We start from the raw sequence: 115,343 nt of genomic DNA on the forward strand, positions 1-115,343 counted from the left end.
ATCACCAAAACCGTTACTCGACGCAGGCTGAAAAAACACGCCAACGACTTTCTCGACGAATACGAAGTACGCGATGCGAAAACCGACAAGGTCCTGTGCTATGCGCACTTCCACTATCAAAGTGTCGACGCCCCGCTGACACCCATCGGCGCCGCACACATGAAAACCGTGGCACAGCGTCGCCTCGGTGGTGCATATGACTTGCGCGGCCTGAACAATCAGCAAGTGATCGAAATTCATCGCAGCGAGATTCTTTCAAGCCAGCTCGCCGAAAGCGTTTTCTTCACGCCCGCCAAGCCAGATGTAAGCGGGTCAGCGCCGCTTTGATCGCCGGCTCAGGGACAGCGGCAAAGCCCAGAACCAGGCCGGCACGCAGGTCCAGAGGCGTCGTGGAATCAGGCAGCCAGTAGCTGCTCAAGCCGTTTATCTCTACATCGACGCGAGCAGCCTGCGCAATCAACTGCTGCTCGCGTTCGATGTTGTCAACGGCCACGGTCAGATGCAACCCCGCCGATACCGCGGGTAAATCGCCCACACCGGCAATGGCTGCCGGCCAACCGTCGAGCAAGGTGTTGCGACGGCTCAGGGCGGCGCGGCGCATGCGTCGGATATGCCGTTGGAAATGCCCGGCCGCCATGAACTCGGCCATCACCGCTTGGGTACTGACCTCGGAATGGCGGACATCGACCGCCCGGCGTTGCGAGAAGGCATCGACCAGCGCCGGTGGCAGCACCAGATAACCGAGGCGCAATGCCGGAAACGCGACTTTGCCGAAAGTGCCGACATACAGCACGCGACCCTCTCGATCGAGGGCCGCCAAAGGCGCCAGCGGCGCACCGGTGTAGCGGTATTCGCCATCGTAGTCGTCCTCGACGATCCAGCCTTGGCAGCGCTCGGCCCAGGCGAGCAGTTCGAGACGTCGCGCCAAGCTCATCACCACGCCGGTCGGATATTGATGCGAGGGCGTGACATACGCCACCCGACAATCCCCGGTGGCCGACAGCGCCGAGCAATCCATGCCCTCTTCGTCCACGGCAATGCCGTGCAAACGAGCGCCCGCCACAGCAAACGCATGACCGGCCGCGCGGTAGCCCGGATTCTCGATCGCCACACCGTCGCCCGGCTCCACCAGCAACTGTGCACAAAGGCTAATGCCCTGTTGTGCGCCGCTGGTGATCACAATTTGCTCAGGTGAGCACTGCATGCCGCGCGAACTGCGCAAATAGGCGGCGATCATTGCACGCAGGCGCGCATCGCCGGACGGATCGCCGTAACACAGCTGCTCCAGATCCGGTTTACGCCAAAAAGCCGCGTTCAGCTTGGCCCACACCTCGAACGGGAACAGATCAAACGCCGGAACACCCACCCTGAATGCTCGTGGCGGACCACTCGGTGGCCGGGCCAAATGGTTCTTTTCGATTCGCGAAAAACTATCGCTGTGGATAACTTTACTGGATGAAATTACAGGTAAATCTAGCCAATTTGTGGATAAGGCTGTGGGTAAGCCTGTTGTAAACCCTGTGGATACTTTTGTGGATAATTTTTTCGCAGGACTCGCTACCGGCATCAATTGTGCGACGTAGGTGCCATCCCCTACCCGCCCTTCGATAAAGCCTTCGGCATACAGTTGATCGTAGGCACGCACAACACTGTTACGCGAGATCCCCAGCGCCGCCGCCAGATCGCGACTGGCCGGCAACCGCGTGCCACTCGCCAGCCGCCCGTCCAGCACCCGCAGGCGCAACGCCTGATAGAGCTGACGACTCAAACCCTGGCGGCGATCAAGCTCGATACCGGCAGGGTTGAATGGCATGGACATCGTTGGCGAATCGGACATGGCAATGGACCTATGAAATTGGTCATCAATGGCTCTTACAACAGACCAATAGCCTGCCTACGATGCTGGCATTCGCCAAGGAAAATCTGTCCATGTACACGCCACGCGCCTTTGCCATCGAAGACCTGTCCCAACTGCACGAACTGATTCTCGCCACCCGCCTCGCCATTCTGGTGACCCATGGCGAAAGTGGCTTGCAGGCCAGCCATGTGCCGGTGCTGCTGCATTGCGAACAAGGCGAGTACGGCACGCTGTACGGGCACCTGGCCCGCGCCAACCCGCAGTGGAAAGACTTGCGCGACGGTGCCGAAGCCATGCTGATCTTCGCCGGCGCCGATGCCTACGTCAGCCCGGGTTTTTATCCGAGCAAGGCCGAGCACGGCAAAGTCGTGCCGACCTGGAACTACATCGCCGTGCATGCCTATGGCCACGCCGAAACTTTCAGCGACGGCGGACGCCTGCTCGACATCGTCAGCACCCTCACCGACCGTCATGAAGCCGGCCGCGCGCAACCGTGGTCCGTCGCCGATGCGCCCGCCGATTACATCGACGGCATGCTCAAGGCGATTGTCGGTTTTGCCATTCCCATCGACCGCCTCGAAGGCAAGCGCAAGCTCAGCCAGAACCGCAGCGCCGAAGACATTGCCGGCGTGCGCGAAGGCCTCGCAGCCAGCCCGGAAATCAATGATCAAACCCTCGCCCGCTTGATGCGCTAAGGAAATTCCCATGAGTCAGATCGATATTCGCCCGGTCAGCGCCGACGACCACGCCGCCTGGCTGCCGCTGTGGCAGGCCTACCTGCAGTTCTACAACACCGAACTGCCTGACGCTGTAACCGACAGCACCTGGCAGCGCTTTCTCGACCCAAGTGAACCGACCCACGCGGCATTGGCCTGGGCCGACGGCAAAGCAGTGGGCATGGTGCATTACATCTACCATCGCTCGAACTGGAGCATCGAAAATTCCTGCTACCTTCAAGATCTGCTGGTGATGCCGCAAACCCGTGGCACCGGCATCGGCCGTCTGCTGATCGAACATGTCTATGCCACCGCCAAGGCTGACGGCTGCTGCAAAGTCCATTGGTTGACCCACGAAACCAACGCCACCGCGATTCAGCTCTACGAGCGTATCGCCGAACGCCCGGGCTTCATCCAGTTTCGCAAAGCCATTTAAGGAGACGCACGCATGACCGCTTCACTCGCTGACTGGAAAGGCGTCCCCGCCCCTACCGCCACACTGCTCGAAGGCCGCTTCATCCGCTTGGAAAGACTCGATCCGGCACGTCACGGTGACGAATTGTTCGCCGCACTCGAAGGCCCCGGTGCCGACCCTAAACTCTGGGACTATTTGCCTTACGGCCCGTTTCCGGAGCGCACTGCGTTCGACGCTTGGCTGAACAACCACGCGGCCGCCAGCGACCCGTATTTCTTCAGCATCGTTGATCGCTCAACCAATCAAGTGCAAGGCATCCTCAGCCTGATGTCGATCGTCCCGGCCCAGGGCCGTATCGAAATCGGCCACGTCACCTTCGGCGCGCCGATGCAGCGCTCGCCGAGAAGCACCGAAGCGGTGTACCTGCTGGCCAAACACTCCTTCGACCTCGGCTACCGCCGCCTCGAATGGAAATGCAACAACGGCAACGCCCGCTCCAAATACGCCGCCGAGCGTCTGGGTTTCAGTTTTGAGGGTGTGTTTCGCCAGCACATGGTGGTCAAGGGGCAGAACCGCGACACCGCGTGGTACTCGATACTGGATGGCGAGTGGCCGGCGATTGCGGCAGGTTTCGAGCGGTGGCTGTCCGATGAAAATCAGACGCCCGACGGGCAGGTGAAAGGGTTGGTCGAGTGCCGTTCCTGATTATGTAAAAAGCAAAAGATCGCAGCCTTCGGCAGCTACAAGGTGAACATCAATCCCATGGAGCTGCCGCAGGCTGCGATCTTCTGATCTGTTGTTCACCCCAGCTTTTGCGCAAGCACCGCAATGTGCTCTGGCCCGATCCCGCAGCAACCGCCCAAATGGCTGGCACCGCGCTGCTGCCAATCAATCGCCCAGTGCAAGTAACCCGGCGGATCCAGATCCTCGCGTAGCGGATCGAGTCCATCATTGGCCGTGGCTTCTTTTGGCTGCGGCGGAAACGCATTGGCGTAAGCACCAATGTTTATCGTCACCCCCAGACGCTCGAAGGTTTCACGCGCGGCATCAATCGCGGCACCGATCACTTCTGGCTGACTGCAATTGAACAACAACGTCTCGACGCCCAACTCAGCCGCCACCGCCGCGGCCTCGGCGACAGGCTCTCCAGAGCGCAGGCGCGGCACTTCGTCGGTGTCTTCGTCCTTCAAGGTGAACGACAACCAGAACGGTTTGCCATCCTTCGGCAATCCGGCGTGAATGGCTCGCGCCTCGACGATCGAACTCTGGGTTTCCGCCAGCCACAGATCAACGTGCGGTGCCAGGCCATTGACCAAGGGCGCCAGCAACTCGGTCACTCGGTCGGCCTCGAACAGATCCGGACGATAGGAGCCAAACAGCGGCGGCAATGAGCCGGCCACCCGCACGGATTTCCCCGAGGCCTGCACCGCACGCCGCGCCAGCTCACCGGCCAACGCGGCCAGCGCCTGCCCTTCGGCGGCGAAACGCTCCTCACCAATATGGAACGGCACCACGGCATAACTGTTGGTGGTAATCACATTGGCGCCACTGGCGATATAAGCGGCATGCACCCCCTCAACCGCTTGCGGCGCCTCGCTCAACGCCAGCGCCGACCACTCCGGCTGACGAAATGGCGCCCCGGCGCGCTGCAACTCACGGCCCATGCCGCCATCGAGAATAATCGTGCTGCCTGCGCCCATATGCTTTTCACTCATATGCTTATGAAAATAACTCACTATCAGAGTCGTTCTTATAACTATTTAATACGCACCATTCCGTTAAAAACAACCTCTTTTTTACCCAGGGATCGACTGTGAAATTTCAACCGCTACTGGCCCTGGGCCTGACCATTCTGGCCGCCTCCACGCAAGCCTTTGCTGGCACGACGCTGGAGCGTATCGAGCAAAAGAAAGAACTGGTCGGTGTGCTGATGGAAAGCTATCCACCGTTCTCGTTTCTCAATGACCAGAACCAGCTCGATGGCTTCGACGTGGACGTCGCCAAGGCCGTGGCTGACAAGTTGGGCGTCAAGCTACGACTGGAAACGCCGTCCTGGGACGTCATTGCCGCCGGCCGCTGGAGCGGGCGCTACGACATCTGCATCTGCTCGATGACACCGAGCAAGGCCCGCGCCGAAGTGTTCGATTTCCCGGTCGAGTACTACGCGTCGCCGGCAGTGATCGTGGTCAACGCCAAGGATGAGCGGATCCACGACGCCAAGGATCTGAGTGGCAAAAAAGTCGGCCTCACCAGCGCTTCCAGTTACGAAAGCTATCTGAACAAGAACCTGGTCATTGAAGGCGCCGAAGACACGCAGCTGCAGTACCCGTTCGACGATGTGCAGATCGCGCCGTACGACACCGACAACGTCGCCTTCCAGGACTTGGGCCTGGGCGCCGGCGTGCGCCTGGATGCGATCCTCACCAACCTCGTCACCGCGCAGCCACGCCTGAACCAAGACAAACGCTTCAAACTGGCCGGTGCGCCGCTGTATTCGGAACCGAACTCGGTGGCCATCGAAAAGGGTGACGCGCAATGGGATGCCAAAGTGCGCGAGGTGTTCGCGCAACTGAAACAGGACGGCACCCTGAGCAAGCTGTCGCAAAAATGGATCGGCGCCGATATCAGCCAATGACTTCTTTCCCGACACCGCCACAGCCACCACAACCGGTGGCTGAATCACGCCTGCAACGGCTGTTCGGTTTTCGTACGCGGCTGTATCTGACCTGGGCAGCGCTGTTCTGCCTGTTTGCCGGGTTCTTCCTGAGCTTCGACCTGAAGTTCTCGATCATCCTCGACAAGCTGCCCAATCTGGTCGGCCTGCACCTGGCGCCCAACGGTTTCTTGCAGGGTGCGGCGCTGACGCTTTTCCTCTGTGTGTGCTCGATTGTCGCCTCGTCCCTGCTGGGCTTCATCACGGCATTGGCACGCCTGTCGAAAAGCGCCGTGGCGTTCGGCATCGCCAGTTTTTACACCTCGTTCTTTCGCGGCACGCCACTGCTCATCCAGATCCTGCTGATCTACCTCGGCTTGCCGCAACTGGGCATCGTGCCTGGCGCCATCGTCGCGGGCATCATTGCCCTGTCGTTGAACTATGGCGCCTATCTCAGCGAAATCTTCCGCGCCGGCATCCTCGGGGTCGACCATGGCCAGCGCGAAGCTTCGCTGGCCTTGGGGATGCGCGAGACCGTGATTTTCTGGCGCATCACCCTGCCGCAAGCCATGCGCACAATCATCCCGCCCACCACCAACCAGTTCATCTCGATGCTCAAGGACTCGTCACTGATCTCGGTGATGGGCGTCTGGGAAGTGATGTTTCTCGCGCAGTCATACGGGCGCTCAAGCTACCGCTACATCGAAATGCTGACGACGGCGGCGATCATCTACTGGCTGATGTCGATCGGGCTGGAGTTGATTCAGGCGCGGATGGAGCGGCATTACGGCAAGGCTTACGTGCGTCGAGATCAGTGATCTCATCACCTAAAAGACATCATTCTGTAAAAACCCTTCGCTATACAGGACGGCCCGCTTATAACAAAAAGGCCGTCCGACCATGCCGTTTCCGCCCCAGCGTCTGTCCCTCGCCATTGCCCTGTTGATCGCTGCTACATCTGCAAACGCTAAAACCGTGCAGATCGACACCGCCACCACGGCAGCACAAACGCTCGGTGGCAGCGACACGTTGACGATTTCGGCGCCGGGCAGCATCACCAACAGCGGCAAGGCCGTGAGCCTGAAAGACAAGACCAGCGGTGCCGGTGTGGTGATCGACAACGCCGGCAAAATCGTTTCCAGCGGTGGCCGGGCCATCGACAGCAGTGGCGACCTGACCCAGCCGCGCAACTACACAATCTATAACCGCAGCGGCGGGCAGATTCTCGGCGCCAACGATGCTTTGCGCATCGACAGCAACTTCGTCAGCGGCAGCCTGTTGATCGACAACAGCGGCGTGATTCGCTCCACCACCGGCCAGGGACTGGACCTCGATGCGCTGCGCAGCGACGGGGTGAAAACCACCATCATCAACCGTGCCGGCGGGCTGATTCGCGGCGACGCCAGCGATGGCATGAAGACCGGTGCCAACGCGATCATCACCAACTACGGCGAGATCTCCACCGGCGATTCGCACAATGCCGACGAGAAGTTCGACGGCATCGACATCGATTCCGCAAGCGGTGTCAGCGTGACCAACTATGGAGTGATTTCCGGCGGCCGGCATGGCATCACTACCGACCTTGGCGCGACGCTGCTCAACTACGGGCAGGTCACCGGCCGCAATGGTTCCGGGTTCGGTTCCGACGGCGACGGCACGGTGATCAACCACGGCACCATCACTGGCGCTTACTCAGGCTTGCAAGCGAACGGTGATGGCGATGGCGTGGACATCGACAAGATCGCCCACATCGAAAACTACGGGACCACTCAGGGCATCGGTGCGGGCGGTGTGGACAAGGGCGGTTTCGCTAACGGCAGCGAAGGTATTGCCCTTGGTGGTGGCTACATTCTCAACGCCAGCAACGCATTGATCAGCGGTGCCGACAGCGCCATTCTGGTTGACGATGGCAGTGGCGGCTCGGGACTGGCGGCGACCACTCTGGAGAACTTCGGCACCATTCAAGGCCTCAACGGTTTCGGCGTGAAGCTCGTCGGCGAGTTCGCCGACAGCGTCATCAACGGCGGCACGATCAGTGGCAGCAATGGCTTGGCGCTGGATCTGGGTGGCGGCAACGACAGCCTGACCTTGCGCAACGGCAGTCGCTTTGTCGGCGTGGTCGACGGCGGCAGCGGTTATGACCGGGTGGTGATGGATGACGCTGCGGGTGGCAGCTTCGGCGCCAGTCGAAACTTCGAATGGCTGGAGGTCAAGCAAGGTGCCTGGACGCTGACCGGCCATGACGATTTCAGTGATGGCGGCGCTGTGCGCAACGGCGCGACACTGCTCAACCAAGGCAACATCGCCGGTAACTTGAGCGTCGACGCTGGTGGTGTGTATGCCGGCGGCGGTTCGGTGGGCAATCTCAACGTCAACGGCACGTTGCGCACGGACACCGCACTCGGGCGCGCCACAATCGTTCACGACTTGAACATGGGCAGCGCCGCCACCCTCGCCTATGGCGTCAATGCCGATGGCAGCAGCGCGCCGGTACAGGTCGGCGGCATCGCCAATCTCAACGGCGCAACCCTCGCGGTGAATCCCGGCAGCGGCACGTATCCGTGGCAGAGCCACTACACCGTGCTGCAAGCGGCACAGGTCAACGGCATCTTCGGCAAGGTCAGCAGCGACTATGCGTTCCTGACGCCGACCCTTGCCTACACGCCGACTCAGGTCGACCTGACCTACACCCGCAATGACGTGGCGTTCAATGAGTTCGCCATGACCGGCAACGGCAGCAACGCCGCTAACAGCCTGGTCTCGATCGGTAAAAACAACGCGCTGTACAACGCCCTGCTCAATACCAGCCAAAGCAGCGCCGGCGCGGCGATCGAACAACTGGCCGGCGCCAGCAACGCCAACCTGACCAGCGCCACACTCGGCGCCAGCAGTCAGGTCGGCAGCAGCATGCTTTCGGCGATGCAGAAAATGGGCGGCAGCCTGGGTTTGATGGTCGGTCTCGATCAACGCGACACCCCCGTGCTGGCAGCCAATGGCGTGCCGTCCGAAGCGCGCAATCTGAATGATCCGAACGCGCGCGGCCGCCTCTGGCTGCAAGGCATTGGCGGCTACGGCAAACTCGATGGTGAACACGGCAGCAGCGGTCTGGAGCAACGCACCAAGGGCAGCGTGCTGGGCGCCGACTGGACACTGAGTCCGGCGTGGCGCCTGGGCGTACTGGGCGGCTATTCGAAAACCGATCTGGACGCGACCGGCGTCGACGGCAACGTCGAGAGCTGGCACGCCGGCGTCTACGCGTTACATCAAAACGGCCCGATCTCGCTGCGTCTCGGCGCGGCGTACAGCGGCCATCAGGGCGAAAGCAAACGCACCATCGCCTTCAATGGTTTCAGCGACCGCCCGAAAGGCGACTACGACGCCAACAGTCAGCAAGCCTTCGCCGAACTCGGCTACGCCATGGGCAGCGGCCGCCTCAGCGCCGAACCGTTCGCCAGCCTCGGTTATCAGCGTTACCACCGCGATAGCTATCAGGAAAAAGGTGGCGCCGCCGCGCTGCAAGTCGACAGCCAGACCCAGGACAACTTCAGCAGTACCTTCGGCCTGCGCCTGGCGCACCTGAGCAGCCTCGACAATGGCATGAGCGTGACTCCGCGCATGGCCGCTGGCTGGAAACACACTTACGGCGATGTCGGCAGCTCGACCCGTCAGGCGTTTGTGACCGGCGGCACGGCGTTCAGTGTCGATGGCAGCTCGCTGGATCGCGACAGTCTGGTGTTGGAGGCCGGGCTGGATGTAGGGATCTCGGCGCGGCACACATTGGGTGTGGGATACAGCGGTGAGATCGGCAGCAACAGTCGCAATCACGGCTTGATCGGGCAGTGGCAGATGAGTTTTTGAGGGTTGAACAGCCGGCGGGGTCTTGATTGGCTGTAGGAAAAGGGAACGCTGCAGCCGAGTAAAAGGCTTGGTTGCGGGTCTGAGGGTCATTTTCTACAAAACGATGCGATGTCGCCTGCAAGCCTGCGGGAAGCAGCCGACATCGGATTTTTCGGGGCATCAATAGAGTTGGGTCTCTTATTAAAAGAGATCCTACTGAATGTCTGTACAACACAAATTCGCACCAAAATACTTGGCTCTAGCCGTTGCGCTGGCACTTGGCGGCTTACAGCTTGCCAACGCTCAGCAGCAGCCTGACGTAGCCGAGTCACTCCCCGACATAAACGTGCCGGAGCTGCCAGAAATCGGGTCATATCAGGAGGCTCTCGAAAGGATTCAGCGTTTCATTGGCGATAAAAACACTGTGCCCATCGTGCTCAATACACCCGAAAGTATTTTCCAAGGTGCAGCACTCAACGATTTGATCGTTCTCAATGACGGCGCCACCGTCAGCGGACGGTTAGATGGCGGCGAGGGGAAAAACGTATTGGTAGTGAATGCCTCTAACGGCGGCACGCTAAAAGACACCCGTAATCTCAATGGATTGTATCTCGTCCAGGGAGACTGGACGCTCAGCAGCAAGGGAGACTTCAAGGAAGGTGTGCTGGTAGAGCCCAGCGGTACGCTGACAAACCTGGGCGCCATCGAGGGAGGTGCGATTAGCGCCGGCAAGCTTTTCAACAAGGGAAGTATCAAGGGCAACGTACAAGTAGAGAAAGGCGGCAGTTTTGCGGGCAAGGGTACGGTAGGAAATCTGCACGTGAATGGCCTGCTCACGGTCAATGAGTTGCACGGCAGTCCGAGGGTGAAAGGCAACCTGAGCTTTTCCCCAAACGCCGAACTGGCTTATGAAGTCAGTCCCGTCGGCAGTCAGACGATCAAGGTCGATGGTGCAGCCAAGCTTGACGATGCCACCCTGAGAATTGTCGCTACTCCGGGGGAGTACCCATCAAGTCGCCAGTACAAAATCATCGAAGCTGGCAGCGTAGAAGGTAAATTCGGCGCAATTGTGAACGACCTCGCCTTCATGACAGCCACACCGCAATACAACAAAAAGTCCGTCGGGCTGACTTACGCCCGTAACGGTGAGTCGCTTTCGAGCGCTGCCACGACAAACAACGCTCGTGGAGTTGCCGAAAGCATTGTCGATCCAACAGCACCTGCGCCATCAGCGACGCCAACGCCATTGACGGCGTCTGCACCAGCTCCAATTTCTGTTCCTGTTCCTGTTCCTGTTCCTGTTCCTGTTCCGACTTCAGCGCCGACTCCCATTGCAGAGTCCGTCCCATCGCCAATGCCGGACGAACCTCTTACTGCGCAAGTCAACGAGTCCGCCGAACAGCCCGCACCTGCGCCAATAAAACCTGCAAACGCAGCAGTCGCCGCACTTCTGACCAGCGACAAAACCACCGCACCGGTCGCCCTCGAACAACTCGCCGCCGGCAGCAACGCCAACCTCGCCAAAGCCACGTTGAGCAGCATCACTCCCGTAAGCGCGAGCATGCTCTCGGCGATGCAGCAACTGAATAGCCGTTACGGCTCTGCCTACAGCTCAGGCAACTCACCGCGTCAGGCCGCCGGCGCTGCCGATTCAGGGCGCGTGTGGATTCAGGCGCTTGGCCATGGCGGCAAGGTCGATCGCGACTTCGACAGCACCCTGAAACACGCCACCCAGGGTCTGGTCATGGGCGCCGACTGGCGGCTCGGTGAGCAATGGCATATCGGCCTGATCGGCGGTAAATCGCAGACCAGACTGGACGCTCGGCAATACGATGGCGACCTCGACAGCTGGCACCTCGGTGCCTACGCCGTGCGTCAGGACGGACCATTCTCATTGCGTCTCGGGGCGACCTACGCCAGTCATGACGGCGCCAGCAAACGTCGCGTGGCCTTCAACGGCTTCAGCGATCGCCTCAAGGGCAACTATGACGCCAACACCCAACAAGCCTTTGCCGAACTGGCGGTCAACATTGGCCGGCACAACGCGACGCTCGAACCGTTTGCCAGCGTCGGCTATCAGCGCTATCAACGCGACAGCTACCGTGAAAACGGTGGGGATGCGGCGCTGAAAGTCTTCGGACAAACCCGCGACAACCTCAGCAGCACCTTCGGCCTGCGCACGGCAAAAATCAATCGGCTGGATAACGGCATGACGTTGACGCCGCGCTTCAGTGCCGGCTGGAAACACACCTTTGGCGAGATCGAAAGCGACACCCGCCAGCAACTGGTCAAGGGTGGCAAGCGGTTTGAGGTTGCCGGTGCCGCGCTGGATCGCAACAGCCTGGCCTTGGATGCAGGCATTGATCTCGGGCTGTCTGCCAATCACACGGTCGGTGTTGGTCTCACCGGTGAGATGGCCACTGACAGCCGCACTCACGGCGTGATGGGCCAATGGCGCATGGCGTTCTGATGGATTGAACATCGTCACTGCGGGAACGAGCCTGCTCGCGAATGCGATCTGTCAGTTGAATAAATATCGACTGACACTCCTCTTCGCGAGCAGGCTCGCTCCCACATAGGCCTCATGTGATGCACACAAACTCCACATGAAAAAAAAGGGGAGCACATGCCCCCCCGAGGTTTAAAGCGTTGAATCGCGGCGGTTATCTCAGCCTTCGATCTCGATCAGAATTTCGCCCGGGTTGACCCGATCCCCCTTGGCCACATGAATCGCGTTGACCTTGCCGGCAATCGCTGCCTGGACTTCGGTTTCCATCTTCATTGCTTCGGTGATCAGCACAGCCTGGCCGGCCTTGACGGTGTCGCCCTCCTTGACCAGCACATCGACGATGTTGCCCGGCATGGTGGTGCTGACGTGGCCCGGTGCCGAGGCTTGCTTGCGTTTGCTGCTGCCACCGCTGACGAATTCATTGAGCGGTTCGAACACCACTTCTTCCGGCATGCCGTCGATGGACAGGTAGAAGTGACGCTTGCCTTCAGCCTTGACGCCGACACCGGTGATGTCGACGCGGTAGGTTTCACCGTGCACATCGATGACGAACTCGGTCGGTACGCCTTCGCCGCCCGCTTTTGTCACTCCGCCAGCTTCAGGAATCGGCAGCAGCACTTCAGGGGTCAGGGCACCGGCGGCACGCTCTTCGAGGAACTTGCGACCGATGTCCGGGAACATGGCGAAGGTCAGTACGTCTTCTTCGGACTTGGCCAGTGCGCCAATGTCGGCACGCAGCTTGGTCATTTCCGGCTTGAGCAGGTCGGCCGGACGTACATCGATAACTTCTTCACTGCCGATCGCCTGACGACGCAGTTTCTCGTTGACCACGCCCGGCGCCTTGCCGTAGCCGCCTTGCAGGTAGAGCTTCACTTCGTTGGTGATGGTCTTGTAGCGCTCGCCGGCCAGCACGTTGAAGAACGCCTGAGTGCCGACGATCTGCGAAGTCGGGGTCACCAGCGGCGGGAAGCCGAGGTCTTCACGTACACGCGGGATTTCCGCCAGCACTTCGGCCATGCGGTTCAGCGCGCCCTGCTCTTTCAACTGGTTGGCGAGGTTGGAGATCATCCCGCCCGGCACCTGGTTGACTTGCACACGGGTGTCGACGGCAGTGAATTCGCTTTCGAACTGGTGGTACTTCTTGCGCACGGCGTAGAAGTACAAGCCGATCTCTTGCAGCAGCTCAAGGTTCAGACCGGTGTCGTACTCGGTGCCCTTGAGCGCCGCGACCATCGACTCGGTGCCCGGGTGGCTGGTGCCCGACGCGAAGCTGGAGATCGCGGTGTCGATGTGATCGGCACCGTTTTCGATTGCCTTGAGCTGGCACATGGTCGCCAGACCGGCAGTATCGTGCGAGTGGATAAACACTGGCAGCGACTGCTCGGCTTTCAGTGCGCGAACCAGTTCACCGGTGGCGTACGGGGTCAGCAGACCGGCCATGTCCTTGATCGCCACCGAGTCGCAACCCATGGCTTCCATTTGCTTGGCTTGTGCCACAAACGCATCGATGGTGTGCACCGGGCTGGTGGTGTAAGCGATAGTGCCCTGGGCATGTTTGCCGGCGGCTTTCACTGCTTCGATGGCCACGCGCAGGTTACGCACGTCGTTCATCGCGTCGAAGATGCGGAACACGTCGATGCCGTTGACCGCAGCTTTGGCGACGAAGGCTTTGACCACGTCGTCGCTGTAATGGCGGTAGCCCAGCAGGTTCTGGCCGCGCAGGAGCATTTGCAGACGCGTGTTAGGCAGTGCCGCGCGCAGTTGGCGCAGACGCTCCCACGGGTCTTCTTTCAGGAAGCGTACGCAGGCGTCGAACGTCGCGCCGCCCCAGCACTCCAGCGACCAATAGCCGACTTTGTCGAGCTTGTCGCAGATCGGCAGCATGTCTTCGGTGCGCATGCGGGTGGCGAGCAGCGATTGGTGAGCGTCGCGCAGGATGGTGTCAGTGACAAAGATCTTCTTGGACATTGTTGTATTCCTCACAGGCCTGCGTGGGCGGCGATGGCGGCGGCGATGGCCAGGGCCAGCTCTTCGGGTTTGCGCTTGATCGAGTAGTTGGTCAGTTCAGGGTGGCTTTCAACGAAGCTGGTATTGAACTGGCCGCTACGGAATTCCGGGTTGCGCAGGATTTCCTGGTAGTACGCGGCGGTGGTCTTCACGCCTTGCAGACGCATGTCGTCCAGCGCCCGCAGACCACGGTCCATCGCCTCTTCCCAAGTCAGTGCCCACACAACAAGTTTCAGGCACATCGAGTCGTAGAACGGCGGGATGGTGTAGCCGGTGTAGATCGCTGTGTCGGTGCGCACGCCCGGACCGCCTGGGGCGTAGTAACGGGTGATCTTGCCGAAGCTCGGCAGGAAGTTGTTCTTCGGGTCTTCGGCGTTGATGCGGAACTGCAACGCGAAACCACGGTGCTGAATGTCTTCCTGTTTCACCGACAGCGGCAGACCGGAGGCGATGCGAATCTGCTCGCGGACGATGTCGATCCCGGTGATTTCTTCGGTGATGGTGTGTTCCACCTGCACCCGGGTGTTCATCTCCATGAAGTACACCTCGCCCTCGGCGAGCAGGAACTCCACGGTGCCGGCGTTCTCGTAACCAACAGCCTTCGCCGCACGTACCGACAGGTCGCCGATGTAGGCGCGCTGTTCCGGGGTCAATTGCGGGCTCGGGGCGATTTCGATGAGTTTCTGGTTGCGGCGCTGGATCGAGCAATCACGCTCGAACAGGTGCACGACGTTGCCGAAGCTGTCGCCGAGAATCTGCGCTTCGATGTGCTTGGGATTGACGATGCATTTTTCGAGGAACACTTCGGCAGAACCGAAGGCCTTGGTCGCTTCGGAAATCACCCGAGGGAAATTCTGTTCGAGTTCTTCGCGGCTGTTGCAGCGACGGATACCGCGACCGCCACCACCGGAGGTGGCTTTGAGCATCACCGGGTAACCGATGCGGTCGCCCTCGGCCAAGGCTTCTTCGATGTCGGCCACGTTGCCTTCGGTGCCCGGCGTGACTGGTACGCCAGCCTTGATCATGCTGCGGCGCGCTTCGGTCTTGTCGCCCATGCGGCGGATGACTTCTGCCGACGGGCCAATGAATTTGATCCCGCGTTCAGCGCAGATATCAGCCAGCTCGGCGTTTTCCGAGAGGAAACCGTAACCGGGATGCAGTGCATCGCAACCGGTTTCGACGGCGAGGTTCACCAGCTTGCGCGGGTTCAGGTAACCGGCCAGTGGCTCGGCACCGATGCTGTGGGCCTCATCCGCACGCTTCACATGCAACGCATGACGGTCGGCGTCGGAAAAAATCGCAACCGAGCGAATGCCCATTTCGGCGCAGGCTCGCACGATTCGTACGGCAATCTCACCACGGTTGGCGATCAGGATCTTTGTTATCACTTGGAGGTTCCCTTGAGCCGGTGGCACCACGACCTGCTAGACCCAGGTCGACGCGTGACCAAATGTTTCAATTTAGTCGCAGGTCCACACTAGCGCTCATGAGGGATTAACAAAAATGAATAAAAATTGGGTTAGGCATAAGTAAAGACTTATAGTTGAAACATCCGCCAGCCGTCAGAGCCTGTAAAAATGCGTAAGTCCTTGATGCGTATGACATTGCGCCAATTGCAGATTTTCAACGAAGTGTGTGATTTACGCTCCTACAGCCGCGCAGCCGAGGAAATGTCACTCACACAGCCAGCCGTCAGCCTACAGATTCGTCAGCTCGAAGAGCTGATCGGGCAGCCATTATTCGATTATGTCGGCAAAAAACTCTACATGACCGAGGCTGCCGAAGCACTTCAGCGCGCCAGCCGGGACATTTTCGGCCGCTTGGAAAACCTCGATATGCAGCTGTCAGACATGCAAGGCTCGCTGCAAGGTCAGCTGAAACTCGCAGTGGAGTCCAGCGCCAAATACTTCGTCCCGCACCTGTTCGCCGCGTTCAAACGTCAGCACCCGGAAGTGAATCTGCAACTGACCGTGGTCAACCGTGGCCAGGTGATTCGCAGGCTTTCGGACAACCGCGACGATCTGGTGATCATGTCGATGGTGCCGCAGGACATGGGCCTGGAATTCCTGCCGTTCCTGAACAACCCGATTGTTGCCGTGGCGCGCCCGGATCACCCGTTGGCGCACATGGGGCCACTGCGTCTGCAAGATCTTGAGCCTTACACGCTGCTGATTCGCGAACCCGGTTCAGGGACGCGGTTGGCGTGCGAGGAATATTTCAAAGAGAAACGCGTGCACTTCACCCAGACCCAGGAAGTGGCCTCGGCCGAAGCACAACGTGAATGTGTGCAGGCGGGTCTGGGCCTGGCGCTGTTGACGCGCCACGCCCTGAACCTGGAGCTGGCGACCGGCGGACTCGTCGAGCTGCCGGTTGAGGAATTGCCGCTATTGCGTAGCTGGTGCCTGGTGCAGGCCAAGGCCAAACGCTTGTCACCGGTGGCGCACGCCTTCCTGGCGTTTATCCGCAGCGAACGCGTGCAGATCAGCGCGCTGGTTGAGCGCTTCGACGGGAAGCTGCGGGTGCTGCCTGCCAGTGAGTGATCTCGGGAAAGTCGCCGATTTCGGCCTGAAGCTGGCGGAGTTCGAAGCGATCTTCGATAGCGCGACGGAATTCCATGCGGCGCTGGTCTTCCTGCTGACGACGGGTTTTCGCGGCGCTGTTGCGTTCTTCGTAAGGCTGAGCCATTTCGAGTCTCCCAAGGCGATTACGGGAGTTTCACGATAGGCGTGGGGGATGACGGTTTGATGAAAGTTGCCGGCAAGAAAGCAAAAGATCGCAGCCTTCGGCAGCTCCTACATTGACCGTGTAGGAGCTGCCGCAGGCTGCGATCTTTTGCTCTTAATCGTCGAGGGCTTTTGCCGCTTTCGGCGACAAGCGCAGGCTGCGCAGACTGCGCTTCACGCTCTTGAGGTGGTTGACCAGGCTCGGCCCGCGCGCCATGGCAACGCCCATCGCCAGCACATCGATCACCACCAGGTGCGCGATACGCGAAGTCAGCGGCGTATAGATTTCGGTGTCTTCATGCACATCGATCGCCAGATTGACGGTCGACAACTCGGCCAGCGGAGTCTGGCTCGGGCACAAGGTAATCAGCGACGCTCCGCTCTCGCGCACCAGATTGGCAGTGATCAGCAAATCCTTGGAACGCCCGGACTGCGAAATGCAGATCGCCACATCGGTCGGCTTCAAGGTTACCGCTGACATCGCCTGCATGTGCGGATCGGAATACGCCGCCGCCGTCAGCAGCAAACGGAAGAACTTGTGCTGCGCATCTGCTGCCACTGCACCCGACGCACCAAAGCCGTAGAACTCGACCCGCTGCGCCTGCGACATCAGCGTCACCGCACGCTGCAACTCGATCGGGTCGAGCTTCTCGCGAACCTCCATCAAGGTGTGCAACGTGGTGTCGAAAATCTTCAGGCTGTAGTCGGCGACCGAGTCGTCTTCATGGATCGCGAATTGGCCAAAGCTGGCACCGGCAGCCAGACTTTGCGCCAGTTTGAGTTTGAGATCCTGAAAACCGGAACAACCGATGGCGCGACAGAAGCGCACGATGGTCGGCTCACTGATGCCGACGCTGTGGGCCAGGTCGGCCATGGAGCTGTGCATCACCGCCGCAGGGTCAAGCAGCACGTGGTCGGCGACCTTGAGCTCCGACTTGCGTAACAGGTGACGTGACTGGGCGATGTGTTGCAGCAGATTCAAGGGGCTGGACTCTTCTTATGGGCAAGGATGTAGCACGCTTGTAGTTATACTACATGAATTGGCTTTTTGCCTGCTCAATGCGTAACTCGATGTCCCCATATCAGGCGCGATGAGCTGCATGTAGCCCTTAAAGCGGTTTTTCCTGATCGCGCAAAAGCCCGGCCAGACTGGCAGCTTCCACCGGACGGCTGATCAGATACCCCTGCACTTCATCGCAACGTTCGGCGCGCAGAAATTCCAGCTGATCCTGGCGCTCGACGCCTTCGGCCACCACCTTCAGCGACAGCCCATGCGCCATGGCAATGATCGCGCGGGTAATCGCCGCATCTTCACTGCCCTCACCCAACCCGCGAATGAATGCCTGATCGATCTTCACGTAATCCACCGGAATGCGCTTGAGGTAACTCAGCGATGAATAGCCGGTGCCGAAGTCGTCGATGGCCAGTTTCACCCCTAGATCACGCAGTTGCTGGAACGTCGCGATGATGTGTTCGACGCTGTCGAGCAACTGGCTTTCGGTCAGCTCCAGTTCGAGGTAGTGCGGCGCCAGCCCGGTTTCCTCCAGCACTTGCCGCACCAGACTGACCAGCTTGCCCTGCCGCAATTGATGCACCGAAAGGTTCACCGAAACGCGGATCGGCTCCAACCCCTGGCGCTGCCACTCGCAGGCCTGCCAGCACGCCTGACGCAGGACGAATTCGCCGATCGGCCCGATCAAACCGGTTTCCTCCGCCAGCCCGATGAAATCCCCCGGCGGCACCCGGCCCATGGTCGGATGATCCCAGCGCACCAGCGCTTCCGCCGCATTCAAGCGTCCGGTTTCCAGGCACAACTTGGGCTGATAGAACACTTTCAGCTGCTTGTCTTCGATGGCTTTGCGTAACTGGTTTTCCAGCTGCAAGCGCTCAAGGGTGCTGGCCTGCAGGCTTTCGGTGTAGAACTGGAAGTTATTGCCGCCGAGGTGCTTGGCATGCTGCATGGCCATGTTCGACTGGCTGACCAGCGCAGAAATCTCCCGCGCATTGTCCGGCAACATGCTGATGCCCATCGACGCGCTGACCACCAGTTCATGGCCTTCCACGGTCAGCGGCAAGCGCAGTTTGGTCGACAAGCGCGTGGCCACCCGGGCCAGACTCGACAGATTGCCGTAGGCATCGAACAGCACGGCGAACTCGTCGCCGGACAACCGCGCGATGGTGTCCGCTTCCGGCAAGGCGTTGACCAGACGGCGCGCCATTTTCTGCAGCAACTGGTCGGCAATCTCATGGCCGAGGCTGTCGTTGAGCAGCTTGAAGCGATCCAGATTGATGTGCAGCAACGCCAGACTGCGTCGACCCTGACGCGAACGCTGATGCGCTTCGTGCAAGCGTTCGCGGAACAGTGAGCGGTTGGCCAGACCGGTCAGTTCGTCGTAATGGGTCAGGTAACGCATGCGCTCTTCGGATTCACGCCGCGCCGAAAGATCGGCGAAGAAACCGACGATATGACTGACATTTCCCCGACCATCACGCACCGTATTGAGTTGCAGCCACTGCGGATACAGTTCGCCGTTCTTGCGCGTTTCCACCAGTTCGCCCTGCCAACTGCCGTGCTGCTCCAGTGCATGACGGATCGCCACGTAATGACGGCGGGCGTCGCGGCTGCACGGCAACTCGACAACGTTGCGCCCGAGCATGTCCTCGATGTCGTAACCGGTGACCCGGCTGAACGCCTGATTGATCGCGATCAGCGCGTAGTTTGGGTCGAGAATCACGATGCCTTCACTGGCCGCTTCGAACACCGTCGCCGCCAGGCGCTGCTGTTCTTCGAGGCTTTTGCTGGCGCTGATGTCGCGACGGGTGCCGACCATGCGGATTACCCGCCCGCTGTCGCTGCGCTCTACCGCGCGGCCCCGGTCCTCGATCCAAACCCAATGACCATCGCTGTGACGCACGCGGTATTCGATCTGGTAGTCCTCGGTGCGGCCCTTCAAATGCTCGATCAACGCGTATTTCAGCGTCGGCACATCGTCGGGATGTAGGCGAGGCTTGAGGTCGCGCAGGAGCGCCGTGACGTATTCCGGAGCGAGGCCGAACAGTTCCTGAATCTGCGTGTGGTGGACTTCGTCGGTTTGCAAATTCCAGTCCCACAGCCCCAACTCACTGGCTTTCAACGCCAGCGCCAGCCGCGCTTCGCTTTTGCTCAAGGCCTGATTGGCCGCGTCCAGCTCACGGCTGCGCTGGGCAACGCGGTCTTCGAGTTCGACCTGAGCTTCACGCAGCTTGCTCTCGGCACAGCGCCGGTGGTCGATTTCCTTGGCCAACTCCTGATTGAGCTGCTTGCTGCGCGACTGCGTCTGCTGCAGGTGTTCGATCAAGTGCTGATTCTGGAAGCGCCGCAGCAAGCCGCGATCGATCAGGCGATTGACCTGCCACGCCACCACGCTCAGCGAGCCGAGCAGGATCAACCCGAGCCAGCCCCAGCCGCGCGCCTGCTCATCACCGCCCCAGAACAGATAACCGATCGCTGGCAACAGACAGGGCAAGGTAAAGGAAAGAAACGCCGGCAGGCTCACCGCGTAAGCGACACTGGCCGACAAGGTTGCGGCGCCGATCAGGCCGAACACCCAGGCCTGCTGCATGAAGTTGTCGGCGGGCACCAGGGCGATGCCGGCGCCAGCCAAAGTCAGACCGGTCATGGTCGAGCCAAGCAGAAACATCCGCCGCCAGACCGGTTGCGCCTGCCGATCCGGGATGGCCGAGTCGAACGCGGCGACCTGAATCACCCGCAACGCCACCAGTGACAACAACCACACCAGCCAGACGCTTACCACAAAGTAACGCTGCGGGCTCCAGAGCAAAGCGGCGCAGACCAGACCATTGATCAACATGAATAGCGTGGGCAACAACGAGCCCTGATACAGCAGACGCGTGCGCTCGACCGCCATTTCGACGGCATAGTGCTTGCGGATAACCCGGGGTTCCACGGAGGGGCCCGACAGTTCAGAGCTGAGGGTCATGGGCAACGTTCTTGTTCTTATAAGGAGGGCGTGCGCCCGAAACGTGGACGGAGCATACACAAGCAGCTCCGGTTGCCAAACTGCTCCAGATCACAATTTCAGCGAAACTTTTCCGCCCTTTGCCACCCGCGAAACCCTTGGAGCGCGGCGGGCCGATGCCTGTAGCCAGTGACCGACCGGTCGTCATCGGCAGGAGTTTCATCGGCTAATGCAAAGCTCGGTTTGCCCGGGCCTGCGGCGCACCCTAGAATGCCCCGATGCGCGATGATCTCTCCCTTCTGCTGAATTCCCTCAACGATGCCCAACGCCAGGCCGTAGCAGCCCCTGTTGGCCGTCAGTTGGTCCTGGCCGGCGCCGGTTCCGGTAAAACCCGAGTGCTGGTGCACCGTATCGCCTGGTTGATCCAGGTCGAAAACGCCTCGCCCCACTCCATTCTGTCGGTGACCTTCACCAACAAGGCCGCTGCCGAGATGCGTCACCGCATCGAGCAGTTGCTGGGCATCAACCCGGCGGGCATGTGGGTCGGCACCTTCCACGGCCTGGCGCACCGCTTGTTGCGGGCGCACTGGCAGGAAGCCGGACTGAGCCAGACTTTCCAGATTCTCGACAGCGACGACCAGCAACGGCTGGTCAAGCGGGTGATCCGCGAACTGGGCCTGGACGAGCAACGCTGGCCAGCCCGTCAGGCACAATGGTTCATCAACGGCCAAAAAGACGAAGGCCTGCGCCCGCAACACATTCAGGCCAGCGGCGATTTGTACCTGGCGACCATGCGCGGCATTTACGAAGCCTACGAGGCAGCGTGCCAGCGTGCCGGGGTTATCGATTTCTCCGAACTGCTGCTGCGCGCCCTCGACCTGTGGCGCGATCATCCGGGACTGTTGGCGCACTACCAGAAGCGCTTCCGCCATATTCTGGTAGATGAATTCCAGGACACCAACGCCGTGCAGTACGCCTGGCTGCGCCTGCTCGGCAAGGGCGGCGACAGCCTGATGGTGGTCGGCGACGACGACCAGTCGATTTACGGCTGGCGCGGCGCGAAGATCGAAAACATTCATCAGTACTCCTCCGACTTCGCGGATTCGGTGACCATTCGTCTGGAGCAGAACTACCGCTCCACCGCCGGCATCCTCAAGGCCGCCAACGCGCTGATTGCCAACAACACCGGCCGCCTCGGTAAAGAGCTGTGGACCGACGGCGGCGACGGCGAAGCAATCAATCTGTACGCCGCGTTCAACGAACACGATGAAGCACGCTACGTTGTCGAAACCATCGAAAGCGCGCTGAAAACCGGCTTGGCCCGCAGCGATATCGCGATTTTGTACCGCTCCAACGCCCAATCGCGCGTTCTCGAAGAAGCTTTGCTGCGCGAGCGCATTCCGTACCGTATCTACGGTGGTCAGCGCTTCTTCGAGCGCGCGGAAATCAAGAACGCCATGGCGTATCTGCGCTTGCTCGAAGGTCGCGGCAACGATGCGGCGCTGGAACGGGTGATCAACGTGCCCGCCCGTGGCATCGGCGAAAAAACCGTCGAAGCCATCCGTGATCACGCGCGCCACAGCGATGTGTCGATGTGGGAAGCGATGCGCCAACTGGTCGCCAACAAAGGCCTGACCGGTCGCGCCGCCGGTGCGTTGGGTGCGTTTATCGAACTGATCGAGAATCTCGCCGCCAAGTGCATGGAAATGCCGCTGCACCTGATGACGCAAACCGTCATCGAGCAATCCGGCCTGATCGCTTATCACGAAGCGGAAAAAGGCGAAAAAGGCCAGGCACGGGTAGAAAACCTTGAAGAACTGGTCAGCGCCGCGCGCAACTTCGAGAACACCGAAGAAGACGAAGAACTGACGCCACTGGCGGCATTCCTCGGCCATGCTTCGCTGGAGGCCGGTGACACCCAGGCCGACGAACACGAAGACAGCATTCAGCTGATGACGCTGCACAGCGCCAAAGGCCTGGAATTCCCGTACGTGTTCCTCGTGGGCATGGAAGAAGGCCTGTTCCCGCACAAGATGAGCCTGGAAGAACCCGGGCGCCTTGAAGAAGAGCGGCGTCTGGCCTACGTCGGCATCACCCGGGCGATGCAGAATCTGGTCATGACCTATGCTGAAACCCGACGCCTATACGGCAGCGAGACCTACAACAAGGTCTCGCGTTTCGTACGTGAAGTGCCGAAAGGTCTGATTCAGGAAGTGCGTTTGTCGAACAGTGTCAGCCGTCCATTCGGCGGTAATCAGTCGATGAGCGGCAGCAACCTTTTCAGCGGCAGCGAGATTCCGGAAACGGGTTTCAGCCTCGGTCAGGCGGTACGGCATTCGATTTTTGGTGACGGTGTAATCCTCAACTTCGAAGGTGCCGGCGCGCAGGCACGGGTGCAGGTGAACTTCAGCGAAGGCAGCAAGTGGCTGATGCTCGGTTACGCCAAGCTGGAAGCGATCTGAGGCCGATTTCGCTTTTGTGTGGGAGCGAGCCTGCTCGCGAATGAAATCACCGCAGTTGATCTGATAGACCGCGGTGCGGCGTTCGCGAGCAGGCTCGCTCCCACAGGGTTTGGCGGTGGATAATCGAACAAGGACATTTCCATGGGCTCAGGCTTCTTTTCTTCCTGGACATTCTGGGCCCTGCTCTCGGCCACTTTCGCCGCATTGACGGCGATCTTCGGCAAAGTCGGCATCGAAAACGTCAATTCCGACTTCGCCACTCTGCTGCGTACGATCGTGGTACTGGTCAGCCTGGCCTTGATTTTGTACGCAACGGGCCAATATCAGTCATTGGGATCGATCTCCGCCAAGAGCTACCTGTTCCTGCTGTTGTCCGGTCTGGGCACGGGCGCATCGTGGCTGTGCTACTTCCGCGCGTTGAAAGTCGGCCCGGCCTCACTGGTCGCTCCGGTGGACAAACTCAGCGTGGTACTGGTGGCGGTGCTCGGCGTGATCCTGCTGGGTGAGAAACTCGACCTGCGCCAATGGGGCGGCATCGGCCTGATCACTGCCGGTGTAGTGATGCTGGCGTTTCGTCGCTAAGCGCGCTTTCTCACTGAACCTGTCCCGATTTCCTACAGCCAAAAGTACATGGCCTTATTGCCCCGACCGAGCTGAACGTAACCTGTCAGGCAAAAGCCCGAAACACTCTCTCGCTAGCCAGTAACACTTCAGCTGTGCAACATGGCGCGCGTGTCTCCACAAACGGGAATTCCCTTTATGAAACGTTTTCTTAGCATCGCCATGGCGTTGTGCATCGGCCTGACGATGAGCCTCGACGCCAACGCCAAGCGCTTTGGTGGTGGCAAAAGCGCCGGCGCTGCGCCGACGCACCAGACCAGCCAGATGGCTCCTTCTTCTCCAGGTGTCGGCGGCGCTGCTGCGACCGCAGGTGCTGCCGGTGCCGCAGGCGCTGCTGCCAAGGCCGGCGGTGCTTCGAAATGGCTCGGCCCTCTGGCCGGTATCGCCGCCGGTGGCCTGCTCGCGTCCATGTTCATGGGCGGCGGCTTCCAGGGCATGCAGATCTTCGACATCCTGATAATGGCCGTGATCGCGTTCGTGATCTTCCGCTTCATCGCCGCACGTCGACGCAAGCAACAGGAGCAGTTCGCTCCCGCCGGCGCGCCGATGCAGCGTGAAGTGTTCGAGCAGAAGCCTGCTGCCATGGGTTCGATCTTCGGTGGTTCGGCTGCACCTGCTGCCGCCCGTCCGGTGATCAACGCGCCGGCGTGGTTCAACGAGCAGAGCTTCCTTGAAGCTGCACGCAGCCACTTCCAGTCGCTGCAGCAGCACTGGGATGCCAACGAAATGGACAAGATCGCCGAGTTCGTGACCCCGCAAATGCTCGAGTTCCTCAAGCGTGAGCGTGCGGATCTGGGCGACGCGTTCCAGTCGACCTACATCGACAACCTCCAGGTGCAACTGGATGGCGTCGATGACCGTGCCGACAAGACCATCGCCACCCTGACTTTCAACGGTGTGTCGAAGTCCTCGCGCTTCGACCAGGGCGAAGTGTTCAGCGAAAGCTGGAACATGGAACGTCCGCAGGGCGAGAACCAGCCTTGGCTGGTTGCCGGTATCCGCCAGAACGGCTGATCACTTCCAGGCGTCACCTGCCGTAATAAAAAACCCCAGCCTCGGCTGGGGTTTTCTATTTCGCGGTTGCATCTATAGCGAGCTACTGTATAAACCGGCCCATATAAACCGCGCCATTCAAGCAAGAGGATCCCGGACGTGGAAGAAATCATCGAACAACTGCGTGAAGCCAACGAACCCGTGCCGGTTCCTTTGGAATTGCCTGACGAAGACCAACTGGTGGAAGTCGAAGAAGAGCTCTTCATCAACATCCCGTTTGTCTTCAAAGAGTTTTTGCTGACCGTCAGCGATGTGGTTTACGGCAGCCTCGAGCCGGTGACTGTCACCGACCCGCAATCGCACACCTATTTGCCGGATGTCGCGGCCAATGCGTGGGACATCGGCGTACCGCGTGACCTGATCCCGATCTGCCAGGACGGTGAGAACTACTACTGCGTCGAAGAAGACGGCACCGTGGTGCTGTGGTCCGGCGAAGAAGAGCTGATCACCGAAGAGTCCTGGGAATCGGTGTGGCACTGGGCGCGGGACGTCTGGCTGGAAAGCTGATCAGCCAGATACCCCCGGCGGTCAATGCCCCGACGACTCTTTATGGTTGTCGAGGGTTTCCAGCAGCGCCACCTGCATCCGCGTATGCACGCGGATGAACCAGCGCCAGAGCAACGCCGCCACGGCGGCCGCGACCACGGCGATCAGCACCAGCAACTTGTTGGTCGGCAGAATACTGGCCGACAAGGCTGCCAACAGCAGGAAAATCACCAGCAGCGAGAGAATCGGGATCACCTCGGAGATCACCCGCCGCACTCGCTGCGTGTGACGCCCGGCCATCTCTGGCTTGACACCCATCTCCGCCAGCAGCATCGACAACGCCTTGAGCTTGCGATAAGCGGCGATCAGGAACGGCAACGACAGCAGCAGCGCCCCGCCCCAGATCAACGCTTTCTGCCAGCTCGGATCGCTGATCCAGTCCTGTAGCCAAGCCGAGAGGCGCGCAGCGAAAAATGCCCCGCTAAAGAAGATCGCAATCACCAACGCCAGATTGACCCCGACCTGTAGCAGGATCTTGCGGATGATCGACGCCAGCATCGCGCCCTCGCCTTGCGGCTGGATGCTGCGCAGCCATTCACCGTACATGCCCAGTACACGGCCTACAGGCTTGGGCACCGCCGCCGACAGCTTGATCGACAGCGGATCAGCCGCGCGAATCAGATAAGGCGTCAGCAACGTCGTAATCACCGACACCGCCACAGCGACCGGATAAAGGAAGTTGCTGGTCACCTGCAGTGTCATGCCCAGTGCGGCGATGATGAAGGAAAATTCGCCAATCTGTGACAGACCCATTCCCACACGCAGCGAGGTGCGTCCGTCATTGCCGGCGATAAACGCCCCGAGGCCGCAGGACAACATCTTGCCGAGCACCACGGCTACGGTGATCACCGCAATCGGCCACGCGTATTGCAGCAGAATCAGCGGATCAAGCATCAGTCCGATGGCGACGAAGAAAATCGCACTGAACAGGTCGCGGACCGGTTCAATCAGGCGCTCGATCTTCAGCAATTGCCGCGACTCAGCCATGATCGCGCCGATCAGGAACGCGCCGAGCACCATGCTGTATTCGAGTTTGACCACCAGCAGACAGAAGCCGAAACACAGGCCGAGCACGGTGATCAACAGCATCTCGTTGCTTTCGAATTTTGCTACGTAAGCCAGCAGGCGCGGCACCAACAGAATGCCGATGACCAACGCGACAATCATGAACAACGACAGCTTGCCAACAGTGGAAAACACTTCGCCGGAGCTGACCGTACCGCTGACCGCGATGCTGGATAGCAGCGCAATGATGCCGATGCCAAGGATGTCTTCAACAATCAGCACACCGAAGATCAACTGAGCAAAGCGCTCGTTCTTCATCTTCAGGTCATTGAGCGCCTTGACGATGATGGTGGTCGAGGAAATCGCCAGAATCGCGCCTAGGAACAGCGAGTCCATGGTGTTCCAGTCAAACCATTGGCCGATCTCGTAGCCGATCCAGATCATCAGCACGATTTCGAGAAACGCCGCGATAAACGCCGTGGCGCCGACCTTGAACAGCTTGCGCAGGCTGAACTCCAGCCCGAGGCAGAACATCAGGAATATCACCCCGAGTTCAGCGAGGGTCTTGATGGTTTCTTCGTCGTGGATCAGGCCGAACGGCGGTGTGTGCGGACCGATGATGAAGCCAGCGACGATATAGCCAAGCACTACCGGCTGCTTGAAGCGGTGGAACAACACGGTCACCACACCTGCGACCAACATGATCACTGCCAGGTCCTGAATAAAACTGATGGCATGCATGGCGTGGGCTCCTTGGATGACGAGGCTCGCGAGCAGACGTCAGAAATGTCTGAGCGAGCTAGGTAAAAATCCGCTTTTCGTGTGGGAATTGCCCTTGAGGCGGGCTTTTGCAGGGTAACACCGCGACTTCCGCCTGAAAGGCGGTGCAATATATGGAAACAGATCGATTCCGGCGTGACGGCGGCCAGTCGCCCGGCGTCCCGATAACGGTGCTTTTGAAAAGTGACCAGGCACCCGCAGAGGTGCTTCCAGAAATCAGCCTTGATCCGTGAGAACGTTATGGAACCCGGAAACGCCCAGCTGTCGATGACGGTACTGATGACCCCCGACATGGCCAACTTCTCAGGCAATGTCCACGGCGGCACCCTGCTCAAATACCTCGACGAAGTGGCCTACGCCTGCGCGAGCCGTTATGCCGGCCGCTACGTGGTAACGCTGTCGGTGGATCAGGTGATTTTCCGCGAGCCGATTCATGTCGGCGAACTGGTGACCTTCCTCGCCTCGGTCAACTACACTGGCAACACGTCGATGGAGGTCGGCATCAAAGTCGTCACCGAAAACATTCGCGAGCGTTCGGTGCGCCACACCAACAGCTGCTTCTTCACCATGGTTGCGGTGGATGACCAGCGCAAGCCGGCCGCAGTGCCGCCGCTGCAACCGCAGAACAGTGAAGACAAGCGTCGCTACATGCAGGCGCAGCAGCGTCGGCAGATTCGCCAGGAGCTGGAGAAGCGCTATCAGGAAATCAAGGGCGACGCCTGAGATTTATAGCGATCGGATGACCGCTTTCGCGAGCAAGCTCGCTCCCAAATTTGGTTTTGTGTACGCCACAGATCCAGTGTGGGAGCGAGCTTGCTCGCGAATGGGGGCAACGCGGTCTTACAGACTGATCGCCGTCGCCTCGAACTTCACCCGCGGATGCGCAATGCGATCCTGCGCCCGCACCAGTTGCAGCTCATAGCTGGCGCAGGCTTGAGTTTCCAACAGCACCTCATGCACCGCCGCCGCCGTGAATTCAAACGCCGCCACCAGGCTATCGCCCAACAACACCCGCGCCAGAAACAGGCCAGACGTCAGATCGCCCACGCCCACTGGCTGACGCGGAAACGCCAGCAGCGGACGGCGCAGATGCCAGCTGCCTTCAGCCGTCACCAACAACATCTCGAAGCCATCGGCCGGTTTGCCCGGATAGTCCAGATGCTTGACCAGTACTGCTTTCGGCCCACGCGCCAGCAAGGCCCGCGCCATTGCCAGGCAATCGAACAGCGACTGTGGCTTACGCCCGGAGAAGCTGTCCAGCTCCAACTGGTTCGGACACATGATGTCCGCCACGGCTGCTGCTTCCTCCAAGAGGAAATCGCTGACTTCGGTCGGCACGCTGCAACCCTTCTCCGGATGGCCCATCACCGGATCACACAGATACAGCGCTTTCGGGTTGACCGATTTGATGCGCTCGACGCCGCTGAGGATCGCTCGACCCTGCGCCGCGCTGCCAAGGTATCCGGACAGCACCGCATCGCAGTTGCCCAGCTCGCCAATCGCTGCGATACCTTCAACCAGCTCGGGAATCTGCTGCGGCGCCAGCACTTCGCCAGCCCATTGGCCGTACTGGGTGTGGTTGGAAAACTGCACGGTGTTGAGCGGCCAGACATTGACCCCAACCCGCTGCATCGGAAAAACCGCGGCGCTGTTGCCGGCGTGGCCGAACACCACGTGGGACTGAATGGCGAGCAGATGAGGCGTACGTTTCATTCGGGTCATTCCGTAAAACGATTGAAATTCAAGCCGCGCAGTATGCGACGAAACGCAGCCTGTACGACAGACCGGCGACGCAGTTAAGCTGACGCTATCTTTTGGAGTTCGATGTTGATGCTGACCCTGGAAAACATCTTCGTGCTGATACTGTTCGCCGCTGCCGGCGCCTGGCTATGGCACAACCACGGCTTGCGCGAGCGGGCGCTGGAGCGGGTCAAGCAGCATTGCCTGAACGTGCGGGTCGAGTTGCTTGACGGCAACGTCGCCCTGAAGAAAATCGGCTTCATCAAGGATGCCAACGGTCGCCGACGATTGGCGCGGGTGTACAACTTTGAATTCACTGTGACCGGCGAAACCCGGCATAACGGCACGATCACCCAGTTTGGCGCGCACAGTGCGCAAATCGAGCTGGCGCCCTACCCGGCACCGTTCGACGACACACCACCGGTGGTTGAAGTACACAAGCCGCGCGCCGAAGTCATCGAGTTAAGCCAGTGGCGCCAGGAACATACAAAGTGGAAGCCTTGAGCTGATTCACTGAATCCGGCATTGCGCCAAACCCTTCTGTAACTCAGCGATATTGTGCGGGTCGACGAAGATCAGCTCGATTCGTGAATCTTTCCGCCATTCGCTAGCCTGCCAAATCAACTCTCCGTTATCCAAGGCATTCGCAGATACCCAGCCCTCCGAGCTGTGGATAACCAGTTTCGCCCGCTGCCAATTGAGGCTGGCTAGCCAGTCAGCCATGCGCCGCTTGTCGAACGTCTGCCCCGGATGCCAACGCCAACCAATGCTCCAGCCCCCCTCCTGCGCCTGACTCAGGCAAATCGGCAGCGCCGGATCCGTCCAGACGGACGGCATTTGTCCTAATCCCTTGGGTACGGCCAGGTTATCCACACCGTTGAGCGCTTTTGCGGCCAGGCCCGGCAGTTCGCTCAGGCTTAATAGCGCCTCTCGAGTCCAAACCAACGGCACTGCCGGCAACTGGCTAGCGATTTTTTCCCTGGCCCTGTCATCAAGGTTTTCAGCCTTGTTCAACAACAGCAGACCAGCGGTTTCCAAGGCTTCCTGTTGCGCTGCCGGCAAGGCTTTCCCCGCTTCAAGCGCCTGAGCATCCAGCACCAGCACACACGGCTGCACCGCCAGCACACCCCGCCACGGCGCCTCATTCAACTGTTTAATCAACTGCGCCGGATGCCCCAGCCCGGAGGGTTCGATGAATAGCCGATCCGGCCTCGCCTTGCGCAACAACCGCCCAAGACCAATCTGAAAAGGCGCGCCATTGACGCAACACAGGCAGCCCCCGGCTACCTCGCCCAGTGCGATACCATCGGCGTCACTCGTCAGCAGTGCGGCATCGAGGCCGATCTGGCCGAACTCGTTGATCAGCACCGCCCAACGCTCACCTTCCGGCCGTTGGGCCATCAGTTGACGAATCAGGCTGGTCTTGCCAGCGCCCAAAGGGCCAGCAATGACATGGGTAGGAATGTTCTGCAACATGGCGGGAAGCTTTCTTGGGAGATGCAAAGATGCGTTGGATGGGATGGTCGTTGCTGTTGACGCTGCTGTCGAGCGAAGCGTGGGCTCAGGCCTGCGTGGTGCACAGTCAGGGCGAGCGGCTTGACGTCAAAGTCTGTCAGCAGAACCGCAATATTCCTGAAAAACTGTTCAACGACGGCTTCTGCCAGCCAACCCTTGCCGGACAAAAAGTCGAGGTGCAATACGTCGATCAATGCCCGAGCGGCGCGTTTGGCGTGTGCAGCAACGCGCAAGTCGCCAATATGCCTTATCGCCAGGATATCCACTATTACGGCGTCGCCACGGATGCCGCGTATCTGAAACCGTACTGCGAAGGCCAGAGCCAGGGTTCTTGGCTCAAGCCTTGAGGCGTCAACCGAGCCAGTCGAGGGTCATTATCAGACGACGCTCACCTGCGGCCGGCTGCGGCGAGCGGTGAATCAGGCCGAAGCCTTCATTGCCACGCGATTTCTCGCCTTTCAGTAAGGCGACGTCGCCGCAATTGAGTTGCTGTATTTGCGCTTGGGGCTCGGCGTTGGCCTGCCCCAATTGACTGCGATCCATCGCGCCTTCCTTGAGCCATTGGCTGCCGACGCCGGCGTAGGTCGTGATCAGCCGCACCGGCACATGATCAACGTGAAAGCGCGGGCACATGGCTTTATCCAGCACCCGCAGGCGCAGGCCGATACGCCGCGCACCGAGCAAGCAGGCGAAGGCGCTGACTAACCATTTCAGGTCGGCGATAAAGCCTTCGTAGCCCTCCATATCGCGGAAGCCCAGAGCCAGACCGGCAAGATCAGGCTCCGCGTCCTCATCCGGCAACTCCAGACACAGTGACTCCGCCAAAGGCTCGTTGAGCGACAGCAGCAAGTGAGCGAATTCGCTGATGTGCAACGGTAGTTGGCGTTGCCAGACGGCAAGGTTGGTGTCGTCTTCGAGAATTCGCGTCAGCGCTTTCGGTGTCGGGCCTTGATGCTGGTGGCGCGTGCGGTTTTGCAGCAATTCAAGCGCGAGCATCAGGCGGCCTCTTCGTGCCAAGGGCCGAACGGATCCGGCAACAATCGCCAGCCTTCGACACCGAGTGCCATTTCATCATCGGTAAGCAGGCAGGCATCGAGTTCGGCAGAGAGCTGCAGGAAATCGATGTTCTGCCCGATGAACACCAGTTCCTGGCGGCAGTCTCCTACGCTCGGCGTCCAGTTTTCCATGATGGCGGCGGTGCTTTCCTTCTCTTGTGGCCACTGCTTCTTTGGCACGAAACGCCACCAGTGCCCGGCAAAACCATGGCGCATCAAACCACCGGCCTGCGACCAACTACCCGCGTCAGTGGGTTTGCTCGCGAGCCAGAAGAAGCCTTTGGAGCGCAGCAACTTACCGTTCAGCCAAGGACGGTCGATAAAGCTGAAGAAGCGTTGCGGGTGAAAGGGCCGGCGGGCGCGATAGGCTGTGGAGGCAATGCCGTACTCATCGGTTTCCGGCACGTGCTCACCGCGTAACTCCTGCAGCCAACCGGGGGCCTGCGCGGCTTTTTCGAAATCGAAACGTCCGGTATTGAGGACTTTTTCCAACGGTACCTCACCCATCACCATCGGGATGATTTCCGCTTGGGCATTGAGACGCTGGAGGATCGCGATCAACTCCTCACGCTCGCGCTGGCTGATCAAGTCGATCTTGCTGATCAACAACACGTCGGCGAACTCGATTTGTTCGATCAACAGATCGGTGATGGAGCGTTCGTCTTCTTCGCCAAGGATCTCGCCACGGGAGGCGAGGCTTTCCGCCGCTTGGTAGTCCGGCAGAAAATTCACCCCGTCGACTACAGTGACCATGGTGTCGAGCCGGGCGATGTCGGAGAGGCTTTGGCCGTATTCATCGCGGAAGGTAAACGTCTCTGCCACGGGCAATGGCTCGGAAATCCCGGTGGATTCGATCAGCAGATAATCGAAGCGATCTTCACGGGCCAGCTTGCTTACCTCTTCCAGCAGATCTTCGCGTAACGTACAGCAGATACAGCCGTTACTCATTTCGACTATTTTTTCTTCTGCACGATTCAGGCTGACATCACGCTGGACTTCGCTGCCATCAATATTGATCTCGCTCATATCATTGACGATAACAGCTACGCGCAAACCCTCTCGGTTACGTAGTACGTAATTCAAAAGTGTACTTTTTCCAGCACCGAGAAATCCTGAAAGTACGGTGACAGGCAACTCTGCTGACATTGGATAATCCTCTTCAGAAGGCAGCCAATTGGCGCTTTTGCTGCGCGTGGCGTTTTCGCGCCTCCCACGGTGAATCACGTAGAAAACAAACGCTTTGAAATTGGCCTGCCCAGGCTTAATTCGAATCAATGTTATAGTATAACAATAAGAAGACACCAGCCTTCTCTTGTCCTGATCGACAAAGAGCAGGAAGCTGTGCCAATCCCGAGCCCGGAACTCACCATGAAAAATGCGCTGAAATGCTCAATGTTGAGCCTTGGGTTATTGCTGGCCGGCAACGCCTGCGCTCAATTGCCAGCGCTCGCCAGCTGTACGCGGAGCGCCAATCTGCTGGCGTGCGTGGACGCCGACGGCAACGCTTATAGCGTCAACACCGTCGGCAACACCCTTTATCTGCGGGGTTTTGAAAAGAACGGCCGGCGTTATTGGGCGCAGACCAACAGTCGTTTCGGCCAATTGACGTTCTTCACCGGGATCGCCTCTGATGGCGAAGCCTGGGTTGGCTACACTCGACGTGTCGGCTGGACGACCATCAATCGCTTCTCCAGCTCGGGCGGCGGCAGTGCTAAATTCACCTGCAGCCGCATTACTGGCTGCTAAACCGGCGTGTTTTGTTGGGCTTTCTGCCAGGCAAGATAACTGTCGACAGGCGGGTTCTTTTCAAAGTAACGCTTTAAACCGTCAAACAAGCCGTTGGCCACAGCCTGCTGGTGTCGCGCCGTGACCAGTCGCCGACTGTCGCGTGCATTGGAAATGAAGCCGGTCTCCACCAGAATCGAAGGTACATCTGGCGATTTCAGGACTGCGAATCCTGCCTGTTCCACCCGCTTCTGATGGAGTGTGGTGATGCCGGCCAGACTCCCCAGAACCGCGCCTCCCAATTGCAGACTGGCGGCGATCGTAGCGTTCATCGACATATCGAGAATCACCCCGGCCAGCATCGGATCTTTATCTTTCAGATTGAGCAGGCTGGCGCCGAGCAGATCTGCACCGTTCTCCCGCTGCGCCATGAATCGTGCCGTTGCCGACGTTGCACCGCCCTCCGACAGACAATAGACCGATGCCCCGGAAGCGGTCAGACGCGGAGCCGCGTCGGCGTGCACTGAGATAAACATGTCAGCCTTGTGCTGGCGCGCGATCTCCACGCGCTTGCGCAATGGAACGAAAAAATCGTCATTGCGCACCAGTTTCACATCGAAGCCTTTCTCTTTTTTCAGGCGTTTGGCGAGCAACTGCGCAATGGAAAGCACCACATCCTTTTCTCGTTCCCCCTTGGCGCCGACTGCGCCGGGATCCTTTCCGCCATGACCTGGGTCGACGACAACAATGATGTCTCGTCTTGGATGTGCCTTCAGCGCAGGTGTTTCACGTGGAACCATTGGCGTATTTGTCGCGGACTTGGCGCGAACCAAATCGAGAACCAAGCGATGACCCTGGCCGTTCTGCGGCGCCAAAAGGAAGCTGTTCAGCAGCGTTGGGCTGCTCAGATCCAGGACAATCCGCGTATCACCGTGGCCAAAAGGCCCGGAGCGAATCGAACGAATCACTGTACCGTTCAGCGCCAGTTGGCTGAAATCTGCGCCAACGCTCGCACCGGACACATCAATGATCAGCCGCTCCGGAGCGCTGAGGGTGAAGGTTTTGTAGCGCACCGGCCCACTCAAATCAAAGACCAATCGCAGTTTCTCATCAGAACGCCATAGCCGCGCGTTGCGAATCTGCGTGGCCGAAGCACTGAAAGGAAGGGCGAAGGCCGTGCTGGCCAGAATCAGATTGAGCAGATGGCGTCTGTGCATATGAAAGCCTGTTCATGAAAAAGGCGTCGTGATTTGTATTGTTATAATGTAACATTGATTTCAATCAACACGACGGTTCCGAACATGAATTCGCTGACACTTCCGGATATCGCTGCGCAATCCGCTCGCCAAGCCTTGCCCCTCGAATGGGTGGGCATGCATGGCATCGCGTTACCTGTTTTATTGGAAGGCCAACGCTTGAGCGCGAAGGCAGATGCGGGAGTGAGTCTGGATGACGGCGAGGCTCGCGGGATTCACATGTCGCGGCTTTATCTGGCGCTGGAATCGCTAGAACAACAGAGCCTTAGCCCTGCTCTGCTGTACCAAGTGCTGAAACGTTTTCTTGATAGCCACGAAGGTTTATCCAACTGTGCCTTCCTGAATATCCACACCGATTTACTGCTGAAGCGCCCTGCGTTGATCAGTCCATTGGCCGGTTGGAAATCCTATCCAGCGACCATTTCAGCCAGCATGAAAAACAAGATGTTCCACGTGGAACTCAAGATCGAAGTGCCTTACTCGTCGACTTGCCCTTGTTCAGCTGCCTTGGCTCGACAGTTGATCCAGCAACAATTCGTCGACGACTTCGCCAATAAGGCCCTTCAGCATGCAGAGGTTCTAGCCTGGCTCGGCTCGACCCAAGGCATCATCGCCACCCCTCACAGTCAACGCAGCACCGCACAACTTCATCTGCACCTCGACGAGTTCATCGATGAATTACCGCTGAGCGTGATCATCAATGACGCCGAAGCGGCCCTCGGCACCGCCGTACAAACAGCGGTCAAACGCGCCGATGAACAAGCCTTCGCCCTCGCCAATGGACAGAACCTGATGTTCTGCGAAGACGCCGCACGCCGGCTGAATCTCGCACTTCGCCGCACACCCGGCGTTAACCAGTTCCACCTGCGCGTGATCCACGCCGAAAGCCTACACGCCCACGACGCTGTCGCCGAAAGCCACTGGCAGCGTGAGCAAGCATGATCCGCTGCCAATCCCTGAGCTGGGGCGCTCCCGGTCAACCGCTGACCACGCCCCTGAATCTTGAGCTGGAAAGCGGCAGCCTCACAGCAATCATCGGTGCCAACGGCTGCGGCAAAAGCAGTCTTTTGAAAGTCATCGCTGGGCTGCAAAAACCCTTGGCAGGCAAAGTTAGCCTGAGTGTTCCACGTCAAAGCGGCTTGTCTTTCCTGCCCCAACAACAGCACCTCGACCGCCAATTCCCCATTAGCCTAGAAGAGTTGATCGCCGCCGGTTTCTGGGGACGCCGACTCTCAACCCGATTGCGCGCACAACGCATGAAAGACGCACTGGAAAACTGGCACCTGAGCGGACTCGAACACCGCCCGCTCATGGCCCTCTCCGGCGGCGAATTACAGCGCGCCCTGCTCGCTCGTTTGAGCCTGACCGACGCCCCGGTTCTGCTCCTCGACGAACCCCATGCCGCCCTCGATGAACTCGGTCAACAATTGCTCTGGCAGCACATCCATGCCTGGCATAACCAAGGCCGAACAATCGTCGTGGTCTGCCATGACCTCGCCGCCGTACGCCAACACATCCCGCAAACCTTGCTGATCAAAAACCGTGAATGCGTGTTCGGCGCCAGCGTCGAACTGATCCAGCAAACCCCTCACACGCAGGTGGCCTGATGCTCGCCGTCGCCCACTTCTGGCAACCGTTCAACGAGTTCGTGTTCATGCGCCGCGCCCTCCTTGGCGGACTGGTCTTGGCGTGCAGCACGGCACCACTCGGCGTGTTTTTGATCCTGCGACGAATGAGCCTGATCGGTGACGCCGTCGCCCACGGCATCCTCCCCGGCGCCGCACTGGGATTCTGGTTCGCTGGCCTGAGCCTTCCCGCCCTCACACTCGGCGGCCTCGGCGCCGGTCTGAGCATGGCCGGTCTCGCCGCCTGGATCACTCGCCGCACCGGTCTGCGCGAAGACGCCAGTCTCGCCGCGATCTACCCGATCTCCCTCGCCAGTGGCGTGCTGATTCTCGGCATCGCCGGCAAACGACTCGATCTCCTTCATCTGCTGTTCGGCTCGGCACTGGCCGTCGACGGTCCGACCCTCAACGGCATGTTGTGGGTCTCGGGATTCAGCCTTCTCGCGATGGCACTGATCTACAAACCTCTGCTGCTCGACACCCTCGACCCAATGTTCCTGAGAACCGTCAGCCGCCTCGGCCCACTCGCCCATGGCGTCTTTCTGACCCTCGTGGTGCTGAATCTGGTAATCGGTTTCCAGGCCATCGGCGCGCTGATGGTGGTCGGACTGATGATGCTCCCCGCCGCCGCCTCACGATTCTGGAGCCGCCGTCTGCCGATACTGATTGCCATCGCAGCCGTCATCGGTTGCCTCTCGGTGTGGTTCGGCTTGTTGCTCTCGTTCTACTACTCGTTGCCCAGCGGCCCGGCCATCGTGCTGGTAGCAGGCCTTGGCTATCTGTTGTCCGTGGTGTTCGGGCCGGTACACGGTCTGTTGCGCCGCCCACCGTTGCTCACATCCCAATGAGGTGTTTCCCGATGCGCGCTCTACTCGTGCTGTTCAGCCTGATGTTGTCGATGTCATTGTCGGCCGCGGAAAAACTGCCCGTGGTCACCAGCTTCAGCATTCTCGCCGACATGGTCCATCAGGTCGGCGGCGAGCATATCCAGATCACCAACATGGTCGGCCCGGATGCCGATGCGCACACCTACGAGCCGACGCCGGACGATGCCAAAGCGCTGCTCAGCGCGAAACTGATCATCAAGAACGGCCTCGGTTTCGAACCGTGGCTGGATAGAATGGTGACCAGCACCGAGACCAAGGCCACGGTCATCAGTGCCAGCCATGGCGTGATTCCACGCTCACTGGATGAAGATGGCCAAACCGTTCCCGACCCGCATGCCTGGCACAATCTGGCGAACGCCGAGTTGTACGTCGCCAACATCACCAAGGCGCTGATCTCTGCCGACCCGGCGAACAAGGCTGACTACGAACGCAACAGCCAAGCCTATCTGAAGCAGATTTACGCGCTGCTCGCCGAAGCCAAAAGCAAACTCGGTTCGCTGCCGCCGGGCAATCGCAAGATCGTCACCAGCCATGATGCCTTCGGTTATCTCGGTCAGGCGTACGGCATCGACTTCATGGCGCCACAGGGTTTGTCCACTGAACGTGAACCCTCCGCCGCCGAAGTCGCAGCACTGATCACGCAGATTCGTCAGGCCAAAGTCAAAGCGGTATTCATGGAAAACATCAAGGACGCCCGCCTGCTCAAACAGATCGCCGACGAAAGCGGCGCGCACATTGGTGGCACGCTCTACTCCGACGCACTCGCCGCCAGCGGCCCCGCCAGCACCTTCACCGGTCTGTTCGAATACAACCTCAACACCCTCTACAACGCGCTGAGCCGACCATGATCCGCAAGAATCCTTCAGGTGATTTACCACAGATCGCCGAGTCGGCCTACGTCGATAAAACCGCGATCATCTGCGGCAAGGTGGTGATCGGCGAGAACGTCTTCGTCGGCCCCTATGCGGTGATCCGCGCCGACGAAGTGGACGCCTCAGGCGAAATGGAGCCGATCATCATCGGCGCCAATTCGAATATCCAGGACGGCGTGGTGATCCACTCCAAATCCGGTGCAGCGGTGACCATCGGCGAGTTCAGCTCCATCGCCCACCGCTCGATCGTCCACGGCCCCTGCGTCGTTGGCGACCGCGTGTTCATCGGCTTCAACAGCGTGTTGTTCAACTGTGTGGTCGGCAATGGTTGCGTAGTTCGACACAACTCAGTGGTCGACGGCCGGGATCTGCCGGACGCCTTCTATGTACCCTCCACTACTCGCATTGGCCCGAGTACAGATCTGTCGTTGTTCCCTCCTGTGAGTGTCAGCGCTTCGGAGTTTTCCGAGGACGTGGCGCGCACCAACGTCGATCTGGTGCGCGGCTACAAAGCCTTGCAGAACGAGTTCTGAAACCATGAGCAGCGTGCTGATTCGTAACGCCAGGCTGGTCAACGAAGGACGCGAGTTCGACGGCGATCTGTTGGTCAGCAACGGACGCATCGTCAAGATTGCACGCAGCATCGAAGGTGAAAGCGCCACGATAGAAATCGACGCCAACGGCCAATGGTTACTGCCGGGGATGATCGATGACCAAGTGCATTTCCGCGAACCGGGTGCGCCGGCCAAGGGCAGCATCCACACAGAGTCACGCGCAGCGGTGGCCGGTGGCATCACCAGCTTCATGGACATGCCCAACACAAATCCGGCCACCCTCACCCTCGAAGCCCTGGCGGATAAAAAGCGCCGGGCGGCGATCAACTCGGTGGCTAACTACGGCTTTCACTTTGGCGTGAGCCGGGACAATCTAGATACGGTTGCCGCACTCAATCCGTGTGAAGTGGCCGGCGTCAAAGTGTTCATGGGCGCCTCGACCGGCAACATGCTGGTCGATGATCCGCGCATCCTTGAGCGACTGTTCGCCGAGGTGCCGACCATCCTGTTGGCGCACTGCGAACACACGCCGAGCATCGACGCCAACGCGGCCAATCTGCGTGAGTTGTTCGGCGATCGTATTCCGGCCGCCGCTCACCCACTCATCCGTAATGCCGAGGCGTGTTATCGATCCTCATCGCTCGCGGTGGAACTGGCTAAAAATCACGGTACGCGCCTGCATGTTTTGCACCTGACCACGGCGCGTGAACTGGCATTGTTCGAAGACAAACCGCTGGCGCAGAAACGCATCACCGCTGAGGTGTGTCTGCATCATTTGTTGTTCGATGATCGCGACTATTCAAAGCTCGGCAACCTGATCAAATGCAACCCGGCGATCAAGACTCAGAGCGACCGCGATACTTTGCGTGAAGCGTTGAACAGCAATCGGCTCGACGTTATTGGTAGCGATCACGCGCCGCATACCTGGGAAGAAAAGCAGCAGCCTTATGCTCAGGCGCCTTCGGGGTTGCCACTGGTGCAGCATGCGTTGCCGGCGCTGATGGAGCTGGTGGCAGATGGGGTTTTGCCGATCACAACCTTGGTGGCGAAGACCAGCCATCGCGTCGCGGATCTGTTTGCGATTCCGGATCGTGGTTATTTGCGTGAGGGGTATTGGGCGGATCTGGTGCTGGTTGAGGCGCAGACGCTGGAGGTCGATCGGCAACCGATTCTGTCGCAGTGCGGATGGACGCCGTTTGCCGGGCGCAGCTTTCGGCATCGGGTGAACGCGACGATGGTGTCGGGGCAGATTGCTTGGAGAGGTGGTCGGGTGAATGAAGGATGTCGCGGGTTGGCGCTGAGGTTTATGCGCTGAGCTTGAGGACGATTTCGCGAGCAAGTCGAATCGTCGCACCGTCGCTCCCACAATTGGAACGCATTTCAATGTGGGAGCGAGCCTGCTCGCGAAGCTTTCAGGCTCTTGGTTTCACAGCGCCGCAATCCTGGCCGAGCCAAACCGCGCGCGTCTCCAGGCTGCCCTTCTGGTTGATCCCGATCGCATTGAACGTGCCGTTGGCCACGGTGGTGAACTCACGATCACTGAGGAACGTTGCCACCCCGGTGCCCTGCGCTTTCGGGCAACTGAAACGGAATTTCCACTGGTTGCCGGTACGCTCGGTGATCTGCTGTTTGCAGCCCGATTGCGGGTCGGCCAACGGAATATCGTTGGTCGCCACCTGTTCAGGTGTCAGGCAGGCACGAATGCCTTTTCCGCCAATATTGATCCCGTTCTTCTCCAGCGCCGCGCGCTGTTGCGGGGTCATCTGGCCTTGCAGCTGGCCGAGGATCGATTGCACATCCATCGGCTGATCATCGACCTTGACGTTGCTCGATGTCATTTCCCACAGCCCCGGCTGCAGCATCTGCGCCTGCGCAACCACCGGCAATGCCAAACCCAGGCCCAGCGCCAAACCCAGCAGACGAACGTTCATCGAAAAACTCCTGATCAGTAGTGGCCGTTAGACGTCGGCCGATTGCTTCGGTTCATGCACCAATTAAATAGCGACATTCGCGACAGAACATGGTCTGTTAAGCATTGAATCTTCCGGAGCAAGGCTGCCCCATGGATTATTTTGGACCGCACATTTTCGGTTATCTGATCGCCCTGATACACACCCTCGGCTTGATCGCCGCGATTCACGCGGTGCTCACCGTACGCACGGCTCAAGGCTCGATCGCTTGGGCATTGTCGCTGATATTCATTCCCTACCTCACGCTTATTCCGTACCTGGTGTTTGGCCGCAGCACTTTTGATGGTTACATCAAGGCGCGGCGTCAGGCCAACGAACAGATGCGTCAGGCGATCTCCGAACTGAACTGGCGCCCGTGGGTGGAAGAGGCACTGACCGCGCGCGCCTCGAATGCCTACGCCTCGTTACGCGCGATGCCCAAACTGGGACGTATGCCTTGTCTGGCGAACAACGAAGTGCAATTGCTGGTAAACGGCACGGCCACCTTCGAGGCGATTTTCCAGGCCATCGATCAGGCGAAAGAAGCGGTGCTGATCCAGTTTTTCATCATTCACGATGATCGACTCGGCCAGCGTCTGCGCGACCTGCTGCTGAAGAAAGCTGCCGAAGGTGTGGCGATTCATCTGCTTTACGACCGCATCGGCAGCCACGCCCTGCCCCACAGCTATGTGCAGCTGCTGCGCGATGCTGGCGTCGAGGTGAAAGCCTTCGCCACACGCAGCGGCTGGCTCAATCGCTTTCAGGTCAACTTCCGTAACCACCGCAAGATCGTCGTGGTCGACGGCGTAGTCGGCTTTGTCGGCGGGCATAACGTTGGCGATGAATACATGGGCGAAAAACCACCGCTGGCACCTTGGCGCGATACCCATGTGAAAGTACGTGGCCCGGTGGTCGCATGCATGCAGGAGTCGTTTGCCGAAGACTGGTTCTGGGCTGCGCGTACCCTGCCGCCGCTGATCCTGCCCGATGAATACCCGGATGACGGCGTGCTCTGCCAATTGCTCGCCAGCGGCCCGGCGGATGCCTATGAAACCTGCTCGCTGTTCTTCGTCGAAGCGATCCACGCGGCGACCGAACGGGTGTGGATCACCAGCCCGTATTTCATCCCCGATGAAGCGGTATTTGCAGCGTTGAGATTGGCGGTGTTGCGCGGCGTCGATGTGCGTCTGCTACTGCCGTCGCGTCCCGATCACCGCATCGTTTACGCCGCTTCCAGCCTCTATGCATTCGAAGCAGTGCGCGCCGGTGTGCGGGTGTTCCGCTACGAACCCGGTTTCCTGCATCAGAAAGTGGTGTTGATCGACAGCGAAATCAGCGCCATTGGCAGTGCCAATCTGGACAACCGTTCGTTCCGGCTGAATTTCGAAGTGATGCTGCTGACCGTCGACAGTGACTTTGCCGCCAGTGTGGAAAACATGCTCATCGCGGATTTCGAGCAAGCCTACGAAATCGCCAAAGAAGAAAGCCGGGAGATCCACCGCCTGCAACAAGTCGGCATGCGGATCGCCCGGCTGATTTCGCCGATTCTTTGAAACCCTCCCCCCAAAGGAAGAGAGAAAAGGCTCAAGGGTTGTAGATGTCGTCACGGGTCCATGGCAGTTCATGGCTGCCATCCGGATGCGCCTTCACCGCGAGGATCTGGTGCAAATTGATCCAGCCGCGCGCAAACGCATAAGCGCAGCCAGCCAGGTACAGACGCCAGATGCGCAGCGCCTGATCCGGCACCAGTTTGCCGGCAGCTTCCAGATTGTCCTCCAGCCGCTCGCTCCAGTGATCCAGCGTACGCGCGTAGTGCAGGCGCAGACTTTCTACGTCGACAATCTCCAGACCGGCTTCGCTGATCTCGGCCGAGATCATCGCCAGGTGCGGCAACTCACCGTTGGGAAACACGTACTTCTCGATAAAGTCCCCGGCACCGCGTCCCACCGGTCGGCCATCGGTGTGTTTGGCGGTGATGCCGTGATTCATCACCAGACCGCCCTCCTTCACCGCGCCGAACAGGGTTTTGCAGTACTCGGGCAGATTGGCGTGGCCAACGTGTTCGAACATGCCGACGCTGACCACCTTGTCGAAACGCCCGTCCTGGGGCAGATCTCGATAGTCGAGCAGTTGCAGTTCGATCTGGTCTTCCAGACCTTCGGCCTTGACCCGTTCGCGTGCCAGTTCAAGCTGTTCCTTGCTCAACGTGATACCAAACACCTTGGCGCCGAATTCCCGCGCGGCATACCGCGCCAGTCCACCCCAGCCGCAACCGACATCCAGCAGGTAGTCGCCTGGCTGCAAACGCAGCTTGCGGCATAAGTGGCGGAATTTGGCTTGTTGCGCCTGCTCAAGGGTTTCGCTGCCCGTTTCGAAATACGCGCAGGAATACGCCATGTCGCTGTCCAGCCAGAGCTGGTAGAACGCGTTGGACAAGTCGTAGTGGTAGGAAATGGCTTTGGCGTCGGTTTCCTTGTCGTGCAGGGTGCGCACTGGCTGACTGTCGTCATCTTCGCCGAGCAAAGCGTTGCTCAATTCGTCGCAGACCCGGATGACCTCGCTGATCGAGCCCTCCAGTTCCAGTTTGCCTTCAACGAATGCCGCTCCGAGCGCATCAAGGCTTGGGTGGGTGAACTGGGTGACCATCTGCGGGTCCTTGACCACGATGGTGACGCTGGGCGTCGGCCCCAGATTGAACTCATGGCCGTCCCAGAGTCGCAGGCGAAGCGGAAGCTGCAGATTCTGTAAGGCCGGTGGAAGTTGCGCGAGCATGGAAAATCCCCCTTGTTTCAGACGTCTGATCTGAGGGTAGACCATCCCGGAAAAATAGCAGGCTATCGATTTGATTAGCCTGATCTATCGTTGCAGACGCTCCAGCAAACCTTCCTGAATCCACTGTTTCAGCCAGGTAACGGCTTGAAGTGGCGCGCCCTCACCATAATTGACTGCTAACTCGGCGCACAGTTCGGCGAAACTCCAGCCTTCGTTGAGCATGCCATCGAGGGCAAAGGCTTGCGCCGGATCGAGGCTGCGGTAACTGCAGATCAGCTGGTTGCGCCAGATCAGGCAGATCTGTGGGATGTCGAGCGCCATGCTGTCGGGGAACTCTGATTCTTCCTTTACCGCGCGCCACACTGAAAGACTATTGAAGCGGCATTCCAGCCACTGCAAGGACGACACCGGTCTGACCCGCAGCTCCGGCCATTCCTCCGGAACAAGAGCGGCCATGGCTTCAATCGTCAGCGGCTCACCAAAAGGTGCATCGAAAGCCAGGGTGAATGCCCATTCGAGCGCAATCAGCTCAGCCAGCGGCGCACTCTGCTCCGGCACCAGATGCTCGCGAACAAAACCTTCAAAGCCTTTGCCCAGCCAGCGCAGGCTGTAATGCGCTGACGGATACTGACGGATGTACGCCATGCCGAGGGCGTCGAATTCTTCATCGCCCATCCAGTACAGGACCGTGGGGAAGTCATTGCGCAAGACTTCCAGCAACCGCGCTTTGTAAGCGTTGTGATAGATCGCCAGGCCCGTATCGACATCCAGTGTCGGACCACCGATCAGGCTCCTGCCCAGAGTCGGATTTGCGCCGGGGTCTTCTTCGAGCAGAAACGATTCGAATGCCAGTTGCCACTCTTTCAGGCGCATTGCTGCCTCCCGGCCAGAACCTTGTTACCCAGCTGACGGGCCTTTTGCAGTTCATCGAGCAATTCATCGAAAGGTGGAAAATGATCGTCACGCTCCAGCAATGTGGCCACCGGACCGAAATGTTCAAGCGTGCGTTGATAGAGCGCCCAGACCGGGTCGCTCACCGGATGGTCGTGGGTGTCGATCACGTAATCGCCGTAATCACTGTGCCCCGCCAGATGCAATTGGCGGACTTTGTCGACGGGCAGGCTGCTGATGAACGTCCATGGATCGAAGCCGTGATTACGTGAGCTGACGTAGACATTGTTGACGTCGAGTAGCAATTCGCAGCCACTCACGCGGCTAAGCAAAGCGAGAAATTCCCACTCAGTGAAATCATCCGAGGCGCCGCGTACATAACTGGAGACGTTCTCCAGCACCAACGGACGCTGCAAAATATCCTGAACCTGCATTACCCGAGCGGCGATGTAATCCAGGCTTTCTTCGGTGTAAGGCAGCGGCAGCAGGTCATGTAACTGATGGGCATTGCCACGACTCCAGCACAAATGGTCGGAGATCCATGCCGGTTTTACTCGTTCGGTCAGTTGTTTGAGCTGGTTGAGATAGTCCGGATCGAGGGCATGCGGCCCGCCGATAGACAGAGATACACCGTGCATCACCAACGGATAACGCTCGGCGATGGCATCGAGGTAATGCAGGGCCTTGCCGCCCGGCACCATGAAATTTTCCGAGACCACTTCGAACCAGTCGACATCTGGCGACTGCTCAAGGATCTGCTGGTAATAAGCGCTACGCAAACCCAGGCCGTAGCCCAGGAAAGGAATGGAAGCAGACATGCGCGGACTCCTGATAAAAAGTGGCCGCAGTGGCGCCAACCACTGCGGCAACACTTGCCGGTCAGTTATTCGCCGACCTTGCCACCGGCTTTATCGCAAGCCGACTGGGTCATGGCTTTGAAGCCCTGGCCTTTGCAGGAGCCCATGCCTTTGCAGGCGTGGTCTTTGGTCTTGCAGTCGTTCTGGCCTTTGCAGGCGTTCACGCCGTAGCAGTGAACGTTGGCATCGGCAGCCATCGCGTTGGTGGCAACACCGGCAAACATCGTGGCGGCAGCCAAAGCGAGAGCGGCACCAGCAGCAGCGGATTTGATCGTCATTTTTCTTATCCTCGGTCATCGTCAGGGGTGTCGGCTGGAAGGTTTGTTCAGTCCCGACATAGCACTAGAGAGAGCCGCCCCGACGGCGTTACAGCGGATCGAAAAATAATTTCAGAGGTCTTCCTTGAGCTTCAGTAGCGGCTCTTGAAAGCGCAGTAACCGCCCGGCGTTGCCCAATACCAGCAAGGTGCTGAGGTTATGCAGCAGCGCGGCGATCATCGCCCCGGCGGCACCCAGCCAGCCGAATGCAGCGAACACGACGATGGCCAGCGTCCAGCCCAGACCGATGATGACGTTGACCTGCAATGTTCGGCGGCACTGGCGGCTGAGGCGCACGCAGGTGCCGAGTCGGCGCAGGTCGCTGCCGATCAAGACGATGTCGGCCGAGGCCAGCGCTATGTCTGCACCACCGGCGCCCATTGCCACACCGACCACACCGGCCTTGAGCGCGAGAGAATCATTAATGCCGTCACCGACCACCATCGGCCGGAAACCATTGTCGATTTCCTTGAGCACGCGATTGAGTTTGTCCTCGGGCAAGGCCTGAGCTTCGACCTCATGCAAACCGACCTCTTTGGCCAGCGACTCAGCCACGCTTTGTCGATCGCCCGTGAGCAACAGTTGCCGTCCAAGACCCAGCTCACGCAACTCACTGAGGGCAAATCGGGCTTCCGGTTTGACGCTATCAGCGAGCAACAGCCAGGCGAGGAATTCACCGTTCAGCGCCAGACCGGCGATGGGGCCGTCATGATCGGGAACCTTGGTCGTGGCAATGCCCAGTTGCGCGAACAATTCTGGCCGACCGAGCGCCGCTTCGCCCTGCCCGGTCATGGCAACGACACCGAGCCCCTGGCGCTCGTGAATATCACTCAGCGTTAGGTATTGATCCTGACTGAGCAACCCTGCGAGTGCTCGACTGACTGGATGACTACTCGCCGCGCCGAGACTGGCGGCAAGCACCATGACCGCAGACGACTCTGCCTGCGGGCTGTTGATCGACTGCAAACGCAAGGTGCCGTAGGTCAGCGTCCCGGTCTTGTCGACGACCAGCGATGTCAGGTCCGCCAGTTCTTCGAGGAACGCCGAACTGCGAATCAAAATCCCGTGACGCGCAGCCACCGCGACACCGGCAATCGCCGTCGCCGGAGCGGACAACACCAGCGCGCACGGACACGCCGCCACCAACACCGCGAGCATGGCCTGCGCATCGTTGGTGATAAACCAGGTCACCGCTGCCAGCAACAACACCAGCACCATGTAGCTGCCGGCGTAACGTTCGAGCAACCGGGTGATCGGTGGCTTCGAACGCTCGGCGTTCTGCATCAGTGCGATGACTTTGCCGAGGGTCGACTCATCGCCGGTACGGGTAACTTCGATGCGCAACAAACCGTCGAGGTTGATCGCACCGCCGAAGACCGTCATGCCGGCACCTGCCTCGACCGGCACCGATTCACCGGTAATTGAAGCGGTATCGAGACTGGCCTGACCGGACAACACTCGACCATCGGCGGGAATACGATCACCGGCGCGCACTTCAACAGTGTCGCCTGCTTTCAACCTGCCGTTGTCCACTTCGATGATCGAGCCGTCAGCCTGAACCTTACGCGCATGGCTGCGCGTCAGTTGGCCAAGAGCATGGATCGCCTCCTGCGAGCCGATGACGCTGCGCTCCTCCAGGACATGACCGAAGATCATGATGATCGGCAGCAATGCCGCCGTCAGCAGATCGCCAGTCGCCCACGCACCGAGCATGGCCAAGGCAATCAGCTGATCGGTGATTCCGTGCAGGCTCGGATAACGCAGGCTGTACCACGCCGAACGCATCACCGGCACAGCGACCAACAAAGAAGCAACACCCAACAGCAACTGGCTGACCCCGGTTTGCTCCGGGACCAGCCAACGCCAGATCAAACCCAGACCCAGGAGACCCAACGCAAGCATAGCCAAAGTTAGCTGGCGAGCAGCGCGGCGTTGTTCGGCCGAGGACAACAGGCTCGGTGCAGCGGTCGTCGCAGTCATTTACTGGCTCCCTGAATGATCAGGCGGGAATCGTCTTTCGGATCGACCGTGGTCACTGATCCGGCCTGACCGAGAATCTTCGGCATGCGTTCGCGGTAAAGGCGCAGGAGCATTTGCGGGTCAGTGCTCTTGGCCAGGCTCGACACCGTGGCAGTATCGGCAGAGGCTTTAGCCAAGCGCTCACCGGCCTGTGCGTGAGCGACTTGCAGCGTGCGGTCGGCTTGTTCATTGGCGGTCTGGGTGAGTTTCTCGGCGTCGGTGCGCGCATTGGCCACTGCTTTGTCGGCTTGCTGACTGGCCGTCAAAACCGCATTGAAAGCACTGACCGCAGGATCGGGCAGACTCGATTGCACATCGACCCGCGCCACTTCAATCCCGATGCCCTGCCCGCTCGCCTTCAACTCGGCCAAGCGTTTGTTGATGCCCTGCACCAAGTCACCACGGAGCCTTTCACGACGCTCGGCAGCCTGATTGTCAGCACCGATCAATTCCGGGCGAGCGACCAGAATGGTGTCCAGATCCCTGGCGGCCGTCAGCGCCACCGCGCTGCGAGTGACCAATCGATCGAGCGCCGGCAGCACATGATCGGCCTGCAACACGAAGTCATAGGGGTCGGTGACTTTGTAGAAGACCCGCACATCCAGCTGCACGACGCCGGCATCACCGGTCAATAAATAACCAGACCCCGCCAGGGCATCGCTGAGTGGTGTGGCAAAGGAAGCGATGCGATCAGCCTTGAGTGCCTCATCGCTGCGCAACAGGTTTTCCACCCGCCGCTCGATCACCCGATCCGCAGCTGGCAACAAAACCACCTGTTCGAACGGCTGTGGCCAAGCCAACAACAGCCCCGCGTTCTGCACGCGATCCAGAGCACCAAAGTGCAAAACCACAGCACGATTCTGCGGGTCTATCTGCCGCACATTGGAAAATGCCCAAGCCAATGCGGCCAACACTGTCACCGCATACAGGGCGAGAAATGCCAAACGACCGGCCTCAATCCACGGACTGTTTAGCGAATGTGTTCCACGTGGAACTTCTTCACTCATGGCTGCGATCCGGATTTGCTGTCGAGTGTTGGCGGGCCGTCGACCAGCACGCGGAATGGCGCCGCGTCAGTGCGCAAGATCAGTTTGGTGTCCGGGGTAACAATGGTGCCAAGGGTGTCCAGCGAGCGCAGCAAGTTGTAGAGCTGCGGTGAACTGGCGTAGGCGCGGCCATAAATCTGCGCCGCTTCGACGCGGGACTGCGCTTCGATTTCAGCCGCTTTTACCGTCGCATCAGCCTGCACAATTCGCGCATCGCGCTCGGCAGCGGAACGGATTTGCGCAGCTTCACGTTTGCCGATAGCCGTACGCTCGGTAGCGATTGTTTCACGCTCGGCACGCATACGATCGACCGTGGCGGTGAGCGTCACCGACGGCAAGGTCAAACGCTCGATACCGACTTGTACGACACGCACGCCATACGTCGCGAGCAATTGCTGATCAATCTGCTGACGCAGCTGCGCTTCGAATTCAGCGATGTGCACCTGACTGGCATCGGTGTTGACCAAATTGGCCAGATCGAAGCTGCTGGCCGTGGTTTCCAGCGCCGAGCCGACGAAAGTGCGGATCTGCCGCGCGGCTTCGTCCGGCTGGTTCTGTACCGCGCGCATGAAACGCTGCACATTGTCTGGATCACCCTGCACCTGCCACGCCACGTAGGCCTGCACGATGATGCGTAAACCGTCGCGAGTGCCGACATCCTGCAAGCCGCTGGAGGTGGTGCGCAAACGCAAATCCACCGGAATCGCCGCCTCGAATGGCGCCGGCCAGCGCCAACTCAAACCCGGATCAAGCAACACCCGCGACGGGTTACCAAAACGCGTGATGACCGTGGCTTCGCCCGATCGTACCTGCACCAGGCTCGCTGCTGCGACGGCGAACGCCACCAGCAACACTGCCCAACCCATGCGTCGCCACGGGAAAGGGCCACCCTCCTCCGGCGCACCGTGGTGATGATGCCCATGATGATGGTGATGCCCGCCGTGGCCATGATCGTGGCCGCTGTGATCATGCGGTTCGTGAGTATGCGACTGGCTCAATGGGCGACTCCTGGTTGAGCGGTGATGCGCGCGGGCGTCGGGTCAGCCGGCAGCGTGAAGGTCCGCAGATCGATGGTCGGCGCATTGCTGCTGCCACCGAGACGATGGTCGAGTACCAGCAATTTGGCTTTGCTCAGGCCTTGGCCGAGCTGACCGAGATATTGCTCGAGCACGAAAGCCTGACCGGCACTGGCGTAGGCTTTTTGCTCAGCCGTGAATTTCAGATCCGCCGCCTGCGCGGTGGCGCCGGTTTCGCGGGCATTGGCGCTGGCCTGATCGCGAGCAAGGCTGGCCTGCAATTGCGCCTGATTGCTCGCCTCGGCCGCCGCGCCACGCTCACGGGAAATCAACGCTTGCGCGCCGATCTGCGCGGCTTGCACGCTGTGATAGGCATTGGCGGCACCGGCCGGCGGGTGGATGGCTTCGACCACCGTGGCGAGAATTTCCACGCCACTGTTGAGTTGTTGCAGATCACTTTGCACCGCGCGACCGATCTCCTCGCCCAACCCGACCCGGTCTTCACCGAGTAAACCGTCGAGCGTGCGCGAGGCAAAGTCGTGCACCAGAATCCGGCTCGCCGTGCTGCGAATCAGCGTCGACACATCGGCGCTGTTATAGGTTGCGGCCAGCGCGGCCTGATCGGTCAAGCCAATGCGATAGACGAACCGCACGTCCATGTTGACGATCTGAAAGCTCTGCTGAGCGCCACGGCTGCTGGCAATGACTTGCGACTTGTCGTTGACGTGGCTGGCGTCCCACAAACGGTTGGCTGTGATCGGCGCCGGGCCTTCGGCGGGATCGGCCTGCAGCAGTGCCGGGGTTTCGCCAACGCTGGTGGCCAATTCGTGCACCACGCCGTTTTCGACGATTAATACTCGGCCCAATGGCCACGGCAAACCTGTGTGCAATCCCGGGCCGAACACCTGCACCGGTTCGCCGAAACGCTCATAAATGCCGCGACCCTGTAGTGGGATTTCATGGATACCGGTGAGCAACCAGCCGACCGCTGCGACGAGCGCCAGCACCGGCAGAAACGCTCGGCGCATGTAACTGAACGCCCAGATCTGACGCAGATCGATGCCAAAGCGGTTGTGCAATTCGTGCTGCAACGCGAGTAAAGGCTGGGGTGGCCAACGCAGCATATCGGCGACAAAACTGCGCGCCAGCAACGTTGGCTCAAGCTGTTCGTGACGAGGGCTGAAGACTGAAAGAACGGCGCGCAATAGCCACTCGATCGCGACCAATCCCGGCAAGATACCCATCAGTACAGAAACGCGAACTGGCCAAATGACATTCTCGCCAGCGAACAACAAACACAGCGCGCCGAGCACCAGGCTGATGATCGACACGCGCGTCAATTGCGCCAATGAACCTGCTTCCGGCCATTGCGCGGGATTCTCCTGAGCCAGTTGTCGCTCCAGCACCAACAAGCCGAACGCGAGCAGCAATGCCAACGCCGCGCCCACCGTGGCGGACAATCCAACGGCTGCGGCGGGCAATGCGAGGTTCCACACCTGTTCGATACTCAGCGCCACCAACAACGCCCAGCCGCCTAACCACAGCGTCGCTGCACCGATCTGGCCAAGCATATGCAAACCACGCTGACTGAGGCGATCCAGCAACCGTTCGTACCAACCTCCAGGCGCAGAGAACTCCTCATCGGCGTTCGGCGCCAGCACAACAGGATTCATCACCCGCGCGCGCCATTGCGTCACCCACCACGCTGATTGCAGCCCGGCGACCAACACCAGCAGCGCCGCGCTCAAATTAACCAGCAGCGGCAGCCACAATGACTGCGGGGCAAACAGCCCGACAAAAAACGCCAGCACCCACCCTGCCCCGGCCAATGCGCCGAAACTGAATGCCCAGCGGCGCAGACGCCGGCCCTGCGCGGCCGCCTGCTGAAAGCGCGGCAGTCCGGTCACGTGCGTGCCATCCACTTCCAGATCAACTTGCATATCACCCCAAATTCATTAGCCCACACCGCATATCGTTACGATATAACGAAAAGCGTGAAATATTCGTACACAATTGCGCCCATTCAAAGACGCCCAACCTGTCGCTTGCCTGAAGCCTTGACCGAAAAGCCTCGAAACGCACATATTACGTTCGTAATTTTTATTCAGAACTACTTTTAGCGATCCGCATCCATCCAACAGGAGCAAGCGCATGAGCAACTATGACGTAGTGATTCTGGGCGGCGGCCCCGGCGGTTATAACGCGGCGATCCGCGCGGGGCAGCTGGGCCTCAAGGCCGCTTGCGTGGAAGGTCGCGCGACGCTCGGCGGCACCTGCCTGAACGTCGGTTGCATGCCGTCCAAAGCCCTGTTGCATGCCTCGGAGCTGTACGACGCGGCGATGGGCGCGGAATTCGCCAACCTCGGTATAGAGGTCAAACCGACCCTGAACCTCGCGCAAATGATGAAGCAGAAAGACGAGAGCGTGGCCGGCCTGACCAAAGGCATCGAGTTTCTCTTTCGCAAGAACAAGGTCGACTGGATCAAGGGCTGGGGCCACATCGACGGCCCGGGCAAGGTCACGGTGACCGACGATCAGGTCGGCAAAGTCGAACTGACCGCGAAGGACATCATCATCGCCACCGGTTCCGAGCCCACTCCCCTGCCCGGCGTCGAGATCGACAACAAACGCATCCTCGACTCGACCGGTGCACTGTCGCTCAGTGAAGTGCCCAAGCATCTGGTGGTGATCGGCGCCGGGGTTATCGGCCTGGAGCTGGGCTCAGTGTGGCGGCGGCTCGGCGCGCAGGTCACCGTGGTCGAATACCTCGACCGCATCTGCCCGGGCGTCGATGGCGAGGCCGGCAAAACCCTGCAACGCTCACTGAGCAAACAAGGCATCGCGTTCAAGTTGAGTTCGAAAGTCACCAGCGCCACGTCTTCCGCAAGCGGTGTGCAACTCAGCGTTGAGCCGGCCGCTGGCGGCACTGCCGAGTTGCTTGAAGCCGATTACGTGCTGGTCGCTATCGGTCGTCGCCCGTACACCCAGGGCCTCGGTCTGGAAAACGTCGGCCTGAGTACCGACAAACGCGGCATGCTCGCCAACAAACAGCACCGCACCGAAGCCGCCGGGGTCTGGGTGATCGGCGACGTCACGTCCGGGCCGATGCTCGCGCACAAGGCTGAAGACGAAGCGATGGCCTGCGTCGAGCAGATCCATGGCAAGGCTGGCGAGGTCAATTACGACCTGATCCCCAACGTGATCTACACCCGACCGGAACTGGCCAGCGTCGGCAAGACTGAAGAACAGCTCAAGGCTGAAGGCCGTGCCTACAAGGTCGGCAAGTTTCCGTTCACAGCCAACAGCCGGGCGAAGATCAACCATGAGACCGAGGGGTTCGCCAAAGTCCTCGCTGATGAGCGCACCGATGAAGTCCTCGGCGTGCACCTGGTCGGCCCGAGCGTGAGTGAAATGATTGGCGAGTTTTGTGTGGCGATGGAGTTCAGTGCGTCGGCGGAAGACATTGCGTTGACGTGTCACCCTCATCCGACCCGGTCGGAAGCGTTGCGCCAGGCGGCGATGAATGTCGAGGGGATGGCGACGCAGATGTAGGCTTCTGAAATCTTTATTGACCGGACTGCCGCTTTCGCGAGCAAGCTCGCTCCCACATTCGACCGTGATACGCCTGAAAGAGCGCGGTCACTGTGGGAGCGAGCTTGCTCGCGAAGGATGCGACTCGGTCTATAGCGGAAGATGTCCGAGAGGCAACGCCCCCGGCGTCTTCACCGTATGAATCGCAAAGTTGCTGCGAATGTCACTCACCCCCGGCAGCTTCAGCAGGCAGCCGCTGAGAAAACGGTCATACGCACGCAGATCCGGCACTACCACTTGCAGCAAAAAGTCCGACTCTCCCGACACCAGAAACGCGGAAATCACTTCCGGCAGCGCCGTCACCGCAGCATAAAACGCCTCGGCCTGTGCATCGTTGTGGCGCTCGACCTTGACCCCGACAAACACCGTCAGCCCCAGCCCGACTTCATCGCGATCGAGATTGGCCTGATAACCGCGAATCACCCCAGCCTCTTCGAGCATCCGTACCCGGCGCAGGCACGGCGAGGCTGACAAGCCGATTTCATCCGCCAGCTCGACATTGCTCAGCCGCCCGTTACGTTGCAGGGCCGCGAGAATCTTGCGATCGAAGGCATCGAGTTTCATGTTTGGCAGATTCCGATAGTCATGACATGAAAAACCAGCAGGTTATGCCAATTAAAGGTGTTTTTAAAGCTGACTACGCAAGCACCTGCCCCGGCCTTTGGCCCTAGACTTGGCGCACGAATCGACAACGAAAGGGCTGCAACATGGCGAGTCTCTGGCTGTTTTTCCTGGCACTGGCGGTAGTCTTTCTATTGCCCGGCCCGGACATGATCCTGCTGCTGCAAACCGGCGCTCGGCAGGGACGCGGCGCGGCACTGGCCACCGCTGTCGGTCTGGGCGTCGCCCGTGGTTGTCACGTCGCCCTGGCGGCGTTGGGGCTGGCGGCACTGTTCAAAGCGGCGCCGTGGACGTTCGAGGTGGTGCGATTGGCGGGGGCGGCGTATCTGCTGTGGATCGGCATTCAATGCCTGCGCAGCACCCTGCTGCCGAACCTGAATGCGGGTGAGGCTGGTGAGGCGCATGGGCAATGGCGCGCAGCGATCCGCCGCGGTTTGCTGACCAACCTGCTCAACCCCAAAGCGCTGCTGTTCTGTTCGGTGTTGCTACCGCAATTCATCGTCAATGACGGCGCACCAGTGCTGAGTCAATTCGCCGTGCTCGGCATGCTGCTGGTCGGCGTCGGCCTGCTGTTCGACAGCGCTTACGCGCTGACCGGCGCCGCGCTGGGTCGTTGGCTGCAACACAGTCCAACGGCCCAACGCGTACAACAATGGCTGTTCGGCAGCCTGCTGATCGGTTTCGCCGTGCGCCTGACGTTCGTCCAGCAGGCTTAGCCTTTGCGGACCTTGCGCTGGCGACGGCTGATGAACAGCAACGCAGCGCTCGCGATCAGCACAACCGCGCCGATCTGCACCGGCCACTTGTACGGCCGCAGCGACGAGCGCACAGCATCGGTTACCTGAGTGACGTAACGCTTGTCGGCGTTTTCGAAATCCGGGTACGGGCACTGATTGCCGAAGTCCACCGCCCACGGTACGAACGGGCCTTCCTTGATGTAGCGCTGATACAGCGCGCTCTGATCTTCCAGGCTGCTGTTCCAGCCAGCGGCGTTGCACAGCACAGCGGCAAACGCCTGACTGGTGTGCGGCAGGTTGTCAGCGGCGCGCCCGGCCAGTTCGGTGGCGACGAAACGGTAGTGATAGCGCTGATCCGGCTTCGCTTCACTGGCGACCTGCCGTTGCACTTCGGCCTCGCTCACCAGCGGACCGACTTTCAACTCAACACTTTCCAGGCTGTAGTTGCCACCGAACGTGGCGTAGTCAGGCGCCATCTCGTAACCGAGAATATCCATGCCCCACTCGCGAGCCGTCCACGCCGCGTTGTACAGCGCACTCGCACGTTTGGTCGGCCACCACGCAGCATCGGCCTTAAGCCGTTGTTCGCCGTAGAGGCGAGCCTTGTTTTGCAGGTCGGGATTGTCGAAGTAAGCGACCGCGTCGGCGTAATGCCCTTCACGCAGCAAGCGCCGACCAAGCAGATTGCGCAGGCTGGCGGCGACCGGCAGCGGCACGTAGTTATCGCGCTGCTGTTGAGTCAGCGCGGGCGGAGCCGGGACGTTATCGTCGATGTATTTTTTCAGCTCATCGACCGTCAGCACGCGCTCGGCCACGCTCGCGGCATCGAACCAATAGACACTGTTGCTGCGATACAACTGCACGAAAGCCTGAAGATACTCGCCACGTTGCAACGCGAGAATCGCGCTTTCACCCTCGACCCGGCACTTCGGCTGAACAGTTTCAAACGCCCAGTCCGGCGTACGCCGATAACCCCAGTCTTCGCTCTGCGGGAAGGCCTGCGCGGCTTTCGAATAGGCGGCGGCCGCGGCATTTTTATCGCCGTCACGCAACGCCAGTTTCGCCCGTAGCCACCACGCCAAGCCGCCGTCGCCGGCATTTTCAAGAAACGCTTTGGCGCCAGCGTAATCGCCCTGTTGGTAACTCATCGCCGCCAGACGATCAGCATTGTCGAGACTGCCGCGGGTACTGTTCTGCAGCAGCTTCACCAGTTTTTTCTCGTTCGGCGGCTCATCGCCAAACGACCAGCCTTGACGGCTCACCAGCGAGGCCGTGACCAGTTGCTGCACCGCTTTGTGCTGCAGCAACTCGGCCAGTTCGGCCTCCGGCAACTCCGCCAGTTCATTCATCAATTGCTTGAGCGAGGTGTAACCCACGGCCGAGCCGTGCAGGTTCTGCGCTTCATACAATTCGATGGCGCCGCTCCAGTCGCCCGCCGCGCGCAATGCCCGCGCCTCTTCACCGAGGCTGGCAACGCCCAGCTCCAGCGGATCGCTGAAACCGTCGATGCTCATCTGCCGGGCCTGACGGAACGCAGCCAGCGATTGCTCCAGCGCTTCGATCGCATCCCCACCCTCGCTGCTCATGGCAAACCATGTGCGGCCCAGCGAGTAGGCAGCCCAGGTACTGCGCAACGGACGCTGCTCCGCCGGCAACGCCAGCAGCTTGTCGAAATAGGCGACGGCGAGTTGATGATCGCCCGTGGCAAACGCCACCGCGCCGGCCACGTACAAACGGATTTCCGCCGGCAGACTGGCGCCTTGCACCTCGACCTGACGCGCATCGGTCAGGCCGCGCAGTAGTTTGACCAAGGCTTGCTGCTCGGCGCTCAAACCAGCCTGCTCGGCTTTCTCCCGAGCCTCGGTGGCCGCGTTTTCATCGCCGTACAGGTCGTTCGGATTGTGCGTTGCAGCGGTGACGTTCTTCAGCCCGGCGATGGCTTTGCCGAGGCGACTGAGTTCGAAGTTGAAGTTGCCCTCAGGCAGATCCGCGAGGGTCTGCCCACGATTGTCGAGCAGGCGCATGGGGAAATCCGGCCCACAGGCCAACGCCGAACCCAGCGGCAGGCAGAAGCTCAGGCAGAGCAGATGGCGGGGCCAGTTACGGGTCAACATGCGAACCTCCTTGATCAATATTGGCGCAGCGCGCCCAACCGATGGCGCGTTGTCCACCCGCCGGCAAGCGGCCGTCGCGCAGGCGGGTGAAGGTAAGCAGATCCGGGCTTTGTTGCAACGAGTAACCGGCGAGCGCATCGGCGCCTTCGCAGCTTTGTGCCTTCAGCGTGATCCGCGCTGGCCAGGCACTGTCGAGGTTGCCGGGATTGTCGAGTTTGATGTCGTAGAGACCGTTGTGTTCACTGAACGCCACATCGAGCTGACTATCAAGTTGATCGCCACGGGCGACCGCGCGCAGGGTGGTCAGGCTCCAGGCACGGCGGTCATTGGCCAGCGGCAGGCGAAACCAGATCAGGCCGGCCAGATGCGCCGGCGGGGCTTCGCGCAAGGCCTTGCCGAGTTGGCTCAGTTGCAACGGATCAGCCAGCAACTCGCGGCGCTCACCACCCCGTTCAAGTTGCACCTCGCTCTCCACCACCGGCGCCCCGCCGTCATCGGGCAACAGCGCGACACCGTAGGCCGGCAGCGCCAGATAGAACGGTTTTTCAGTGATGCGCGCCCAGGCTTTGGCCCACGTCAAAGCTTGATCAGGATCGAACAAACCCCGGCGTGGATCGCTGACGGCGTGGACTTGCAGCACGCTGCTGTCGACGGTTTGCAGAAGCGCGGGCAATTGCGCGCTGTCGAGCCAGGCTGGCAGTGCCGTGATGCTCAGCGGCAGGGACGCCGGCAATGCCGAGCGCAAGTGTTTGAGGAATTCAGCGTAGGCCGGCAAACGCGCATTACCCGCGTCATGATCGATCTCGACACCGCTCAGCGTCAGACCTTGCGCCTGCCAATCGGCAAGCGTCAGCAGAATCTGCGCGGTGACCTGATCCTGATCCAGCGACCTGAGCTGGCCGTCGAGACGAATCACCGCAATCAACGGACGGCCATCGGCTTTCAATAAGTGCGCATCGATCCGCGACCGGTTCCAACCGGCATTGGGAAAGGCTTGCAGTGCGAGGACGCGTAACGTCGAGAAATCCTGGCGACTGTCATGCAGCGCCGCCTCGTGGGCCGGCGTCCATTGGCGTTGCCAGATGTAGAGTTGTTGGTCGAGGGGTGGCGCGTCTTGCTGCTTGCAAGCAGAAAGCGCAATCAATGCAACCAGACCGACGAGAAACCGCATACCTTCCAACCCCCTGACACCACAAGGCTGCAAGGTTACACAAATCTCTGTGGGAGCGAGCCTGCTCGCGAGCAGGCTCGCTCCCACAGGGGAAAGTGTTCAGGGTTTACGGGCGATGATGACTTGGCTCTTCGCAACCACCGCGTCCAGCGCCTGTTTGATCTGCGCCCCGCGCGGTGAGTCCAGCACCGCTTGCCAGGTGTCGGCCCAATGATTGAGCAATGGATGATCCGGCTGGCTGAAATCCACCTTGGCCTCCCAGAACAGCAGCATCCACATCGACCAGTAAAATCCGTACTGGCTGTGACTGATGATTTCCAGACCCGCATCGCTGACCATAGCCTTGAACTGCTCTTCGCTGATGACCCGGATGTGATTGGGCTTCTGGAAATACTCCGGCGCAGCGATGTCTTTTTGCAGGTCTTCGGAACTCGGATGCGGCACGCTCAACAGATACAACGCCCCGGGCTGGCCGACACGTACCAGCTCGGCAAGGAATTGTGCCGGGTCGTCGACATGTTCGATGACCTCGGTGGAGACCACCCGGGTGGCGGTAGCGTCGGCAATCGGCAGCGGATTGCAGTCCGTCACGTGACATTCGATGTCCCGCGCCGGGGTGTCGCCCAATCGCTGGCGGGTGGCTTCGACCTTGGCGCCGTCGATATCGGCAATGATGATCTTCGCCCCGCGCATCCCGCAAAAATGTACGTTACCGCCATCCCCGCAGCCGACATCCAGCAGTATGTCTTCAGCCGTCACCGGGAAGCCTTTGAACAATTCGCCGGTTTCCTGGTTGAACCAGCCACTGAGCTTCGCATCGTAAAGGCCAAGCATGTAGGGATCAGTTTTGTCGACGGCTGTAACGTTGGCCGGTGCAACGGCCGGCGCAGGCGTCGCCACTGTGCGTTTCTTCAAAAAGCTCAGCATGAGGTGGCTCCAGAGGATGAGACGGCGGCTCGGGACGCGCCCAGGCGCGCTACCAGATCGGCACCCCGGTTGCGCATGGGCATTTCAATCAAGCGGTAATTGAGTTCACTGAGCAGAACGATCAGGCCCAAAGCAATGATCACGGTGACCATTGGATGTCCGGCCGGGCTCGGCAGGCCGGCGGCCTGCAAGCGGAAGATCAGTTCACGCACCAGCAGATAGGCCGGTATGTGGATCAGGTAGATGCCATAGGAACGACTGCCGATCCACGCCATCAAGCGTTGCAAACCACCGGCGGGCAACAAATAGTCGCGGTTGTACGAGGCGATCCACACCAGCAGCGCACTGAGTAGCGCAATCGAACCGATGCGGTAACTGGTCAGGGTAAAGCGATCGGTGGCCATGAAACTCATGAGCAACCCGACGACGACCAATACGGCACTGCCGGCCCATGGCAGACGCAGGAACGTCGGTTGCCAGCGCTGGTGGCCCGGTCGCGCACTCCACATCGCCAACAGCACGCCGAGGGCCAGTGCGTCTGTACGCACCACCATCAGCAACGGTGTGCGCAGGGTGAATATCTGCACCGCGACCAGCGCCAGCAAAGCCCACACCAGATGTTTGCGGCACAGCAGGATCAACAGCGGAAACAACAGGTAGAACTGCTCTTCCAGCGACAAACTCCAGTAGACGAAACTGCTGCCATATTCGTAGTGAAAAAAACTGTCGGCAAAACGGAAGTTGGCATATTGCAACACCCCGGCGAGCGTCGCCTGCAGGTTGGCATACAGCGAGCCGAACGCGCCTGAACGGTTGAAAAACACACATGCCAGCAGCATCAGCGCCAGCCACAGCCAGGCCGAGGGCAATAGCCGGAACGCTCGACGCAGCCAGAAATTGCGCGTCTGGTGCCAATATTCCAGCCGGGTTTCGCAACCTTGCAGCGCCGGAATCAGGCTACGGGCGATGACAAAACCGGAGATGGCAAAAAACAGATCGACGCCCCACCACGGCTGCGCCCATCCATGAATCTTTTCCAGCAATGGCACTGTGTCGTTGAACAGACTCCCCTGCAAGTGATGGAACAGCACGCCCAGCACCGCAATGGCACGCAGCACTTCGATGTCCATGATCCGCTTGCTGCTCATGGTGCATCTCCGACGTCCAGCGGTTTACGGGCGATGATCACTTGGCTCTTGGGCATGAAACGATCCAGTGTCTGCTTGATCGCAAGCCCGTCGGGGTGATCGAGCAAGTGCTGCCAGGTTCTGGCCCAGCTCTCCATCAAGGGCATGAACGGCTCTCGAATACGGTCTCGCACCGCACCTGCGGGATCGCGCCCTGCGGCACGCTCACCGGCCCAGAAGAAAATCATGCCCATCACCCAGAAAAAACCGCTGGCCTGGCGATGCTCGATCACCAGCCCCGCGTCCTCCACCAGCGCTGCGAAGCGCTCCGGGGTAAAAATCTGCACATGATTGGGCGACTGGTAATAACTCGCCGGGGCGATGCCCTTTTGCAGATGTTCGCCGGCCGGTGCCGGCACGCTGAGCAGGTATTGCGCACCCGGGCGGCCCATGCGCACCAGTTCGGCCATGAAGGGCTCAGGCTGGTCGATGTGCTCCAGCACCTCCATGCACACCACTTTGCTCGCGCAACCCTCGGCCAACGGCAACGGCAGGCTGTTACTGACCAGTCCCAGACTCGTCCGGCAGCTGTGTGCTTCGATCTGGCGCGCGAGGTCGTGCACCTTGTCGTACTCACTGTCGGTGAAGATCACCGAGGCGCCCTGACGCACGGCAAACAGTGTCGCTACGCCTTCGCCACAACCGACATCGAGCAACGTATCGTCGGCCGTGATTGCAAAACCCTTGAGCAACTCACCGCTGTCAGCCAGAAACCAGCCGTCAAGGACTGCATCGCGCAAACCGACATTGCGCGGCGACACCGTATCGGCCACCACCGGCTCCGCTACAGGCGTCGCCGGCGCCGGGCGAAAACGTGCGAGCAGGCGCCTGATCATGTGCCTGAGGCTGCCAGCGGTAATGTCCCGACGGCTTGCCAGGGCTGCTCGAAGAACGCTCGCAGACGCTGCTCGGCGCTGGCCTGGCTACAGAAGCGCTGCAGACTGCGCACCGCTTCGGCCGACATCGCGGCATACCGCGCTTCATCGGTTTTCGCCACCTCATAGCTGGCGCGATATCCCGCACACAACGAATCCCAGTTGGTCATGTAACGCATCGTGCGGTAAGCAGCTCGGGGATCATGGGGCCAGGCGGTCAGCTCTTCGGTGAAGTCGACGATGAACGCATTGTCGCTGTTCACGTAGTCAGCCATCGCGGTGTTCAGCGGTGCGATGGCCGGTTTGCCGCAAGACATGAACTCCATCAGCGGCAGGCACTGGCCTTCGCCGTAGGAACTGTTGACCACGTAACTGGTGGCTTGCACCAGCCGTTCGTAATCAGCATCCGCCAGATAACCGTGTATCAGCACGATCCGGCATCGATAGGACTGGTTCTTGTACAGGTGGTGCAGCATATCGGTCAGCGCATCGGTGATGTCGTGGTGCGTGAGTTTCAGCACCAGGGTCGCATCGGGTGTATCACGGAACGTGGTGCAGAACGCGCTGAGCATGTCCTGCCAGTTCTTGCGCCCGTCGTAAGGATTGAACACCGAGGTGTACACCACGCCTTCAAGCTTCAGCGAACAATCCTGCCCGGGCCCGGCAAAGGACATCGGCGTGCCTTCGCAACGCCCCGCAGGACCATAGGGACGCAAGTCCACCGTGCGACTGTCGATCAGCAACCCGTGCAGACTAAGGGTGAGAGGCTCGATCACCGGGCGCCGGTCCAGATGCTCGCCACGGGCGGCGAAGCGATCCCATACCGGTGCGGGGATCGCGCCGATCGGATAGTCAGGCCCCATCACGTCGCGCACGGTGTCTACCGTAAAGCTCGAATGCGTGATCGCCCGGCCACAGGCTTTGAGCACCACACGCCAGTCGTGGCGAGGTTCGCCCTGCCAGCTTTCAGTGGGCAGGGTGCTGAACTCCCAGGCAAACACCGGAATGGTCGGGCAGGCGTAATGAACAGGTGTGCGATGCGGCGGCGAGAACGACAGAAAGACACAATCCTCGCCGCGGCTCAAGCAGTCGAAATACAAGCGATCAACCAGCTCGTCAGGGTTGCTGACTTCGATGACCTGACCGAGTCGCTCCAGCACCGGGCGGAATTCCTTGAGAACAAAGTAATAGCTGTACTCGGGGCGTCCGAGGTTCTGCTGGATGTTGCTCTTGTTGGTTTCCGAATGAATGATGATCAGCATGAAGCCGCTCCGGTCTCGACCGCCAGCGAGGTGATCGCGCGATTGGCCTCAAGGCCGAAAAACGCCGCCACACGCTGCTGCAGCGGCGCGAATCCACAGTACTCACGCATGCGTTCATTGGCGGCAATGGCCATCGCCTGGTAAGCCTGCGGGTGGTTTTTGGCCATGGCGTAGCTGTCCTCATAGGCGGTTTTCAACGAGCCCCAGTCAGGGCGATGACGCAGGGTGCGGTAGAGGATCCGCACGTCCTCCGGCCAGATGGTCGGCTCGTGACTGGACTTGACGATGAAGCCGACATGTTCGTCGATGTAATCGCGCATTGCCGTGTGATCCGGCGCGATCACCGGCCGAGCGCACGACATGAACTCCATCAGCGGCAGGCACAAACCTTCGCAGCGTGACGCGTTGACGTAGAAACTGGCGGCGCCATACAGCCGGGCAAACTCCTCATCTTCCAGGTAGCCATGCAGGACCACCACCCGACAGGCAAAGGGGGATAGCTGCGAGAGCAAAGTGATGAGATGAACGTAGTAGCTCGACAGGTCGTTCTGGGTGATTTTCAGCACCAGTGTCGCGTCTTCGACATCACGCATGGCCCAACAGAACGCGGTGATCAGGTGGTGCCAGTTCTTGCGTCCGTCTTCGGGATTGAACACGCTGACGTATACCACGCCACTGACGTCGATCCGGGCGTTTTCACTGGTGTCCGGCAACAAGGCTTGCGGATGCTCAATCACCTCCAGCGCCTCATTCACGGCTGGAGCCGATGGCACTGGCTCGGACAACTCGGGGCGGTTCTCGCGACTGGCAGCCGGCAGCAAATCACTGACGGCTTCGCGATACCACAGCCGCAGGTTGTGCTTGAGCAAAAACAGCGCTCGATGCTGCGAAGGCGTCGCAACGGCTTTGTAGCCTTCGTACAAGTAATGCTTGGTGATGAACGCACGCCGACGCAAGGTCAGTGGCGGTGACGGTTCTGGCGTCGGCTCCGGTACTTCCTCGACAGGGCTCGGCGTCAGTGCTTCCTGTTCATTGAGTATCGGTGCGATCAAGCCATCAGCAGACAGTCCCAGCGCGCGGCTATCGATGATGCAGCCCTTGATCTGCAACGTCGTGCCGGGGTTTACCGGGACACTCGGGTAGTCTCGCCGTACCTGAGCGAAGCGTTCCCACAGCGGTGTGGGCAATACCAGTACGGGGAAATCTTCACCCAGGCTGCGACGTATCGCCTGCGCCGTGTGGGTCGACAACGTAATCACCCGGCCATGGCGCGCCAGTGTCTGGCTCCAGTCCTGGCGAACATCGTTGTCAGCGCATTCGGTTGGGATCGAATCATATTCCCAGGCGATTACGCACACCATCGGGCATTGCAGGCCGGTCGGGGTTTTATGTGGCGGCGCAAACGAAAGGAACAGACATTCCTGACCGTCCTGAAGCAACTGCAGATACAGCGGGTCAACTTCAGCGACCGACGCCACAACATGCACCTGGCCGAGGCTTTCCAGCACCGGGCGATACGCCTTGAGCACAAAGTAATAGCTGTATTCGGCACGCCCCAGGCTCTGGCTGATGGAGCGCTCATTGACGTCCGAGTAAAGAATGAAATTCATGGCATCCCACGATGAAGCAGCCGTCCCGGCAACCTCATGCTATGACGACCGGGCGCTGGATCAAGCCGACATCGCCGCTGCTTGTCCATCATCCTCAGGCACGTCTTCGTTCTTGTTTTAGTGGCTGGTTTCACCCTGTTGCGCTACACCCACGGCGGACCTGGGGGAATGGCGACGAGGGCCATTCTAAACACATCCTTCAAGGATCCGGGAACCGCCCGACAAGAATAAATCGGACTACGCTGACGAGAACTGACCGGTCACGGTTTGGCCTGTTGAAATTGCTGCGCAATTGGCACAGATTGGTAACAAACAACTACAACAACTGACTTCGCCCGTCTTTCACCCGGTTTTTCCTTCGGTCTGACAGACATCTCCTTAAAGCCTGTGAGAAAGCGGCGCAAGTTAAAGACCAAGGGGTCGCTGTTTGAAAAAGCGTCTGTTCGTCACGGGTCTCAGTGGATTCGTGGGACAACATATTCAGTCGCGTCTGGCATTGCCTGATTCGTCGTGGGAGCTGCTGTCTGCCGCATCGCCCTACGACCTCACGAATGCTGACAGCCTCAACGATCTGTGGCCGCAAATGCCCGACGCGGTGATTCATCTGGCCGGGCAGACCTTCGTCCCCGAAGCCTTTCGCGATCCGGCGCGCACCTTCGACATCAATCTTTTCGGCACCCTCAATCTGCTGCAAGCACTCAAGACACGTGGCTTTGCCGGCACCTTCCTCTACGTCAGCTCCGGTGATGTCTACGGTCAAGTCGGCGAAAGCGATCTGCCAATCACCGAGCAACAACCGCCCTGCCCGCGCAACCCCTACGCAGTAAGCAAACTCTCGGCAGAATTTCTCAGCCTGCAATGGGGCCTGAGCGAACACTGGCCGGTGCTGGTGGCGCGCCCGTTCAACCATATTGGCACCGGTCAGCAAGACAACTTCGTCATCGCCAGCGCTGCCCGTCAGATCTGTCGCATCAAACAAGGCCTGCAAGGACCGCAAATGGAAGTCGGCGACATCGACGTAACGCGTGATTTCCTCGATGTCGGCGACGTGGTGTCGGCCTATCTCGCGCTGCTGGAAAAAGGCCAGCCGGGCCAGATCTACAACATCTGCTCGGGGCGCGAGCACAGCATCCGCAGCCTGATCGAACAACTGGCGGCGCTGGCCGAAGTCGAGGTGCTACAGGTTCAGGATCCCGCACGCATGCGGCGTGCCGATCAGCGTCGCGTTTGCGGCAGCCACGCAAAACTGGCCACAACCACTGGATGGGCGCCAGCCATCACCACACAACAATCCCTGCGGGCGATCCTGTCCGACTGGGAGACGCGAGTACGACAAGAATGACAAAAAGTGCACTGATCACAGGGATCACCGGCCAGGACGGCGCGTATCTGGCCAAGCTGTTGCTCGACAAGGGCTACAAGGTTCACGGCCTCGTCGCACGGCGCAGCAGCGATTCACGCTGGCGCCTGCGCGAGATGGGCGTCGAAGCCGACATCGTCTATCTGGACGGTGACATGGCCGATGCCTGCTCGGTACAGCGTGCAGTCATCAAGTCGGCGCCGGACGAGGTCTATAACCTCGCCGCGCAAAGCTTCGTCGCCGCCTCGTGGGATCAACCGGTGACCACCGGCATCGTCGATGGCCTGGGCGTTACTCACTTGCTCGAAGCGATCCGTCAGTTCAGTCCGCACACACGCTTTTATCAGGCCTCGACCAGCGAAATGTTCGGCCTGATCCAGGCTGAGCAGCAGGATGAAAACACGCCGTTCTACCCGCGCAGCCCTTACGGCGTGGCCAAACTCTACGGTCACTGGATCACCGTCAACTATCGCGAAAGCTTCAACCTGCACGCCAGCAGCGGCATCCTCTTCAACCACGAATCACCGCTGCGCGGCATCGAGTTCGTGACCCGCAAGGTCACCGATGCCGCCGCACGCATCAAGCAAGGCAAACAGCAGGAGCTGGCCTTGGGCAACATCGATGCGAAACGCGACTGGGGTTTTGCCGGCGACTACGTCGAAGCCATGTGGCTGATGCTGCAACAAGACAAGCCTGACGATTTTGTGGTCGCCACCGGCGTCACCACCACCGTGCGGGAAATGTGCCGCATCGCCTTCGATCACGTCGGTCTCAACTATCGCGACTACGTGAAGATCGACCCGGCGTTTTTCCGCCCGGCCGAAGTCGAAGTGCTGCTCGGCAATCCGGCCAAGGCTCAGCGCGTGCTGGGCTGGAAGCCGAAAACCGACCTGGATACCTTGATCCGCATGATGATGGATGCGGACATGAAACGCGTCGCCAAGGAGTAGGCCATGCCGACCCCCGTGATTCTGTCCGGCGGCGCCGGCAGCCGTTTGTGGCCGGTGTCCCCTGAGTGCCATACCGCCCCGTTCACAAGCCTGTCCGCTGTGCCGTCGCCGCAAGGCAAGACGTACCAGTGCACGGCAGCGTTTCTGGCTGGTTGGGCCGACATCGTTCGCTTCGAAGACCCATACGGCAGGACGGTTTGAATGTTGCTTTCCCTGTACCGCTCGCTGCGCAGCTACCGTGGATTCATCCTCGGCAGCGTCAAGCGAGAGTTTCAAGCGCGGTATCGCAATTCGCTGTTCGGTGCGCTGTGGACTGTACTCAACCCGTTATCGATGATCGTTGTGTACACGGTGATCTTTTCCCAGATCATGCGCGCGCGTCTTCCGGGCGTGGACGATGGCCTGGCTTACAGCGTCTACCTGTGCGCCGGCCTGCTGACCTGGGGGCTATTCGCGGAAATCACGTCGCGCAGCCAGAGCATGTTTCTGGAAAATGCCAATCTGCTGAAGAAAATCAGCTTCCCGCGCATTTGCCTGCCGGTGATTGCCCTGCTCAATGCCGGGATCAACTTTGCAATCATTCTGGCGCTGTTTTTCGGCTTCCTGCTGCTCAGTGGGCGCCTGCCAGGCATGGCGCTGCTGGCGCTGATCCCGCTGCTGATCCTGCAGGTGATCTTTGCCGCCGGGCTGGGCATGTTGCTGGGCATCCTCAATGTGTTTTTCCGCGATGTCGGGCAGATGTTCGGCATCTGCCTGCAGTTCTGGTTCTGGCTGACACCGATTGTTTACCCGCTGTCGATACTGCCGCCCGGCATCCAGCATCTGATCAGCCTCAATCCGATGACGGCGCTGATGAGCAGCTACCAGAACGTGTTCCTCTACAACCAATGGCCCGACTGGTCCTCGCTCATGCCGTTGCTGATCATCGGCCTGCTGCTCTGCGCCCTGGCGTTACGGCTATTCCGTCAACGGGTCGGTGAAATGGTGGACGAACTCTAATGGGCCACATACGCGTCAGTGGCCTGGCCAAGGCCTATAAACAGTATCCCAATCGCTGGAGCCGTCTGCTCGAATGGCTGCTGCCATTTTCCCGGCCCCGGCACCACTTGCACTGGATCCTGCAAGACGTCGATTTCGAGATTCAGCCTGGTGAGGCCGTGGGTATTGTCGGCGTCAACGGAGCCGGCAAGAGCACGCTATTGAAGATGATCACCGGCACGACTCAACCGACCCGCGGGCAGATCGAACTCCAGGGTCGGGTTGCCGCGCTGCTCGAACTGGGCATGGGTTTTCATCCCGACTTTACCGGACGCCAGAATGCTTTCATGGCCGGTCAGTTGTTGGGGATGCAGGTCGAGGAAATCGAGGCGCTGATGCCGCAAATCGAAAGCTTTGCCGAAATCGGCGAGGCCATCGATCAGCCGGTGCGCACTTATTCCAGCGGCATGCAAATGCGCCTGGCGTTCAGTGTCGCCACCGCACGTCGTCCGGACATTCTGATCGTCGACGAAGCGCTGTCAGTGGGCGATGCCTATTTCCAGCATAAAAGCTTCGAGCGCATTCGCGGCTTCCGAAAGGCCGGCACCACCCTGTTGATCGTTTCCCATGACCGCTCGGCCATTCAGTCAATCTGCGACACCGCCATTCTTTTAGAGAACGGGCGTCTGGCCATGCGCGGCAAACCTGAAGAGGTCATGGATTACTACAACGCCATGCTCGCCCAGCGCGAAGGTCAGATCGTCCGCCAGGAAATGCTCGCCAACGGTCAGGTACAGACAATCTCCGGTACGGGCGAAGCGGGAATCATCGACGTGCGTCTGCTCGATGCCCAGGGACGCAGCCTCGAAGTGGCGGAGGTCGGCCAGCCCGTGGTGCTGGAAGTACAGACGCAAGTGCGCGAAGACATCGAACGGTTGATTCTCGGCTTCATGATCAAGGATCGTCTCGGTCAGGCGATTTACGGAATCAACACCCATCGCCTCGCCAAACCGGTCATCGAGCTGAGTGCCGGTGAGCGCGTGACCTTCCGCTTCGCTTTCGATATGCGTTTGGGCAAGGGCAGCTATTCGGTGGCGCTGAGCCTGTCACGTCTGGATTCGCACCTGGATCGCAATTTCGAGTGGCGCGACTACGGCTTGATCTTCCATGTCATCAACAACCGTCAGGAAGACTTCGTCGGATGTGCCTGGCTCCAGGCACACACCGAAATCATCCGCTCCAGCGAAACGCTTTTGCCCATCCCCGATAAGGAGATCTCGCGATGACCCGAATGCTGGTGGAATGCACCTACGTTTTCGAACATCCCGCCGCCAACTCGGGCATCCAGCGCGTTGTACGCAACGTCATTCAGCAACTGCCGGCCACCGACGCAAACCTTGAATGCATCCCGGTGGTGATGATCGACGGCGGCCTCCATGAGGTCAAAAGTCTGGTGCCGCTGAAATCCATGAAGCTCAACTTGATGGGCCTGCGGGTGAAGCTGGAACAATGGGCCAACACCTTTTGGTTGCGCCACCGTGCCCTGGAGCGACGTCGGCCGTTCAGCCAGTCGCATTTCAGCCGCCGGGTTTTGTATGTCTGCTGTCGGCTCGCGGCCTTCGCCTGCTTCAGCGCGCCGATGCGCCTGCTGGAACGAGCCCTCAAGGGCAAGCATATCCCCGAGCGCTGCGTACCGTTGCAACATCGGGCCGGCGATCAGCTGGTGCTGCTCGACTCGTCCTGGCACGCCAACTTTTTCCCCCTGGCCGAGCAACTCAAGCGGGACGGCGTCGGAATCGTTTCGGTGATCTACGACTTGATCCCGCTGACCCACCCGCAGTTCTGCGACGCCGGGCTGGTCAAAGTGTTCAACGACTGGTTCGACTGGATCGCCCGTACCGCTGACGGTTATGTCGCCATTTCCACGACCATCCGCGACCAGGTACGCGAGGAGATGCTCCGCCGCATCGGCGCACAACAGGTCGCGCAGCGCTGGTTCGATTATTTCCACCTTGGTTCGGAGCTGGATTTGAGCGACGCCGAGGCCGACGTCGATCGGGGCTTGTTGCAGATGTTCAAGATGCCGGATCCGGTGTTCCTGATGGTCAGCACCATCGAGCCGCGCAAAAACCACACCTACCTGCTGGATGCTCTCGAGCGTGCCTGGGCCAAGGGTTCCAAAGCGCGGTTATGCATCGTCGGCAAGATCGGCTGGAAGTGCGAAGCACTGATCGAACGTATTCGCCAACATCCCGAGCTGAACCGGCGCTTGTTCATGTACAACTCGCTTTCTGACAAAAGCCTCGAGCATGCCTACTCACATGCGACGGCGCTGGTGTTCCCGTCCTACGTTGAAGGATTCGGCCTGCCGCTGGTGGAAGCGATGCAACGCGGGCTACCGGCGATGGCCAGTGATATCCCGGTGTTCCGCGAAATCGGCGGCGATTACATGGCGTATTTCGACCTGGCCACCCCGCAGAGCCTGACCGATCTGGTCGTTGACATGGAGCGCACCCAACGATTCCCCGCACCACTTGGCCTTGAACAATGGCGCTGGCTGAGTTGGCGTGAAGCGAGTGCGCAACTGGTCGAGCGCATCGAACGCAACCTGAACCCGTCGGTGGCTGCACCGCAGAGTCAACATGCGCATTGCTCTTAACGCGCGCATTCTCCAGGCGCCGCGCACTGGCATCGGCCACTACGTCGCCGAACTGGTCAACGCCTTGAGCCGCGAACCGGACGTCGAAGTGACGCTGTTTCACGGCTGGGGCTGGAGTTCAGTCCTGCCGGAGGCAGCCGTACCCGGTTATTCGCGATTGACCCCCCTGCTGCGGCAGATTCCGGGTGCCTATCAGGCGCGGCGCTGGCTGGAACAGAAACGCTTTGATCAGGGGCGCGCGCAAGGCATCGACCTGTATCACGAGCCGAGCCTGTGGCCGCTGGCCTTTAACGGTCCGACAGTGATCACCCTGCACGACTTGACCCACCTGCATTTCCCCCAAACGCAGCCGTTGGCACGACTCAAGGAAATTGAGCGTCGGCTGGCTATCGGGATACAGCAGGCGCGACTGATTCTGACGGACTCACAGGCAATCGCCGATGAAGCCCAAACCTATTTCGGCCTACCCGCCGAGCGTTTCGTCGTGGCACCGCTGGGCGTCGCCGAGCGTTTCCATCCGCGCGAGGCGAGCGCGATCAGCGCAGTGCTCAAGGCGCATGCCGTCATGGCGCGCGAATATTTCCTGTGCGTCGGCACGCTCGAGCCGCGCAAGAACCTGAACCTGGCGTTACGCGCCCATGCGCTCCTGCCGGAGGCCATACGCGAGCGCTTTCCATTGCTGATCGTTGGCATGGCTGGTTGGCAGCGTGAGCAGTTCAGTGACGAGCTTCGTCAGGCATTGGCCAGTGGACATGTCTGCCTGCTTGGCTATCTGCCCGACGAACAGGTAGCGCAATTACTGGCAGGCGCCCGGGCGCTGATTTTTCCTTCGCTGTACGAAGGCTTTGGCCTGCCAGTGCTGGAAGCGATGGCCAGTGGTACACCGGTGGTCATCACCCGCTCTTCGGCAATGCCGGAAGTAGCAGGTGCTGCCGGAAATTATATTGAAGCTGACGATGCACATGGCTTGCGCGATGCGATGAGCCATCTGATCGACGATCAAGCACATTGGCAAGCATGCCGAGAGGCCGGATTGCAGCAGTCACGGCTTTTTTCCTGGGAACGTTGTGCACAGGCCACGGCCGGTGCCTACCGCCAGGCCATGGGAGGTTGAATGCGAGTTCTTCATTTTTTCAAGACGTACCTGCCCGACTCGGTCGGCGGCATTGAGCAAGTGATCTTCCAACTGTGCGAAAGCGGCGCCCAGCATGGCATCGACGGCCAGGTGCTGACGCTCAGTGCTGACCCGACACCGGCCATGGTGAAATTGGGTCAGCACGAAGTGCACCGGGCCAGACTCGACATCCAGTTCGCCTCCACCGGTTTTTCCTGGAGCGTATTCAAACAGTTCCGCGAGATGGCCGCCGAGGCTGATGTGGTCAATTACCACTTTCCGTGGCCGTTCATGGATCTGGTGCATTTCGCCAGCGCCATGAGCAAGCCAAGCGTGGTCACTTATCACTCCGACATCATCCGCCAAAAGCACCTGCTCAAACTCTACCGGCCGCTGATGAACCGCTTCCTCGCCAGTGCCGACCGCATTGTCGCCGCCTCGCCGAATTACCTGCATACCAGCGATGTGTTGCAGCAGTTCCAGGACAAGACCCGGGTGATCCCCTACGGTTTGAATAAAGCCGGTTACCCACAAGCCGATGGCGAAAGGCTGAGTCGCTGGCGCCGGCAGATTGGGGATAAGTTCTTTTTGTTTGTCGGCGTGATGCGCTATTACAAAGGCTTGCACATCCTGCTCGATGCCTTGAAGGAAGTGGACTATCCCGTTGTCATCGTCGGCGCCGGGCCGCTGGAGCGTGAACTGCACATGCAGGCTCAGGCGTTGGGCCTGCGCAACATTCATTTCCTCGGTCGCCTGGGTGACGAAGACAAGGTCGCACTGCTGCAATTGAGCTATGCCATTGTCTTCCCTTCGCATTTGCGCTCGGAAGCGTTCGGCATTTCTTTGCTGGAAGGCGCTATGTACGGCAAACCGATGATTTCCAGCGAAATCGGCACCGGCACCAGTTACATCAATATCCATAACGAAACCGGACTGGTAGTGCCACCCAGTAATCCACAGGCGTTCCGCGAGGCGATGCGCACACTTTGGGAAGACCCGGTGCGTGCCGCCGCCATGGGAGTAAAAGCCGAAGCGCGTTACCGGCAGTTATTCACCGCCGACGACATGGGCCGCAAGTGGACAGAGCTGTATCAGGAACTGCTGGAAGAGAAATCGCTGTCCTACGCCTGAGCGTGGGTTGAACCCCGATCCCCTGTAGGAGCTGCCGAAGGCTGCGATCTTTTGATTTTGATTTTTAAAAACAAGATCAAAAGATCGTAGCCTTCGGCAGCTCCTACACGGGTTCGGGTTACAGGTCTAAGATCAGCGGCTGATTGCTTTGCGCCGGAACTGCGCAACAAATCAGCACATGCCCCGCTTCCGGAATATCCGCCGGCGCCTGTGGATAATTCACCGCACCACTGACCAGCCGGGTCTTGCAAGTGCCGCACGAGCCACCGCGGCAACTGAACTCCGGGCGCAATCCGCGGCTTTCCGCCAGCTCCAGCAAACTGCCGCCATCGGGCTGCCAGCGCGCCTCTTTTGCCGAGCGCTCGAACACCACCGGCACCGAAGTGGTCGCTGCGGGCGGTTGCTCGATCACGATCGCATCCGGATCGGCCTGACGTTTCAGGGTCGACGGACCAAAGGTTTCCGCATGAATCTGCGCATCGCGCACATCCAGTTCGCGCAGGCTGTCGTACAGCCCTTGGGTAAAAGCACCGGGACCGCAAAGCACAAAGTCGAGCTGGTCGAAATCCTCGGCACCAAGCAGGTTCCTCAACACCGCGCCGTCGATACGCCCACGCACATCGAAATCCTCGCCCTCTTGCAGATTGTCTTCCGGCTGGCTGAGCAGACGCAGGATTCGCACAGAATCGCCCGCCGTTTCGAGCAAACGATCCAGCTCCTGGCGAAACGGCTGGTCCGCCAGACTGCGCGAACTCTGCAGCAACAACGTCGGACGAATCCCCCGCGTGCGTAAGCCTTGATACACCACCTCGCGCAGCATCGACAGCAACGGCGTGATGCCCACACCGGCGGCCAGCAGAACCAACGGTCGCTGCTCCAGCGGTGCCACGGTGAAATGCCCCTGCGGCGCCCGCGCCTCGAGCACATCGCCAACGCGGATCTGCTCATGCAGGTGCGACGAAATCAGCCCGTCGCGCTTGACGCTGATCCGGTAGAAACCATCCGATGGCGCACTCGAAAGACTGTAGGTGCGGATATGCACCTCGCCATCGATCGTGAAACGCAGCGGCAAATGCTGGCCGGCGAGAAACACCGGCAAACCGGCGCCATCGGTTGGCTCCAGATAGATTGAACGGATGCTGCGACTTTCCGCCTCGATCCTCGCCACGCGCAACGGCCGCCATTGATTGCCCAGGGCCTGCGCCTGCAAACGCGCATCCGCCTCTGCCCAATTGCCGGTCAACAGACTGGTTGGCGACATGCCGTCGAAGCGCCAGCGCAACGCCAGGGCTGCGGGGCGTCGCACCAGCTTCTCCACTTCAAATGTCCACAACCGCTCCGCACCTTGAAAGGCCTCGATCTGCGGGTCATCGAGAAGGATCTCGGTACGCCCGCTGAGTTGCAGCAGTTCGCCTGTGGAAAAGTCGATGAACAGCAAGCCCGCCTTGGGATTGAGCAACAGATTGCCGAGCGTGTTGAAGTGCAGATTGCCGGCGAAGTCGGGGATGGTCAGACGATTGCCTTCCACCCGCACGAAACCAGCCTGGCCGCCACGGTGAGAAACATCCACCGCGCGCTCGCCTTCGACATCCACATAGCTGGCGACAAAAAACGTATCGGCGCCAGCGATCAGCGCGATGGCCGCGTCATCGAGGCCGTTCAGATACTCAGCCGGGCGTGTCTGCGGATCCGTCAGCGGCACCCGCTGAAACTGGCGCAGTTGAATGTATTGCGGGCAGTTGCCGAAGGCCTGATCCACGCTCACGTCAAAACCATGAGCGTTCAGATTGCCGACATGACCATTGAGGCGATTGCGCCGGCGTGTGTGCAACTCGATGCCAAGCAACCCGATCGGTTCGCCGTTACGCAGTTGCGCCGGGTCATCGGCAGCAGGCTGGCTGGCGAAATGCAGATGTTCGGGATCCGGCGAATGGGCAAACCCCGGCGCGCCTTCGAGCACACTGGCCCACGGGCGCCCATCTGCATCAACTGCGCCGTACAACATGAAGGGTAATTGCTGATAGAACTCGCGGTGCTGGTCCGGCATCCAGGTGCGAATCACCTTACGCCCGAAGGCTTCCATGCGTTCGGCAACCCCGACTTTCGCTTGCAGTTGTTGCTCGCCAGCGTGCCACGGTGAACGTTCCATCACGACCTCTCCCCTGCACCGTCGGCACAGTGTGGATTGCGAAAATCAGGCGGTGGTTTGCAGACCGGCAATCGTGCGCGGCATGCCGACGAAACCAGGCAGGGCTTCGACGCGGGCCAGCCAGGCGCGGACATTGCCGTAGTCGTCCAGCGACACGTTGCCTTCCGGTGCGTGGGCGATGTAACTGTAGGCCGAAACGTCGGCAATGCTCGGTTCGTCGCCAGCCAGATAAGGCGTTTTGCCCAACTCGATGTCCATCACCTTGAGCAGGTTGTGCGCACGGGTGATCGCCTCTTCGGCATTCAGTTGTGCGCCGAACACTGTGACCAATCGCGCTGCAGCGGGTCCGAAGGCAATCGGCCCGGCGGCGGCCGACAACCAGCGCTGTACCCGTGCGGCGCCGACAGGATCGGTTGGCAGCCAACGACCATGGCCGTATTTCTGCGCGAGATACACCAGAATCGCGTTGGAATCGGCCAACACCACGCCGTCGTCATCAATGGCCGGTACCTGGCCGAAACTGTTGATCGCCAGATACGCCGGCTGCTTGTGCTCACCGTTGGCCAGATCGACGAAGATCAACTCGGTCGGCAATTGCAGCAGGGACAACATCAGCTCGACACGGTGGGCGTGGCCGGAACGTGGAAAGTTGTAGAGTTTGATCGCTTGCATGGTCGACTCCGCTGAACAGTGGCGCCGCTGCGGGGATGAGAGCGCCGGTGAAGGACATCTTCCCCTGTTCGCGAAAACAACAGAATCACCAGCAAACGCAATCGATTATTTCACCGAGTGCAATAACGCTGCATTTTTCAATGCTGGATGTTCGCGCAAAGCCTCTACTGTGAAATCGACAAAACTGCGGATCCGCGCTGGAGCCTTGCGCCCCCCCTGATACACGACATGGATCGGCAGCGGTGGCAGTTCAAATTCGGCGAGCACTATTTCCAGTGTGCCGGCGGCAACCTGGCTCGCCACTTGATAGGACAACACCCGGGTCAAACCCAAACCTGTGCAAGCTGCTGTAATCGCAGCCTGATTGGCGGTCACGATCAGACGCGGCTCAGGACGCACGCTGAGCGGTTCGCCCGCGTCGAGAAACGGCCAACTTCGTTGCTGGCCAATTGCAGAAGTCGCCACCACTGGCGCGCCCGCCAACGCGTGGGGATGAGATGGTCGGCCATGCCTGGCAAAGTAGGCCGGCGCGCCGCAAATGACCCGACGCACCTCCCCCACGCGAATCGCATGCTGATTGCTGTCCGGCAGATCGCCGATGCGCACCGCCACATCAATGCCTTCCTCGACCATGTTGACGATTCGATCGACCAGTACGGCGTTGATCGTGACATCCGGATACTGCACGAGATAACTCGCCATCACCGGCGTCACAAACAAATCACCGAACAACACCGGCGCCGTCACCGTCAATTGCCCACGCGGCTGAGCATGACTGCCCGCCGCCGAATCCTCGGCTTCCTGCACCTCAACGAGAATCCTCCGACAATCCTCCAGATAACGCTGCCCCGCTTCGCTCAAATGCACACTGCGCGTGGTGCGAATCAGTAACTGCGTGCCGATGCGCTGCTCCAGCGCCGCCACCGCCCGCGTGACGCTGGCTGCCGACAACCCCAGACGCCGCGCCGCCGCTGAGAAGCCTTGCTCCTGGGCGACAGTGGTGAAGATGTGCATTTCCTGGAAGCGATCCATGGAGACCCTCAAGTCAGATACAAAAATCGCAGCCGAAGCTGCGATTTTTTTGCGTCGATGTCAGCTGTGGATAACTTATTCCACCGTCACCGACTTCGCCAGGTTACGTGGTTGATCAACGTCCGTGCCCTTGAGCACCGCGACGTAGTACGACAGCAGCTGCAGCGGAACCGTGTAGAGGATCGGCGAGAGGATGTCGTGGATATGCGGCATCTGCACCACGTGGGTGCCTTCGCCGTTGGTCATCCCGGCTTTTTCGTCGGCGAACACGATCAGCTCGCCGCCACGGGCGCGGACTTCCTGCAGGTTGGATTTGAGCTTTTCCAGCAGTTCGTTGTTCGGCGCCACGGTGACTACCGGCATGTCGTTATCCACAAGCGCTAGCGGACCGTGTTTCAGTTCGCCGGCCGGGTAGGCTTCGGCGTGGATGTAGGAGATTTCCTTGAGTTTCAGCGCACCTTCCATTGCCACCGGGAATTGCGCGCCACGACCGAGGAACAGGGTGTGGTTCTTTTCGGCGAACAGCTCGGCGATTTTTTCCACGGTGCTGTCCATGGCCAGCGCTTCGCCGAGGCGGGTTGGCAGGCGACGCAGCTCTTCGACCAGACGCGCTTCAACGCCGTCGGCCAGGGTGCCGCGCACCTGACCCAGCGACAGGGTCAGCAGCAACAGACCGACCAGTTGCGTGGTGAAGGCTTTGGTCGAGGCCACGCCGATTTCGCGACCGGCCTGGGTCAGTAAAGTGAGATCGGACTCGCGCACCAGCGAGCTGATGCCGACGTTGCAGATCGCCAGGCTGGCGAGAAACCCTAGTTCCTTGGCGTTGCGCAGGGCTGCCAGGGTGTCAGCGGTTTCACCGGATTGCGAGATGGTCACGAACAGGGTGTCCGGCTGCACCACTACTTTGCGGTAGCGGAATTCGCTGGCGACTTCGACCTGGCACGGGATACCGGCCAGTTCTTCGAGCCAGTAACGCGCAACCATACCAGCGTGATAGCTGGTGCCACAGGCGACGATCTGTACGTTACGCACTTTGGCGAACAGCTCCGCCGCTTGTGGGCCGAACGCTTGCACCAACACCTGATCATTGCTCAGGCGACCTTCGAGGGTGCGCTGCACCACGGTCGGTTGCTCATGGATTTCCTTGAGCATGTAGTGGCGGAACTCTCCCTTGTCGGCGGCTTCGGCACCGTCGCTGTACTGCACGGTCTGGCGCTCGACGACATTGCCGTTGATGTCCCAGATCTGCACGTTATCGCGGCGAATTTCGGCGATATCGCCTTCCTCCAGGTACATGAAGCGGTCGGTGACCTGACGCAGGGCCAACTGGTCAGACGCGAGGAAGTTCTCGCCCAGACCCAGACCGATCACCAACGGGCTGCCACTGCGCGCGGCGACCAGACGATCCGGTTGTTTCGCATTGATCACCGCCAGACCATAAGCACCGTGCAGTTCCTTGACCGTAGCTTTAAGCGCAACGCTCAGATCGGGCTGATCCTTGAGTTTATGGCTGAGCAGGTGAGCGATGACTTCAGTGTCGGTGTCCGAAGTAAACACGTAACCCAGCGCTTTCAGTTGTTCACGCAGGGCTTCGTGGTTTTCGATGATGCCGTTGTGCACCACCGCGATGTCGCCGGAGAAATGCGGGTGGGCGTTGCGTTCACAGGGTGCGCCGTGGGTAGCCCAACGGGTGTGGGCAATGCCGAGACGGCCAACCAGCGGATGCTCGGCCAATGCGGCTTCGAGTTCGCTGACCTTGCCCGGGCGACGCATGCGCTCAAGAGTTTCGTCGTTGGTGAAGACCGCGACACCGGCGCTGTCATAGCCGCGGTATTCAAGGCGCTTGAGACCTTCGAGCAGGATGGCGGTGATATTACGTTCAGCAACTGCGCCGACAATTCCACACATGCTTATTTCTCCTGACTGACAGCCGCGCAAATCACGGTGATACCGCGGGCCTGAATCTGATCGCGTGTCTCTTGCGACAGGCGATCATCGGTAATTAGGGTATGGACGCTGCTCCAAGGCAGCTCCAGGTTGGGAATCTTGCGGCCGATCTTGTCGGCCTCGACCATGACGATGACTTCCCGCGCCACTTCCGCCATCACCCGGCTCAGACCGAGCAGTTCATTGAAGGTGGTGGTGCCACGCACCAGATCGATGCCATCGGCGCCGATGAACAACTGGTCGAAGTCGTAAGAGCGTAGTACTTGCTCGGCGACCTGACCCTGAAAGGATTCCGAATGCGGATCCCAGGTGCCGCCGGTCATCAACAGCACCGGTTCGTGTTCAAGTTCGCTCAAGGCGTTGGCGACGTGCAGGGAATTGGTCATCACCACCAGGCCTGGCTGTTGGCCAAGTTCCGGGATCATCGCGGCGGTGGTGCTGCCGCTGTCGATGATGATCCGCGCGTGTTCGCGGATGCGTTGCACCGCCGCGCGGGCAATCGCCTGTTTGTATTTGGAAACGCTCTGTGCAGTTTCCGCTACCAGCTCCTGCGGCATGGTGATCGCACCGCCGTAACGGCGCAGCAACAGGCCATGACTTTCCAGCGCGGCCAGATCCTTGCGAATCGTAACTTCGGAGGTTTCGAAGCGCTTGGCCAGTTCATCCACACTGACTTCGCCCTGCTCGTTGAGCAAGGCGAGAATGTTGTGACGGCGTTGCGGCGTGTTGCGTTTCGACATGGCGACTTAAGTTTCGATTCGAAAGATAACGGAAGCAATCAAAACCTATCGGCTCTAAATCGTCAAGCGGCAGGCAGACTTTTTTGAACACGACACAAACAAAAATATGGGAGCAAGCTTGCTTGCGAACGCATCGTGTCAGTCAACATCAATGTTGAGTGATCTACCGCATTCGCGAGCAAGCTCGCTCCCACATTGGATTTTCGTCGCTAAAAGAAGCTGTGGATAACTCAGATCTTCTTGATCTTCTCCGGCCGCTTCCAGCCGTCGATATTCCTCTGCCGCGCTCGGCCCACGGCCAACTGCGCGTTATCCACATTCTGTGTAATGGTCGAACCGGCGGCCGTGGTCGCCCCGTCAGAGATATCCACAGGCGCGACCAACGAATTATTGGATCCGATGAACACGTCCGCCCCCAACACGGTTTTCCACTTGTTGGCGCCGTCGTAGTTGCAGGTGATGGTGCCGGCGCCGATATTGGTACGCGCTCCGATCTCGGCATCGCCCAGATAAGTCAGATGTCCCGCCTTGGCGCCTTCGCCCATGTGGGCATTTTTCAGCTCCACGAAGTTACCCACATGCGCACGCGCTTCCAGCACGGTGCCCGGACGCAGACGAGCGAACGGACCGGCATCACTGCCCTCACCCAGAACGGCACCTTCAATGTGCGAGTTGGCCTTGATCACCACACCTTTGCGCAGGGTGCTGTCCTTGATCACGCAGTTCGGGCCGATCACCACGTCGTCTTCAATCACCACATTGCCTTCGAGGATCACGTTGATGTCGATCAGCACGTCGCGACCCACAGTGACTTCGCCTCGTACATCGAAACGTGCCGGGTCACGCAGGGTCACGCCTTGCGCCATCAACCGACGGCCGGCGCGCAGCTGGTAATGGCGCTCCAGTTCTGACAATTGCTTGCGATCGTTGGCGCCCTGCACTTCCATTGGGTCGTGCGGTTGTTCGGTGGCGACCACCAGGCCATCACTCACCGCCATCTCGATCACGTCGGTCAGGTAGTACTCACCCTGGGCATTGTTGTTCGACAGGCGACTCATCCAGTCGGCCAGACGATTGGCCGGCACCGCGAGAATGCCGGTGTTGCCTTCAGTAATGGCGCGCTGGGCTTCGCTGGCATCTTTGTGTTCAACGATCGCTGCGACCTTGCCGTCGGCATCGCGCACGATGCGACCGTAACCAGTCGGGTCATCCAGCTCGACGGTGAGCAAGCCCATCTGTCCAGGCACTACGTGCTTGAGCAGACGCTGCAGGGTATCGACTTCGATCAGCGGCACGTCGCCATAAAGGATCAGCACGGTATCGGCCGTAATGAACGGCACCGCTTGAGCGGTGGCGTGGCCGGTGCCGAGTTGCTTGTCCTGCAGGACGAAATTCAGATCATCAGCAGCCAGACGCTCACGCACTACATCGGCGCCATGGCCGATCACCACATGAATGCGTTGTGGCTCAAGTTGCCGGGCGTTGTGGATAACATGGCCCAGCATGGAGTTGCCGGCAATCGGATGCAGCACCTTCGGCAGGGCCGAGCGCATACGGGTGCCTTGACCGGCCGCGAGGATAACGATTTCAAGAGACATGACTGGCTACCAATCCTGGGTGGTCAGCAACTGCGACCGGGTTGTAAAAATCAGAAAAGAAAAAAGGGTAGCCGAGGCTACCCTTTTTTATCAATCGCACAACAAGCGGCTGACGGATTAACCGCCAAACTTCTTGCGGATCTGCTGGACGGTGCGCAGCTGAGCTGCAGCCTCGGCCAGACGTGCGGACGCAGCTCCGTAGTCGAAATCTGCGCTCTTCTCGTGCAGAGCAGCTTCGGCAGCCTTGAGAGCTGCCTGGGCTTGAGCTTCATCCAGGTCGGCGGCGCGTTGCACGGTATCGGCAAGCACCTTGACCATGTTCGGCTGAACCTCGAGGAAACCACCGGAGATGTAGAACACCTCGGCTTCCCCGCCTTGCTTGATCAGGCGGATCGGACCTGGCTTCAGATTAGTGATCAGCGGCGCGTGACCCAGAGCGATACCAAGATCACCCAGTGCACCGTGCGCAATCACCATCTCGACCAGGCCGGAAAAGATTTCCCCTTCCGCGCTGACGATATCGCAATGGACTGTCATAGCCATCTGATTGCCTCAACCTAAATGAGCGCCCGTTGCCGGGCGCCGGGATTACAGTTTCTTGGCTTTCTCGATCGCTTCTTCGATGCCGCCAACCATGTAGAACGCTTGTTCTGGCAGGTGGTCGTAGTCACCGTTGAGGATGCCTTTGAAGCCAGCAATGGTGTCTTTCAGGGAAACGTATTTACCCGAAGCACCGGTGAAGACTTCAGCCACGAAGAACGGCTGCGACAAGAAGCGCTGGATCTTACGAGCACGGTTTACCAACTGCTTGTCGGCTTCCGACAGCTCGTCCATACCCAGGATCGCGATGATGTCCTTCAGCTCTTTGTAACGTTGCAGAACGTACTGAACGCCGCGAGCGGTGTCGTAGTGGTCCTGGCCGATTACGTTCGGGTCCAGCTGACGCGAAGTCGAATCCAGTGGATCTACCGCTGGGTAGATACCCAGGGAGGCGATGTCACGGGACAGAACGACGGTGGCGTCCAAGTGGGCGAAGGTGGTCGCTGGCGACGGGTCGGTCAAGTCATCCGCAGGTACGTATACCGCTTGGATCGAGGTGATCGAACCTTCCTTGGTCGAAGTGATACGTTCTTGCAGAACGCCCATCTCTTCAGCCAGGGTCGGCTGGTAACCTACTGCCGAAGGCATACGGCCCAGCAGTGCGGATACTTCAGTACCGGCCAGGGTGTAGCGATAGATGTTGTCGACGAACAGCAGAACGTCGTTACCTTCGTCACGGAACTTCTCGGCCATGGTCAGGCCGGTCAGTGCTACGCGCAGACGGTTACCCGGCGGCTCGTTCATCTGACCGTAAACCAGTGCCACTTTGTCCAGAACGTTGGAGTCCTTCATCTCGTGGTAGAAGTCGTTACCCTCACGAGTACGCTCACCCACACCGGCGAACACGGAATAACCGCTGTGCTCGATGGCGATGTTACGGATCAGTTCCATCATGTTTACGGTTTTGCCTACACCGGCACCACCGAACAGACCGACTTTACCGCCTTTGGCAAACGGGCAAACCAGGTCGATAACCTTGATGCCGGTTTCCAGCAGGTCGTTGCCGCCTGCCTGCTCAGCGAACGAAGGCGCTGGACGGTGAATGCCCCAACGCTCTTCGGTGTCGATCGGGCCAGCTTCGTCGATCGGGTTACCGAGGACGTCCATGATCCGGCCCAGGGTCGCTTTACCGACCGGTACGGAGATGGCTGCGCCAGAGTCGGTAACTTCCAGACCGCGCTTCAAGCCTTCGGTGGAACCCATCGCAATGGTACGAACCACACCGTCGCCCAGCTGCTGCTGAACTTCCAGAGTGGTGCCGGCATCGCTTTTTACTTTCAAAGCGTTGTAGATGCTCGGTACGCTGTCGCGTGGAAATTCCACGTCGATAACGGCGCCGATGATTTGAACGATACGTCCGCTACTCATAGCTGGATCCTCTGAATATTTGAACCGTTAAACCGCGGCAGCGCCGCCGACGATTTCCGAGATCTCTTGGGTGATCGCAGCCTGACGCGCCTTGTTGTAGATCAGCTGCAAATCGCTGATCAAATCACCGGCGTTGTCGGTAGCGTTCTTCATCGCGATCATCCGCGCAGCTTGTTCAGCCGCGTTGTTCTCGACCACCGCCTGGTAGACCTGCGACTCAACGTAGCGGACCATCAAGCCGTCAAGCAGCTCTTTGGCATCCGGTTCGTAGAGGTAGTCCCAGTGGTGCTTGAGATCCTGATCCGGGGTCGCCACCAGTGGAATCAACTGCTCCACGGTAGGCTGCTGCGTCATGGTGTTGATGAACTTGTTGGACACCACGGACAGGCGGTCAATACGGCCGTCCAGGTAGGCATCCAGCATCACCTTGACGCTGCCGATCAGATCATTGATCGACGGCTCTTCACCCAGGTGGCTGATAGCTGCAACGACGTTACCGCCGAAGTTGCGGAAAAAGGCCGCACCCTTGCTACCAACGACACACAGATCAATCTCGACGCCGTTTTCGCGGTTTACCGCCATGTCCTTGACCAGGGCCTTGAACAGGTTGGTGTTCAAGCCGCCGCACAGACCACGGTCACTGCTCACCACAACATAACCAACGCGCTTGATTTCGCGCTCGATCATGAACGGGTGGCGGTATTCCGGGTTGGCGTTGGCCAGATGCCCAATAACCTGGCGGATACGCTCCGCATAAGGACGGCTAGCAGCCATGCGCATTTGTGCCTTGCGCATTTTGCTGACCGCCACTTTTTCCATGGCGCTGGTAATCTTTTGCGTGCTTTTGATGCTCGCAATCTTACTGCGAATCTCTTTTGCGCCTGCCATGTAACACCTATCAGGTTAGCAAGCGGGAGCCTCGCGGCTCCCGCTGCGGCTTACCAGGTTTGGGTGGCCTTGAACTTCTCGATACCGGCTTTCATGCCAGCGTCGATTTCGTCATTGAAGTCACCTTTAACGTTGATCTTGGCCATCAAATCGGCGTGATCGCGGTTGAAGAAAGCAATCAGCGCTTGTTCGAAGCTGCCGATCTTGGCGATTTCAATGTCAGTCAGGAACCCACGCTCAGCGGCATACAGCGACAGCGCCATGTCAGCGATCGACATTGGTGCGTATTGCTTCTGCTTCATCAGCTCGGTAACGCGCTGACCATGCTCAAGTTGCTTACGGGTCGCTTCGTCCAGGTCAGAAGCGAACTGGGCGAATGCCGCCAGTTCACGGTACTGAGCCAGAGCGGTACGGATACCACCGGACAGCTTCTTGATGATCTTGGTCTGAGCGGCACCACCCACACGGGATACCGAAACACCGGCGTTCACTGCAGGACGGATGCCCGAGTTGAACATGGCCGATTCCAGGAAGATCTGACCGTCGGTGATGGAAATCACGTTGGTCGGAACGAACGCGGAAACGTCGCCAGCCTGGGTTTCGATGATCGGCAGTGCGGTCAGGGAACCGGTTTTGCCGGTCACTGCGCCGTTGGTGAACTTCTCTACGTATTCTTCCGAAACGCGGGATGCGCGCTCCAGCAGACGGGAGTGGAGATAGAACACGTCGCCTGGGTAAGCTTCACGGCCTGGTGGACGGCGCAGCAGCAGGGAAATCTGGCGGTAAGCCACTGCTTGCTTGGACAGATCGTCATAAACGATCAGCGCGTCTTCACCGCGGTCGCGGAAGAATTCACCCATGGTGCAACCGGAGTACGGTGCCAGGAATTGCAGCGCAGGAGATTCCGAAGCACTGGCAGCCACGATGATCGTGTTGGCCAGGGCGCCGTTTTCTTCCAGCTTGCGAACAACGTTGGCGATGGTCGATTGTTTCTGACCAATAGCTACGTAGACGCAGAAAATGCCGCTGTCTTTCTGGTTGATGATCGCGTCGATCGCCAGAGCGGTTTTACCGATCTGACGGTCACCGATGATCAGCTCACGCTGGCCACGGCCGACAGGGATCATGGCATCGACAGCCTTGTAGCCAGTCTGTACAGGCTGGTCTACCGACTTACGCCAGATCACGCCCGGAGCAACTTTCTCGACCGCGTCGGTCTCGGTGTTGCCCAGTGGACCTTTGCCGTCAACAGGGTTACCCAGTGCGTCGACTACGCGACCCAGCAGTTCCTTACCAACCGGAACTTCGAGGATGCGACCGGTGCACTTGGCGCTCATGCCTTCAGCCAGAGACTGGTAAGCGCCCAGTACAACGGCACCTACGGAGTCTTGCTCCAGGTTGAGGGCCATACCGTAGACGCCGCCCGGAAACTCGATCATCTCGCCGTACATTACGTCGGCCAGACCGTGAATCCGCACGATGCCGTCAGATACGCTGACGACAGTGCCTTCGTTACGGGCTTGGGAGGTCACATCGAGCTTGTCGATGCGGCCCTTGATAATTTCACTTATTTCGGAAGGATTGAGTTGCTGCATTGCTCTGCTGCCCCTTCAAACTCAAGATTTCAATGCTTCGGCAAGTTTCGCGATTTTGCCGCGAATCGAGCCATCGATAACCAGGTCGCCGGCGCGGATAACGACACCACCTATAAGGGCAGCATCCTCCGCAACTTGCAGGCGCACTTCCCGGTTGAGTCGTGCACTGAGAACCTTGGCGAGTTTGTCTTGCTGTTCTTGGTTCAATGCAAAAGCACTGGTCACTTCAACGTCTACCGACTTCTCTTGTTCGGCCTTGTACAGGTCGAAAAGAGCGGCAATCTCCGGCAGAAGCGGGAGACGGTCGTTTTCGGCAACGACATTGATGAAGTTCTGTGCCTTGGCATCAAACTTGTCGCCGCACACGTCAATAAACGTGGCGGCCTTTTCTGCGCTCGTCAGTCGCGGGGCCTTGAGCACGCGCTGCATGGTGTCGTCTTGCGACACCGCTGCAGCCAGGCCGAGCATGGCTGACCAATTGGCCAGTTGCTGGTGGGCCTGAGCGTGCTCGAAGGCCGCCTTAGCGTAAGGTCGGGCCAACGTGGTCAGTTCTGCCATGATCGCCCTCGCTTAGATTTCAGCAGCCAGTTGGTTAACCAGCTCTGCGTGCGCGTTTTGATCGATTGTGGCACCCAGGATCTTCTCGGCGCCGCCGACAGCCAGCAAACCCACTTGGGCGCGCAGCTTGTCTTTGACACTGTTCAGTTCCTGTTCGATCTCGGCTTGAGCCTGAACCTTCACACGGTCAGCGTCGACACGGGCCTTTTCAACGGCCTCTTCGACAATCTGGTTACCGCGTTTCTTGGCTTGCTCGATGATTTCAGCTGCCTGAGCTTTCGCTTCGCGCAGTTGCTGACCCGCTTTTTCTTGGGCCAACTCCAGGTCGCGAGCTGCACGGCTGGCAGCGTCCAGACCATCAGCGATCTTCTTTTGACGTTCGTGCAGAGCAGCGATGACCGGAGGCCATACATACTTCATGCAGAACAGTACAAAAATCAGGAACGCAACGGACTGGCCAATCAGGGTCGCATTAATGTTCACGCCAACACCTCGCAGTTACGTTGTCCATCACATCAAATTACTCGGAAGAATCCGGGTAATTAGCCAGCGATCTGACCAACGAACGGGTTCGCAAAGGTGAAGAACAGAGCGATACCAACACCGATCATGGTTACGGCGTCGAGCAGACCGGCAACGATGAACATTTTAACTTGCAGCATTGGAACCATTTCTGGCTGACGCGCTGCGCCTTCCAGGAACTTGCCGCCCAGCAGGCCGAAACCAATTGCGGTACCCAGTGCGCCCAGGCCGATCAACAGTGCAACAGCGATAGCGGTTAGACCAACTACAGTTTCCATCTTTCCTCCCGACTTTTACGTCGTATGGTTTAGGTTTTTTAGATTAAAGCGGTAAAACAAATCGTTTCAGGTGCCCTGTGAAGAGCCCCTTCCCGTTTGACCGGGAAGGACATCAGACTAGTCGAGACTGGTCTTAATGGTTTTCTTCGTGCGCCATCGACAGGTAGACGATGGTCAGCATCATGAAGATGAACGCCTGCAGGGTGATGATCAGGATGTGGAACACAGCCCAAGCCCACTGCAGAACAACGCCCAGGCCGCTCAGCCAGAGCAGACCGCTGCCGAACATCACAGCGATCAGAATGAACACCAGCTCACCGGCATACATGTTGCCGAACAGACGCAGAGCCAGAGAGATCGGTTTAGCGATCAGGGTCACGAATTCCAGCAGGAAGTTCACCGGGATCAGCAGGGCTTGAACGAAGATGTTCTTGCTGCCGAACGGGTGCAGGGTCAGTTCGCCGATGAAGCCGCCGATGCCCTTGACCTTGATGCTGTAGAAAATGATCAGTGCGAAAACCGACAACGCCATGCCCAGGGTCGCGTTCGGGTCGGTGGTCGACACGGCGCGGAACGGGATGTGGTGATCACCGGTGATCAGGATGGCCAGCTGAGGAATCCAGTCGACCGGGATCAGGTCGACGGCGTTCATCAGGAACACCCAGACGAAGATGGTCAGTGCCAGCGGTGCAATCACCGGGCTACGGCCATGGAAGCTGTCTTTCACGCTGCCATCGACGAATTCGACCAATACTTCAACGAAGTTCTGCAAAGCACCCGGTTGACCCGAAGTCGCTTTCTTTGCCGCCATGCGGAAAAGAAAAACGAAGATCAGACCCAACGCGACCGACCAGCCGAGAGTATCGACGTGGAAAGCCCAGAAGCCCATTTCTTTGGCTTCTGCTGCGGTATGGGCAAAGCCCCAGCCGCCGTTAGGTAGCTGACCGAAGGTCAGGTTCTGCAAGTGGTGCTGGATATAGCCCGAAGCGGTTGTTTCTGCCATGGTTGCCTCAAACGCCCTAAGGTCTCGAAAGTCTTGTTCTCATCAGCAGGGGAGCGAACCAGCTGACCGACTGAGTCAGCACGAACACGCCGAATACAGCTATCGGCGCCAGTGGCTTCACACCTGCAAACACCAGCGCAAAAAGCACTGCTGTCAAAATCAGTTTGCCTGCCTCGCCGGCATAAAAAGACCGGACGATGGACTGGGCTGCTCGGGCGCCGGAAAACCGAAATGCCTTGTGAGCGAAATAAACATTGGGCAGCAAGGCTATCAGGCCTCCGCAAAGTCCCGAGTATCCGGCAACGACTCCGTGCCATTGCCAGAGCGCCAAAGCGGCAATCAGCAAAATGACAAATTGAGCCATTAACACCGGAAAAACTGCCAGGCGATGGAACGGCAGGCGGTTTGGCTTGCGGGTTTCCATCACTATTGCTCTCCAATGGTCGGCTGCCAGAATTCAATAACTTGGCATAATTTGTGCCGACAAAATGCGCGCAGAGTATAGGGGCGGTTCTGCCCCTATTCAACTGTCAGGTAGTGATTTCCGACTGCGCGCTACATGAGGAAATGTTTCAGCGGATGTGTGCGAGCACACCTTGAAGCTCATCGAGGGAGTTGTAACCGATCACCAACTGCCCTTTTCCCTTCTTGCCGTGGCGAATCTGCACCGCAGAGCCTAGGCGCTCGGCCAGACGCTGTTCGAGACGGGCGATATCCGGGTCGGGTTTGGATGCTTCCACAGGCTCCGGTTTTCCACTCAACCACTGGCGAACCAGTGCCTCGGTTTGGCGCACAGTCAGGCCGCGTGCGACAACATGTCGCGCCCCTTCCACCTGCTGATTGTCCGGCAGACCGAGCAAAGCACGGGCATGGCCCATTTCCAGGTCGCCGTGGGACAGCATGGTCTTGATGACTTCCGGCAATGCAATAAGCCGCAACAGGTTAGCCACAGTGACGCGGGACTTACCCACAGCCTCGGCAACCTGCTGTTGAGTCAGCTGGAATTCCTGCTGCAAACGCTGCAGGGCCACCGCCTCTTCGATCGGGTTGAGATCTTCACGCTGGATGTTCTCGATCAGCGCAATGGCAATTGCGGTTTCATCCGGTACATCGCGGACCATCGCCGGGATGGTTTCCTGCCCGGCTTGCTGGCTCGCGCGCCAGCGGCGTTCACCGGCGATGATCTCAAAGCGGCCACCGCCAATCGGGCGCACCACGATCGGCTGCATCACCCCTTGCGCCTTGATCGACGCTGCCAGTTCTTCCAGCGCCTGCGGATCCATGTCCCGGCGCGGCTGGTACTTGCCGCGCTGCAGCAAGTCCAACGGCAAGTGCTGCAATTCACGGGTGTCAGCTTGCGCGGCTTGTTCTTCCAGCGCGCTGACGGTCGGACCACTCAGCAGTGCATCCAGTCCACGTCCGAGACCTCGTTTCTTGACGGCCATGGGAATTCCTTAAGTTGCCTGAGCGGCGGCGATGCGTGAATTTTTGCGCTGACGACGAACCATCTCGCCGGCCAGGGCCAGATAAGCCAGGGCGCCACGCGATTGTTTGTCGTAGGCCAGCGCCGGCATGCCGTAGCTCGGCGCTTCGGCCAGACGGATGTTGCGCGGGATCACCGTGTCGTAGAGCTGCTCGCCGAAGTGTTCCTTGAGCTGCGCCGAAACGTCGTTCATCAGGCTCAGGCGCGGGTCATACATGGTTCGCAGCAGGCCTTCGACTTTCAGGTTCGGATTGAGCAATTCAGCGATGCGCTTGATGTTATCCACAAGGTCGCTCAAGCCTTCGAGCGCGAAGTACTCGCACTGCATGGGGATAATCACCCCGTCAGCGGCGACCAGTGCGTTCAGCGTGAGCATCGACAGCGACGGCGGGCAGTCGATCAGAATGTAATCGTAGTTTTCACGGATCGGCGCCAGCGCGCTGCGCAGACGGCTTTCCTTCATCTGCATTTCCAGCAGCACCACTTCGGCCGCCGTCAAATCGCGGTTGGCCGGCAGCAGTTGGTAACCGCCGTGCTCGGAATAGTGCATGGCCTGGGCCAGATCGCATTCGCCGATCAGCAGGTCGTAGACCGAATTTTCCAGGCCGTGTTTATCCACACCGCTACCCATGGTGGCGTTGCCCTGTGGATCGAGATCGATCAACAGCACCCGGCGCTTGGTTGCGACCAGGGATGCTGCGAGGTTGATGCAGGTGGTGGTCTTGCCCACACCACCCTTTTGGTTCGCTATCGCGAATACCTTAGCCATTCTTGCTTGTGTTCCCAATCATGCCGTGCGGCGCAGTATCAGCAGATGGCGTTGGCCTTGGCAACCGGGTACGGCCAGGGCGTGTTCGCTATCGAGTTTGAAGTCTGCCGGCAATGCTACCAGCTCATCGGCCGGATGAACGCCCTTCATTGCCAGCCAGCGTGTATCTGCATCGCCCAAGTGGCGAGTCCAGTTGGTGAAGTTCTCCATACTGCTGAACGCCCGGGAAATGATCCCGTTGAACGGTTGCGCAGGCTGGAAGGCTTCGACACGACTGTGGATAACTTGCAGGTTATCCAGTTTGAGTTCGAGTTTGACCTGGGTCAGGAAGCGGGTTTTCTTGCCGTTGCTGTCCAGACAGGTCACTTGCGAATCCGGATACAGAATCGCCAACGGGATCCCCGGCATACCGCCGCCACTGCCGACGTCGAGCCAGCGACCGTTTTCGATGAACGACATCACGCTCAGACTATCGAGCAAGTGTCGCGAAACCATTTCGTCCGGATCGCGCACAGCGGTCAGGTTGTAGGCCTGGTTCCATTTGATCAACAGGGCCAGATAACCCAGCAGCAGTTCGTGCTGGGTTTCAGTGAGATTGACACCGAGCTCGCGGGCTCCTGTGGATAACTCTTCGGCGTGTTGCGAAGTGACCTTAGAACTCAAGCGCTTTGCTCCAACTGACGGCCCGCGCCGCGTTTTTTCAAGTGAATCATCAATAGCGAAATCGCTGCCGGGGTCACACCCGGGATCCGCGAAGCCTGGCCCAGCGTCTCTGGTCGAGTCGCGCCGAGCTTGCTCTGGATCTCCTTGGAGAGACCGGAAATGTTGGTGTAATCGATATCCACAGGCAACTTCGTGTCTTCACTGGCGCGCAGACGGGCAATTTCGTCCTGTTGACGATCAATGTAACCGGCGTATTTGGTTTTGATTTCAACCTGCTCGGCGACCTGTGGATCTTCGGCGCCATTGCCGGTCACTTCGACCAGACCAGCGTAGTCGATTTCCGGACGGCTCAAGAGGTTGAGCAAGTTGTATTCGTGGGTCAACGGCGTACCGAACTTCTCGGCAATCGCATCGCCCTGCTGCGTATTCGGGCGAACCCAAGTGCTTTTCAGACGCTGCTCTTCCAGCTCGATGCTTTCGCGTTTCTTGCAGAAGGCCGCCCAACGCGCGTCATCGACCAGACCGAGCTCGCGACCTTTTTCGGTCAGACGCAGGTCGGCGTTGTCCTCGCGCAGAATCAGGCGGTACTCGGCACGGGAAGTGAACATGCGGTACGGCTCTTGGGTGCCGAGGGTGATCAGGTCGTCGACCAACACGCCGATGTACGCTTCATCGCGACGCGGGCACCAGGCTTCTTTGCCCTTGGCGCGCAGTGCAGCATTGGCGCCGGCGAGCAAACCTTGGGCGCCGGCTTCTTCGTAACCGGTGGTGCCGTTGATTTGTCCGGCAAAGAACAGACCGCCGATGACTTTGGTTTCCAGGCTGTACTTCAGATCACGCGGATCGAAGTAGTCGTACTCGATGGCATAGCCCGGACGCACGATGTGCGCGTTTTCCATGCCGCGGATCGATTGCACGATCTGCAATTGCACGTCGAACGGCAAGCTTGTGGATATCCCGTTCGGGTACAGCTCATGGGTGGTCAAACCTTCCGGTTCGATAAACACCTGATGGCTTTCCTTGTCGGCAAAGCGGTGGATCTTGTCTTCGATCGACGGGCAATAGCGCGGGCCGATGCCTTCGATTTCACCGGCAGCGGAATACATCGGCGAACGATCAAGGTTCGCAGCAATGATTTCGTGGGTGCGGGCGTTGGTGTGAGTAATCCAGCAGCTGACCTGGCGTGGATGCTGTTCTTTGTTGCCCATGAACGACATCACCGGGATCGGCGTATCGCCGGGTTGCTCGGTCATCACCGAGAAATCCACAGACTTGCCGTCGATACGCGGCGGTGTGCCGGTTTTCAGGCGACCGACACGCAGTGGCAGTTCACGCAGACGGTGAGCCAGTGCAATCGATGGCGGATCACCGGCGCGGCCGCCGGAAAAATTCTGCAAACCGATGTGGATAAGTCCGCCGAGGAACGTACCGGTGGTCAACACCACGGAATCGGCGAAGAAACGCAGACCCATTTGCGTGACAACACCACGGACTTGTTCCTGCTCGACGATCAGGTCATCAGCAGCTTGTTGAAATATCCACAGGTTCGGCTGGTTTTCGAGGATTTCGCGGACAGCGGCCTTGTACAGAATCCGGTCAGCTTGCGCACGGGTCGCCCGTACGGCTGGGCCTTTGCGGCTGTTCAACACGCGAAACTGGATGCCGCCCAAATCGGTAGCTGTGGCCATCGCCCCGCCGAGGGCATCGATTTCCTTGACCAGATGGCTTTTGCCAATGCCACCGATGGCCGGGTTGCAACTCATGGCACCGAGGGTTTCCACGTTATGCGTCAGCAACAGGGTTTTTGCCCCCATACGTGCTGAGGCCAGTGCTGCCTCGGTACCGGCATGACCGCCGCCGATGACGATCACTTCAAAACGGGAAGGGAAATCCACCACGCACCTCGTGCCTGCTTAAGTAGGTAATTCAGGAATAGTTTGAGATCAGGTTTTTGGACCTGGTCGGCAAGTATAGGGACTTCGCCCTTCCTAAAGAACCCTTTGCACAAAATTTAACCAGCTGTGGAGAACTCGAGGTTAAAAGAATAAAAAAGAGAGAAATTTATAAAACCTTTGTTTTTATGTTTATTTCTACTGAAGCACGTTTCTGTGGATAGATTGCTACAAGCCTTTATATTCAATATGTACAGAGTTTCAAAACCCTGTGCCCATGTGCCAATGAGGCCCTTGGATAACCGCTGTAAGCCTGTGGATGAAAGGGGTGGTTATCCACAGACGGGGTTATATCCAGTTTTCAGGCCCTGTTATCAACTGCCCTTAGTGGCAGTTATTCACAGGGCTTAATCCACAGAAAATCGATAAAACGGCTTTTCCGGACGCAAAAAAACGCCACGAAGGGTTCGCTGGGGACAAAGAAGCGGATGGAGGGAAGTGCGAGGGCTATTGTGAGAGAACGTAACAGGGGCTAATAATAGGCATTATCATTAACTCATTAACTCGTCAGTTTTCCCCATGTCCCTACCCGCCCACACTGCTGCGATCGAGCGAATCTACGAGCAACACCATTCGTGGCTATACGGGTGGCTCAAGGGAAAATTACATGACGCCTGCGATGCGGCGGATGTGGCGCATGACACGTTTGTGCGGATTCTGGCGGCGCGTAATGCTGCACAGATTCGTGATCCACGTGATTATCTGGCGACCATTGCACGCGGTCTGGTGATTGACCGTTATAGAAGACAGGCTATCGAGGCCGCGTATTTGCGGACCCTCGCGGCTCGTCCGCAAGCCACTGTCATCAGCGAGGAAGACAAGGCGCTGATCATCGAAACCCTGGTCGCTGTGGATAAAGCCTTGGCCGGGCTCGGCGCCAGAAGCCAACAGATCTTCACGCTCTCCCAGATCGATGGCCTGACTTATCAACAGATCGCACTGCAATTGAAGGTGTCATTGACCACGGTGAAGAAGCACATGATCCGCGCCCTGACGGAATGTGCCCTGATCATGGCGCAAAGTTGATGGCTATCGCCACCAATCGCCAGATTTTTGAAGCGGCCGCCAGTTGGTACGTGCAGTTTCAGGCGGAGCCGCCAACACTCACCGAACAAAAGGCTTGGCAGCTGTGGATAGATAGTGACCCGGCGCATCTGGCGGCGTGGAATCAGATGGAACAATTGCAGCGCCACCTCGGTACGCTGCCGCAGGATCTGAAACGTCGTGCGCTGAATACGGGTCAGCAACGTCGCCAAGTGCTGAAATTGTTGCTGCTCGCAGCGGGGACGGGGTTCGTCGGCTGGAATGTTCAGCAACACACATCCCTGGGGAATGTCTGGGCCGACTATAAAACCGGGGTTGGCCAGCGCCGCAACATCGCGTTGGCCGACGGCAGCCAGATACAACTCAACACTGACACCGCAATTGATGTGTCTTTTGATGCGGCACATCGACTGATTCGTTTGCGCTCGGGTGAAATCCTCATTCAAACCGGCAAGCTTGGCGATCAACGGCCCTTTTTCGTCGAAACCGGGGATGGCCGGATTCAAGCACTCGGTACCCGTTTCTCCGTTCACCAGCTGTCGGGCTCTACCCGAGTTGGAGTGCTGGAAGACCGGGTCAGTGTTCAGCCCGCTGATGCATCAACGGCCGCAAGAATTCTGCAGGCAGGCGAAGGCGCCGATTTTGATCGGCAGCACATCGGGCCCGTTCATCCCTTCAAATCCTCTGAAGTGGCGTGGATCAACGGCCAATTGATCGTCCTCAATGCGCGCTTGGGTGATGTTATTGAAGAATTGGGCCGCTATCGGAGCGGCGTTTTACATTGCGACACGCGTGCCCGGGAGCTGCGGATATCCGGGACATTCCGCCTCAATTCAACCGACGCTGTCCTGGCCAATCTTCAGGCTTCGCTGCCGATCAACGTGCGCTATTTCACTCGATACTGGGTCTCGATCAGCCACAACACTTGATCGAAATTTCGCCTGGAGAAAATAAATCGACAACAGGGTTATCTTTTTTTGCCCTGACCCGGCCCTACAGGTAATCGCGATAAACGCGGCTCTTTGCCACCTTCAGGGCTTATCCACACATGCGTCTTCCCACGTTTCGTCAGCGTTTTTCCTACCACTGCATTGCCTATAGCTTACTGATGACCAGCGCCGCGTCCTGCCTGGTGATTAGCCATAACGCCGTCGCTGCATCGGTAGCCCAGCGTTACGCCATCGCCGCCGGCCCGCTGGATAATGCGCTGAGCCAGTTCGCCTCGGCCGCCAACGTGATTCTGTCGTTCTCGCCGCAACAGACCAGCCGCTTGCGTAGCGCCGGGTTGAACGGCAGCTTCACTGTCGACCAGGGATTCGCCCAACTGCTGCAAGGCTCGGGTTTGCAAGCCGTACCGCAGGCGCCGGGCAGTTACATTCTGCAGGCGCTGCCGAACGGTGATTCGCTGGAGCTCGCTCCGACCAACATCAACGGTCAGTTGGCCAATCCGATGGATCTGGATTACGCCGCCGACGTCGGATACAAGGCGCAGAACAGTCGAATCGGTACGAAAACCAGTACGCCGTTATCGGAAACGCCACGCTCAGTGTCCGTCGTTACCGGCCAACGCATGAAGGATCAGAAATCTCAGACACTCACCGAGGTACTCGGCTACGTGCCGGGGATCTTTGCCCCACCGTTCGCCGCTGGCGACAGTCTGGCAGGAGACCTGTTCTACATTCGCGGTTTCAACGCCACCGATTATGGCTACGGTCTGTTGCGCGATGGACTACGCGTACAAGGCAACCGCTATGACACCAGCACTGAGCCTTATGGACTTGAACGGGTAGAGGTTTTCCGCGGCCCGTCTTCGCTTCTTTACGGGGAAAACGCCCCCGGCGGTCTGGTTAATCTGGTGAGCAAACGCCCGACCGCTGCACCGCAAGGCGAAGTGCAATTGGGTTATGGCTCGAACAATCGCCGGCAGATCGGCGTCGATGTCTCCGGCCCGCTCAATGACAGCGGCAATGTTCTCGGGCGCGTGGTGATGCTTGGCCGCAAGTCCGACACCCAGACCGACCACGTACCGGATGACCGAATCTACATCGCGCCATCGCTGACCCTGAATTTTGACGATTTCAACACCTTGACCCTGCTGGCCAACTACCAGAAGGATCACACCAACATGGAACTTGGCCTACCGGCCGCCGGGACATTGCTGACCAACCCCAACGGCAAGTTATCCAAAGGCACCCTGCTCGGCGACCCGGACTGGAACACTTTCGAACGAGAAACCTGGAGCACCGGTTACGAGTTCAGCCACTCGTTCAACGACGACTGGCAGTTCCGCCAGAACTCGCGCTACATGCAGTCGCGCATCACCCGTCACGAAACCTGGCCAGGCAACCTCAACAACGCCGGGTTCGGCACGCGTTTGAACATGACCGCCTACGATCGCTACAACAAATCGATGGTGTATTCGCTGGATAACCAACTGGAAGGCAAATTCCAGGTCGGCGGTCTGGAGAACACCGTGTTGTTCGGCGCCAGCTATGACCGCACGTCGTTCAATCAGGACTGGAATGCCGGCATTGTCGGGCCGATCGATGTGTATAACCCGGTGTACCTGCGCGACCCAACCACGCCGATTGCGGTGCAAAACACCTTGCTCGAGCAGCAGATGAAAGGGGTTTATGCACAGATCCAGAGCAAGTACGACCACTGGCTGTTTCTGCTCGGTGGCCGTCAGGACTGGGTCGACAGTGATTTTCGCGACAAGGTCGCCCAGTCGAGCAACATCAGCTCCGAGGACAAGAAATTCACTTATCAGGGCGGCGTGATGTACCAGTTCGACAACGGCATGACGCCGTATGTCAGCTATTCCACCTCGTTCGTGCCGGTGCAGCAGATCTCCAATGCCGGTGCGCCGCTTGATCCGATCACCAGCAGCCAATATGAAGTGGGCCTGAAGTACGAACCAATCGGCTGGGACACTGCCTTCACTGCATCGGTGTACGACCTGCGCAAAAAAGACGACACCTACTTCGACGCCACCACGTCGAGCTATCGCCAGGTGGGCGAAAGCCGTTCCAAGGGTGTGGAACTGGAACTGAACAGCAACCTGACCCAGAACCTCAATCTCACGGCGGCTTACACCTACACCGACGCGCGAATTACCAAGGATGCAGCGACGTCATTGGTCAAAGGCCATCAAATGACCGGCGTGCCGCGCAATCAGGCTTCGGTCTGGGCGAAATATCGATTCCTTGATGGCGACTTGAAAGGTCTGTACGTGGGCGGTGGTGTGCGTTATTTCGACAGTGCCTTCGCCTACACGTCGCCTTCTCTCTACGGGAAGCTGGATGCCGGCGACGTCACCTTGGTGGATGCGGCCATCGGTTATCAGATCGATACGCACTGGAGCGTCGACCTGAATGCGAAGAACCTGTTCGACAAGGAATATGTGTCGGGTTGCAACGACGCTGGCCGTTGCTACTGGGGTGAAGATCGCACTCTGCTCGGCACGGTTTCCTACAACTGGTAGAACGAAAAAGGGGCTGTGGATAAATTGTCCACAGCCCTTTTTTCATTTGCCGATACAGAAGCTGGAAAAAATCCGTCCCAACAGATCATCAGAGCTGAATGCTCCGGTGATTTCACCGAGAGAATGCTGGGCCTGACGCAAATCCTCGGCCAGTAATTCCCCAGCGCCAGCCAAGGTCAGCTGGGCGCGGCCGTGTTCCAACGCTGCACTGGCGTGGCGCAAGGCTTCAAGATGCCGGCGACGTGCGCTGAAACTGCTTTCCGAGGTCTGCTCGTAACCCATGCAGGCCTTGAGATGATCGCGCAGCAGATCCAGACCTTCACCGGCCGACTTGGCGCTGAGACTGATCGTCACATGCCCGTCTTCGCTGGTTTCCAAAACAATGGCTTCGCCCGTTAGATCGGCCTTGTTGCGGATCAGCGTAACTTTGGCCGGATCCGGCCGGGTTTCGAGGAATTCCGGCCACAGGGCAAACGGATCCAGTGCTTCCGGAGCGGTCGCGTCGACTACCAGCAACACTCGATCCGCTTCACCAATGGCTTTCAACGCGCGTTCAACGCCGATCTTTTCCACATGATCATCGGTATCGCGCAAACCGGCGGTGTCGACAACGTGCAGCGGCATACCATCAATGTGGATATGTTCGCGCAGGATATCCCGCGTGGTGCCGGCAATCTCGGTGACGATCGCCGCTTCCCGACCGGCCAACGCATTCAGCAGGCTGGATTTACCGGCATTCGGCCGCCCGGCAATCACCACAGTCATGCCGTCGCGGAGCAAGGCACCCTGCCCGGCCTCACGCAGTACTGTGGATAACTCATCACGGACTTTGTCGAGCATGCTCAGCACATGGCCATCGGCGAGGAAGTCGATTTCCTCTTCCGGGAAGTCGATGGCGGCTTCGACGTAGATACGCAGACCGATCAGTTGTTCGGTCAAGTTATGCACACGCTGGGAAAACGCACCCTGCAAGGAACGCAGAGCATTACGTGCAGCCTGTGCAGAACTGGCTTCGATCAAATCGGCAATCGCCTCGGCCTGGGCCAGGTCGAGTTTGTCATTGAGGAAGGCGCGTTCGCTGAATTCACCGGGCCGAGCCAAGCGACACCCCAATTCCAAGCAACGCTTGAGCAACATATCCAGAACGATCGGGCCACCGTGGCCCTGCAATTCCAGAACGTCTTCGCCGGTGAACGAGTTCGGCCCCGGGAAATACAAAGCCAGACCTTCATCGAGCACTTGCTGGTCGGCACTGAAAAACGGCCCGTAATGGGCGTAACGCGGTTTCAGTTCGCGGCCGCTGATGGCTTTGGCCGCAACGCTGGCCAACGGCCCGGAAATACGGACGATGCCCACACCGCCGCGACCTTGAGCGGTGGCGACAGCGGCGATGGTTTCACGAGGTGTGCTCATAAACCGAAATCCAGACAAAAGTGGCAGATAGCAAAACGCCCCACTAGGGGGCGTTTTGAGTGGTGTTATCCACAGTGCAAGTTACGCCTCGGCTTTTTTCGTCGCCGCTTCGATCTTACGCGTGATGTACCACTGTTGTGCAATCGACAGGCAGTTGTTCACAACCCAGTACAGCACCAGACCAGCCGGGAACCACAGGAAGAAGAAGGTGAAGATGATTGGCATCATTTTCATGACCTTCGCCTGCATCGGATCCGGAGGCGTCGGGTTCAGCTGCTGCTGGATGAACATGGTTGCGCCCATGATGATCGGCAGAATGAAGAACGGATCCTTGATCGACAGGTCGGTGATCCACAGCATGAACGGCGCCTGGCGCATTTCCACGCTTTCCAGCAGAACCCAGTACAGCGAAAGGAAAACCGGCATCTGCACGAGGATCGGCAAGCAGCCACCCAACGGGTTGATCTTCTCTTTCTTGTACAGCTCCATCATGGCTTGCGACATTTTCTGCCGGTCATCGCCATGTTGCTCTTTCAGAGCAGCCAGTTTTGGCGCAACGGCACGCATGCGCGCCATCGATTTGTAGCTGGCAGCCGACAGAGGGAAGAAGATCCCCTTGATCAGCATGGTCAGGAAGATGATCGACCAGCCCCAGTTACCAACGATCGCGTGGATGTGTTGCAGCAGCCAGAAGATTGGCTGGGCAATGAACCACAGAATGCCGTAGTCGACGGTCAGTTCCAGACCTGGGGACAATTCTTTCAGCACAGCCTGGCTTTTCGGACCGGCGTACAGCACAGCGCTGGTTTCAACTTTGGCACCCGGAGCAGCGGTCAGTGTTGGACCGGTGTAACCGATGATGTAGTTGCCTTTGCTGTCTTTACGGGTCTGGACGATGTTGTTTTCGCCCTTGGCCGGAATCCACGCAGTCACGAAGTAGTGTTGCAGCCAGGCTACCCAACCACCGGTGACGGTTTCTTTCAGCTGTGCCTTGTCCATGTCCTTCATGGACACTTTTTTGTACGGCTCCGAACTTGTCCACAGGGCGGCGCCCAGGTAAGTCGCGGTGCCAGTAGCGGTTGTGGACGAAGGGTCAGCGCTGTTATCACGCTTCAACTGAGCAAACATTGCGCCGTTCCAGGGCTGAGCGCTCTGGTTATCCACAATGTAGGAAACGGCTACGTCATACAGGCCGCGTTTCAAGGTGAAACGCTTGATGTAATTGACGCCGTCCTTGCTGAACTTCAGGTCGACGACCAGTTGGTCCTGACCGTCAGCCAGTTGATAAGTCTTCTTCTCCGAGGAGTAAACCGGACGACCGGCAGGATTTGCATCCGGACCGTTGGTGCCGATCAGACCGCTTTGTGCCAGATAAACACGTTCGCCGCCGTTATCGAACAGCTGGAACGGAACATCAGGACGATCCTGACGACGTGGATACAAAGGCAAGGTCAGTTGAGCAACATCGCCACCCTGTGGATCGATCGCGAGATCGAGCACGTCGGTTTTGATCTGGATCAGATCCTTGCTGGCGGCTACCGGTGTTTCGGCAGGTGCGCTGGTATCGCTAGCGGCGCGCGGAATATCGTCACTGGCGGCAGCATTATTGCCAGTGGCGGTGCCCGGCAAACCGGATGTAGTCGTACTGGAAGCAACATTCTGAGTCGGCAGGGCAGCCTGACCGTAGTCCTGGTTCCATTTAAGGACCATAACGTAGGCCACGATTGCCAGGGCGACGATCAGGATCGTGCGTTTGATATCCATGATTACTCGGCCATCGAAGAAGAACGGGAGGTAGGGATAGGTGGAACCGGGTCATAACCACCGGGATTCCACGGATGACAGCGACCTAAACGACGAAAGGTCAGCCAGCCACCGCGCAGAAGGCCATGATTTTCAATGGCTTCATACGCGTAGCAGGAACAACTGGGGTAGAAACGACAGTGGCTGGCCATCAAAGGACTAATGGCATAGCGATAAAACTGGATCGGAACGAGGGCCAGTTTACGCATCGGTACTGTCTACCCCTACAGTTTCGGTTTTGACTTCTGGAACTGGCTTGCTGCGTGCCAGACGCTTCCAGAGCTTGCCGAAATGCTGAATCAATTCGGGGTTTTCTACATCGCCCAGACCTTTGCGCGCGACGATAACGATATCCCAGCCGACCAGTGAATCCTGGTGCAGACGGAACGATTCGCGCATCAAACGTTTGAGGCGATTGCGCTCAACGGAGAGCTTTACGCTCTTTTTCCCGATAACCAGCCCGAGACGGGGGTGATCAAGATCGTTGTTGCGTGCAAGGAGCAGGAGATTTTTCCCCGGAACCTTGCCGGTAGGGGAGTCAAAGACTGCCTTGAAATGCCGGGGGGTAAGCAGACGCTTTTCCCGACTGAAGTCCTGACTCACCTCCAGTACCGGATTATCAAACTGCCAGACGCGCACGACCTTTGGCGCGGCGACGCGACAGGACTGCACGGCCGTTCTTGGTAGCCATGCGAGCACGGAAACCGTGGGTACGGGCGCGTTTGATAGTGCTTGGTTGGAAAGTACGTTTCATGTCGTGTTACCTGGTTCGTCCACAACGGGCCGGAATGGCCCCCGTTTTAAGAGACCGGGGATTCTAGAGAAAGCAAGCCTTCAGGTCAATTTCCAACCAACGTTTCCTTATAAATAGATCTCAAGGTGTTCTTTGCCTGATCACCTGCTCGCCATACATAAAAATAAAGAAGGGAATTATTTAAAGCTTTTCTGTAAAGCTTATAAAAGCTAGGCACGACTTCTTCTGTGGATAAGTGGCATCAGCCCATGTTTCACCTGGTGTACAGAGAATGACAACTACAGTGGAAAACCGTGTTCAGCCTGTGCTGCGCTGTCGGATAACCTGTGCGTGGAATGGGCTGTTATCCACAGGCAGGTTATCCACCGAGTTCAACCCCCAGTTGTCCAGTGCCCTTAGAGGCGGTTATCCACAGAGCTTATTCACACACCGTTGGTCGCCTTTTTCCGATTTAACGCATTGATAAATCATGGTCACCGGGCAACCTGCATGTGGATAAGTGGACGGCTCGCCGCTACAATGGCCGCTTGTTTTTGCCTCACCGGCTTTCAACTTAGGGGATATCCGTGTCAGTGGAACTTTGGCAGCAGTGCGTGGAGCTTTTGCGCGAGGAGCTGCCTGCCCAACAATTCAACACCTGGATCCGTCCACTACAGGTCGAAGCCGAAGGCGACGAGTTGCGCGTCTACGCACCGAACCGTTTTGTGCTGGACTGGGTCAACGAAAAGTACCTGGGCCGCGTCCTTGAACTGCTGGATGAGCATGGCAACGGCATGGCGCCTGCGCTTTCCTTGTTAATAGGCAGCAAACGCAGTTCCGCTCCGCGTGCCGCACCGAATGCGCCGCTTGCAGCCGCGCAGGTTTCCCAGCAGGCCCAGGCAAATGCCACGCCTGTGAGTACGCCGGCCCCCATCCAGACGTCAGCGCCGGCAGCCAAGCGTTCGACGCAGAAAAGCCCCGAAGTCAGCGATGAACCGTCTCGCGACAGTTTCGATCCGATGTCCGGTGCTGCGTCGCAACAAGCTCCGGTCCGCGCCGAACAGCGCACCGTGCAGGTCGAAGGTGCGCTCAAGCACACCAGTTACCTGAACCGCACCTTCACCTTCGAAAACTTCGTCGAAGGTAAATCCAACCAGCTCGCCCGCGCGGCGGCCTGGCAGGTGGCGGATAACCCAAAGCACGGCTACAACCCACTGTTCCTTTATGGTGGCGTCGGCCTGGGTAAAACCCACTTGATGCACGCGGTGGGTAACCATCTATTAAAGAAGAACCCGAATGCCAAGGTCGTGTACCTGCATTCCGAGCGTTTCGTCGCTGACATGGTCAAGGCGCTGCAACTGAACGCGATCAACGAGTTCAAGCGTTTCTACCGTTCGGTGGACGCCTTGCTGATCGACGACATTCAGTTCTTCGCCCGCAAAGAGCGTTCGCAGGAAGAGTTTTTCCACACCTTCAACGCTCTGCTTGAAGGTGGCCAGCAGGTCATTCTCACCAGTGACCGCTACCCGAAAGAAATCGAAGGCCTTGAAGAGCGCCTCAAATCCCGCTTCGGCTGGGGCCTGACGGTTGCCGTCGAGCCGCCGGAACTGGAAACCCGTGTGGCGATCTTGATGAAAAAGGCTGACCAAGCCAAAGTCGACTTGCCGCACGACGCCGCGTTCTTCATCGCCCAGCGTATTCGTTCCAACGTCCGTGAGCTGGAAGGCGCGCTGAAACGCGTGATCGCCCACTCGCACTTCATGGGCCGCGACATCACCATCGAGCTGATTCGCGAATCCCTGAAAGACCTGTTGGCGCTGCAGGACAAACTGGTCTCTGTGGATAACATTCAGCGCACCGTCGCCGAGTACTACAAGATCAAGATCTCGGATCTGCTGTCCAAGCGCCGTTCGCGCTCGGTTGCACGTCCGCGTCAGGTGGCCATGGCCTTGTCCAAGGAACTGACCAACCACAGCCTGCCGGAAATCGGCGATGTGTTTGGCGGCCGCGACCACACGACCGTATTGCACGCCTGCCGCAAGATCAACGAACTTAAGGAATCCGACGCGGACATCCGCGAGGACTACAAGAACCTGCTGCGTACACTGACCACTTGATGAACACCAGCGCAGCTTATTAAGGCAAGGGACTAGACCATGCATTTCACCATTCAACGCGAAGCCCTGTTGAAACCCCTGCAACTGGTCGCAGGCGTCGTCGAGCGTCGACAGACCTTGCCGGTACTGTCCAACGTGCTGTTGGTAGTCGAAGGCCAGCAACTGTCGCTGACCGGTACCGACCTGGAAGTCGAACTGGTCGGTCGTGTGCAACTCGAGGAGCCGGCTGAAACAGGTTCCATCACCGTGCCTGCGCGCAAGCTGATGGACATCTGCAAAAGCCTGCCCAACGACGCGCTGATCGACATCAAGGTCGACGAGCAGAAGCTGGTCGTGAAGGCTGGCCGTAGCCGTTTCACTCTGTCGACTTTGCCAGCCAACGATTTCCCGACCGTCGAAGAAGGTCCGGGCTCGCTGACTTGCAGTCTCGAGCAGAGCAAACTGCGTCGTTTGATCGAACGCACCAGCTTCGCCATGGCCCAGCAGGACGTGCGTTATTACCTCAACGGCATGCTGCTGGAAGTGTCCGAAGGCATCATCCGCGCGGTGGCCACCGACGGTCACCGTCTGGCCATGTGCTCGATGAAAGCCGATATCGGCCAGCCGGATCGCCATCAGGTGATCGTGCCACGCAAGGGTATTCTGGAACTGGCGCGTCTGCTCACCGAGCCGGACGGCAATGTCAGCATCGTCCTGGGTCAGCACCACATCCGCGCGACCACCGGCGAATTCACCTTCACCTCGAAACTGGTCGACGGCAAATTCCCGGACTACGAGCGTGTTCTGCCGAAGGGCGGCGACAAGCTGGTATTGGGCGATCGCCAGGCACTGCGTGAAGCGTTCAGCCGTACCGCGATTCTGTCCAACGAGAAGTACCGCGGTATCCGTCTGCAACTGGCCAGCGGTCAGTTGAAGATCCAGGCCAACAACCCGGAGCAGGAAGAAGCGGAAGAAGAAGTGGGCGTTGAATACAACGGCGGCTCGCTGGAAATCGGCTTCAACGTCAGCTACTTGCTCGATGTGCTGGGCGTGATGACCACCGAGCAGGTTCGTCTGATCCTGTCCGACTCCAACAGCAGTGCGCTGGTGCAAGAGTCCGACAACGACGATTCGGCTTACGTTGTCATGCCGATGCGTCTGTAATCAGCTGACCCTGGATGTCCTTAAGTCGTGTTTCGGTCACCGCGGTGCGCAATTTGCACCCGGTGACCTTCTCCCCCTCCCCCCGCATCAACATTCTTTACGGCGCCAACGGCAGCGGCAAAACCAGTGTTCTGGAAGCCATTCATCTGCTGGGGCTTGCCCGTTCGTTTCGTAGCACGCGCCTGTTGCCGGTCATCCAGTACGAACAGCTCGCCTGTACCGTGTTCGGTCAGGTCGAATTGGCCGAGGGTGGTCATAGCGCTTTGGGCATCTCGCGCGATCGTCAAGGTGAGTTTCAGATCCGCATCGACGGTCAGAACGCCCGCAGCGCAGCACAGCTTGCGGAGATCCTGCCACTGCAGTTGATCAACCCCGACAGCTTCCGCCTGCTCGAAGGTGCACCGAAGATTCGCCGGCAGTTTCTCGACTGGGGCGTGTTCCACGTCGAACCGCGTTTTATGGCCACTTGGCAGCGTTTGCAGAAGGCCTTGCGCCAGAGAAACTCATGGCTGCGGCATGGTACACTTGACGCCGTTTCGCAAGCGGTTTGGGACAGGGAACTGTGCCAGGCCAGCGCTGAAATCGATGAATACCGCCGCGCGTACATCAAAGCCTTGAAACCAGTCTTTGAACAAACCTTGAGCGAACTGGTTGAGCTCGAAGGTTTGACGCTCAGCTATTACCGAGGCTGGGACAAAGACCGGGAATTGAGCGCTGTACTGGCCGGTTCCGTGCAACGGGACCAGCAAATGGGTCATACCCAGGCCGGACCGCAACGGGCTGATTTGCGTCTTAGATTGGGCGCACACAACGCCGCGGACATTTTGTCCCGGGGTCAGCAGAAGTTGGTGGTCTGTGCGTTGCGGATTGCCCAAGGGCATCTGGTCAGCCAGGCCCGCCGCGGGCAGTGTATTTATCTTGTGGATGACTTGCCGTCCGAGCTGGACGAAAGCCACCGTCGCGCGCTGTGCCGCTTGCTGGAAGACTTACGCTGCCAGGTGTTCATCACCTGTGTAGATCACGAATTATTGAGGGAAGGCTGGCAGACGGAAACGCCAGTCGCTTTGTTCCACGTGGAACAGGGCCGTATCACCCAGACCCACGACCATCGGGAGTGAAGGCATTGAGCGAAGAAAATACGTACGACTCAACGAGCATTAAAGTGCTGAAAGGCCTGGATGCCGTACGCAAACGTCCCGGTATGTACATTGGTGACACCGACGATGGCAGCGGTCTGCACCACATGGTGTTCGAGGTGGTCGACAACTCGATCGACGAAGCCCTCGCCGGCCACTGCGACGACATCAGCATCATCATCCACCCGGATGAGTCCATCACCGTTAAAGACAACGGCCGTGGCATCCCGGTAGACGTGCACAAAGAGGAAGGCGTTTCCGCCGCCGAGGTCATCATGACCGTCCTCCACGCTGGCGGTAAGTTCGACGACAACTCCTACAAAGTTTCCGGCGGTCTGCACGGTGTAGGTGTGTCGGTAGTGAACGCACTGTCCGAAGAGCTGGTTCTGACTGTTCGCCGCAGCGGCAAGATCTGGGAACAGACCTACGTCCACGGTGTACCTCAGGCACCGATGGCCATCGTTGGCGACAGCGAAACCACCGGTACCCAGATCCACTTCAAGGCTTCCAGCGAAACCTTCAAGAACATTCACTTCAGCTGGGACATCCTGGCCAAGCGCATTCGTGAACTGTCCTTCCTCAACTCCGGTGTCGGCATCGTCCTCAAGGACGAGCGCAGCGGCAAGGAAGAGCTGTTCAAGTACGAAGGCGGCCTGCGTGCGTTCGTTGAATACCTGAACACCAACAAGACTGCGGTCAACCAGGTGTTCCACTTCAACATCCAGCGTGAAGACGGCATCGGCGTGGAAATCGCCCTGCAGTGGAACGACAGCTTCAACGAGAACCTGTTGTGCTTCACCAACAACATTCCGCAGCGCGACGGCGGTACTCACCTGGTGGGTTTCCGTTCGGCGCTGACGCGTAACCTGAACAACTACATCGAGCAGGAAGGTCTGGCGAAGAAGCACAAAGTCGCCACCACCGGTGACGATGCCCGTGAAGGCCTGACCGCGATCATTTCGGTGAAAGTACCGGATCCGAAGTTCAGCTCGCAGACCAAAGACAAACTGGTGTCTTCCGAAGTGAAGACCGCGGTCGAGCAGGAGATGGGCAAGTACTTCTCCGACTTCCTTCTGGAAAACCCGAACGAAGCCAAGCTGGTCGTCGGCAAGATGATCGACGCTGCCCGTGCCCGTGAAGCGGCGCGCAAGGCCCGTGAGATGACCCGCCGCAAAGGCGCGCTGGACATCGCCGGTCTGCCGGGCAAGCTCGCTGACTGCCAGGAAAAAGACCCGGCGCTGTCCGAACTGTACCTCGTGGAAGGTGACTCCGCGGGCGGCTCTGCCAAGCAGGGACGTAACCGCAAGACCCAGGCGATCCTGCCGTTGAAGGGCAAGATCCTTAACGTCGAGAAAGCTCGTTTCGACAAGATGATCTCTTCCCAGGAAGTGGGCACCTTGATCACCGCACTGGGCTGCGGTATCGGTCGCGACGAGTACAACATCGACAAGCTGCGTTATCACAACATCATCATCATGACCGATGCTGACGTCGACGGTTCGCACATCCGTACCCTGCTGCTGACCTTCTTCTTCCGTCAGTTGCCGGAGCTGATCGAGCGTGGCTACATCTACATCGCTCAGCCGCCGTTGTACAAGGTCAAGAAAGGCAAGCAAGAGCAATACATCAAAGACGACGACGCCATGGAAGAGTACATGACGCAGTCGGCCCTGGAAGATGCGAGCCTGCACCTGAACGAAGAAGCCCCGGGCATTTCCGGTGAAGCGCTTGAGCGTCTGGTGAACGACTTCCGCATGGTGATGAAGACCCTCAAGCGTCTGTCGCGCCTGTACCCGCAGGAGCTGACCGAGCACTTCATCTACCTGCCGGCCGTGAGCCTGGAAAAGCTTGGCGACCACGCAGCGATGCAAGAGTGGCTGGCCCAGTACGAAGCGCGTCTGCGCACCGTCGAGAAGTCCGGTCTGGTCTACAAGGCCAGTCTGCGTGAAGACCGTGAACGTGGCGTCTGGCTGCCAGAGGTCGAACTGATCTCCCACGGCCTGTCGAACTACGTCACCTTCAACCGCGACTTCTTCGGCAGCAACGACTACAAAACCGTCGTCACCCTCGGCGCTCAGTTGAGCACCCTGCTCGACGAAGGCGCGTACATCCAGCGTGGCGAGCGCAAGAAAGCAGTCACCGAGTTCAAGGAAGCACTGGACTGGCTGATGGCTGAAAGTACCAAGCGCCACACCATTCAGCGATACAAAGGTCTGGGCGAAATGAACCCTGATCAGCTGTGGGAAACCACCATGGACCCAAGCGTGCGCCGCATGCTGAAAGTCACCATCGAAGACGCCATTGGCGCAGACCAGATCTTCAACACCCTGATGGGTGATGCGGTCGAACCTCGCCGTGACTTCATCGAGAGCAATGCTCTCGCGGTATCCAATCTGGACTTCTAGGTTGCCAACTCCGCACAGGAAAGGCCCGCGCAAGCGGGCTTTTTTTTGCGTTCAATTTCGTCTTGAAGCGCGATACGATGCGGCTCTTTCGTCGCAGACAGGCGGCGGCCAGATTGTAGAAAAACGACTAAAAAAAGAGCAATCAATTGACTCATCAATGCGTAAGGAAGGATTCCGTCACACGTCTATCGGTCAATGTGCTGCCCCTGCTGTTGGGGATTCTTGCCTTTTTTATCGTCATCGGTCCAAGGGCGCTAAACCCGCAAAACATTGCCTGGCTGGGCAGCGGTGATCCGGCAACGCACTACCTTGGCTGGGTGTTTTTCAGGCATTCGCCCTGGTCGTTGCCGCTGGGGCTCAATCCTTCGTATGGATTGGAGCTGAGCAGCGCGATCATCTACTCGGATTCGAACCCGCTGCTGGCGTTGATCTTCAAACCCTTTGCCGCATGGCTTCCCGAGCCTTTCCAGTACTTTGGCCTGTGGCTGTTGTTGTGTTTTGTGTTGCAGGGCTGGTTTGCCTGGAAGCTGATGGGCCTGGCCACCGCCAACATTGCGCTGCGTTTGCTGGGTGCGGCACTGTTTCTGTTCAACCCGGCGCTGATTTCGCGGATGGGAGAGCACTTATCCCTCGCCGGGCACTTCCTGATCCTGGCCGCTCTGTATCTGGCCCTGCGCCCTCATGCCGAGCGGCGTTGTCTGGCCTGGGGCTCGTTGTTGGCGGTCGCGGCCTTGATACACGCTTATCTGTTGGCAATGGTTGGCTTGATCTGGCTGGCCGACTTGCTGGCCCGATCATTGAGGCGGCAGTTGCTGCTGAAGAGGTCGTTCGTCGAGCTGGTTGGCCTGCTGTTGCTGACCGGAGTGTGTTGCTGGCAAGCAGGCTATTTCACCGTTGAAGGTGAGGGACTGGCTTCATTCGGATTCGGATTGTTTCGCGCCAATGTGCTGACGTTTTTCGACCCCGCTGGATGGTCTCGCGTCCTGGGCGATATACCTGGCGTACCTGGGGATTCGGCCGGCATGGCTTTCCCGGGGCTGGGGGTGATGTTTCTGCTCGTTTGCGCGCTGTGGTTCATTTGCTCAGGCGAAGGGCAGATCGTTGCAACGATGCGCAAACGCTGGTTATTGCTGCTGGCACTGTCTGGACTGATGCTTTTTGCGTTCTCCAACAGGATCGGCGTCGGACCGCTCGAGTTCGTCTACTGGTTGCCTGACCCCGTCATTTCCATGGCCGGTATTTTCCGCGCTTCGGGGCGGATGATCTGGCCGGTCATGTACGCGGCGATCTTTGCGGTGGTGTTCCTGATCGCGCGTAACGCGGCGCCACGGACTGCGCTGTTGCTGCTGGTGACAGCCCTTCTGGTACAGGTCTTCGACACCCGTGCCGGTTGGGCAGGCATACGCCGGCAGCAGATGGTCACACCTGCTGCGACGTGGAAAACCCCGATGGTCAATCCGTTCTGGCAAAGCGCGGCAGCGCACTATCAGAAGGTCCGCTACGTGATTCCGCAGAACCTGACGGCTCATTGGATGACCCTCTCCGATTACGCGGGCCGGAATCATCTCGCCACCGATGCGGTGTACCTGGGCCGGGTGAGCGCGCAAGCGCAGGAGGATCTGCAGCGTACTGCCGCCAGAACCATCGACTCCGGCAAGTATGAGCGCGATACCCTCTACGTGCTTGAGCAGCGGTCAGCGCTGCAAGCGGCGCTCAACGTGGATGGCGACAGCGATATGCTGGCCTGGATTGACGGCTTCCATGTGCTGGCACCGGGCTGGAAGCGCTGCGCTGACTGTCTGCCACTCATGGCCGGTGCTCCCAGGGATTTGATCCCTTCATTCGACACCGGCGAAAAGCTGCAGTTTGTGGAGGGGAGCCGAGGCACGGCTGCACTTGGAAAAGGCTGGTGGTTTGCCGAGGCGTGGGGCACCGGATCGGTCGGGCCGGATGCCGAGATCATCCTGCGGCCCAAGGCTGGCGTGAGTTCACTGACGCTTGAAACCAACGCGTTCCTGTCTGAGAAAACGCCGCGCCAAACGGTGGATATCAGCATCAATAACGTGCCGGTAATCTCTGCCAGCCTGACCAACGCCAACAGCAACACAATCAATATCAACCTGCCTGCCGAGGTGCAGGCCCTAGTTGCGCAACAAGGCGTCCTGCGTATCCAGCTGCATTTTCCGCTGGCAGTCAGTCCGCATGATCTCGGCTGGGGAGAAGACATCCGCAAACTGGCGATTGGATTGCTGGCATTGACCTTTCATTGATGACTGGTGCCAGCCAGGGCCAACGCAATGCCGTTGGCCCCCCCCCTCTTCACTCGCTCGTTGCCGTGACACTCTCCAGCCGATATCCATACCCATAAATGGTCAGCAGTTGCCAGCCCCGCTCCGCCGTCAGCCCAAGTTTGTTGCGCAGGCGGTAGATGTGCGTATCCAGCGGTCGCGAAGAGACCGCCTCTTCATGGGGCCAGAACCGCTCATATAGGTATTCACGTGACAACGGCCGCCCCAGATTACTGAACAGGCAGCGAGCGAGGCGGTATTCGCGCTCGGTCATGACGATGGGTTTAAGGTCGCGGGTGACGGTCAGTTCGGCGTCATCGAAGATCAGGTCATTGAAGCTCAGTACTTCGGTGGCAGCGCTGCGTGGCTGGCTATGCCGACGTAGTACTGCGGCGACTCGGGCTTTCAGTTCATTGGGGCGGAACGGCTTGCTCACATAATCATCAGCGCCGGCGTTCAGCGCCTGAACAATATCGCTCTCACCATCGCGACTGGTCAGCATGATCGCTGCCGGTGGCGCTTCCATGTGCTCGCGGGTCCAGCGCAGCAGGGATAGACCCGTGAGGTCGGGCAGTTGCCAGTCGAGGATCAGCAGGTCAAAGGTTTCCCGGCGTAGCTGCCGCAGCAGATCCTCACCGCGTTCGAAGCTGTGCAGCGACCACGGCTGTTCACCGGCATCGGCCATTTGCTGCAGGGTTTGCTCGACCCGGCGCAGTTCGGCGGGTTCGTCGTCCAGTATCGCAACGCGCATACGCGGTGATTCCTTGATGCTTGGGCTGTTGGGCATGAACCATAGTCGCCGCGCCAACGCTATGAAAGTAAGCGGCCCGTCATGGGACGACGTCCGCTATGATTCTTCGAGTCTACGTCCTCAGACCTGTGACCCATGAATCCATTCGCCGCGCCCTGCCCTTTTTCCCGTGAATCCTCCGTCCATGAATAACGAACGTCGGCGTGAAAGCCGTGAGCCAAGTCAGGTTCAGCGATTATTTCGGCGACTGGTCCGTGAGTGGGTGTGGATAAGTCTAGTGCTGTTGCCGCTCACTGCACTGTTGTCTTATCGCGCGCAGATCAATCTGCACGATGTCTCGCCGGGGTTGAGTGTTGCACTGTCAGTGGTATTAGTCGCCTGCGTGCTCGGGCTGCTGCTGTGGCGACCGCGTCTGGCACTGTGGATAACGCTCGTGGGTATCGCCTGTGTGTTGCTGAGCAGCGCCGGGCTCGCAGAAATCAGACGCTGGTGGTCGCCGACGCCGGCAGCGCTGGGCATGCTATTTGGTTATCTGATCTGGAACTGGCGGCGCCTGAGCGTTGTGTTGACTTATTTTGGCTGGGAGTTGGCACGACTCGATCGTGAGCCAAAGGTGTTTCCCGAACGCCGCCGTACGCAATTCACGGGTGCTGATCGTTTGCAGGGCCAGATCATGGCGCTCGAACAAGCCATGAGCCGCACCCGCGATACCCGACGGTTCATTGCTGATGGACTGGAATATTTGCCGGTGGCAACGCTGATCAGCGACCCGACCGGGAAGATCCTGTTGGGCAATCGCAAGGCGCGAGGCCTCTTCGAACAGCCGTTAGTGGGCGACGACGTGCTCGATAAGTTGGCACAACTCGGTTATCCCGATCTGTCCACAACCCCTCGCCCGCTGATGTCGGCCCTGCCGCTGCTGGAGTTTCGCGATCACAAGGAGCGCAGCTTGCGCCTGGAGCGCGCGGCGCTGTTGCCGGTAGACGGCGATACGCCGATTGGCTGGCTGCTGAGTCTTACCGACCTCAGTGCCGAACGCGCTGCCGAGGAGCAACGCAGCGTGTTGTTGCGCTTTCTGTCCCACGACCTGCGTGCGCCACATTCGGCCATCCTGGCGTTGCTCGATGTTCATCGCCATCAGGCTGAAGCGGATGCGCCACTGTTTGAGCAGATTGAACGGCAAGTGCGCCGCGCGCTCTCGCTGACCGACGGCTTCGTCCTGTTGGCGCGGGCCGAGTCGCAGGCCTATCAGTTCCAGCCGAGCCTGTTTGCGATGCTCGTGCTCGACGTGCTCGATCAGGCACTGCCGATCGCGCAACAGAAAGGTATCGAGTTGCTCCACGACATGGATGAGCAGTCTCAGGAACGCCTGGTTTTAGCGGATCAGGGTCTGCTGACCCGCGCGCTGTTCAACCTGTTGGAGAACGCGATCAAATACAGCGGACCCAATACCACGGTTCGCCTTAATGTCAGTTGCCATGAAGAATGGCTGCGCTGCGAACTGAGCGATCAGGGTAAAGGCATTGCCGCCGAAGAATTGCCCGACCTGTTCATTCAGTACCGACGTTTTTCCTCTGCCCAAGGCATCGATGGCGTGGGCCTCGGCTTGTCGATGGTCAAAGCGGTAGTCGATCACCACGGCGGCAAAATCGAATGCCGCAGCGTGGTCGATCAAGGCACCACGTTCCTGCTTCAGTTACCGCTGATCCTCGAATGATCGCGCACAAAAAAACCGGCTATATCAGCCGGTTTTTTTACTTCCGAAAAAAACTTATGCACCTTTTACGGTGTTTTATGAGCTTGAGAAATATATAAGTAAATCAATCACTTAATTTCAATATTCAAGCGTTTTCAACAAAACCGTACACAGGTTATCCACAAAATCTCAGACAGCGATCTGATCATTTGAGGCCGGTGCTTGCGGGGCCGGTGGCAGCGAACCCATTTCGCGCTGCGTCTTCTCGTTCCAGGCTTGCACCCGGTCGTTCAACTCGGCGATGGCGCGCGGACCTGTGCCTTCGGCATACATCGGCTCACCGATGACCACGGTGATCACCCCGGACTTCTTGCCCCAGCCGATTTTCGGCCAGAACTTGCCGGCATTGTGTGCAATCGGCAGCACCGGGAGCGCCGCATTCACCGCCAAAGCGCTACCACTGCGGGAGAACTTGCCGACAGTGCCGAAAGGAACGCGCGTGCCTTCGGGGAAGATCAGCACCCAGACGTTGTCCTTGAGCAGCTCATCACCCTTCGCCGCGACTTGTTTCAAAGCAGCTTTCGGGTTGTCGCGATCAATTGCAATCGGCCGCAACATGGCCATCGCCCAGCCGAAGAACGGTACATACAGCAGTTCGCGCTTGAGCACCTGGCTCAACGGCGAGAAATAAGCGGAGAGAAAGAACGTCTCCCAGGTGCTCTGGTGGTTCGATTGAATCACGCAGGGCCGGTCAGGCACGTTTTCCGCACCTTTGATTTCGTAGCGGATACCGAGAAACACCTTGGTCAACCACAAGGCACAGCGGCACCAGTACACGTTGATAAAACGATAACGCGCCTTGAACGGCAAAAACGGCGCGATAAAAAAACTCAAGCTGCACCACAGCAGGGAAGTGGTGCCCAGCAGCAGGTAAAAGAGAAAAATCCTGATGGCCCGCAGTATCGACATAGTGACGTTTACCGTTACGGGGCAATGCCCGAGTGTTCAAGCGCACTCCCGATCAATCCCTGGTCAGGAACTTCAGAAGTACTCTAGTTGTGGATAAGTTCTGCGGCAATCGCCGCCAGATCGTCAAAAATCAGAGTGCCAACCGGCAGGGTTTTGCCCTGAGTCTTTGCGCCTTTTCCGGTCTTTACCAAAACTGGCTGTGAATCGACGGCTTTGGCGGCCTCCAGGTCACCAAGGCTGTCGCCGACGAACCAGACATTGGCCAGCTCGGCGTTGTAATGCGCCGCGATGGTTTTCAACATCCCCGGTCTCGGCTTGCGGCAATCGCAGCCTTCGTCCGGCCCATGCGGGCAATACACGATCAGCCCGACTTCACCGCCCTGCTCCGCCACCAGCTCGCGCAGGCGCGCGTGCATGGCGTCGAGGGTGGCGAGGTCGTAATAGCCGCGAGCAATGCCCGACTGGTTGGTGGCCACCGCCACCGTCCAGCCGGCCTTGCTCAACTGCGCAATCGCTTCGATCGAGCCGGGCAATGGAATCCACTCCGCCACTGACTTGATGTAAGCGTCGGAGTCGTAATTGATCACTCCGTCCCGATCGAGAATCAGCAGTTTCAACAGCAATCCCTCAACCCAGCAGCGAAATGTCGGCAACACCGAGGAACAGACCACGCAGACGCGCCAGCAGCGCGTAACGGTTGGCCCGTACATTGGCGTCGTCGGCATTGACCATTACCGCGTCGAAGAACGCATCCACAGGCTCACGCAATGCCGCCAGGCGTGCCAGCGATTCGTTGTACTGACGCGCTGCAGCCATTGGCTGAACCGCTTGATCCGCTTGCTGGATCGCCGAGTACAGCGAGAACTCGTTGGCGTTGTCGAAGTACTTGGCTTGCACCTCGGTCGGCACCGCGCCTTCGAGTTTGCTCAACAGGTTCGATACACGCTTGTTCACCGCCGCCAGCGCTGCCGCTTCCGGCAGTTTGCGGAAGGCTTGCACCGCTTGCACACGCTGGTCGAAATCCAGCGCCGAACCCGGCTTCAGGGCACGGACCGACAGGTAAGTCGCCACTTCAACGCCTTCGTCTTCGTAACGCGCACGCAGACGGTCGAAGATGAATTCCAGCACCGCTTCGTTAAGACCGGCTGCCTTGACCTTGGCACCGAACGCATTCACCGCGAATGCGACGGCGTCGTTCAGGTCCAGATCGAGTTTCTTCTCGATCAGGATACGCAGCACGCCGAGTGCCGCACGGCGCAGGGCATACGGGTCTTTGCTGCCGGTTGGCAGCATGCCGATACCGAAGATGCCGACGAGGGTGTCGAGTTTGTCAGCGATGGCAACGGCCGCACCGGTCAGGGTCGCCGGCAGTTCTGCACCGGCTCCGCGTGGCATGTACTGCTCGTTGAGCGCCAGCGCGACGTCTTCCGGCTCACCGTCATTGAGGGCGTAGTAATAACCGGCGACACCTTGCATCTCCGGGAACTCGCCAACCATTTCAGTGGCCAGGTCGCACTTCGACAGCAGGCCTGCGCGAGCAGCCCAAGAAGCGTTGCCACCGATGCGTGCGGCGATGTACGCGGCCAGTTTGGAAACGCGTTCGGCCTTGTCGTAGACGCTGCCGAGTTTTTCCTGGAACACCACGTTCTTCAGGCGATCGTTGAAAGCTTCGAGCTTCTGCTTCTTGTCTTGCTTGAAGAAGAACTCGGCGTCGGTCAGGCGTGGGCGAACCACTTTCTCGTTACCGGCGATGATCTGCTGCGGGTCTTTGCTTTCGATGTTGGCCACAGTGATGAAACGTGGCAGCAACTTGCCGTCGGCATCCAGCAGGCAGAAGTACTTCTGGTTGTCCTGCATGGTGGTGATCAGTGCTTCCTGCGGCACGTCGAGGAAGCGTTCCTCGAACGAGCACACCAGCGGCACTGGCCATTCAACCAGCGCGGTCACTTCGTCGAGCAGTGCCGGCGGAACGATTGCCGTGCCTTCCTGACGGGTGGCCAGTTCTTCAGTGCGCTTGCTGATGATTTCGCGACGCTCGTTGGCGTCGGCCAGCACGTAAGCGGCACGCAGGTCGGCGAGGTAGCTCGACGGCGAACCGATGCGCACGCTTTGCGGGTGATGGAAACGGTGACCACGGGAATCACGGCCAGCCTTTTGCGCGAGGATGGTGCAGTCGATGACCTGGTCACCGAGCAGCATCACCAGCCATTGGGTCGGACGTACGAACTCTTCCTTGCGCGCACCCCAACGCATGCGTTTCGGGATCGGCAGGTCGTTCAGCGAATCTTCGACGATGGTTGGCAGCAGGCTCGCGGTCGGCTTGCCGGCGATGCTCTGGCTGTAACGCAGTTTCGGGCCGCTCTGATCGATTTCGCTCAGATCGACGCCGCATTTCTTGGCGAAACCCAGTGCTGCTTGAGTTGGGTTGCCGTCAGCGTCGAAGGCCGCCTGACGTGGCGGGCCGTCGAGGTTGATGCTGCGATCCGGTTGCTGGGTGGCCAGCGCGGTAATCAGCACAGCCAGACGACGCGGTGCGGCGTAGACGGTTTTAGTCTCGTAGCTCAGGCCAGCGGCTTGCAGGCCCTTGTCGATACCGGCGAGGAACGCTTCAGCCAAGGTGTTCAGGGCTTTCGGTGGCAGTTCTTCGGTGCCCAGTTCAACCAGAAAATCTTGCGCACTCATTGTGCAGCCTCCAGCTTGGCCAGTACTTCGTCACGCAGGTCCGGGGTCGCCATCGGGAAGCCCAGCTTGGCGCGAGCCAGCAGGTAGGCTTGCGCAACGGAACGCGCCAGGGTGCGTACGCGCAGAATGTATTGCTGACGCGCGGTCACTGAGATCGCCCGGCGCGCATCCAGCAGGTTGAAGGTGTGCGACGCCTTCAGAACCATTTCGTAGCTCGGCAACGGCAGCGGCTGGTCGAGTTCGATCAGACGCTTGGCTTCGCCTTCATAGAAGTCGAACAGTTCGAACAGCTTGTCGACGTTGGCATGTTCGAAGTTGTAGGTGGACTGCTCCAC

Annotated in this window: 102 protein-coding genes (2 of these 102 only partly in view); 43 read left to right on the plus strand and 59 right to left on the minus strand. The window is 59.1% G+C overall.

All coding sequences use genetic code 11. From position 1 onward, the window contains the following. A protein-coding gene (locus GTU76_RS03455; RefSeq protein WP_180698071.1) for a dermonecrotic toxin domain-containing protein crosses the window boundary here: on the plus strand, positions 1-327 show its final stretch. 4,287 nt of this gene lie to the left of the window's left edge; only the last 327 of its 4,614 coding nucleotides appear in the window; its start codon lies off the left edge, out of view; it ends in the stop codon at positions 325-327. Here GTU76_RS03455 and pdxR read toward each other — a convergent pair. Then, on the minus strand, positions 284-1,837 hold the full coding sequence (pdxR, locus tag GTU76_RS03460; protein ID WP_180698072.1) for a MocR-like pyridoxine biosynthesis transcription factor PdxR: 1,554 nt from the start codon (positions 1,835-1,837) through the stop codon (positions 284-286). The genes GTU76_RS03455 and pdxR overlap by 44 nt on opposite strands. A 92-nt stretch (positions 1,838-1,929) precedes the next feature. Between pdxR and GTU76_RS03465 the strand changes: the two genes are divergently transcribed. Genes GTU76_RS03465 through GTU76_RS03475 form a run of 3 tightly spaced genes read left to right on the plus strand, consistent with a single transcriptional unit; the run spans position 1,930 to position 3,694 of the window. Further along, entirely contained in the window at positions 1,930-2,553 is a 624-nt protein-coding gene (locus GTU76_RS03465; RefSeq protein WP_026000519.1) for an FMN-binding negative transcriptional regulator, read from the plus strand. Between the two features lie 10 nt (positions 2,554-2,563). Then, positions 2,564-3,010 (plus strand): GNAT family N-acetyltransferase, encoded by a 447-nt coding sequence (locus tag GTU76_RS03470; protein WP_175552710.1) that lies wholly within the window; start codon positions 2,564-2,566, stop codon positions 3,008-3,010. A gap of 12 nt (positions 3,011-3,022) precedes the next feature. After that, the gene (locus GTU76_RS03475) at positions 3,023-3,694 is read left to right on the plus strand and encodes a GNAT family N-acetyltransferase (protein WP_180698073.1); all 672 of its coding nucleotides are present in this window, start codon (positions 3,023-3,025) and stop codon (positions 3,692-3,694) included. Between the two features lie 95 nt (positions 3,695-3,789). Here GTU76_RS03475 and GTU76_RS03480 read toward each other — a convergent pair whose 3' ends face one another. Beyond that, complete coding sequence (locus GTU76_RS03480) at positions 3,790-4,689, minus strand: homocysteine S-methyltransferase family protein (RefSeq protein ID WP_180698074.1); 900 nt, start codon at positions 4,687-4,689, stop codon at positions 3,790-3,792. A gap of 113 nt (positions 4,690-4,802) precedes the next feature. On the opposite strand from GTU76_RS03480, the gene GTU76_RS03485 reads away from it, so the two are divergent. The 4 genes from GTU76_RS03485 to GTU76_RS03500 all read left to right on the plus strand — a co-directional run bounded on the left by GTU76_RS03485 (position 4,803) and on the right by GTU76_RS03500 (position 11,949). Next, a complete protein-coding gene (locus tag GTU76_RS03485; RefSeq protein WP_016984002.1) occupies positions 4,803-5,624 on the plus strand; it encodes an ABC transporter substrate-binding protein in 822 nt (273 codons plus the stop codon). Next, positions 5,621-6,460 (plus strand): amino acid ABC transporter permease, encoded by an 840-nt coding sequence (locus tag GTU76_RS03490; RefSeq protein ID WP_016984003.1) that lies wholly within the window; start codon positions 5,621-5,623, stop codon positions 6,458-6,460. The genes GTU76_RS03485 and GTU76_RS03490 overlap by 4 nt, the downstream gene beginning before the upstream one ends. Positions 6,461-6,542: 82 nt before the next feature. After that, positions 6,543-9,500: an autotransporter outer membrane beta-barrel domain-containing protein gene (locus tag GTU76_RS03495; protein WP_180698075.1), complete on the plus strand. Its 2,958-nt coding sequence runs from the start codon at positions 6,543-6,545 to the stop codon at positions 9,498-9,500. A gap of 199 nt (positions 9,501-9,699) precedes the next feature. Next, positions 9,700-11,949, plus strand: coding sequence for an autotransporter outer membrane beta-barrel domain-containing protein (locus tag GTU76_RS03500; RefSeq protein WP_180698076.1), 2,250 nt, complete (start codon positions 9,700-9,702; stop codon positions 11,947-11,949). Positions 11,950-12,147: 198 nt separating this feature from the next. On the opposite strand, the gene oadA is transcribed toward GTU76_RS03500, so the two are convergent. Further along, positions 12,148-13,956, minus strand: a complete 1,809-nt coding sequence (gene oadA / locus GTU76_RS03505; RefSeq protein ID WP_180698077.1) for a sodium-extruding oxaloacetate decarboxylase subunit alpha — start codon at positions 13,954-13,956, stop codon at positions 12,148-12,150. Between the two features lie 11 nt (positions 13,957-13,967). Next, positions 13,968-15,383: an acetyl-CoA carboxylase biotin carboxylase subunit gene (locus tag GTU76_RS03510; protein WP_025112637.1), complete on the minus strand. Its 1,416-nt coding sequence runs from the start codon at positions 15,381-15,383 to the stop codon at positions 13,968-13,970. A 189-nt stretch (positions 15,384-15,572) separates the two neighbouring features. Here GTU76_RS03510 and GTU76_RS03515 point away from each other — a divergent pair, with 189 nt between their 5' ends. Then, positions 15,573-16,535, plus strand: coding sequence for a LysR family transcriptional regulator (locus GTU76_RS03515; RefSeq protein WP_016984010.1), 963 nt, complete (start codon positions 15,573-15,575; stop codon positions 16,533-16,535). Here GTU76_RS03515 and GTU76_RS03520 read toward each other — a convergent pair. The 3 genes from GTU76_RS03520 to GTU76_RS03530 form a co-directional block, all read right to left on the minus strand. After that, the gene (locus GTU76_RS03520) at positions 16,477-16,680 is read right to left on the minus strand and encodes a PA3496 family putative envelope integrity protein (protein WP_008078845.1); all 204 of its coding nucleotides are present in this window, start codon (positions 16,678-16,680) and stop codon (positions 16,477-16,479) included. The two genes, GTU76_RS03515 and GTU76_RS03520, sit on opposite strands and share 59 nt — an antisense overlap. A gap of 153 nt (positions 16,681-16,833) precedes the next feature. Continuing rightward, positions 16,834-17,700: a transcriptional regulator HexR gene (gene hexR / locus GTU76_RS03525; RefSeq protein ID WP_008078846.1), complete on the minus strand. Its 867-nt coding sequence runs from the start codon at positions 17,698-17,700 to the stop codon at positions 16,834-16,836. Positions 17,701-17,827: 127 nt separating this feature from the next. Beyond that, entirely contained in the window at positions 17,828-20,698 is a 2,871-nt protein-coding gene (locus GTU76_RS03530; protein ID WP_180698078.1) for a putative bifunctional diguanylate cyclase/phosphodiesterase, read from the minus strand. A gap of 257 nt (positions 20,699-20,955) precedes the next feature. On the opposite strand from GTU76_RS03530, the gene uvrD reads away from it, so the two are divergent. The 4 genes from uvrD to GTU76_RS03550 all read left to right on the plus strand — a co-directional run bounded on the left by uvrD (position 20,956) and on the right by GTU76_RS03550 (position 25,320). Continuing rightward, positions 20,956-23,139, plus strand: a complete 2,184-nt coding sequence (gene uvrD / locus GTU76_RS03535; RefSeq protein ID WP_007912069.1) for a DNA helicase II — start codon at positions 20,956-20,958, stop codon at positions 23,137-23,139. Positions 23,140-23,280: 141 nt separating this feature from the next. Next, a complete protein-coding gene (locus GTU76_RS03540; RefSeq protein ID WP_180698079.1) occupies positions 23,281-23,721 on the plus strand; it encodes an EamA family transporter in 441 nt (146 codons plus the stop codon). 177 nt (positions 23,722-23,898) lie between these two features. Further along, a complete protein-coding gene (locus GTU76_RS03545) occupies positions 23,899-24,774 on the plus strand; it encodes a Tim44 domain-containing protein (protein ID WP_064389632.1) in 876 nt (291 codons plus the stop codon). Between the two features lie 138 nt (positions 24,775-24,912). Further along, the gene (locus GTU76_RS03550; RefSeq protein WP_008078852.1) at positions 24,913-25,320 is read left to right on the plus strand and encodes an SMI1/KNR4 family protein; all 408 of its coding nucleotides are present in this window, start codon (positions 24,913-24,915) and stop codon (positions 25,318-25,320) included. Positions 25,321-25,341: 21 nt separating this feature from the next. Here GTU76_RS03550 and GTU76_RS03555 read toward each other — a convergent pair whose 3' ends face one another. After that, positions 25,342-27,105: a cation:proton antiporter gene (locus GTU76_RS03555; RefSeq protein WP_180698080.1), complete on the minus strand. Its 1,764-nt coding sequence runs from the start codon at positions 27,103-27,105 to the stop codon at positions 25,342-25,344. A 279-nt stretch (positions 27,106-27,384) separates the two neighbouring features. Between GTU76_RS03555 and GTU76_RS03560 the strand changes: the two genes are divergently transcribed. Continuing rightward, positions 27,385-27,867, plus strand: a complete 483-nt coding sequence (locus tag GTU76_RS03560; RefSeq protein ID WP_003229693.1) for an acyl-CoA thioesterase — start codon at positions 27,385-27,387, stop codon at positions 27,865-27,867. 117 nt (positions 27,868-27,984) lie between these two features. Here GTU76_RS03560 and pdxY read toward each other — a convergent pair whose 3' ends face one another. Then, positions 27,985-28,857, minus strand: a complete 873-nt coding sequence (gene pdxY, locus GTU76_RS03565; RefSeq protein ID WP_007912061.1) for a pyridoxal kinase PdxY — start codon at positions 28,855-28,857, stop codon at positions 27,985-27,987. 117 nt (positions 28,858-28,974) lie between these two features. Between pdxY and GTU76_RS03570 the strand changes: the two genes are divergently transcribed. Next, positions 28,975-29,388 (plus strand): DUF3301 domain-containing protein, encoded by a 414-nt coding sequence (locus GTU76_RS03570; RefSeq protein WP_026000521.1) that lies wholly within the window; start codon positions 28,975-28,977, stop codon positions 29,386-29,388. 6 nt (positions 29,389-29,394) lie between these two features. Here GTU76_RS03570 and GTU76_RS03575 read toward each other — a convergent pair whose 3' ends face one another. Further along, positions 29,395-30,360, minus strand: coding sequence for a CobW family GTP-binding protein (locus GTU76_RS03575; protein ID WP_175552718.1), 966 nt, complete (start codon positions 30,358-30,360; stop codon positions 29,395-29,397). A 29-nt stretch (positions 30,361-30,389) separates the two neighbouring features. On the opposite strand from GTU76_RS03575, the gene GTU76_RS03580 reads away from it, so the two are divergent. Next, on the plus strand, positions 30,390-30,746 hold the full coding sequence (locus GTU76_RS03580) for a hypothetical protein (RefSeq protein WP_016984020.1): 357 nt from the start codon (positions 30,390-30,392) through the stop codon (positions 30,744-30,746). A 4-nt stretch (positions 30,747-30,750) separates the two neighbouring features. On the opposite strand, the gene GTU76_RS03585 is transcribed toward GTU76_RS03580, so the two are convergent. Both GTU76_RS03585 and zigA read right to left on the minus strand, forming a co-directional pair. Next, a complete protein-coding gene (locus tag GTU76_RS03585; protein ID WP_180698081.1) occupies positions 30,751-31,395 on the minus strand; it encodes a DUF1826 domain-containing protein in 645 nt (214 codons plus the stop codon). Further along, positions 31,395-32,600 carry a zinc metallochaperone GTPase ZigA gene (zigA, locus tag GTU76_RS03590; protein ID WP_180698082.1) on the minus strand — a complete coding sequence of 402 codons (1,206 nt, stop codon included), beginning with the start codon at positions 32,598-32,600 and terminating at the stop codon, positions 31,395-31,397. Before zigA ends, GTU76_RS03585 begins: the two co-directional genes overlap by 1 nt. 222 nt (positions 32,601-32,822) lie before the next feature. On the opposite strand from zigA, the gene GTU76_RS03595 reads away from it, so the two are divergent. Further along, positions 32,823-33,200, plus strand: a complete 378-nt coding sequence (locus GTU76_RS03595) for a glutamine synthetase (protein WP_175552720.1) — start codon at positions 32,823-32,825, stop codon at positions 33,198-33,200. Here GTU76_RS03595 and GTU76_RS03600 read toward each other — a convergent pair. Then, a complete protein-coding gene (locus GTU76_RS03600) occupies positions 33,197-34,396 on the minus strand; it encodes an N-acetylmuramoyl-L-alanine amidase (protein WP_180698083.1) in 1,200 nt (399 codons plus the stop codon). The two genes, GTU76_RS03595 and GTU76_RS03600, sit on opposite strands and share 4 nt — an antisense overlap. Positions 34,397-34,480: 84 nt before the next feature. On the opposite strand from GTU76_RS03600, the gene folE2 reads away from it, so the two are divergent. From folE2 to GTU76_RS03630, 6 genes are read left to right on the plus strand one after another with little or no spacing between them, the layout of a single operon-like run. Continuing rightward, complete coding sequence (gene folE2 / locus GTU76_RS03605; RefSeq protein ID WP_016984025.1) at positions 34,481-35,377, plus strand: GTP cyclohydrolase FolE2; 897 nt, start codon at positions 34,481-34,483, stop codon at positions 35,375-35,377. After that, on the plus strand, positions 35,374-36,042 hold the full coding sequence (locus GTU76_RS03610) for a metal ABC transporter ATP-binding protein (protein ID WP_016984026.1): 669 nt from the start codon (positions 35,374-35,376) through the stop codon (positions 36,040-36,042). Before folE2 ends, GTU76_RS03610 begins: the two co-directional genes overlap by 4 nt. Next, positions 36,042-36,908, plus strand: a complete 867-nt coding sequence (locus GTU76_RS03615) for a metal ABC transporter permease (RefSeq protein WP_180698084.1) — start codon at positions 36,042-36,044, stop codon at positions 36,906-36,908. Before GTU76_RS03610 ends, GTU76_RS03615 begins: the two co-directional genes overlap by 1 nt. A gap of 11 nt (positions 36,909-36,919) precedes the next feature. Beyond that, a complete protein-coding gene (locus GTU76_RS03620) occupies positions 36,920-37,795 on the plus strand; it encodes a metal ABC transporter substrate-binding protein (RefSeq protein ID WP_175552723.1) in 876 nt (291 codons plus the stop codon). Next, positions 37,792-38,352, plus strand: a complete 561-nt coding sequence (locus GTU76_RS03625) for a gamma carbonic anhydrase family protein (RefSeq protein ID WP_016984029.1) — start codon at positions 37,792-37,794, stop codon at positions 38,350-38,352. Before GTU76_RS03620 ends, GTU76_RS03625 begins: the two co-directional genes overlap by 4 nt. Before the next feature lie 4 nt (positions 38,353-38,356). After that, positions 38,357-39,688 (plus strand): dihydroorotase, encoded by a 1,332-nt coding sequence (locus GTU76_RS03630; RefSeq protein WP_180698085.1) that lies wholly within the window; start codon positions 38,357-38,359, stop codon positions 39,686-39,688. 97 nt (positions 39,689-39,785) lie between these two features. Here the strand turns inward: GTU76_RS03630 and GTU76_RS03635 are convergent, their stop codons facing one another. Beyond that, positions 39,786-40,304, minus strand: a complete 519-nt coding sequence (locus tag GTU76_RS03635; RefSeq protein WP_007912033.1) for a DUF3617 domain-containing protein — start codon at positions 40,302-40,304, stop codon at positions 39,786-39,788. Between the two features lie 131 nt (positions 40,305-40,435). On the opposite strand from GTU76_RS03635, the gene cls reads away from it, so the two are divergent. After that, positions 40,436-41,875: a cardiolipin synthase gene (cls, locus tag GTU76_RS03640; protein ID WP_180698086.1), complete on the plus strand. Its 1,440-nt coding sequence runs from the start codon at positions 40,436-40,438 to the stop codon at positions 41,873-41,875. 31 nt (positions 41,876-41,906) lie between these two features. Here cls and cfaB read toward each other — a convergent pair whose 3' ends face one another. The 8 genes from cfaB to hflK (GTU76_RS03680) form a co-directional block, all read right to left on the minus strand. Then, on the minus strand, positions 41,907-43,094 hold the full coding sequence (cfaB, locus tag GTU76_RS03645; RefSeq protein ID WP_175552725.1) for a C17 cyclopropane fatty acid synthase CfaB: 1,188 nt from the start codon (positions 43,092-43,094) through the stop codon (positions 41,907-41,909). Positions 43,095-43,178: 84 nt separating this feature from the next. Beyond that, a complete protein-coding gene (locus tag GTU76_RS03650) occupies positions 43,179-43,967 on the minus strand; it encodes an HvfC/BufC N-terminal domain-containing protein (protein ID WP_175552726.1) in 789 nt (262 codons plus the stop codon). Next, entirely contained in the window at positions 43,958-44,803 is an 846-nt protein-coding gene (gene bufB, locus GTU76_RS03655) for an MNIO family bufferin maturase (protein ID WP_180698087.1), read from the minus strand. Before bufB ends, GTU76_RS03650 begins: the two co-directional genes overlap by 10 nt. A 65-nt stretch (positions 44,804-44,868) precedes the next feature. Continuing rightward, entirely contained in the window at positions 44,869-45,120 is a 252-nt protein-coding gene (gene bufA2 / locus GTU76_RS03660) for a BufA2 family periplasmic bufferin-type metallophore (RefSeq protein WP_180698088.1), read from the minus strand. Positions 45,121-45,231: 111 nt separating this feature from the next. Beyond that, on the minus strand, positions 45,232-47,139 hold the full coding sequence (locus GTU76_RS03665) for a cation-translocating P-type ATPase (protein WP_175552728.1): 1,908 nt from the start codon (positions 47,137-47,139) through the stop codon (positions 45,232-45,234). Continuing rightward, positions 47,136-48,185 (minus strand): protease modulator HflK, encoded by a 1,050-nt coding sequence (hflK, locus tag GTU76_RS03670; protein WP_175552729.1) that lies wholly within the window; start codon positions 48,183-48,185, stop codon positions 47,136-47,138. The genes GTU76_RS03665 and hflK (GTU76_RS03670) overlap by 4 nt, the downstream gene beginning before the upstream one ends. After that, positions 48,182-49,222, minus strand: a complete 1,041-nt coding sequence (hflC, locus tag GTU76_RS03675) for a protease modulator HflC (protein ID WP_016984038.1) — start codon at positions 49,220-49,222, stop codon at positions 48,182-48,184. Before hflC ends, hflK (GTU76_RS03670) begins: the two co-directional genes overlap by 4 nt. Then, on the minus strand, positions 49,219-51,180 hold the full coding sequence (hflK, locus tag GTU76_RS03680; protein ID WP_180698089.1) for a protease modulator HflK: 1,962 nt from the start codon (positions 51,178-51,180) through the stop codon (positions 49,219-49,221). The genes hflC and hflK (GTU76_RS03680) overlap by 4 nt, the downstream gene beginning before the upstream one ends. Before the next feature lie 211 nt (positions 51,181-51,391). Between hflK (GTU76_RS03680) and lpdA the strand changes: the two genes are divergently transcribed. Next, the gene (gene lpdA / locus GTU76_RS03685; protein ID WP_180698090.1) at positions 51,392-52,792 is read left to right on the plus strand and encodes a dihydrolipoyl dehydrogenase; all 1,401 of its coding nucleotides are present in this window, start codon (positions 51,392-51,394) and stop codon (positions 52,790-52,792) included. Between the two features lie 129 nt (positions 52,793-52,921). Here lpdA and GTU76_RS03690 read toward each other — a convergent pair whose 3' ends face one another. Further along, positions 52,922-53,395, minus strand: coding sequence for an Lrp/AsnC family transcriptional regulator (locus GTU76_RS03690; protein ID WP_016984041.1), 474 nt, complete (start codon positions 53,393-53,395; stop codon positions 52,922-52,924). A gap of 143 nt (positions 53,396-53,538) precedes the next feature. On the opposite strand from GTU76_RS03690, the gene GTU76_RS03695 reads away from it, so the two are divergent. After that, on the plus strand, positions 53,539-54,168 hold the full coding sequence (locus GTU76_RS03695) for a LysE family translocator (RefSeq protein ID WP_180698091.1): 630 nt from the start codon (positions 53,539-53,541) through the stop codon (positions 54,166-54,168). Here GTU76_RS03695 and GTU76_RS03700 read toward each other — a convergent pair. The 7 genes from GTU76_RS03700 to GTU76_RS03730 form a co-directional block, all read right to left on the minus strand. Next, positions 54,165-56,303 (minus strand): hypothetical protein, encoded by a 2,139-nt coding sequence (locus tag GTU76_RS03700; protein WP_180698092.1) that lies wholly within the window; start codon positions 56,301-56,303, stop codon positions 54,165-54,167. The two genes, GTU76_RS03695 and GTU76_RS03700, sit on opposite strands and share 4 nt — an antisense overlap. Then, positions 56,290-57,474 (minus strand): DUF3142 domain-containing protein, encoded by a 1,185-nt coding sequence (locus GTU76_RS03705; RefSeq protein ID WP_180698093.1) that lies wholly within the window; start codon positions 57,472-57,474, stop codon positions 56,290-56,292. Before GTU76_RS03705 ends, GTU76_RS03700 begins: the two co-directional genes overlap by 14 nt. A 99-nt stretch (positions 57,475-57,573) precedes the next feature. After that, entirely contained in the window at positions 57,574-58,401 is an 828-nt protein-coding gene (locus GTU76_RS03710) for a class I SAM-dependent methyltransferase (protein ID WP_016984044.1), read from the minus strand. Continuing rightward, complete coding sequence (locus tag GTU76_RS03715) at positions 58,395-59,549, minus strand: acyltransferase family protein (protein ID WP_180698094.1); 1,155 nt, start codon at positions 59,547-59,549, stop codon at positions 58,395-58,397. Before GTU76_RS03715 ends, GTU76_RS03710 begins: the two co-directional genes overlap by 7 nt. Then, on the minus strand, positions 59,546-60,424 hold the full coding sequence (locus GTU76_RS03720; protein ID WP_016984046.1) for a class I SAM-dependent methyltransferase: 879 nt from the start codon (positions 60,422-60,424) through the stop codon (positions 59,546-59,548). The genes GTU76_RS03715 and GTU76_RS03720 overlap by 4 nt, the downstream gene beginning before the upstream one ends. Then, complete coding sequence (locus GTU76_RS03725; protein WP_175552737.1) at positions 60,421-61,725, minus strand: glycosyltransferase; 1,305 nt, start codon at positions 61,723-61,725, stop codon at positions 60,421-60,423. The genes GTU76_RS03720 and GTU76_RS03725 overlap by 4 nt, the downstream gene beginning before the upstream one ends. Continuing rightward, positions 61,719-63,335, minus strand: coding sequence for a glycosyltransferase (locus tag GTU76_RS03730; RefSeq protein WP_180698095.1), 1,617 nt, complete (start codon positions 63,333-63,335; stop codon positions 61,719-61,721). The genes GTU76_RS03725 and GTU76_RS03730 overlap by 7 nt, the downstream gene beginning before the upstream one ends. 427 nt (positions 63,336-63,762) lie before the next feature. Here GTU76_RS03730 and GTU76_RS03735 point away from each other — a divergent pair, with 427 nt between their 5' ends. The 8 genes from GTU76_RS03735 to GTU76_RS03770 are packed head-to-tail and all read left to right on the plus strand — an operon-like array spanning position 63,763 to position 71,527. After that, a complete protein-coding gene (locus GTU76_RS03735) occupies positions 63,763-64,677 on the plus strand; it encodes a GDP-mannose 4,6-dehydratase (RefSeq protein WP_016984048.1) in 915 nt (304 codons plus the stop codon). Further along, entirely contained in the window at positions 64,674-65,645 is a 972-nt protein-coding gene (gmd, locus tag GTU76_RS03740; RefSeq protein ID WP_011336673.1) for a GDP-mannose 4,6-dehydratase, read from the plus strand. Before GTU76_RS03735 ends, gmd begins: the two co-directional genes overlap by 4 nt. Positions 65,646-65,648: 3 nt before the next feature. Continuing rightward, the gene (locus tag GTU76_RS03745; RefSeq protein ID WP_175552740.1) at positions 65,649-65,846 is read left to right on the plus strand and encodes a sugar phosphate nucleotidyltransferase; all 198 of its coding nucleotides are present in this window, start codon (positions 65,649-65,651) and stop codon (positions 65,844-65,846) included. Beyond that, positions 65,847-66,644: an ABC transporter permease gene (locus tag GTU76_RS03750; RefSeq protein WP_175552741.1), complete on the plus strand. Its 798-nt coding sequence runs from the start codon at positions 65,847-65,849 to the stop codon at positions 66,642-66,644. Then, positions 66,644-67,909, plus strand: coding sequence for an ABC transporter ATP-binding protein (locus tag GTU76_RS03755; RefSeq protein ID WP_016984052.1), 1,266 nt, complete (start codon positions 66,644-66,646; stop codon positions 67,907-67,909). Before GTU76_RS03750 ends, GTU76_RS03755 begins: the two co-directional genes overlap by 1 nt. Beyond that, positions 67,906-69,282 (plus strand): glycosyltransferase family 4 protein, encoded by a 1,377-nt coding sequence (locus tag GTU76_RS03760; protein WP_175552742.1) that lies wholly within the window; start codon positions 67,906-67,908, stop codon positions 69,280-69,282. Before GTU76_RS03755 ends, GTU76_RS03760 begins: the two co-directional genes overlap by 4 nt. After that, complete coding sequence (locus GTU76_RS03765) at positions 69,266-70,396, plus strand: glycosyltransferase family 4 protein (protein WP_016984054.1); 1,131 nt, start codon at positions 69,266-69,268, stop codon at positions 70,394-70,396. The genes GTU76_RS03760 and GTU76_RS03765 overlap by 17 nt, the downstream gene beginning before the upstream one ends. Then, entirely contained in the window at positions 70,397-71,527 is a 1,131-nt protein-coding gene (locus GTU76_RS03770) for a glycosyltransferase family 4 protein (RefSeq protein ID WP_175552744.1), read from the plus strand. A gap of 118 nt (positions 71,528-71,645) precedes the next feature. Here the strand turns inward: GTU76_RS03770 and GTU76_RS03775 are convergent, their stop codons facing one another. The 19 genes from GTU76_RS03775 to mnmG form a co-directional block, all read right to left on the minus strand. Continuing rightward, positions 71,646-73,676 carry a pyridoxamine 5'-phosphate oxidase family protein gene (locus GTU76_RS03775; protein ID WP_180698096.1) on the minus strand — a complete coding sequence of 677 codons (2,031 nt, stop codon included), beginning with the start codon at positions 73,674-73,676 and terminating at the stop codon, positions 71,646-71,648. A 45-nt stretch (positions 73,677-73,721) separates the two neighbouring features. Further along, positions 73,722-74,348, minus strand: coding sequence for a glutathione S-transferase family protein (locus GTU76_RS03780; protein WP_016984057.1), 627 nt, complete (start codon positions 74,346-74,348; stop codon positions 73,722-73,724). A gap of 105 nt (positions 74,349-74,453) precedes the next feature. Then, on the minus strand, positions 74,454-75,380 hold the full coding sequence (locus tag GTU76_RS03785) for a LysR family transcriptional regulator (RefSeq protein ID WP_016984058.1): 927 nt from the start codon (positions 75,378-75,380) through the stop codon (positions 74,454-74,456). A 75-nt stretch (positions 75,381-75,455) separates the two neighbouring features. Continuing rightward, positions 75,456-77,288 carry a glutamine--fructose-6-phosphate transaminase (isomerizing) gene (gene glmS, locus GTU76_RS03790; protein ID WP_175552748.1) on the minus strand — a complete coding sequence of 611 codons (1,833 nt, stop codon included), beginning with the start codon at positions 77,286-77,288 and terminating at the stop codon, positions 75,456-75,458. Between the two features lie 2 nt (positions 77,289-77,290). Then, positions 77,291-78,067, minus strand: a complete 777-nt coding sequence (locus GTU76_RS03795) for a DeoR/GlpR family DNA-binding transcription regulator (RefSeq protein WP_016984060.1) — start codon at positions 78,065-78,067, stop codon at positions 77,291-77,293. 230 nt (positions 78,068-78,297) lie between these two features. Further along, on the minus strand, positions 78,298-79,665 hold the full coding sequence (gene glmU / locus GTU76_RS03800) for a bifunctional UDP-N-acetylglucosamine diphosphorylase/glucosamine-1-phosphate N-acetyltransferase GlmU (RefSeq protein WP_180698097.1): 1,368 nt from the start codon (positions 79,663-79,665) through the stop codon (positions 78,298-78,300). 117 nt (positions 79,666-79,782) lie between these two features. Beyond that, positions 79,783-80,208 (minus strand): F0F1 ATP synthase subunit epsilon, encoded by a 426-nt coding sequence (locus tag GTU76_RS03805; RefSeq protein ID WP_007954164.1) that lies wholly within the window; start codon positions 80,206-80,208, stop codon positions 79,783-79,785. Positions 80,209-80,253: 45 nt separating this feature from the next. Beyond that, positions 80,254-81,633, minus strand: coding sequence for a F0F1 ATP synthase subunit beta (atpD, locus tag GTU76_RS03810; RefSeq protein ID WP_016984062.1), 1,380 nt, complete (start codon positions 81,631-81,633; stop codon positions 80,254-80,256). A gap of 27 nt (positions 81,634-81,660) precedes the next feature. Next, positions 81,661-82,521 (minus strand): F0F1 ATP synthase subunit gamma, encoded by an 861-nt coding sequence (atpG, locus tag GTU76_RS03815; protein ID WP_016984063.1) that lies wholly within the window; start codon positions 82,519-82,521, stop codon positions 81,661-81,663. 50 nt (positions 82,522-82,571) lie between these two features. Continuing rightward, on the minus strand, positions 82,572-84,116 hold the full coding sequence (gene atpA / locus GTU76_RS03820) for a F0F1 ATP synthase subunit alpha (protein WP_016984064.1): 1,545 nt from the start codon (positions 84,114-84,116) through the stop codon (positions 82,572-82,574). A gap of 21 nt (positions 84,117-84,137) precedes the next feature. After that, entirely contained in the window at positions 84,138-84,674 is a 537-nt protein-coding gene (locus GTU76_RS03825) for a F0F1 ATP synthase subunit delta (protein WP_007911956.1), read from the minus strand. Positions 84,675-84,686: 12 nt separating this feature from the next. Continuing rightward, positions 84,687-85,157 carry a F0F1 ATP synthase subunit B gene (locus tag GTU76_RS03830; RefSeq protein WP_003229781.1) on the minus strand — a complete coding sequence of 157 codons (471 nt, stop codon included), beginning with the start codon at positions 85,155-85,157 and terminating at the stop codon, positions 84,687-84,689. 59 nt (positions 85,158-85,216) lie between these two features. Then, the gene (gene atpE, locus GTU76_RS03835; protein ID WP_003097235.1) at positions 85,217-85,474 is read right to left on the minus strand and encodes a F0F1 ATP synthase subunit C; all 258 of its coding nucleotides are present in this window, start codon (positions 85,472-85,474) and stop codon (positions 85,217-85,219) included. A 133-nt stretch (positions 85,475-85,607) separates the two neighbouring features. Continuing rightward, positions 85,608-86,477 (minus strand): F0F1 ATP synthase subunit A, encoded by an 870-nt coding sequence (atpB, locus tag GTU76_RS03840; protein WP_008084413.1) that lies wholly within the window; start codon positions 86,475-86,477, stop codon positions 85,608-85,610. 16 nt (positions 86,478-86,493) lie between these two features. Then, a complete protein-coding gene (locus GTU76_RS03845; RefSeq protein WP_008084411.1) occupies positions 86,494-86,901 on the minus strand; it encodes a F0F1 ATP synthase subunit I in 408 nt (135 codons plus the stop codon). A gap of 148 nt (positions 86,902-87,049) precedes the next feature. Beyond that, positions 87,050-87,922 (minus strand): ParB/RepB/Spo0J family partition protein, encoded by an 873-nt coding sequence (locus GTU76_RS03850; RefSeq protein ID WP_116028606.1) that lies wholly within the window; start codon positions 87,920-87,922, stop codon positions 87,050-87,052. A 9-nt stretch (positions 87,923-87,931) separates the two neighbouring features. Then, complete coding sequence (locus tag GTU76_RS03855; RefSeq protein ID WP_007911909.1) at positions 87,932-88,729, minus strand: ParA family protein; 798 nt, start codon at positions 88,727-88,729, stop codon at positions 87,932-87,934. Between the two features lie 18 nt (positions 88,730-88,747). Beyond that, positions 88,748-89,392 (minus strand): 16S rRNA (guanine(527)-N(7))-methyltransferase RsmG, encoded by a 645-nt coding sequence (gene rsmG, locus GTU76_RS03860; RefSeq protein WP_007911906.1) that lies wholly within the window; start codon positions 89,390-89,392, stop codon positions 88,748-88,750. Next, a complete protein-coding gene (gene mnmG, locus GTU76_RS03865) occupies positions 89,389-91,287 on the minus strand; it encodes a tRNA uridine-5-carboxymethylaminomethyl(34) synthesis enzyme MnmG (protein WP_016984066.1) in 1,899 nt (632 codons plus the stop codon). Before mnmG ends, rsmG begins: the two co-directional genes overlap by 4 nt. Positions 91,288-91,863: 576 nt before the next feature. On the opposite strand from mnmG, the gene GTU76_RS03870 reads away from it, so the two are divergent. From GTU76_RS03870 to GTU76_RS03880, 3 genes are all read left to right on the plus strand, one after another. Next, a complete protein-coding gene (locus GTU76_RS03870; RefSeq protein WP_180698098.1) occupies positions 91,864-92,370 on the plus strand; it encodes a sigma-70 family RNA polymerase sigma factor in 507 nt (168 codons plus the stop codon). Next, positions 92,370-93,317 (plus strand): FecR domain-containing protein, encoded by a 948-nt coding sequence (locus tag GTU76_RS03875; RefSeq protein WP_180698099.1) that lies wholly within the window; start codon positions 92,370-92,372, stop codon positions 93,315-93,317. The genes GTU76_RS03870 and GTU76_RS03875 overlap by 1 nt, the downstream gene beginning before the upstream one ends. Before the next feature lie 119 nt (positions 93,318-93,436). Beyond that, complete coding sequence (locus tag GTU76_RS03880; RefSeq protein WP_016984069.1) at positions 93,437-95,872, plus strand: TonB-dependent siderophore receptor; 2,436 nt, start codon at positions 93,437-93,439, stop codon at positions 95,870-95,872. Between the two features lie 42 nt (positions 95,873-95,914). Here the strand turns inward: GTU76_RS03880 and mnmE are convergent, their stop codons facing one another. The 5 genes from mnmE to rpmH form a co-directional block, all read right to left on the minus strand. Continuing rightward, positions 95,915-97,285 (minus strand): tRNA uridine-5-carboxymethylaminomethyl(34) synthesis GTPase MnmE, encoded by a 1,371-nt coding sequence (mnmE, locus tag GTU76_RS03885; RefSeq protein WP_175552753.1) that lies wholly within the window; start codon positions 97,283-97,285, stop codon positions 95,915-95,917. Positions 97,286-97,366: 81 nt separating this feature from the next. Then, positions 97,367-99,049 carry a membrane protein insertase YidC gene (gene yidC / locus GTU76_RS03890; protein ID WP_180698100.1) on the minus strand — a complete coding sequence of 561 codons (1,683 nt, stop codon included), beginning with the start codon at positions 99,047-99,049 and terminating at the stop codon, positions 97,367-97,369. Positions 99,050-99,051: 2 nt separating this feature from the next. Next, positions 99,052-99,297 (minus strand): membrane protein insertion efficiency factor YidD, encoded by a 246-nt coding sequence (gene yidD / locus GTU76_RS03895; protein ID WP_010465488.1) that lies wholly within the window; start codon positions 99,295-99,297, stop codon positions 99,052-99,054. After that, positions 99,290-99,691: a ribonuclease P protein component gene (gene rnpA, locus GTU76_RS03900; RefSeq protein WP_016984072.1), complete on the minus strand. Its 402-nt coding sequence runs from the start codon at positions 99,689-99,691 to the stop codon at positions 99,290-99,292. The genes yidD and rnpA overlap by 8 nt, the downstream gene beginning before the upstream one ends. A gap of 16 nt (positions 99,692-99,707) precedes the next feature. Beyond that, a complete protein-coding gene (gene rpmH, locus GTU76_RS03905; protein ID WP_003213577.1) occupies positions 99,708-99,842 on the minus strand; it encodes a 50S ribosomal protein L34 in 135 nt (44 codons plus the stop codon). A gap of 566 nt (positions 99,843-100,408) precedes the next feature. On the opposite strand from rpmH, the gene dnaA reads away from it, so the two are divergent. From dnaA to GTU76_RS03930, 5 genes are all read left to right on the plus strand, one after another. After that, a complete protein-coding gene (gene dnaA / locus GTU76_RS03910; RefSeq protein WP_180698101.1) occupies positions 100,409-101,938 on the plus strand; it encodes a chromosomal replication initiator protein DnaA in 1,530 nt (509 codons plus the stop codon). Between the two features lie 39 nt (positions 101,939-101,977). Then, on the plus strand, positions 101,978-103,081 hold the full coding sequence (gene dnaN, locus GTU76_RS03915) for a DNA polymerase III subunit beta (protein WP_007911887.1): 1,104 nt from the start codon (positions 101,978-101,980) through the stop codon (positions 103,079-103,081). 14 nt (positions 103,082-103,095) lie between these two features. Continuing rightward, entirely contained in the window at positions 103,096-104,199 is a 1,104-nt protein-coding gene (recF, locus tag GTU76_RS03920; RefSeq protein WP_003220208.1) for a DNA replication/repair protein RecF, read from the plus strand. Positions 104,200-104,204: 5 nt separating this feature from the next. Beyond that, positions 104,205-106,622, plus strand: a complete 2,418-nt coding sequence (gene gyrB, locus GTU76_RS03925) for a DNA topoisomerase (ATP-hydrolyzing) subunit B (RefSeq protein WP_007911885.1) — start codon at positions 104,205-104,207, stop codon at positions 106,620-106,622. Between the two features lie 146 nt (positions 106,623-106,768). Beyond that, entirely contained in the window at positions 106,769-108,892 is a 2,124-nt protein-coding gene (locus tag GTU76_RS03930; RefSeq protein ID WP_180698102.1) for a DUF6311 domain-containing protein, read from the plus strand. Positions 108,893-108,941: 49 nt separating this feature from the next. Here GTU76_RS03930 and GTU76_RS03935 read toward each other — a convergent pair whose 3' ends face one another. After that, the gene (locus GTU76_RS03935) at positions 108,942-109,661 is read right to left on the minus strand and encodes a response regulator transcription factor (protein ID WP_016984075.1); all 720 of its coding nucleotides are present in this window, start codon (positions 109,659-109,661) and stop codon (positions 108,942-108,944) included. Between the two features lie 184 nt (positions 109,662-109,845). Here GTU76_RS03935 and GTU76_RS03940 point away from each other — a divergent pair, with 184 nt between their 5' ends. Continuing rightward, positions 109,846-111,378 (plus strand): sensor histidine kinase, encoded by a 1,533-nt coding sequence (locus GTU76_RS03940; RefSeq protein WP_180698103.1) that lies wholly within the window; start codon positions 109,846-109,848, stop codon positions 111,376-111,378. Positions 111,379-111,546: 168 nt separating this feature from the next. On the opposite strand, the gene GTU76_RS03945 is transcribed toward GTU76_RS03940, so the two are convergent. From GTU76_RS03945 to glyQ, 4 genes are all read right to left on the minus strand, one after another. After that, a complete protein-coding gene (locus GTU76_RS03945; RefSeq protein WP_180698104.1) occupies positions 111,547-112,326 on the minus strand; it encodes a lysophospholipid acyltransferase family protein in 780 nt (259 codons plus the stop codon). 83 nt (positions 112,327-112,409) lie between these two features. Further along, positions 112,410-112,949 carry a D-glycero-beta-D-manno-heptose 1,7-bisphosphate 7-phosphatase gene (gene gmhB, locus GTU76_RS03950; protein WP_180698105.1) on the minus strand — a complete coding sequence of 180 codons (540 nt, stop codon included), beginning with the start codon at positions 112,947-112,949 and terminating at the stop codon, positions 112,410-112,412. 4 nt (positions 112,950-112,953) lie between these two features. Further along, complete coding sequence (gene glyS / locus GTU76_RS03955) at positions 112,954-115,008, minus strand: glycine--tRNA ligase subunit beta (protein ID WP_134176507.1); 2,055 nt, start codon at positions 115,006-115,008, stop codon at positions 112,954-112,956. After that, positions 115,005-115,343, minus strand: partial view of a glycine--tRNA ligase subunit alpha gene (gene glyQ, locus GTU76_RS03960; protein WP_034152298.1) — the 3' end only. 615 nt of this gene lie beyond the right edge of the window; the window shows 339 of its 954 coding nt (coding positions 616-954); its start codon lies beyond the right edge, outside the window; it ends in the stop codon at positions 115,005-115,007. Before glyQ ends, glyS begins: the two co-directional genes overlap by 4 nt.

The organism is Pseudomonas crudilactis (assembly GCF_013433315.1).
Classification (GTDB): Bacteria; Pseudomonadota; Gammaproteobacteria; order Pseudomonadales; family Pseudomonadaceae; genus Aquipseudomonas; species Aquipseudomonas crudilactis.

What these genes read in the sequence shown, in the direction of transcription:
- pdxR (WP_180698072.1), bottom strand. Translation starts at nt 1,837, where the DNA reads ATGTCCGATTCGCCAACGATGTCCATGCCATTCAACCCTGCCGGTATC.
- GTU76_RS03465 (WP_026000519.1), top strand. Translation starts at nt 1,930, where the DNA reads ATGTACACGCCACGCGCCTTTGCCATCGAAGACCTGTCCCAACTGCAC.
- GTU76_RS03470 (WP_175552710.1), top strand. Translation starts at nt 2,564, where the DNA reads ATGAGTCAGATCGATATTCGCCCGGTCAGCGCCGACGACCACGCCGCC.
- GTU76_RS03475 (WP_180698073.1), top strand. Translation starts at nt 3,023, where the DNA reads ATGACCGCTTCACTCGCTGACTGGAAAGGCGTCCCCGCCCCTACCGCC.
- GTU76_RS03480 (WP_180698074.1), bottom strand. Translation starts at nt 4,689, where the DNA reads ATGGGCGCAGGCAGCACGATTATTCTCGATGGCGGCATGGGCCGTGAG.
- GTU76_RS03490 (WP_016984003.1), top strand. Translation starts at nt 5,621, where the DNA reads ATGACTTCTTTCCCGACACCGCCACAGCCACCACAACCGGTGGCTGAA.
- GTU76_RS03495 (WP_180698075.1), top strand. Translation starts at nt 6,543, where the DNA reads ATGCCGTTTCCGCCCCAGCGTCTGTCCCTCGCCATTGCCCTGTTGATC.
- GTU76_RS03500 (WP_180698076.1), top strand. Translation starts at nt 9,700, where the DNA reads ATGTCTGTACAACACAAATTCGCACCAAAATACTTGGCTCTAGCCGTT.
- oadA (WP_180698077.1), bottom strand. Translation starts at nt 13,956, where the DNA reads ATGTCCAAGAAGATCTTTGTCACTGACACCATCCTGCGCGACGCTCAC.
- GTU76_RS03515 (WP_016984010.1), top strand. Translation starts at nt 15,573, where the DNA reads ATGCGTAAGTCCTTGATGCGTATGACATTGCGCCAATTGCAGATTTTC.
- GTU76_RS03520 (WP_008078845.1), bottom strand. Translation starts at nt 16,680, where the DNA reads ATGGCTCAGCCTTACGAAGAACGCAACAGCGCCGCGAAAACCCGTCGT.
- GTU76_RS03530 (WP_180698078.1), bottom strand. Translation starts at nt 20,698, where the DNA reads ATGACCCTCAGCTCTGAACTGTCGGGCCCCTCCGTGGAACCCCGGGTT.
- uvrD (WP_007912069.1), top strand. Translation starts at nt 20,956, where the DNA reads ATGCGCGATGATCTCTCCCTTCTGCTGAATTCCCTCAACGATGCCCAA.
- GTU76_RS03540 (WP_180698079.1), top strand. Translation starts at nt 23,281, where the DNA reads ATGGGCTCAGGCTTCTTTTCTTCCTGGACATTCTGGGCCCTGCTCTCG.
- GTU76_RS03545 (WP_064389632.1), top strand. Translation starts at nt 23,899, where the DNA reads ATGAAACGTTTTCTTAGCATCGCCATGGCGTTGTGCATCGGCCTGACG.
- GTU76_RS03555 (WP_180698080.1), bottom strand. Translation starts at nt 27,105, where the DNA reads ATGCATGCCATCAGTTTTATTCAGGACCTGGCAGTGATCATGTTGGTC.
- GTU76_RS03560 (WP_003229693.1), top strand. Translation starts at nt 27,385, where the DNA reads ATGGAACCCGGAAACGCCCAGCTGTCGATGACGGTACTGATGACCCCC.
- pdxY (WP_007912061.1), bottom strand. Translation starts at nt 28,857, where the DNA reads ATGAAACGTACGCCTCATCTGCTCGCCATTCAGTCCCACGTGGTGTTC.
- GTU76_RS03570 (WP_026000521.1), top strand. Translation starts at nt 28,975, where the DNA reads ATGCTGACCCTGGAAAACATCTTCGTGCTGATACTGTTCGCCGCTGCC.
- GTU76_RS03575 (WP_175552718.1), bottom strand. Translation starts at nt 30,360, where the DNA reads ATGTTGCAGAACATTCCTACCCATGTCATTGCTGGCCCTTTGGGCGCT.
- GTU76_RS03580 (WP_016984020.1), top strand. Translation starts at nt 30,390, where the DNA reads ATGCGTTGGATGGGATGGTCGTTGCTGTTGACGCTGCTGTCGAGCGAA.
- GTU76_RS03585 (WP_180698081.1), bottom strand. Translation starts at nt 31,395, where the DNA reads ATGCTCGCGCTTGAATTGCTGCAAAACCGCACGCGCCACCAGCATCAA.
- zigA (WP_180698082.1), bottom strand. Translation starts at nt 32,600, where the DNA reads ATGTCAGCAGAGTTGCCTGTCACCGTACTTTCAGGATTTCTCGGTGCT.
- GTU76_RS03595 (WP_175552720.1), top strand. Translation starts at nt 32,823, where the DNA reads ATGAAAAATGCGCTGAAATGCTCAATGTTGAGCCTTGGGTTATTGCTG.
- GTU76_RS03600 (WP_180698083.1), bottom strand. Translation starts at nt 34,396, where the DNA reads ATGCACAGACGCCATCTGCTCAATCTGATTCTGGCCAGCACGGCCTTC.
- folE2 (WP_016984025.1), top strand. Translation starts at nt 34,481, where the DNA reads ATGAATTCGCTGACACTTCCGGATATCGCTGCGCAATCCGCTCGCCAA.
- GTU76_RS03610 (WP_016984026.1), top strand. Translation starts at nt 35,374, where the DNA reads ATGATCCGCTGCCAATCCCTGAGCTGGGGCGCTCCCGGTCAACCGCTG.
- GTU76_RS03615 (WP_180698084.1), top strand. Translation starts at nt 36,042, where the DNA reads ATGCTCGCCGTCGCCCACTTCTGGCAACCGTTCAACGAGTTCGTGTTC.
- GTU76_RS03620 (WP_175552723.1), top strand. Translation starts at nt 36,920, where the DNA reads ATGCGCGCTCTACTCGTGCTGTTCAGCCTGATGTTGTCGATGTCATTG.
- GTU76_RS03625 (WP_016984029.1), top strand. Translation starts at nt 37,792, where the DNA reads ATGATCCGCAAGAATCCTTCAGGTGATTTACCACAGATCGCCGAGTCG.
- GTU76_RS03630 (WP_180698085.1), top strand. Translation starts at nt 38,357, where the DNA reads ATGAGCAGCGTGCTGATTCGTAACGCCAGGCTGGTCAACGAAGGACGC.
- GTU76_RS03635 (WP_007912033.1), bottom strand. Translation starts at nt 40,304, where the DNA reads ATGAACGTTCGTCTGCTGGGTTTGGCGCTGGGCCTGGGTTTGGCATTG.
- cls (WP_180698086.1), top strand. Translation starts at nt 40,436, where the DNA reads ATGGATTATTTTGGACCGCACATTTTCGGTTATCTGATCGCCCTGATA.
- cfaB (WP_175552725.1), bottom strand. Translation starts at nt 43,094, where the DNA reads ATGCTCGCGCAACTTCCACCGGCCTTACAGAATCTGCAGCTTCCGCTT.
- GTU76_RS03650 (WP_175552726.1), bottom strand. Translation starts at nt 43,967, where the DNA reads ATGCGCCTGAAAGAGTGGCAACTGGCATTCGAATCGTTTCTGCTCGAA.
- bufB (WP_180698087.1), bottom strand. Translation starts at nt 44,803, where the DNA reads ATGTCTGCTTCCATTCCTTTCCTGGGCTACGGCCTGGGTTTGCGTAGC.
- bufA2 (WP_180698088.1), bottom strand. Translation starts at nt 45,120, where the DNA reads ATGACGATCAAATCCGCTGCTGCTGGTGCCGCTCTCGCTTTGGCTGCC.
- GTU76_RS03665 (WP_175552728.1), bottom strand. Translation starts at nt 47,139, where the DNA reads ATGACTGCGACGACCGCTGCACCGAGCCTGTTGTCCTCGGCCGAACAA.
- hflK (WP_175552729.1), bottom strand. Translation starts at nt 48,185, where the DNA reads ATGAGTGAAGAAGTTCCACGTGGAACACATTCGCTAAACAGTCCGTGG.
- hflK (WP_180698089.1), bottom strand. Translation starts at nt 51,180, where the DNA reads ATGCAAGTTGATCTGGAAGTGGATGGCACGCACGTGACCGGACTGCCG.
- lpdA (WP_180698090.1), top strand. Translation starts at nt 51,392, where the DNA reads ATGAGCAACTATGACGTAGTGATTCTGGGCGGCGGCCCCGGCGGTTAT.
- GTU76_RS03690 (WP_016984041.1), bottom strand. Translation starts at nt 53,395, where the DNA reads ATGAAACTCGATGCCTTCGATCGCAAGATTCTCGCGGCCCTGCAACGT.
- GTU76_RS03695 (WP_180698091.1), top strand. Translation starts at nt 53,539, where the DNA reads ATGGCGAGTCTCTGGCTGTTTTTCCTGGCACTGGCGGTAGTCTTTCTA.
- GTU76_RS03700 (WP_180698092.1), bottom strand. Translation starts at nt 56,303, where the DNA reads ATGTTGACCCGTAACTGGCCCCGCCATCTGCTCTGCCTGAGCTTCTGC.
- GTU76_RS03705 (WP_180698093.1), bottom strand. Translation starts at nt 57,474, where the DNA reads ATGCGGTTTCTCGTCGGTCTGGTTGCATTGATTGCGCTTTCTGCTTGC.
- GTU76_RS03710 (WP_016984044.1), bottom strand. Translation starts at nt 58,401, where the DNA reads ATGCTGAGCTTTTTGAAGAAACGCACAGTGGCGACGCCTGCGCCGGCC.
- GTU76_RS03715 (WP_180698094.1), bottom strand. Translation starts at nt 59,549, where the DNA reads ATGAGCAGCAAGCGGATCATGGACATCGAAGTGCTGCGTGCCATTGCG.
- GTU76_RS03720 (WP_016984046.1), bottom strand. Translation starts at nt 60,424, where the DNA reads ATGATCAGGCGCCTGCTCGCACGTTTTCGCCCGGCGCCGGCGACGCCT.
- GTU76_RS03725 (WP_175552737.1), bottom strand. Translation starts at nt 61,725, where the DNA reads ATGCTGATCATCATTCATTCGGAAACCAACAAGAGCAACATCCAGCAG.
- GTU76_RS03730 (WP_180698095.1), bottom strand. Translation starts at nt 63,335, where the DNA reads ATGAATTTCATTCTTTACTCGGACGTCAATGAGCGCTCCATCAGCCAG.
- gmd (WP_011336673.1), top strand. Translation starts at nt 64,674, where the DNA reads ATGACAAAAAGTGCACTGATCACAGGGATCACCGGCCAGGACGGCGCG.
- GTU76_RS03745 (WP_175552740.1), top strand. Translation starts at nt 65,649, where the DNA reads ATGCCGACCCCCGTGATTCTGTCCGGCGGCGCCGGCAGCCGTTTGTGG.
- GTU76_RS03750 (WP_175552741.1), top strand. Translation starts at nt 65,847, where the DNA reads ATGTTGCTTTCCCTGTACCGCTCGCTGCGCAGCTACCGTGGATTCATC.
- GTU76_RS03755 (WP_016984052.1), top strand. Translation starts at nt 66,644, where the DNA reads ATGGGCCACATACGCGTCAGTGGCCTGGCCAAGGCCTATAAACAGTAT.
- GTU76_RS03760 (WP_175552742.1), top strand. Translation starts at nt 67,906, where the DNA reads ATGACCCGAATGCTGGTGGAATGCACCTACGTTTTCGAACATCCCGCC.
- GTU76_RS03765 (WP_016984054.1), top strand. Translation starts at nt 69,266, where the DNA reads ATGCGCATTGCTCTTAACGCGCGCATTCTCCAGGCGCCGCGCACTGGC.
- GTU76_RS03770 (WP_175552744.1), top strand. Translation starts at nt 70,397, where the DNA reads ATGCGAGTTCTTCATTTTTTCAAGACGTACCTGCCCGACTCGGTCGGC.
- GTU76_RS03775 (WP_180698096.1), bottom strand. Translation starts at nt 73,676, where the DNA reads ATGGAACGTTCACCGTGGCACGCTGGCGAGCAACAACTGCAAGCGAAA.
- GTU76_RS03780 (WP_016984057.1), bottom strand. Translation starts at nt 74,348, where the DNA reads ATGCAAGCGATCAAACTCTACAACTTTCCACGTTCCGGCCACGCCCAC.
- GTU76_RS03785 (WP_016984058.1), bottom strand. Translation starts at nt 75,380, where the DNA reads ATGGATCGCTTCCAGGAAATGCACATCTTCACCACTGTCGCCCAGGAG.
- glmS (WP_175552748.1), bottom strand. Translation starts at nt 77,288, where the DNA reads ATGTGTGGAATTGTCGGCGCAGTTGCTGAACGTAATATCACCGCCATC.
- GTU76_RS03795 (WP_016984060.1), bottom strand. Translation starts at nt 78,067, where the DNA reads ATGTCGAAACGCAACACGCCGCAACGCCGTCACAACATTCTCGCCTTG.
- glmU (WP_180698097.1), bottom strand. Translation starts at nt 79,665, where the DNA reads ATGTCTCTTGAAATCGTTATCCTCGCGGCCGGTCAAGGCACCCGTATG.
- GTU76_RS03805 (WP_007954164.1), bottom strand. Translation starts at nt 80,208, where the DNA reads ATGGCTATGACAGTCCATTGCGATATCGTCAGCGCGGAAGGGGAAATC.
- atpD (WP_016984062.1), bottom strand. Translation starts at nt 81,633, where the DNA reads ATGAGTAGCGGACGTATCGTTCAAATCATCGGCGCCGTTATCGACGTG.
- atpG (WP_016984063.1), bottom strand. Translation starts at nt 82,521, where the DNA reads ATGGCAGGCGCAAAAGAGATTCGCAGTAAGATTGCGAGCATCAAAAGC.
- atpA (WP_016984064.1), bottom strand. Translation starts at nt 84,116, where the DNA reads ATGCAGCAACTCAATCCTTCCGAAATAAGTGAAATTATCAAGGGCCGC.
- GTU76_RS03825 (WP_007911956.1), bottom strand. Translation starts at nt 84,674, where the DNA reads ATGGCAGAACTGACCACGTTGGCCCGACCTTACGCTAAGGCGGCCTTC.
- atpE (WP_003097235.1), bottom strand. Translation starts at nt 85,474, where the DNA reads ATGGAAACTGTAGTTGGTCTAACCGCTATCGCTGTTGCACTGTTGATC.
- atpB (WP_008084413.1), bottom strand. Translation starts at nt 86,477, where the DNA reads ATGGCAGAAACAACCGCTTCGGGCTATATCCAGCACCACTTGCAGAAC.
- GTU76_RS03845 (WP_008084411.1), bottom strand. Translation starts at nt 86,901, where the DNA reads ATGGAAACCCGCAAGCCAAACCGCCTGCCGTTCCATCGCCTGGCAGTT.
- GTU76_RS03850 (WP_116028606.1), bottom strand. Translation starts at nt 87,922, where the DNA reads ATGGCCGTCAAGAAACGAGGTCTCGGACGTGGACTGGATGCACTGCTG.
- GTU76_RS03855 (WP_007911909.1), bottom strand. Translation starts at nt 88,729, where the DNA reads ATGGCTAAGGTATTCGCGATAGCGAACCAAAAGGGTGGTGTGGGCAAG.
- GTU76_RS03870 (WP_180698098.1), top strand. Translation starts at nt 91,864, where the DNA reads ATGTCCCTACCCGCCCACACTGCTGCGATCGAGCGAATCTACGAGCAA.
- GTU76_RS03875 (WP_180698099.1), top strand. Translation starts at nt 92,370, where the DNA reads ATGGCTATCGCCACCAATCGCCAGATTTTTGAAGCGGCCGCCAGTTGG.
- GTU76_RS03880 (WP_016984069.1), top strand. Translation starts at nt 93,437, where the DNA reads ATGCGTCTTCCCACGTTTCGTCAGCGTTTTTCCTACCACTGCATTGCC.
- mnmE (WP_175552753.1), bottom strand. Translation starts at nt 97,285, where the DNA reads ATGAGCACACCTCGTGAAACCATCGCCGCTGTCGCCACCGCTCAAGGT.
- yidC (WP_180698100.1), bottom strand. Translation starts at nt 99,049, where the DNA reads ATGGATATCAAACGCACGATCCTGATCGTCGCCCTGGCAATCGTGGCC.
- yidD (WP_010465488.1), bottom strand. Translation starts at nt 99,297, where the DNA reads ATGCGTAAACTGGCCCTCGTTCCGATCCAGTTTTATCGCTATGCCATT.
- rpmH (WP_003213577.1), bottom strand. Translation starts at nt 99,842, where the DNA reads ATGAAACGTACTTTCCAACCAAGCACTATCAAACGCGCCCGTACCCAC.
- dnaN (WP_007911887.1), top strand. Translation starts at nt 101,978, where the DNA reads ATGCATTTCACCATTCAACGCGAAGCCCTGTTGAAACCCCTGCAACTG.
- recF (WP_003220208.1), top strand. Translation starts at nt 103,096, where the DNA reads ATGTCCTTAAGTCGTGTTTCGGTCACCGCGGTGCGCAATTTGCACCCG.
- GTU76_RS03935 (WP_016984075.1), bottom strand. Translation starts at nt 109,661, where the DNA reads ATGCGCGTTGCGATACTGGACGACGAACCCGCCGAACTGCGCCGGGTC.
- GTU76_RS03940 (WP_180698103.1), top strand. Translation starts at nt 109,846, where the DNA reads ATGAATAACGAACGTCGGCGTGAAAGCCGTGAGCCAAGTCAGGTTCAG.
- GTU76_RS03945 (WP_180698104.1), bottom strand. Translation starts at nt 112,326, where the DNA reads ATGTCGATACTGCGGGCCATCAGGATTTTTCTCTTTTACCTGCTGCTG.
- glyS (WP_134176507.1), bottom strand. Translation starts at nt 115,008, where the DNA reads ATGAGTGCGCAAGATTTTCTGGTTGAACTGGGCACCGAAGAACTGCCA.